This is a genomic window from Brevibacillus halotolerans (assembly GCF_026891775.1).
Classification (GTDB): domain Bacteria; phylum Bacillota; class Bacilli; order Brevibacillales; family Brevibacillaceae; genus Brevibacillus_B; species Brevibacillus_B halotolerans.
This window is the reverse complement of the sequence record NZ_JAPTNK010000002.1, coordinates 56,519-171,861: the sequence shown is the minus strand read 5'-3', so window position 1 is coordinate 171,861 and position 115,343 is coordinate 56,519. Positions and strand designations below refer to the sequence as shown.

Sequence of the window (115,343 nt, the reverse complement as noted above, 5' to 3'; positions counted from 1 at the left end):
AGCTGCATTTCCACTGTCCTGACTAGCAGAACCACAGCCTGTTAATAAGGAAACAGATAATAAAGTAGATAAGGCAATTGCTGCAAATGATTTTGTAGATTTTCTCATAATAATACCCTCCTGTATGAAACACCGATGATCTACGATGTGTGTAATCCAATTATTTACGAAACACTGAAAACTTATATTTATAATACCATATGTATAAAAATAAGAAAGTAAAATTTAATAATATTTTTTAAAATTTCATAAATAAACAGTGCGTATCTAACCATAATTCTTGTCCTATCAGCTTACTTCAAATAAAATCTCCGTATAGTGTGCGATCAAAACTAATCATCTATTCACATATATTCGCCTTTATAACCTGCTTAAAATCAGTATTTATACATTTTTCCGGCTTTTATGCATTTTTTATGCATAAATATATGTTCTTTATTAGGTCGCCAAAGACAAATATACATGTAAAAATAAAATGCGCACCTTTAATCTTTAAGGTACGCATTCCTATTATGGATTCACACTGTAATATTTACATAGTCTTTTCATTCTTTTTTACCTATAGTCTTAAACGAATCCAAAAGCTCACAGAGATGGTCATAAAAAAAAGGATGCTCCCTCCGTATAAAAATGAGAGAGTCATCCTTTTTTGTTAGCCGCGGATCTCAGCGATCGCCTTTGCTCGATCTGGTTGATTATAAACAGCAGAACCTGCGACAAGTACAGTTGCTCCAGCATCCTCACACAAGCGTGCCGTTTGAGCATTTACCCCACCATCAATTTCAATATCAACATGAGATAAACCACGTTCATTTAATAAATGACGTAGATCACGTATTTTTGGTAATACGCTATGTATAAATTTTTGACCGCCAAAGCCTGGGTTTACCGTCATCAATAACACCAGATCCAAATCCTCTAGCACATGCTCGATCGTGCTAATTGGAGTAGCTGGATTTAAAACAACCCCTGCCTTTACACCTTGTTCTTTAATGTGGTGAATAGTTCGATGTAAATGGCGGCAAGCTTCCTGATGAACAGTGATGTAATCTGCTCCACTTTTAGCAAATTGAGCGATATAGCGATCCGGTTCTTCAATCATCAGATGTACGTCTAAAGGAAGTTGTGTGACTGGACGAATCGCGTCGACGATCAAGGGACCTATCGTAATATTAGGGACAAAATGACCATCCATTACATCTACATGAATCCAGTCAGCGCCTCCACGTTCTACATCTTTAATTTCTTCTCCTAAGCGAGCAAAATCAGCTGATAGAATAGATGGTGCGATTTTTACCATTGTTTGTTCCTCCTCAGGTATTCTCTCAACTCTTCCATGAACTGTAGATAATGTTTATAACGATGTTCAACGATTTCACCAGCCTGCAAAGCCGCTTGGACTGCACAGCTTGGTTCCGTTATATGCAAACATCCCCGGAACTTACACTCATCGCTTCGTTGCTCAAAATCACGAAATGCTTGCGCCAAATCTAGCTCGGTCATATTGATAAAATCCAATGAACTAAATCCAGGTGTGTCCGCAACATAGCCACCTTCCTTTAATGGAAGCAGCTCTACGTGGCGAGTAGTGTGTCGACCGCGTCCTAGCTTTTGGCTGATTTCTCCCGTTTGTAGGCTTATTCCTGGAAAAATAGCATTTAGCAAAGATGATTTCCCTACTCCTGATTGTCCAGCAAACACCGCTAGCTTTCCAATCAGCTCTTCACGGACTTGTTCTACACCACGCCGATCAAGAATGGAGGTGGGAATCACTCGATATCCCACCTTTTCATATTCCGCTACAAGCCTGCTGCAATCTTGCTCTTCCAATAAATCTGCCTTCGTAATAACAATAATCGCATCAATGCCAGCATGCTCCGTATGCACAAGGAATTTATCCAACAGCAACGGACTCATATCAGGCTCCTTAGCAGAGAATACTAGGACAGCTAAATCAACATTGGCAATAGAAGGACGAACCAGCTCACTTGTTCGCTCTTCTATCTCCATCACATACCCATCTCGATCATTTGGGGCCTCAAATACAACCCAATCGCCAACTAAAGGGGTAATCTTTGCCCCTTTCTTTTTAAACAAGCCACGCGCTCGACATTGGACGATTCGCTCGGGATTCGCTTGATCGGCCACGTAATAAAATCCACTTAATGCTTTTACAATTCGCCCTTCTGGCATGCATGTACCTCCAGCGTTTTACGGATACGATTGATAATCAACATCTATGGTATTGATTGTTTCGCCATTCTTTCTAACCTCGATTTTTCCATTCGTCTCTGGCGATAAGATTACTTCAACGCTGAAATCAGCGCTTTCTGATATAGATTGATGAATAGGCTTTAGTTCCGTTTTGCGAGCATCATTTACAACGATTTCAATGGTTGCAGAAGGTACTTCGACCGGATCGTGCTCAACATGAACAGGAACACTTACAATCTTGGCATCAGAAGGCCATTGTCCATTGCTTATTACCATGTTAACCTTTGTACCTTCTTCGACTACAGTGTTAGCAGGAGGATTTGTGGAAAGGACAATACCTCTTTCCCGGTGTTCATAAGAACCCTGCTCTGATAATTCTCCCTCCTTTAGATTTACATTGTTAAGAGAAGCTTTCGCCATCTCCCAATGCTTACCAACTAAATCGTTTGGTACTTTTGTCCGTTTTTTCCCTTCACTAACCGTTAAGGTCATGACAGTATCTACGAAAGCAAGATTAACATTTGGCATTGGATCTTGAGTCATGACCTGTCCCGCTGGAACATCATTGCTTTCTTTCATAACAATCTTTACTTCCTTAAAGTTAGCTAAACGCGCTTTTTGTTCCGCTTCCTGTTGTGACATACCGACGTAATCAGGAGTCGGTAGCAATTGTTTTCCTTTACTGATCATTACAATTACCGTGCTATTTTCTTTAACGCGCCTTGTTGCCGCTGGATCTTGCTCAAAAACCTTACCCTTGTCTTCGGCATTAAAGGCCTCTTCAAACGTAGCACTTAATCCAGCATTTTTCAGGGCCGTATCTGCTTGCTCTCTCGTCATTCCAATCACATTAGGTACATCTGTTTCTGGAACAGTGAGTATCTTCATTGCAAGGTTAAAACCAAAAATAGCCAAAACAACGAATAGAACAGCGATACCAGACCAAAGAAGGCTTCGCTTCCACCAGATCCCCTTTTTCTTGTTAGCCAAGTTCTCCTCCTCCTCTTCCTCCTCGTCTCTATATTGCTCCTCTGTGCTTGCCACCTTTTGAGGAGTGCGGGTAGGATAGGTTCTCGGTTGATAGCTATCTTGTTTACTTTTCTCCAGCATATCTGGCGTGATTGCTGAAATGACCCTTGTTTCTTCATCATCTATATCACTTGCAAACGTAAGCTTTGATTCATGACGTCTTTCTGTTGACAAGCACGTTTCCAAGTCCTCATACATTTCCCGTGCAGACTTGTAGCGCTGAAATGGGTCCTTAGCCAAAGCACGAATAATAACATTTTCCAAGCTTTGTGGAATAGCTGGATTTAATTTACGTGGTTCAGGCAATGGGTCTTGTAAATGCTTAAGCGCTACAGTAATGGGCGAATCTCCTGAAAATGGCAACGTACCGGTAACCATTTCATACAGTACAATTCCGAGAGAATAAATGTCGGATTTCTCTGCCGTGATTCCTCCACGAGCTTGTTCAGGAGAAAAATAATGGACTGAGCCAAGTACCGAACCCGTCTGTGTAATCGTCTGTGACGTAACCGCACGGGCAATCCCAAAATCCGTTACCTTCACACGACCATTCGTTCCAATCATGATATTGTGCGGTTTAATATCGCGATGAATGATCTGGTTTTGATGGGCGTGATCTAGTGCGTCACACACCTGCATCGCGATTCGAACCGCCTCACTCATCAGCATGCCGCCTTGAGCGGTGATAATTTCCTTTAAGGTTGAGCCTTCGATATATTCCATCACCATATAATGAATATCATCGTCTTGCCCAACATCATAAACATTGACGATATTATGATGCGAAAGACTTGCTACCGCTTGCGCTTCTCTGCGAAATCTCTCTACAAAGTCTTCGTCCGTGCCAAATTGGGGTCTTAGCAATTTGACGGCAACGATTCGATTTAATACAAGATCTCTGGCTTTGTAAACAATAGCCATTCCGCCGCCACCAATCACTTCCTCAAGTTGATAGCGCCCACCTAGTCGTTGACCTTGCATTCTCCTCCCCCCTCTTTCTCACAGACTTGCGAAGGCTTCTTTTTATTACGTATGGCCACACAAGTAATATTATCTTCTCCCCCTGCATCAAGTGCATATTGAACGAGTGCGTCCACGCTTTGCTGCAAAGGTATTGGTTTAGCTAACCATTCCTCTATGATCTCTTCTGGAACTTTATTGGATAATCCGTCTGAGCAAAGCAGCACAATCTCGCCATCCGACCACTCAAACTGTCCCAGATCAATTCGAACATGATCCTCCGTACCTAGAGCTCTCATCAGGACATTGCGCTGCGGATGCAGGGACGCCTCCATTTGATTGATTTGCCCGCTTTTTAACAATTCCTGTACAAGCGAATGATCCTCTGTATGTTGAATCAGCTCATTTTCCTTATAAATATACAAACGACTATCACCAATGTGTGCGGTGACACCCGCATCATTTCCTATTAGTGTAGCAACGACTGTGGTTCCCATCCCATTACACTCCGGATGTGCCTCGGCATACTCATATACCTCTTGATTAGCAAGAAGTAAAGCATCCATCAATAATTCTCGCTCTTCTAAAGGAGCCATGCTATGTTCAACTTTTTTCATTTCTTTTAAAATGCGTTCAACCGCCATTTTGCTCGCAACATCGCCAGCTTGATGACCGCCCATGCCATCTGCGACAACTGCAAGTACGCGTCCAGCCAGGTCAACTGCACAGGCATAAAAATCCTCATTAACTTGTCGGACGCACCCCACATGCGATTTCATCGCTATTTCCATACTTTATCACCCTGCCGTTTCTTTCGCGTGTTGCGCACGCAATTGACCGCAAGCAGCCGCAATATCACTGCCGTGCTCCCGTCGAATTGTAACGTTTATACCGCGATCGTCTAAAATGCGTTTAAAGGTGAAAATATCATTTTTAGCCGTGCGAACATAATCGCGTTCTGGCACGTAGTTCACAGGTATTAGGTTAACGTGGCAAAGCATATCGCCGATTAACTCGGCCAACTCTTCCGCATGATGCGGCTGGTCGTTCTGACCACCAAACAAACCGTACTCAAAGGAGATACGACGCCCCGTTTTAGCTATATAATGATGACAAGCTTCCATTAATTTTTCCAACGGGAAGCCGCGATTGATCGGCATTAGCTTGGTTCTTAGCTCTGTGTTAGGGGCATGAAGGGAAATAGCTAGGTTCACCTGCCCTCCACGCTCAGCAAATTCATAAATCTTAGGCACGATTCCGCTGGTGGAAACCGTAATATGCCGTTGACCAATATTTAATCCACGGTTGTCATTAATGATGTTCAAGAAGGATAATAGTGGTTCAAAATTCTCAAATGGTTCGCCAATCCCCATTACAACTACATGACTTACACGCCCTTCATCTGCATCTAGGGCACGTTGGGCTTGCAATACCTGTGCCACAATTTCACCGGCATCCAGATTTCGCTTTAAGCCACCCAGTGTCGATGCACAGAACGTACAGCCAATGCGACACCCTACCTGTGTTGTTACACATACGCTATTTCCGTAATTGTGGCGCATGATTACTGTTTCAATGGCATGCCCATCTATCAGTTGGAATAAGAACTTGATTGTTCCATCCGCTGATTCCTGATGTGTAATTTCGGTTAGCGCATTGATGCGAAACTCCTCATTTAATTTATCACGCAAGGCCTTCGACAGGTTGCTCATCTCTTCAAATGCTGTTACTCGTTTCACATATAACCAGTCAAAAATTTGTGCAGCTCGAAATGCTTTTTCCCCGTTCTCTTCCAGCCATTGTTTCATTTCTTCAAGACGCAAGCTATAGATTAAGGGTTTATTGTCTGTAAATGACGTAATGTTCATTGTAAGATTCACCTTTTTACTAGTTGTAACTACATTGTATTTGGGGATAAGAAACAAACCCCATTCACTCATTGTACCCTTTGTGACGGAAAAGGAAAAGTGGAAAGCCGCAATTGCAGATTTCCACTTGACTTTTTTCACAAAGAGACCTGATTTCTGCCACCTGATACAGCCTGGTAAACCAGTTCGTTATTTATTTACAAACCCGCTTTATTCTGGCAATAAAGAATCCATCGCTAGAAAAGTGGTGTGGCAAAATCTGCACATAGCCCTTCGAAGCATCAATCTTTTCAGTTAAGCCTGTAGGCAAGTCTTCTGCCAATGATTTATCCAGCTCATACTCTGGGTGCCCGGCAATAAAACGCTCCACAACATCTTGATTTTCCTGAGAATCGATTGTGCATGTACTATAAACGAGGTAACCATCCGGCTTTAGTAAAGGAGCAACGCGCTCCAGCAAATCATATTGAATCTCAGAGATCGCTTTTATATCCTCTGCTGTTTTATTCCATTTCAGGTCAGGCTTACGGCGAATGACACCAAATCCGCTGCAAGGAGCATCTAGTAAAATCCGATCAAATTCACCCACGTTACGGTCTAATAAATCAGCCGCATCCGCTACCATTGTTGTGATAATCGTAATTCCTAGACGTTTCGCATTTTGTTCAATTAGCTCGCGTTTATGAGGATGGACATCGCAAGCAAGAATCTCCCCCTGATTGCCCATCAACTCTGCTATATGCGTTGTTTTCCCACCTGGTGCCGCACAAGCATCCAGAACTCGTAGGTTTGGAGTAAGGTGCAGGGCAGGGGCCACTAGCATAGAGCTTTCGTCCTGAATGGTGCAAAATCCTTCTTGAAACCAAGAAGACCCTGCTGCATGTCCACTTTGTAGCAAAAGAGCATCTGGCGTTAGCTCAGATTTTGCAGCCTCAGGGAATGCTTCCTTCATTTCTTGTAACAACGCATCAGCAGTTGTTCGCAAACGATTTACTCGAATGCTTGGCATAGGCGACTGATTATTACTGTGACAGATCGCTCTGGTGGTTTCCTCACCATATTGCTTAACCCAGCGCTTGACCAGCCACTCTGGATGTGACTCGGTGACCGCAATTTGTTTTGTTATGCCTTTAGGTAGTTTTTCCCATGACTCTGGTTGGCGAAGAATATTGCGCAAAACCCCGTTGACTAATGAGGAAATCCCCTTGTGTCCACGCTTTTTGGCAATCTCAACCGCTTCATGTACGGCTGCTCGATCGGGAACACGATCCAAAAAACGAACCTGATACAGGCTCATCCGTAATAATTGCAGGACCCAGCCCTGAAGTTTTTTTGTACCACCTTTTACAAATTGACCAATCACTTCATCTAACGTCATTCGGCGTTGAATTGTTCCATAAACAAGCTCCGTTACCAATCCTACATCTGCTTTGGAAAGGCCTGCTTCACCTAAAGCGTATTTCAATTCTAGGTTACTATAGGATTGATTCTCTTCTACTCGCACTAGAACATCTAGGGCTACTTCCCGCGCTGTTGTACTTCTCGTTTTTGACACGAATCTATTCTCCTACTTTCGAACCTGAAGCAATTGAAGCGCCTGCACCGCGTAGGAAATCGTACACGCTCATACGCTTTTTGCCCTCTGGTTGGATTTCTTTCAAGATAATACTTCCTGCTCCACAAGCAATGATGAGACCATCCTCGGTTCGGCCGATGATGGTTCCCGGTGTAGCCAGTTGGCCAGCTAGCTCCACTACTTCGGCCCACCAAACTTTCCACACCTTGCCTTCAAAAGTCGTAAAGGCAACAGGCCATGAGTTCATACCACGCACCTGATTATATATTTCCCGCGCTGATTTATTCCAATCTAGTCGCTCATTCTCACGTTTAATATTAGGCGCAAAGGTAGCTTCCTCGTGGTTTTGAGGCTCTGGTGTGATCTCGCCCTTCAATAGTTTAGGCAACGTTTCGATCAATAAGTCTGCTCCGGCTGTCGCTAACTTTTCAAACATGCTAGCTGCCGTATCGCGTTCTTCAATCGGTACAATCACCTTCGAGATCATGTCACCTGCATCCAACGCTTGTACCATATACATAATGGTAACTCCTGTCTCCTTCTCGCCATTAATAATGCTGGCGTGAATGGGAGCGCCGCCACGATATTTTGGCAACAAGGAGGCATGTATATTAATGCATCCATGTTTAGGAGCTTCCAATAAAGAGATAGGTAAAATTTGACCATAAGCTGCTGTTACAATCAAATCGGGACGAGTTGCATCCAACACACTTTGAACGGATTCGCTCTCCCTAATTTTTTCCGGCTGATAAACAGGCAACCCGTGACGAAGTGCTAGCTCTTTCACCGGAGGAGGGGTCAGCACGCGTTTGCGGCCGACCGGACGATCTGGTTGTGTCACAACACCTACAACCTGATAACCATTCGTGATCAGGGCTTCCAAGCTTTGTGTAGCAAAATCAGGGGTTCCCATAAAAAGAATACGAGTATCTTTCAAGACGCTAAACCCCTTCCTTGCCCTCTGTTGCAGGATATACTTTTTCAGCGATATCGATGAATAATACACCGTTCAAATGATCTAGTTCATGCTGAATGCAACGAGCTTCTAAGTCGTCTACTTCTAGCTCATAGAAATTACCGTCACGGTCTTGTGCACGCATTTTGACCACCATATGACGACGAACATCACCATGTAAGCCTGGAATACTTAGGCACCCTTCTGGATAATTCTCAAATTGCTCGCCACTAAACTCAATGATTTCAGGGTTGATCGCTTCTACATAGAAATCGCCGCAATCCATCACGAATACGCGTTTCGAAATACCTACCTGCGGAGCCGCAATCCCTACCCCGTTTGCTGCATACATTGTATCTTTCATATCATCAAGCAATTTGTGCAGGTTACTGTTAAATTTGGTTACCTGTATTGCTTTTTCTCTTAAAATAGGATCAGGATGGTTTACGATGTTGCGAATTGCCATAAAAAAGGCCTCCTTTATCTATATCCAGCATAAATTGCATTTGATCTGATTAAAGTAGCATCTGTGGGTCGACATCTATCGTGGACAACACTTTGTTTTGTTTCATCCAATCATCAAAATGTAGCGTAGTTTGCGCCAACAGATCAAATATTTTCGGTTCATCACGATATTTTAACATGATCTGAAACCTAAATCTATCTTTGATCCGGGCAATCGGTGAGGCCACAGGCCCTAGAACTACGGTTGTCTGCGCCAGCCGCGGCCGTAAATAAGCAGCATAGTGTTCCGCAGCCCGAATCACCATAGGAACATCCTCATGGGAAAATGTGATCAATACTAGCCGATAGAATGGGGGATAACCCTTCTTCTTACGGTGGACCATCTCAGCTTGATAAAAGGCTTCATAATCGTGATGAGTTGCATGCTGGATGCTGTAATGCTCAGGTGTATAGGTTTGTACGACTACATCACCAGAAAGCTCATGCCGACCGGCTCGCCCCCCTACCTGGGTTAGAAGCTGAAACGTTTTTTCTGCCGACCGAAAATCCGGCAGATGTAAGGATGTATCGGCAGCAATTACTCCTACGAGCGTTACACGCGGAAAATCAAGACCCTTCGCTATCATTTGTGTGCCTAATAAAATATCACCTTGACCAGTGCGAAATTTCGTCAAAAGCGCCTCGTGCGCTCCTTTTTTGGAGGTAGTATCCACATCCATTCGAATAACGCGAACACCGGGAAATAATTTAGCCAATTCTTCCTCGACCTTCTGTGTGCCTGTGCCAAAAAAACGAATGTGATCACTTTGACATTCAGGACAATGCTTTGGCTGGGAAATGGTATAACCACAATAATGACAGCGGGCCGTATGATTTGTTCGATGATAAGTAAGTGAGATATCGCAATGCGGGCAGGCCAATGTATAGCCACAGGACCGGCACATGACAAAAGTAGAGAAGCCTCTACGATTCAAAAAAATGACAATCTGCTCCTGTTTTTGAAGCCGATCCGCAATCATTTGATGTAGGCTCCTGCTAAACATGGATCGATTTTGCTCCCGCATCTCTTCCCGCATATCCACCACATGCACTTTAGGAAGCGGTCTGTTCCCTACCCGCGACTTCATCGATAACAAATCATAACGTCCACGCGTTGCCAACGCATAGGTTTCCAAAGCGGGTGTGGCACTACCCATGATAAATACAGCTTTATTCATCTGTGCTCGCCATAACGCCACATCCCTAGCATGATATCTTGGGGTCTCCTCCTGTTTATAAGAGCCCTCATGCTCCTCATCCATGATGATCAAGCCCAGATTACGAAACGGAGCAAAGATAGCCGAACGGGCGCCGACTACCACCTGTACCTGCTGCCGCAAAATTTTGCGCCACTCATCATAGCGCTCACCTTGTGACAACGCACTATGTAATACAGCTACATTATCACCAAAACGCCCCTTAATCCTCTCTACCATCTGAGGTGTCAGGGAAATTTCAGGCACTAAAAAGATGGCTTCTCGGCCCTTTGCTAACGTATGTTCGATTGCTTCCATATACACTTCAGTCTTACCGCTACCCGTGACCCCATGTAGCAGGAAGGAATGATATTCTTCTTGCTCAACGGAACGCAAAATGGCCGCTAAATTATGTTGTTGCTCCCGTGTCAATATATGCTTTGGCGGAGGTGAAAAAGTACGATTGGCGTAAGGATCCCTCCCTACTTCTTTCTGCTCTATCGCTATCCAGCCTTTTTGTTGCATCGTTGTAAGTGTGGAACGAGTAATAGATAGCTTTTCGATTACATCCTTGACTGGGTATGATGCCTGCTGTCCTTGTTCCTTCTGCTGATTCAACAAAAATTCAAGTACATCTCGCATACGATAGGAACGCTTGGGGATGTTCTCCATAAGCTCCCATGCTCGTACCTCATCTATTGCAAGCTGTACATGTGCTAGCTTTTTATGGGTTAGCCGATTTTTCACCTGATATTCACTAACAATTAATCCGTTTTTAATCCATTTCGGTATTTGTTTACTATCCACAGGGAATTGCTTGTCTGCTTCTGTTTGCAGCAGGCTTCCTTGATGAAGTAAATAGCGTAACATAGGATGTTTTTCTGCCAGTTCTTCATCGACTTCATCTGCAAGCATGTACCATTTTTCTGTTTTCCCTTTTAAAACAGCAGGCAACATCGCTGCAATGGACATAGTAAGTGGGCATAAATAACGATGGCTCATCCATTCCGCCAATTGAATTAATTCAAGAGAGAGTGGAGGAACATCGTCTAATACCTTTTCCATTTCTTTTATTTTGATCATGCCAGGGCCATCGGGGTCATGATCTGCCTCTTGTCCTTGTATCAATCCGATGACATACCCTTGAACCTTCCTGGGTCCAAACGGTACAACAACACGACTTCCTACCGCTACCAACGGCTGTAACCACAGGGGAACAGCATAGTCATACGGTCGATTGGTCCGAGTTGCTGGGACATCTACAATGACTTTTGCTCTGATTTGATGATTATTCATTCGGCATCACGCCTCTTGAACCGCTACTTGCAGATTCTGCTTTATTACATCTATAAGTCGCTCTGCAACGTCCCGTTTACTCATTTTATCGAGACGAATCGGTGCTTGATCCTGTTGATAGATGGTCACAATATTCGTATCAACACCCATACCCGCACCTTCCTGCAACACATCATTTGCTACAATCATGTCCAAATTTTTACGGCGCATTTTATCTAGTGCGTGCTTCTCAACCTCCTGCGTTTCCGCTGCAAAGCCGACTAGCATCTGATGGGTTTTCTGTTCCCCTAACGTCCGAAGAATATCTGGGGCTTTTACTAACGAAAGCGAAAAGTCCTCACTCTCTGTTTTCTTGACCTTATGCGTATACACCTGTTCTGGGCGATAATCAGATACAGCGGCTGACTTAATCACAACATCGGCCTGTGGATAAACCTGTAGAACTGCATCCAACATCTCTTGGACAGACTCGACTGGGACAAAAGTAACTCCAGCAGGGATAAAAAGCGCTGTAGGTCCGCTAATTAACGTAACATCCGCTCCACGATCACGTGCTGCTTCTGCAATCGCATAGCCCATCTTTCCGCTCGAATAATTTGAAATATAACGTACTGGATCAATTTTTTCACGGGTAGGTCCTGCTGTCACAACGATTTTTTTACCTTGCAGGTCCTGTTGAGGTGCTGAATGTAATGATTTCGTAGTGGTCTCTTTCTGTTCAAAAAAGCGTATAGCCGCTTCTACAATTTCTTCAGGCTCGGCTAGGCGTCCTCTGCCAACCCATCCACAAGCCAGCATGCCCTCATTTGGCTCTACCATCGTCACTCCATAGGTGAGTAAACGCTGCATGTTGGCTTGTACAGCAGGATGATTATACATATTTACATTCATAGCCGGTGCTACCATGACAGGAGCAGTCGTAGCTAATAACATGGTAGATAACATATCGTCAGCTATTCCGTTTGCATATTTCCCGATAATATTAGCTGTGGCAGGGGCGAGTATAACCAAGTCAGCTCGATCTGCTACATCTATATGAGAGATTACTCCTGGAACCGGTTCTTTGAACGTGTCTGTATAAACAGGTCGATGCGATAATGCTTCAAACGTAATCGGTTGTACAAACTTACAAGCATTAGCCGTCATCACGACGCTTACCTTGGCTCCTGCCTGTGTCAATTTACTTGTTAAGGCTGCTGCTTTATAGGCGGCAATTCCACCGGACACACCCAGAACAATCTCTTTATGTTGTAAGATACTCATGGTACAGCTCCTTTCACGCCAACCTACGCAAAAAAACAACCTTCAAAAAGTGGTTGAGCGTTTTGCATTCATTACAGTTATCGTATAAATTTTATTGTTATATTGGCTTTCTCTGCTTTCGAGTATATATTTTTTATAGCCTTTTGTAACCTCTTTTGCCTATTTTGGTCTTAAATTTGCCCCATTTGTACAATCCCTTCTTCACCATCATGAAGCCATTTCTTCCCCTATCATTAACCTGCTCCTCCAAGAATAATCACAAAAAGCCCCTGCATAACCGCAAAGGCTTTTCATTTGTTTATCTATACTATTTAGAACCATCATTCACATAAATTGTAAAAATATCACCATTACCATTAACCCCTATTTTTAGCGCATCTTGCTTATCTGGAAGAGAAAATTGAATCATACTCCCTTTTTGATTATCGTAATTCATACCGCCATAGGTCCAGTCCATAACCTCTTGAATTTTATACGCTTGCGCCTTCTCTTTGTCAAAACTTTGGAGAAATTGAGTCGCTTTTTGCTTAGCGATATCTGGAGCAGGGATTTTATCGGATAACGTCGGATAATCTAACAATTTCAATTGGCCATTCTTTTTGATAGCGATGGTAGCAACGTTAAGTGACCCCCAGCCTTGATCTGGTGTATGTTTTAGAGTCACGTTAAATGTTTGATTATGATATTCATACGTAACATTCTTAAGTGGGAATGTTTTAAAATGAGACAAAGTAGCTATTACTTTATCATAGGTAACCTGGGCAGGCTGAGAAAGGATATCATCCTGCATTTCACGTGTATTCAAGTCTGCACCGTACCACTTATCAAAGGTTGTTGGTTTCGTTTCAATCCGATATACGCCGATACCTCCATCGTCCGCAAAGGTAATAGACGCGTATGTAGCCATTTTCCCATTACCCTCGATAGGAGATTTCACATTAACAATAGGTGGACGCGTTTTACCCGGAGCATCGCGATCAGGTTCGCGCCAAATTGAAATGATCTGATAGTTTTTCGCTTTCGCTCCGTACAAATTATGTAGCAATGTAGTTGCTTTCTCTTTTGCTTGCTCATCTGTAATAGCCTTTTTGTCTCCAGTAGATGTTTTATATCGATAATCTCCTTCCCTATCCACTCCAGCTGGTTCCATAAGCCAGAATCTATACAGTTGATTCGTTTCCTTATTGATTTCTATCGAGAGAGAAGGCGTACCCGGACCATTTTTACTCAGCGTCACCTTTACCAAGTCACTCCACTCATAATTTTCCAGGTTCACCTTGTGATAGTCCTTAACCTTTGGAAACATAAGTGCTATTTTTTCCTGCCATTGACTTGCGACCTTTGTGTACTTATCCATCTCCACCTTCTGCGTGACGACATTTCCCTTTGCATCGACAGCCTCTAGCGGTATTGCTGATAACAGGCTGATTATTGCTGCCGTGGCTGTAAGCCTATGAAATGTATTCATTTTGTACCCTCCTGATTTCTGTTGCGAATTTTTGTATCCTACATTAGTCACAGAAAAAGTAAAAAGGTTACAGTTTGCTTGTAAAAATAACAATAAATCCGTAATTCATAACGTTGAAATTTACGTATAAATTACATTTATTGGAATATATTTACATTGATTCAAAGTTGATTTCCCAAAGGAGTGATCAGGTATGTCGTGGAGAAAATCTACACAATTTGGCGGCGACGGCGGTAGCCCCTTTAGTGATGATCTCACTAACGTAAAAAGATTAGCAGGCTTCTATATCCGTCACGGCAGTAGAATCGATGCTATTCAGGGGATTTATGAGTATTCAGACGGGAGAAGAACCCCACAAGGCTTCCATGGGGGATACGGAGGCTCTCATAACATTGTTTTCTTTGAAAATGATGAGTATATCATCCAAATTACCGGGCGTACCGATAGACGAGTAGATCAACTTACCTTTACGACAAATAAGCGTACGTATGGTCCTTACGGCGGGGATGGGGGCAACCCCTTTGAGATTGACGCCGCACATATAAGCGGCTTCTTCGGAAGATCTGCTAGTGAGCTTGATGCGATAGGCTTTTTTATACCTACAGTCTAAACATACATTTTTTAACGTTATCATTCACTTGATAACGTTTTTTTCATACTCACCAACTTTTAATGGTCACAAGTCGTAAAAAAGCAAAAAGCTCCCTTTATGTAACGAACATAAAGGGAGCTTGTCGGTCTAAAGCTAGCCTACGCCTATTGCTTTTGCTTCGGGTTATTTTACTGCTGGCGTCTCGTACAGTAATTTGTCTGAGATGATTTCCTCTAACGATTGCCCAACAAATTTTTTCGAGAAAGGTTTTTCTACTTGCATATCATTGTCTTCACGAAGCTGACGTGCACGCTTGGAAGCGAGTGTCACCAATGTGTATTTACTACCTACTTTGTCTACAAGTTTATCAATCGATGGATATAACATGTATTATACCTCCTTAAGCCATTTCAAAAATTTATGAACCTGACGATCTTTTTTCAAATGCTCGGCTGTTACAATGGATTTGATCTTTTCACATGCATGTGAGATTTCATCATTAACGACAACATAATCATAATGATCCATCATCTCAATCTCAGTACGTGCCATTGCCATCCGATTCTTAATGGATTCTTCCGTTTCCGTACCACGTCCAACAATGCGGTTTTGTAACTCTTCCAGATCAGGAGGTGCTAAGAATAAGAAAATGCCTTGCGGGAATTTTTCTTTTACCTGCATGGCTCCTTGCACTTCAATTTCCAGGATGACATCTCGTCCAGTAGCGAGTGTATCTTCTACAAAACGTCTAGGCGTTCCATAGTAGTTACCAACATACTCTGCCCATTCGAGAAGCTCATCTTCTTTCATCATACGCTTAAACTCTTCTTTTTCTTTAAAGAAATAGTTTACCCCATCCACTTCGTTCACACGCGGTTGTCTGGTTGTCGCAGATACAGAGTAGATAAGGTCCGGCATGTATTCTCGAAGTGCTTTACAAACCGTTCCTTTACCCACTCCAGATGGCCCCGACAAAACTAACAGAAGGCCGTGGTCCTTATCCATAATCTTTGTTTCAACTCCTACCTTATTCATCAGACTCGTCATCTTTATTGGTTAGACGTTGGGCAACCGTTTCTGGTTGTACCGCTGATAAAATGACATGATCACTATCTGTGATAATCACAGCACGCGTTCTACGTCCGTACGTAGCATCAACAAGCATGTTGCGATCCCTTGCTTCTTGAATAATTCGTTTAATTGGTGCGGATTCAGGACTTACAATCGAAATAATGCGACTTGCATTCACGATATTTCCAAACCCGATATTTATCAACTTAATCCCCATAGAGATTGGCACCCTTCCTCACTCAACGTTCTGCACTTGTTCTCTCATTTTTTCCAGTTCGGTCTTCACTTCAACTGCCAAGCGCTGAATCTGTAAATGATTCGCTTTTGACGCGATTGTATTAGCCTCTCTGTTCATTTCCTGCAAAAGAAAGTCCAATTTGCGTCCAATAATCTCCGAGCTATGTATCTGTTCCAAAAATTGCTCACAATGGCTTAACAAACGCGTAATTTCTTCGGAGATATCAGCCTTTTCAGCAAACAATGCCACCTCTTGAAAGATTTTAGATTCATCTAGCATATGATCTTCCATAATTTCATCAAGGCGATTTTTCAAGCGATTGCGATACTGCTCTCTTACTTCAGGAGCAATATCCTGCAAAGTGTGGGTCGTTGACTTAATGTATTCGAGGCGTCGGATCAGATCAAGCTGCAGGAGATTCCCTTCAGTACTCTTCATAACATAGAGCTCTGCTAACGCAGCATCTGTAGCCTCATCTAATAGTTGTTCTACCTCTTCATCAGAAAGCTCAGGTACACTGGCTTCCATTAATACGCCAGGCATACGCATCAGATCTTTCACATGAAGGGTCTCAGGCAAACCAAAACGCTCCACTAGCTGATTGGCCGCCGTAACATAAAATTGCGCTGTATTCCAATCAACCTGAACCTCGGAAGACTCGTCCCGAACGGCTTCTAGCGAGACGGTGACATCCACTCGCCCACGGCGCACTTTCGTTGCAATCCGCTTTTTCACTCGTTCCTCATGCATGGTCCAGATTTTTGGCAACCGAACAATAATCTCACAAAAACGATGATTAACCGAGCGCATTTCCACTGTTAAACGCATAGATCCACGTTCTATTTCTTTTCGGCCGTAGCCTGTCATAGAAATCATCTGGTTCCACCCACAGACATAAAATCGTTAATTTATTATAGGAGAGAATACAGTCTAGTGTCAACTTGACTCCCCATTACAAAATTACTGTTCCTACTTGGGTTGAGCTTCCCTGTATGCTACACTGAGGAAATAGCTACTGCTAGGTAGAGGAAGCAAGAGGTGAAGAATGTGGCTTTTGACGGATTAGTAACTAGAGCGGTCGTTCATGAGCTATCCATGCTCGTAGGAGCCCGTATTACTCGTATACATCAACCGCATCCAAGCGATATCGTTATGCAGGTGCGCTCAAACCAAGGCACGTTAAAATTAGTAATTTCAGCAAATCCAACCTATCCCCGTATTCATTTGACAACAGAGGAATTTATGAATCCAAAGGAAGCTCCGATGTTTTGTATGTTATTGCGGAAGCATTGCGAAAATGGGGTAATTGAGGCCATCACGCAGGATGGAATGGAACGTGTAATTTACATTGATCTAAAGTCTCGTGATGAGCTAGGAGATACAACCAGAAAACGAATTGTAGTAGAGATCATGGGCCGTCATAGTAATATTATTTTGCTAGATGTGAAAACTGACATGATTCTGGATGGCATCCATCATGTTTCTCATGGCATCAGCCAGTATCGTCAGGTATTGCCAGGTCGAGCTTATGTAGCTCCTCCTGCCCAAAATAAGCTGAATCCATTAACGGCAAGCAAGCAGGATTTTGTGATGGCACTCCAATGGAACGAAGGAAAGCTGGACAAACAGCTTGTCGAGCGCTTCAGCGGTCTTAGTCCCTTGATAGCGAGAGAGCTTGTTTCTAGAGCAACACTGCCTACACGTGATGCAATTTGGCATGAGTTCTCCAGCTTTATGGAACAAATGAATCTTCACCGTTATGAGCCGGTGATTGAGACAACCAATGACAAAGCAGCCTTCTCCATAACCTCTCTCTCACATCTAGGTGTCAGGGAAAGCGAGACCTTCACGTCAATCAGCGAATGCTTACAACGATTTTATGAGCATAAAGCTATGCGAGACGTGGTTAAGCAAAAGGTACAGGATTTATTGCGATTGGTAACGAATGAAAAGCACAAAAACGAGAAAAAAATCGAAAAGCTACACCATTCTATCGAGGATGCCCACGAGGCCGAACGTTATCGCCTCTACGGTGAACTGATTCTTTCTCATATGCATCAGGTCAAAAAAGGAGATACTGAGCTTACTGCAACCAACTGGTATAGTGAAAATGCGGAGACAATTGTCATACCGCTAGATCCGTTAAAAACACCGTCGGAGAACATGCAAGCTTACTATAAAAAATATAACAAAGCAAAAGCAAGTCTGGCATTTATAGCAGAGCAAATTAGCTTGGCTGAACAGGAAGTCATCTATCTGGATGGCATTCTTGTACAATTGGCTCACGCTAGTTTAGCAGAAGCGGAAGAGATTCGGGAAGAGTTAGTGGAGCAAGGTTATCTGCGCAATCGAAACAAACGCGGTTCTAAAAAGAAAAAAGAGACTGCGCCTGAGCTTGATACTTACTATTCCTCAGATGGCGTCACGCTGTTAGTCGGAAAAAATAATAAACAAAATGAATATTTAACTAATAAATTAGCGGCCAGCTTTGAGACATGGTTGCATACCAAAGACATCCCTGGTTCCCATGTGGTCATTAGATCACGCACAGTAAGCGATCAAACCTTATTTGAAGCAGCCATGCTTGCCGCCTATTTCAGCAAAGCTCAACAAGGCAGTAAAGTGCCAGTCGATTACACCTTAATTCGACATGTAAAAAAACCAAGTGGTGCTAAACCTGGCTATGTAACCTATGACCAGCAAAAAACGCTATTTGTTACTCCGGATGCTACCTTAGTCGCTGCGTTACGAAATAATTCCGCAGCAGAACAAAAATAACGCTAGGTCCACGTAATCACCTTTGTTCATACATAGACTGCATATCTATACCGCATCCGTTTCATACTACATATATGAGATAAGCGGTAGATTATTGTAGTGAACGAGGGTGAAAATGTGGAAGTAATTGGAATTGTCCAAACAGACCTGAATGAATTCAGCATTCTATTCGAACCGGATAAAAAGCAGAAGCAAGACCAACAGGGAAAGCAAAATGGAGACGATCAGAGTCATCAGGATCAGGATCATCACGATGACGACAGTACTTTTCTCAGTTTTCTTGGCGGGGATATTTTACAGGAAACTGGCAATTCAAGAGATAAATCACAGCAACAACAGGAGCCACAAGAGATGGTTGTCCGAATCAAGGGAATTCCTGAGGGGCAAAAGGCGACATTTTTGCAGATGTATCAGATCGTAACAGATGCTCAGAAACAAGCAGATTTAGAGCAGCAGCTCACAATCGTAAGTATTGAAAATCCAAATGGTCAGCAAAACCAGCAAGGAAATCAACAGCAACAGCAGCAACAACAGGATAAATCAAAAAAGGGCTCGTCCAAAGATCAAAAGAACAACCAAAAGGACAAAAACAAACAGCAATATCAATGAAAATAGCTCTTACTTACACAAAAAACCTGAAGCAATTGCTTCAGGTTTTTTGTTTCTTATGTATAACGCCCCGCTCTGCCGTCTTGCTATACATGTTTCTTTTAACCTGAAAGACCAGGTGGGTGACTCAGCCGCCCTTCTGCCTTCCCATCGTCCCATAAAGGAGGTGGGCTTGACATTAGGTAACAGCGTTCTGTCTCCCTAGAAACACTTAAGGTTAAAAACATATTAGCTCAACGCACATCGCAGGAATATGCTACACATCATATGTATTTGAAATCCTATCACAAATACCGATTGGAATCAACTTTTTATACAAATGTTACTAAAGGATTCTGTAGGTATATCATATCACTTTTGTTTATACAGGACAAGGCTTCTGTTACCGGTAACTCAGCTATGTATTAGGTGGGAGACAGAGGGTTTATTTTATGAGGGTATCTCTGCCATGATTTCCACCGAAAAAGCAAGAGAAGCGCCTTACAGCGCCTCTCTCCTTAAGCATTAACTAGCATTTTTTATGACAGTGATGATGGCGATGGCGGCGGTGTCCGCAGAAACCGTCGTCAAACCCCTCGTCAAACCCATCAAAAGCAGGTGCTTCACATACTATTTTGTGGAATGGTACACATTTACAAACTTTTCTCCAATGCTTCGTCGTGAAACAATTTCCGGAGCCGCCGAAACCGCCGAAGCCGCCAAAGCCATCGTGATCACGATGCCCTCCACAACGATCACAACCATGGAATCTTCTTCTTCTTCTGCAACCACAACCCATAAACTCATCATCCTTTCGTTGTCTGATACGTTACCAAATTATGTACAAATCAATGTTTGTGATTGGTACAGGTGTCTAGTTCAATCAAAATCAGCTAATATACCGGAGACAATCGTCTATTTTTTGGCGTTTTTTGATGTACATGAGCCCATTTTTATGAGGGGATACTAGTGATAACATATGAAGAAGGAGTGACGGAAGCATGGGCGAACATAGCCGGTTTCGTGAAGGAGAAAAATCACCGAAAAATCAAGTCTATATCGAAATTGGAGAAACAGGGTCAGGTGTAGAGGACCCCATGATTATTTCCCTAAAAAAGGGGGAGAAATTCCCTTCTACCCGAAATAAAAATCGTGTGTGGACACAAAAGTAAGCCTATCTTTTTGTATAAAAATGAAAAAGACACAGCCTGATACCGGCATGTGCCTTTTTCATTTTCTTCTTTTTTCACACTTTTAATTTAGCCCTCGTCGTCCTCGTCCTCTTCCTCGTCTTCTTCATCACCGCTTAAATAGATGATGGTTACCCCAAGCTCCTCTAACAAACGGATCACTTCTTTATTTAACGTTTCATCTGCCAATAGCCCCAGGCTTTCCACTAGCTCTAATTCCTCTAGATCTCCTGATTTTGCATCCTCAATAAGCTCCAGAATTTCCGTCATGCGTCTTTCTTTTAGTGCATCTACTATTTCTTGTTGAGTCATTTTTTATCCACCTTTATCTACACGAATTGTATTCCCGCTCTACATTAGGGGAGTTCATCTATTATAATAAAGAAAAACATGGATTAACAGGAGCGAATCAAATGTATCCTTCTGCTTATGTAGCATTTCTACTGCATTTTCATACTGATCGAGATTATTTTGAATGTCATGAGATTTTAGAGGAATATTGGAAATCACTTCCTCCAGACAAACGTACCTCTACCTGGGTATGTCTCATTCAGGTAGCCGTTGCCCTCTATCATCATCGCCGTGGCAATTTTAATGGCGCAATTAAATTACTGCAAAATGCCTCCTCCTTAGCGATTTCAAATAAGGCTGAGCTACTTCATTTAGGCATAAACGTGGATTTGTTTACACAGCTTCTACAAGAACGACTACAATCTGTATTAGCGAAGGAACCATATGTCAGCTTGAATCTTCCCTTAGCTGACAAAAGCCTTCTGAAGCAGTGTCAAAAGCTAGCTAATCATAGTGGGTTAACCTTCGGCAATATCGATACCCCTGCTGATGAATATCTTGTACACAAGCATACCCTACGTGACCGTAACGAGGTTATCATGGAGCGCCATCTTAGCCTCACTCAAAAGAAAAACCAGAACGATTCGTGAAAATTACTACATTAAAATATCGTTCCCCTAGCTAGAAAGTTTTTACACATCTGGCTAGGGGAATTCTTTTTACAGGACATTTCGTAGCATCGTGTACATCAAGGCCCAATCAGCAAATAAATGACTGATCCATGTCGGATAAATACTTTGATACCTTCTCCTTAACCATGCCCAAAACACACCAGTCATAAAAACCAGAAACGTAGCGACCAGCCCAGCCTTTATACCGAACAAAGTTACTCCAATGATACAATGATACAGCGAATAAAAAAAACTGCTAAGTAAAGCGGCTTTAAATAGCTGCATCTTATAAAGTAGGCGTTCGAGCAGAAAGCCCCTCCACAGCATTTCTTCAAAAAGAGAGTTGCCAATGGTCATATATAGGGCAAACCACCACTTCGTTTCTTCGGTTAACCCCCAAGAAAATAGCTTATTTCTCATCCACTCTGTGGATACACCTGTCCATAGCAATATATAAAATCCAAGCCAAATCAGGATAAACAATAAAACACCCGAGATAATGCCCCACCAAATACCTTTTAGCTTTCTTTCCTGATGTCTATGCAAGCCCCATGCTTCTCGCCACTTTATCGCCAGATTCCCCTCCCAATAGGCATGAAAAATAGGGATGATTAGACAGGTTACAAGATGAAAGCCAATAAAGGTAATAAATAAGCTGTGCCTTTCAACTAATCCATAAAATATGGTGAGGGTGGCAAAGCAGCTATAGCATATCAGCATTAATAAAGGCTGTCTTCTTCGTTTGTCAGCTTTGTTTGTATGCAACATACTCACTCCCCCCAGATTTCTACTCTAGTTTGTGATGTTTATTCTCTTTCTATTTGTAATGAATGAAAAATAACTAATGCGCATAGATAAGAAAAAAGCCATAAATAAGATATGCCTATTTATGTAAATATTGGTATAATAATAACACTGAACATTTTAACTACATTCAAGGTAAGGGGTGGTCATTATTTTATCACGGAATAAATCTTACTTATGCTTAGTTATAGGTGAGGTTATAGCTGGTACAGGGATGTGGATTGGAATCATCGGGAACCTAAAATTTTTGCAACATTTATTCGATTCCGATTTTTTGAAGGGGTTATTATTGATGGTGGGGCTTTTTGTCAGTCTGTTCTTTTCTCCTAAAGCAGGAGAATGGATTGATCGCTTTTCCAAAAAGAACGTATTGTTTTATGCGACTTTGATACGATGTTTAGCTCCCATTTGTATGCTATTTGCGATTCATTACGATTCTGTAGGCTGGATGATCGCTTCATCGATCTTTATCCAGTTGGCCGCCACTTTTTATCAACCAGCCGCTCAAGCATCTATTCCGTTAATCGTGCCCTCAGAAGAATTACTTCGTGCCAACGGATTTTATGTAAATGCTTCCACACTCGCAAGGATTGGTGGAACGGCGATCGGTGGAATCCTAATTGGTTTTATGCAGCTCTGGACGCTTTATAGCATTACACTAGCTTGCTATTTTGTTCTTATTCTTTTTATTCTTCCTGTTCATATTCCTGTAATCAACTCATTAAAAACGGCTGGAAGGGTTATTAAAATGCCCTTTCGAGAAGTTTTTTCCCTGCTTAAATCAGATCGAACATTAAGTCTGGGTCTTACAAATGCACTGGTTGTCTCGTATTTTGTAGGCGGCTCCAATCTCTTAGTTATTAATTTCAGTGAAATGCTTGCAGTACCAGGGTTGATGGGCTGGATTTATACGACTGAAGGACTCACAGCACTCATTGCAGGCATATTGGTCAAACGCTTTTTCGGAAAAACCAATCTAGTCATGTCATCAACGCTTTTTCTATTTTTACTGGCTCTGTCTCAAATCGGGATGGCTCTGTCGTATGGTTTGGTTCCATTGCTTTTATCTTATACGCTATTCGGGTTCTGTTTTGGGACGGTTGTGCCTCTTACTGCCACCCTGTTTCAAAAGCAATTACCTGCTGAATCACGTGGCCGCTTCTTCTCCTTTAAAACCATGCTGGATCGGACCTGGTTCCTACTAGCATTGGCTGGTACGGGATTGTGCCTTGATCTCATGGGCATTCACGCATACCTTTTCCTAATGGGCTTTGCTTCCCTTGTTGTCGGTGCTCTGTCCTATTACTATGGAAAGCGACATGCTCTAGATGTCAGACAGGTTACAGAAGCACCACCTGTTAAAATGGCATAGCCATATCTACTCTATATTTTGTGCTTTCCAGAACGCAGGAGGAGGGGTGTATTTACACCACCTCTTCTTTTTTTGTAGTATAGACATAAGGTAAAAGGTAAATATTTAGGGTGAATCGAGAAGGGAGCCGTACGAAAACGATGAATACAATTCTTGGCATCTCCCCTACAGTCGTTAGCATACTGATTGGTCTATTCATGGCGACCACTGTTATTCTTGTTCGGTTGCGTTCAGCAAAAAAGCCTATATCTACACGTAAGATTATTATCCCACCCGTAGCTATGTCTACAGGGTTTGCTATGTTTCATTATCCGGGCGTACCAACACCTATCAGCTATGATTTTATCGCTTTCTTTATTGGATGTTTGTTCTCTATTCCACTCATTTTGTCTTCCCGCTTTGAACAAGTAGGGAATCATGTCTTTTTGCGTCGTTCCAATGCGTTTATCGTGATTTTGTTTGTTCTGCTAGTCATTCGACTTGGGATTAAAATCTGGGTCGGTGATACATTTACTCCGATGCAGACAGCAGGTTTATTCTTTGTCCTTGCTTACGGCATGATTCTCCCGTGGCGAGTTGCCATGCTCTATATGTATAAAAGACTAATTAAATAACCCATGCTTTCCAATTTGGAATTACACAAAAGCGAGCTATCCAAAGCATGTTTCTTTGCTTGGTAGCTCGCTTTTTTATTTTATTTATTGATGTAATTTTGGTAAAAAAATACGTTTTTTATCTTCATTATGCGTGGTTTTTGAGGCAGAATGTGGTTTAATAGAGAGATGTACGGCTACTCATAATTTGGATATAAAATGAAAATCGACCTCTACGCCCCACTTACCTTTTTGAATCGCAACAGCCACAACTGCTTGGCCTTTCCGTCTATGACCTAGAAAAATCGGAAAGTAAGCTTTTGTAAAAATCCACATAAACAGAAAATATCTACAACATGCACGATAAGAAATACTTGCACCTTTACTCTGACTCTGACGATTGCGAATTCCAAATCATGTAACCGATTTTTGACAATTTTCGTCAATTATAAGAGGTATATTACTAGAAGACAGGGGATTTATACGTGTTATCTAATTCAATTAAACTAAAAGAAAGAATAGCTTCAAAACAAAATATTTTCCTTTTACTCCTTCTCCAGTTACGTCCTCACCAATGGACAAAAAATTTGCTTGTGTTTGCTGCCCTCTTATTTTCTCTACATAAAGTCAGTATTCACCTGCTTGGCAAATCACTGATCGCCTTTTTTCTATTTTGCATGGTTTCAGGCTGTGTCTATATCATAAATGATTTTGCTGATATCAAAAACGATCGCAATCATCCCGAAAAGCGATATCGTCCGATGGCTTCAGGAGCATTAAATCCCTTTCTGGGACTAGCATTCGGGTGTGGGCTGCTGATTGCTTCCTTGTTTTCTGCTTTTCACTTCGATTTGTGGTTTGGTAGTGTTTTATTATTTTATTTTTTGATCAATGTTGCCTATTCCTTTACATTAAAGCATGTGGTTATTCTGGATGTTATGATTATTTCTGCTGGTTTTGTACTCAGGGCAATCGGTGGCAGCCTAATGATCGGCACTCCTTTTACTCCGTGGTTTTTGCTGTGTACAATGTTGCTTTCTCTATTCTTGGCGATTAGTAAACGTCGCCATGAGCTTTATTTGCTACAGGAAGAAAAAGGAAGTCATCGTAAAGTATTGGAAAATTATTCGATAGAGCTATTAAATCAATTAAATACGATTGTAACCTCAGCAACGATTATCAGCTACTCCTTGTTTACCTTTACTTCAGGACGAACCATTCAGCTTATGTGGACAATTCCGTTTGTGATCTTTGGTATTTTCCGCTATCTTTACTTGATTATGATGGGCAATAAAGGAGGAACCCCTGAAAAAGTGCTAGTAGAGGACAAACCGATTCTGATTACGGTTCTACTATATGTGATTGCTGTAGCTAGTATTATCCTTATTTTTGAATAAACAATATAAAAGGTTGTGTAAATATTTATGCCATCGCAAGTTCTTATCCTTATATCAGTCATTCTTAGTGCATGCGGGCAGGTCGCTATGAAAATGGGAGCCTCTGGTCTCTCAGGAAAAAGCGATGTGTTTTTGATGAAAATACTGCAATATCTAACCAATATTCCAATTATGGTGGGGCTTGGCCTTTATGGAATTTCTGCGTTTGTTTGGATTGCAGCCATTGAAAAGGTGCAGCTCTCCTATGCTTATCCTATGGCCGCATTGGGTTATGTTCTGGTAGCCCTGCTTTCTATGTGGATTTTTCAGGAGCCCCTCTCAGGTGTCCGCTTGCTTGGTCTAGCTATTATTGTTGTTGGCGTCATTGTCATTTCACGTTCTTAGTAACTATTCGGAGGAAATGTTTATGCTATACGCTTTAGCACCATTTATCGGCTGGTTAGTATCCGGTACGATGAAATTTATGATTAATTATTTACGATATGGGAAAGAAGCAAGAAATAAAATCGGAAATGGCGGCTTTCCTAGTACACACACAACCGTAATGGTAAGCACGATCAGCTTCATTGGTCTTCATGAAGGCTTTGCCACCCCTATTTTTGGTCTAGGAGTGGCTGTTACCTTTATCATTATTATTGATGCGACCGGATTGCGAAGAGCTGTCGGCAAGCATGCTACTGCTATTAACCTTATGGTAAAAGAGCATGCAACTACTGAAGAAAAAGAAATCCTGCGTGAAAGCATGGGACATACAAAATGGGAAATCCTCGGCGGTATTGTTCTAGGTGTGCTAGTAGGACTGCTGTTGTATCTGCTATCACCAATCATTTCAGGACTACTTTAGCCAAGGAGGAACTAGCAAACATATGAAGAGCCGAACACCGAACGTCTCTCTTGTGATAGGAATTGTTTTACTCCTATTCTTAATCGGAATCGTACTTTCTGCCTCGATTTTATTTTTACTTGGTGTGTCCATCTCAACAGCTAGCTTCTGGGTGGCTGTATGTGCAAGTATTGTCTGCCTCCTGGCTATGACATATACATTTTTCACCACACGCAGGACAACCATGTTTTTGTCTTTGTTAATGGGATTGGGATTGGTTTTTGGAGTAAGCTGGTATGTTAGTACCGCTACATATGATCTATCATGGGACGGGCAAACGTACCATCAAGAAGCGATCATTTTATTAAAGAATGGCTGGAATCCTGTTCATGACCAACCTTTGCTTAACATCACAGATACCCAAAAGATCGATAATCCAAGCGAGGAAAGTCTACGAACTCCCTTTTATCTTTGGATTAATCATTACACAAAAGGCCCGTGGATACTTGATGCCGTCATGTACAAATTGACGGATAACATAGAAGGCAGTAAGATGTTTAACTTTATTCTTTTGTTTGCTTCCTTTTTTCTTTGTTTAGCGGCAATTCTTGATGCCTATCCAGAGAAAAAAAGGCGAGCCGTCTTCTTCTCCCTACTCTTGGCCTGCAATCCAGTCGTGATAGCACAGCTTGTCACCTTTTATATTGATGGTCAATTGGCATCGCTTGTACTTATCATTTGTTCCTTGGGCTATCTCTTATTTAAGCGATTTAACGTATGGATTGTCGTAGGGCTATGCTCGGCCATCATCCTGCTAACGGCTATTAAATTTACCGCCCTTGTATATGCCGTTCTTTTATGCGGTGGATTGCTCGTTCTATTTTTCCTGTACGATAAGCATAGGCATTGGAAAAAGCTTTTGCTTTCGCTTGTAGCGTGTGGTCTCGTAGCGGTAACAATCGTTGGTTACAATCCTTACGTTACTAATTTCTTAGCGAAGGGGCATCCATTTTATCCGTTAGCTGGTGAGCATGCTGTCGATATTATGACAGCTAACAGTCCAGCCGACTTCAAAGGAAAAAATCCATTCGAAAAGTTCTTTGTATCTTTATTTGCGAAGTCGGAAAATATTACAAGACCAAATGAAAGCACTATGAAATGGCCGTTTACTATAGCATTGGAGGAATTTCAAGCTTTTGTTGGGGCTGATGCTCGTGTAGCCGGGTTTGGGCCTTTGTTTGGAGGAGCTGTGTTAGTAACCTGTGTTGTCTCACTTGCTCTCTTTCTTCGCAGTAGACAACTAGCGAAGCCTGTATTTTTACTAAGTGGGATCATTCTCTTGACCGTATTTATCAATCCAGAAAGCTGGTGGGCGCGATACGTTCCGCAATTGTGGTTTGTCCCCATACTCGTCGCAATGGTAGGCTTCGAATCCGAAAAACAATTTGTGAAGTACGGAAGTTGGCTTTTAATTTGTACTCTTTCCATAAACTTGCTGTTAGTAGGGGCTACTCAAGCTATTGCTCAATCCTTCTTCAATGTGCAAGTAAACATACAGCTTCATGAAATGAAAAAGAGCAAGCTGCCTGTATTAGTTGATTTCCAGCATTTTCATTCCAATCGAATTAGATTAGAAAAAGCAGGGATAGAATTTATTGAAGCAAAGCTTGATGATAAAAATACGAAAAAACTTAGCTCATCACGTGCTACGTATTTATTGAGATGAGTGGCTTTTCCATCATGCCACTCATTTGGGCAGAAGCTCGCTTTATAATCAACCTGAATAGTCCGTTCGTTAGGACGCTTGCTGACCCCACGCTTCAATTGGGGTCAGTTTTTTCATTTAGGCTACAGTCGTCCCCATCCGTCAACATTTTATTCTTGTTTTAAAGCCTGCTCCTGATAAAATGTGTGTGGCTTTTCCTTCCACTGGGATAAAACTTTTTCTTGTTGGGCATTGATTGTTCCATTATCTTTTGCTTGCTCTAAGAGTGCAGTGTAGTTGGATAACGTGTACAATGGATAATTCGCTTCTGCAAAAGCATGTTCTGCATCGTTAAATTGGTAGCTAAAAATAGCAACTACTCCTAGTATTTCAGCCCCTTCCAGCTCAACAGCCCTTGCTGCCTTGATGGAGCTACCCCCTGTGGAAATTAAATCTTCAATAACGACCACCTTCTGACCGGCAGCAATACGCCCCTCGATTTGGTTTTGGCGGCCATGACCTTTTGCCTTATCGCGAACATAGATCATTGGCAATCCCAGACGATCAGCAATCCAGGCTGCATGAGGAATTCCTGCTGTCGCTGTTCCAGCAATGACTTCTACTTCAGGAAACCGTTCACGAATGATCTGAACAAAAGCATCTGCTAAAAAGCTACGAACCTCTGGATACGTCATCGTGATACGATTATCGCAATAAATCGGTGAAGCAATGCCAGATGTCCAGATAAATGGTTCGTCAGGACGAAGATGTACAGCTCCAATTTGTAAGAGATGCTGTGCCACTTGTTTTGCAATCGTTGTATTCATCTATTTTCCCTCCTGTATGCTTTTCATCATGTCAGCCCATGCTTTGGCAGGTTCTTCGGCCTGGGTAATGGACCTACCGATTACGATATAATCTGTACCTAACTCAAATGCTTTGACTGGTGTGGTGACGCGGGTTTGATCTCCAAAGGCGGAACCAACAGTACGAATGCCTGGTGTTACGGTCAAAAAATCTGTGCGAGTGACTTGTTTAATAATTGGTACTTCCAAGGGAGAAGCAACAACACCGTCCAGCCCAGCTAGACTTGCCAAGGATGCATAATGAGCAACCGTCTCTTCCAATCTACCAGAGATGAGAATCTGCTCATTCATCATCTGCTGACTGCTACTCGTCAGCATGGTTACCCCGATCAGTAATGGTGATGTACTACCGGCAGAAATACCTTGCTCTAAGCCTTCTCGTGCCGCTTCCATCATAGCTAATCCACCTGCTACATGCACATTCACCATATCGGCGCCATTCCTAGCTAAGCTTTTCATTGAGCCTTTAGCTGTATTGGGAATATCATGGATTTTCAAATCAACAAACACGTTCAATCCCTGTTCTTTTAACAGCGATACAATTGCTGATCCTTCTGCATAAAACAGCTCCATGCCAACTTTCACATAGCGCACTTGATTTTCTAGGCTAGCAAGACAGTTTAACACCTCTTCTTTTGTTTGAAAATCCAGCGCTAGAATAATCCGTTCATCGATTTTATCTAACGAATGCTCTTGTAGTAAGGATAATTCCATGTGTGAACGCTCCTCTCCGTTGTTTCCCTCATTGTCCACATATAGGAGGGGAGTGCTCCTGATGAGCACGCCCCCGTTCTAAGTCAACTCTTCTTTTTTACTGTGTTACCAGCACTTTTCCCACCTGTTGCTTGGGCATTGCCTCTGTAGAGAATGTGATTGTCTCTAATACATGCAGGATGGCGCTCGCTGTGTCTAGAGATGTCAGGCAGACTGCTCCGTTCTCTACGGCCTCACGACGAATGCGGAATCCATCACGCTGTGGTGTTTTCCCTTTCGTTAAGGTGTTAAGCACAAGGTTTACTTGACCTGTACGGATTTCATCCAGTAGGTTCGGTGTGCCTTCGGATAGCTTTTGTACACGACGGACGGACAAGCCTGCCTGCTCTAGATAATCAGCAGTTCCATCCGTGGCTAGTAGGTGGAAACCAAGCTGTTGGAAACGCTTCGTGATCGACAACGCTTCCTCCTTATCCTTGTCAGCTACCGTTACCAAAAGTTTTCCTTTGGTTGGAATATTCATGCCAGCCGCTAGCAATCCCTTGTAAAGAGCTTTAGCTAGGGTAGTCTCACGCCCCATTACCTCCCCGGTGGATTTCATTTCAGGGCCTAAGGTGATGTCCACACGGCGTAGTTTTGTGAAGGAGAAGACAGGAACCTTTACAGAAACCATCTTTTCCTCAGGATGATAGCCTGTAGCAAACCCTTGATCGAGAATGCTGTAGCCAAGAATTGCCTTCGTTGCAATGTTCGCCATCGGAATTCCGGTTACCTTAGACAGGAATGGAACGGTACGGGAGCTGCGTGGGTTTACCTCGATGACGTAAGGCTTGCCTTTATAGATGACAAATTGGATATTGAGTAAGCCCTTGATGCAGAGCGCGCGTGCTAGCTTCGTAGTCATGTCGATGATCTCTGCTTTCACTGTCTCTGATAAGGATTGCGGCGGATATACTGCGATAGAGTCGCCTGAGTGAACCCCTGCACGCTCGATGTGCTCCATGATACCTGGAATCAGCACATTCTCTCCATCACAAATCGCATCTACTTCTGCTTCAATCCCTAGCATATAGCGATCAATTAGTACAGGATGCTCTGGATTTACTTTTACTGCTTTTTTCATATAAGAGATTAGCTCTTCTTCGTTATAAACAATTTCCATCGCCCGTCCGCCCAAGACATAGGAAGGGCGAACCAGCACAGGGAAGCGTAATAAGTCAGCAGCGACCACAGCTTCCTCTACAGAGGTTACCGTTTTGCCCGGCGGTTGAGCGATATCCAGCTTTCGCAAGAGGGCCTCAAACTTCTCACGGTTTTCAGCTGCATCAATATTTTCTAAGCTGGTTCCTAGAATTTTGACACCGCGTCTAGTAAGCTTATCAGCAAGATTGATCGCTGTTTGTCCTCCAAACTGGACAATGACACCTTCTGGCTGCTCTTGCTCGATGATGTGCATAACATCCTCTATATACAGCGGTTCAAAGTAGAGACGATCAGATGTATTAAAATCTGTTGAGACCGTTTCAGGGTTATTGTTGACAATAATGGCTTCGTACCCAGCCTCCTTCAAAGCCCAGACCGCATGGACTGTTGAGTAGTCAAATTCAATTCCTTGGCCAATGCGGATCGGACCAGAGCCTAGTACGATGACACGTTTTTTGCCTGTATCCATAAATTCGTTTTCTTGCTCGTAGGTCGAGTAATAGTACGGTGTTTGCGCTTCGAATTCGGCAGCGCACGTATCTACCATTTTATATACAGGCTTCATTCCCCATTGTGTACGCAGGTTATAAATCTCTTCTTCCTTTTGTCCTGTACATTCTGCGATTTTGCGATCGGTAAAGCCAAGGCGTTTTGCTTCATGCAAAGCTTCCTGTGTCAATCCAGATTCGGCTAATGTTGTTTCATAAGCGACAATATTCCAGAATTTATGCAGGAAGAAGAGGTCGATTTTCGTTAATTGATGAATCCGAGAGATATGATAGCCACGGCGCATTGCTTCTGCTAGTAAGAACAGGCGTTCATCATCTGCAATTACCAAACGTTGCTCCAATTCCTCATCAGTAAGCTCTCTCGCCTCTGGTAGTTCTAAATGGTAGCTTCCAATCTCTAAGGAGCGGATCGCTTTCATCATGGATTCTTCAAAGCTACGTCCAATCGCCATTACCTCGCCCGTTGCTTTCATTTGTGTACCAAGACGGCGATTTGCGGATTGAAATTTATCGAAAGGCCAGCGAGGAATTTTGCTAACCACATAGTCTAAGGTTGGTTCAAAGCAAGCGTAGGTTTGACCAGTCACCGGATTCTTCAGCTCGTCTAGTGTATAGCCAATAGCGATTTTTGCCGCCATCTTAGCGATCGGATACCCTGTGGCCTTGGACGCTAAGGCTGAGGAACGGCTGACGCGAGGATTTACCTCGATGACATAATATTGGAAGCTAACGGGATCAAGCGCGTACTGAACATTGCAGCCACCTTCGATTTTTAAGGCGCGGATGATATTTAATGCAGAGGAACGCAGCATTTGATATTCACGATCAGATAGCGTCTGACTCGGAGCGACAACGACTGAATCACCTGTGTGTACACCAACTGGGTCAATATTTTCCATGTTGCAGACCACGATACAGTTGTCGTTAGCATCACGCATTACTTCATACTCTACTTCTTTCATTCCTGCAATACTTCTTTCCACTAAGCATTGCGTAATCGGGGAATATTTTAGACCACTTGTGACAATTTCAATTAACGAGGCTTGGTCCTCACAGATACCCCCACCGGTTCCGCCGAGCGTGTAAGCCGGGCGAACAATGATTGGATAGCCAATCTCATTAGCGAAATCAAGCGCCTCTTCTACCGAGCTTACAATTACAGAGTCTGGTACTGGTTCGTTTAACTCCTGCATGAGAGAGCGGAACAAATCGCGATCCTCCGCTTGTTTAATCGAGCTCAGATTTGTTCCGAGCAGCTTCACATTCTCTTCTTCCAGTACACCCAGATCTGCTAAAGCTACTGCCATATTCAATCCTGTTTGTCCACCCAAGGTCGGTAACAATCCATCTGGTTTTTCCTGACGAATGACTCGGGCTACGAACTCAGGAGTAATTGGTTCAATGTATACTTTGTCAGCCATATTCGTATCTGTCATGATCGTAGCTGGGTTGGAGTTGATTAGAACCACCTCCATCCCCTCTTCTTTTAATGCTTCGCAAGCCTGCGTTCCTGCATAGTCAAACTCTGCCGCCTGTCCAATCACGATAGGACCAGAGCCAATCACCAGAATTTTTTTCAGATTATCTATTTTTGGCATACCATTTCTCCTCCTTGGATTGTTTCATCATGTCTAGGAATTGGTCGAATAAATAGCCTGAATCATACGGTCCAGGTGCTGCTTCTGGATGGTATTGAACAGAGAAGGCTTGCTTTTTCGCATTGCGTAATCCTTCAATCGTCCCGTCATTTAGCGCAACATGGGTCACTTCTAATTCTGTTCCAATAACGGAAGCTTCGTTTACAGCATAGCCGTGGTTTTGGGACGTGATATATGTACGTCCAGTTAGCAATTCTTTTACGGGATGATTCCCGCCACGGTGACCAAACTTCAATTTCTCCGTGTCAGCTCCGCTTGCCAGAGCAAACAACTGATGACCTAAGCATATTCCGAATAATGGGTATTCTCCGAGAATTTCTTTCACCATCTGAATAGCTTGCGGTACATCCTTAGGGTCGCCTGGGCCGTTAGACAGCAAGATGCCATCTGGTTGTAGTCGGCGAATTTCATCTGCGGTGACGTTATGCGGAACCACTACAATGTCGCATCCTCGATTGGATAATTCCCGCATAATGCCATGCTTGCAGCCAAAGTCTACTAAGACGACGCGATCACCGTTACCTGGACTGGAGTAAATGCTTTTTGTTGATACCTGGGCAACCTGATTGGTCATGACATCCGTACTTTTCAACTGAGCAAGCAATTCCTCGGCTGGACGCTCACTGGTTGTAATCAATCCTCTCAGGGTTCCAAAATGACGTATTTTACGTGTTAACATTCGTGTATCTACACCGGAAATGCCCGGAATCTCATATGCCTGTAAGAGCTCGTTCAGGGTTTGTGTCGAGCGCCAATTGCTTGGCATATCACAATGCTCTCGTACAACAAAGCCATGGATAAACGGACGAACCGCCTCGAAATCATCGCGATTAATCCCGTAGTTACCAATCAAGGGATACGTCATGACGACGATCTGTCCACAATAAGAGGGATCGGATAATACCTCTTGATAGCCTGTTAATCCTGTGTTAAATACCACCTCACCAATGCTTTCATTGGTGGCCCCCATCGCTTTTCCTACACAAATCGTTCCGTCTTCTAATATCAAACGTGCCTTCATGCCGTTATCCCCCTTATCCCTAATTGTTGTATACAATTTTTCCATCTACCATAGTGAGTACAGTCCATCCCTTACATACCCAACCCGCAAATGGTGTATTTTTTCCTTTACTTTTAAAATGATCGGGATTAATGCTTTTCTCAGTCGTAAGATCAAACACTGCCAAGTCAGCAATTGCTCCTACTTCTACTTTTCCATAGGGTAGCCCAAACAGTTCCGCTGGTTTAGTAGCCATTTTGTCTACCAGCTCGGCAAGGGTGAGTATTCCTTTTTCTACAAGATGCGTATAAAGGAGTGGGAATGCCGTTTCTAGTCCAACTATTCCAAATGGAGCCCGCATTAATCCCTTTGCTTTTTCTTCCGAGGTATGCGGTGCATGATCGGTAGCAATGATATCAATGCTTCCTTCCTTTAATCCGGCGATCAATGCGTCACGATCCTCACGAGAGCGAAGCGGCGGATTCATTTTCCAATTAGGATCTAGGCTGTCTGGGATATCCTCGTCACATAACAATAGGTGATGCGGGGTTACCTCCGTGGTAACGTTGATTCCTGCACGTTTCCCGTCGCGTACAAGTCGCACGGATTCTTTTGCGCTTATATGGCATACATGATAGTGAACCCCCGTGGCTTCTGCTAGTAGAATATCTCGGCCGACATGCACAGCTTCTGAAGCAGACGGGATACCTGGTAGCCCATGCTTAGCTGCTGTCACTCCATCATGTAATGCCGCACCGGGAGGCAACAGGTCATTATCTTCACAGTGGGCAACTACAGACATTCCTAACGCTTTCGCTTTTTGCATTGCTTCTACCATCATTTTCGTGGATTGCACTCCTACCCCATCATCAGTTAGTGCAAAGGCTCCAGCTTGTTGTAGAGCCGCAAAGTCTGTGTGCTCCACCCCAAGCTGACGTACGGTAATAGCAGCGTAGGGTAAAACCCGTGCCAGGTTAGCTTGTTTTGCTTTATGAAGAACGAATTCTACTGTTTCGACACGATCGATCACTGGGCGTGTATTCGGCATGCAGGCTACCGTAGTGTAACCGCCTGCCACTGCCGCATGAGCGCCTGTTTCGATGGTTTCTTTCGCTTCAAATCCTGGTTCGCGGAAATGCACATGTACATCCACTAGACCTGGGGCTACGAAGTGTCCGTTTAAATCCACCACTTCATGATCTGCTTCCGCCTCAATGTTGCTCCCGATCTTAACAATACGATTTTCTACGATTAACAGATCCTTGATCGAAAGTTCACCTTGTTCGTTTAGCAGTTTGCCATTTTTAAGGATGATTCCCATGTGCTTATTCCTCCTGTCATCAATTTCGCGATTACAGCCATTCGAACAGCTACTCCATTTGTAACTTGCGGGAAGATAACGGATTGCTTACCCTCCACCAGTTGTCCATCAATCTCCACCCCTCTGTTAAAAGGAGCCGGATGCATAATGATGGCATTTGGTTTCATCATGGCTGCGCGTTCTCTAGTTAATCCATAAGCCTGATGATACGTTTCTTTAGAAGAAAAGAGCTGGCCTGTATGACGTTCTAGCTGCACTCGCAGCATCATCACCACATCCGCTGTTGCTATTGCTTCCTCCATCCCTACCACTCGTACCTCTTTTGGCAAGGCTGTCTGATCCCGCATCAACTGATCTGGTCCTGTAATCATAAGGTTGGCCCCGAGCTTCGGTAATGCATCTAAATGCGAGCCGAGCACTCTGCTATGGCGTAAATCTCCTATGATAGCTACCTTTAACCCTTGAATGCCCCCATGATGCTGCTTCATTGTAAGCAAATCCAGCAAGCATTGCGTTGGATGCTCCATCGTGCCTTCCCCTGCATTTACAAGGTGCAGGTTTAAATTTGGTTCGTTCGCAAGCTCATGAAATAATCCATTTTGTCCGGTGCGAATAACGGCCGTTTCTACTCCCATTGATTCAAGCGTTCGCAAAGTATCATAAATTGTCTCACCTTTGGTAGTAGAAGAGCTGATATCGCTAAAATTCAGTACATGAGCACCCAAACGTTTTTCCGCTACTTCAAAGGAAAAGCGGGTACGTGTACTTGCTTCGAAAAATAAGTTTGCTACAAATCGTCCCTGTAAGAGGTTAATCTGTTCATTTGGCCTTGCTGCAAAATATTCGGCCTCTCGCAAGATTGCTTCGATCTCATCTTTACCAAGGTGTTTGATTCCCAGCAGATTTTTCATTATTCCCCACTCCTTTGCCCGTATGGTTTGTCATAATGCTTATGCTGCTGACTCTACCTGATCCTTGTGCGCCTCGCCCATCGCAGATTCCTTTCCAGGCAAGATCGCATGCAGAAAAATTCCGATGAAGGTTGAAAATGCTACATTATCAATCGTTAGGTTCGTTAGGAAGCTTTGCCAGAAGGTAACTCCCTCAAAGCTAATTTTGTACCCGCCGATTCCCGTTACAAGTATGGAAGCAGCGATAATCATGTTGCGTTTATTTGCAAAATCGACTTTATTTTCAACATACATCCTAAAGCCTTGGGATGCGATAATCCCGAACAGTACGATGGAGACGCCACCTAGTACCGGCGTTGGGATGGTCATGAGAAACGCGCTGATTTTTCCGCAGAAGGAGAATAAGATCGCGAATACTGCGGCTAGGGCAATAACTGCTCGACTATAAACTCTTGTGATTGCTAGAACACCCATGTTTTCACCATAAGTCGTACTAGGTGGTCCACCGATAAAGGCGGAAACCGCGGTAGCTACACCATCACCTAGCAAGCTTCGATGCAAGCCAGGGTCCTTCATTAGGTCACGATTCATAATTTTACTTGTTACCAATAAATGGCCTAGATGTTCGGTTAAGGAGACAAACGCGATCGGTGCAATAATCAGAGCTGATAACCATGCTCCTTTATCCGTCATGGCAGTTGTCAGCAGGCCAACATGCAAGTGCTGCGAAAACATTTCTGGCAGGCTGATAAAAAGGGGAGCCTTTGTAATGGAAGCCCAATCTATCAAATCCGCATGTCGTAGAGCTGTATAGCCGTATCCGCCAATGATTCCAAGTAGAATGGGAATCAGTGACAAGAAGCCGCGCAGCATAACCGCTGCAATAATGGTTACCAGCAATGTGACTAAGGAGATTTCAATGGAAGTTAGCGAGATTACTGATTTTCCTTCTACCGTTACTTTTGTAGCCATGTCTACAGCTACACCTGCTAAGCTCAAACCGATAACTACGATGATGGAAGCTATCACAACGGGTGGGAGTAAGCGATCCAGCCAGCCTACCCCGAATTTTCGTACCATGGCTGCTACTAGGACATAAACCAGTCCCGATAGGAAGCAGCCCAGCAAGGCAACTCCTTGCCCGTATGTTGCTGTCACGGTAATGATGGGGCCGATGAAAGCGAAGGAGGAACCAAGATAGTTGGGAATTTTCCCCTTCGTAATCAGCATGAAAATCAGGGTGCCTAATCCACTGGCAATCAGTGCGGCAGATATATCTAAACCTGTTAAGATTGGAACTAGTACTGTGGAGCCAAACATGGCGAATAAGTGTTGAATACTAAGTGGTAATAAACGAGTCAAAGCTGGTGTTTCATGTACGTCTACAAAATCTTGTTTGCTCATTTTCTCCCCTGCTTTCTTAATTTTTTGCACAAAAAAACCTCTTCGTGGGTACACAAAGAGGCAGGTCCAAGCACAGAGGTACGCTTACCTCCAGCGTTAGATCGAGTCCCCTTGCTAACCTCACGGGATTAGCCTTAAAGAGGCGATATATAGTTGGCGATTCATTCTTCTTTTTGCATCAGTGAAACCTTATCTGTTCCATCTACTTCCTGCAATTGTACAGCAATAATTTCAGATCGGGACGTAGGAAGGTTTTTGCCCACATAATCAGGTCGAATAGGTAATTCACGATGGCCACGATCCACTAATACAGCGAGCTGGATCATCTTCGAGCGTCCCTGATCCACTAAGGCATCCAGAGCAGCTCGAACCGTACGTCCTGTAAACAGCACATCATCCACCAGAATGACCTTTTTCCCTGTAATCTCAGGCAGTTTTGCTCCATGAACAACAGCGTCTGAAGACCTATGTGTCAAATCATCTCGGTATAACGTAATGTCTAATTCACCAAAGGGAAGCTTCACATTCTCAATCTGCTCGATTCGTTTGGCTAAGCGTTCTGCCAAATAAATTCCGCGAGTTTTAATGCCGATGATCACACAGTCCTCTACGCCTTTGTTGCGTTCAATAATTTCATGAGCAATGCGAGTTAAGGCCCGCCTAATCGCTGCTTCATCCATCATAATGCTTTTTTCGTTCATTGGAGTTGCTCCTTTCAGCAGAAGTAGATGACCTTTACAAGACTCGGGAGGCTACTATCTGCCAGCTTGTGTTGTTCCTGATGGTCTGACACAAAAAAAGCTTCTTGTCTCACTGACAAGAAGCTTCGTGCGCACATAAAGAAGGGCATAACCATCCCAACTATATCTGCGTTATTCACCGTCGCCCTTGCCAGCCTCACGGGACTGGATTTAAAGGTTACCTTTTGTTACGAATGATTATGTCATACCTTTTTATATCTGTCAACACGTTTAACTTTTTTGCTCACGTATGAACTGAATTTCTGCTTGCAGTTCCTGTGGGAGATCAGCCTCGAATTCCATGTATTCGCCTGTACTCGGATGAATGAATCCTAGTGTCTTCGCATGTAAGGCTTGCCCATTAATATCCAGCGTTTTTCGTGGGCCGTATTTGGGGTCACCTGCTAGCGGATAGCCAATATATTTCATATGAACACGAATCTGATGGGTGCGTCCTGTCTCAAGCTTTAATTCCACAAGGGTAAAATCCTTCATCCGCTCTAATACGACAAAGTGAGTGACAGCAGGTTTACTATTGCCAAAGACAACCGCCATCTGTTGGCGATTTTTAGGATCGCGTCCAATTGGAGCATCGATTGTCCCCATCTCATGTGGAATTTCTCCATGAACCAAAGCCACATATTTACGATTAACGGTATGTTCCTTTAATTGAGCTGCTAGACTCGCATGGGCCTTATCGTTTTTGGCAATCATTAATAAACCAGACGTGTCTTTATCAATACGATGAACGATACCCGGGCGCATCACACCATTTATACCTGATAAATCCTTGCAATGATACATGAGACCATTGACCAATGTTCCTGTATAATGACCTAACGCTGGATGCACGACTAAGCCACGTGGCTTGTTTACAACCACGACATCGGAATCTTCATAGACGATGTCTAAATCCATCGCTTGCGCTTCGATCTTCAACTCTTTTGGAGGTGGCACACGCAAGCTGATCTCGTCATCCATTGCTACCTTGTAATTATTTTTAATCGGAGCATCATTGACCGTAACTCGTCCTTCTTTTACCCATGCTTGTACTTGAGAACGAGACCATTCTCCTTCTTGCATAGTCAAAAATTTATCAATGCGTTCTCCTGCTTCTTCTTTTTCCACTGTCCAATCATAACGTTCGAAAGTTTGCTCTGTCATCTATAAGCTCCTAAATATATTCATTCTAATGATAGTATGCTCTTACTTGCTGGAAGAATGTGATGGCTTGCGAGATTCCATAAAAATATCAATCAGCATCACGGCTACACCAAACGTAATAGCCATGTCAGCTACATTAAAGATTGGGAAGTTGATAATAACAGCGTGTAAAAAGTCCACTACCTGTCCCGTTGAAACTCGATCAATAAAGTTACCGATGGCTCCGCCTAATACAAGCGATAAGGCAAAGGACATACGCGGATTGCTTTTTCCTTGTTTGTAAAGAGTATAGATAATCCCAATTACAACTAGAGTAGTAATAATAATAAAAAACACACGACGGTTCTGGAGCATACCAAACGCAGCACCCATATTACGGTGAGAAGTAAGGTGGAATACATTTTCAATCAAAGGAATTGACTCCCCATATTCCATATACTTCACCACGAGATGCTTGGTCCATTGATCCAAGGCAATAACCGCGAGCGCAATTATGTAGTAGAAATACATAACAGCCTCCTTACAGAAATGGCGTAGAGTAACACCGCAAATTGTACCACAGGCAAAATCAGTTGGGCAATTTTTTTCAATAACTTCCTGCTTGTTTATTAGATCGAGCTCTTTTTATGTCTCTTTTTATGTTGCTTTTTATGTTTCAAGGAGGTCAACCCCTTTAGCTTCCGATAAAAGCGATACCCTTTGCGCACCAGATCAAGCACCCATAACGGAATCTTGATCCGACGCTCTTTTAGATAAGGGTAATAAATCCGATAGTATGCTCTTCTAATATCCTTCCATTTGCGATCTTCTCCTGGATGGATATAATCGCTCACGTCAATGATATAGGCATGTCCTTGATACATAAGAACATTTTTACCATGCACATCTTGAGGATATAAGCCCTTCGCTCTCGCTTCATCCAATGCCTCATCTACTTCTTTAATTACATTTTCAGGGATCGGGATTCCATAGCGGACACAATCAAACAACGAGATTCCTCGCATCCGCTTTATTACTAGATAATTTTCGCCCTTCTCATAACAAATCGGATAATATTTTGATTCGCCCAGACGACGATATACCTCACTCTCTTCTTCAATTCCCGGTTTTCCTGGGGCGTACAGTTTAACAACAACGTCAGGGTAATCCGGATGACAGAATACACCTGCATAATTACCAGTTCCAACAATCTCCCATGGATGAGGAGCATAAAGGACTTGCACAGGGTCATAGGGAGAAGGTGAGTCCAATACTACTTCTTCTAAAAAACGTTCTAAAAGCTCCTGCTCCAATTTCATCGGTACCCTCTCTTCGTTATCACATCTTTATTTTTATTGTAACAAAGAAAGATGCGAGAAACATTGTTCCTTTAGTAGTGTAATTTTTTCTAGAAAGAACTTTTCGCCATGCAATTGATTTGACCTGCATACTTTTAACTGACATGAGAAAAAAACCAACTCACGAGAAGCCGGTTCCTTTCCATTCAGCGTTTTCTTATTGGGATAAAGCTTTTGCTTGTTTAATTACATGCTTTCCTCAAACCAATCCCTTACTGCCTCTTTCAGCCTTTCTAACTCTTCTGATCCAGTTGCCTCACAATAAATCCGTAGCAAGGGCTCCGTACCGGATGGGCGTATCAATACCCAATGCCCACCTTCTAGTATCAGTTTAAACCCATCCGATGTATGAATCGATTCAACAGCATATCCAGCGATCGCATGTGGAGGCTTCTCTTTAAAACGGCGTAAAAAAGCTTCCTTTTCTTTCAAGCGAATATCTAGTCGGATACTATACATGCGACCAAATTGGCGGTGGATATCCGTTTTAATTTCGTCTAAACTCTTTCCCTCGATTGCGCACATTTCTGCAATTAATAAATTTATTAAAATTCCATCCTTTTCAGGAATATGTCCCAGAATGCTGGCTCCCCCGCTCTCCTCGCCGCCAATAAGCACATCACCCTTGAGCATCTGCGCCCCAATATATTTAAATCCGACAGGGGTCTCGATTATATCCAATCCATAATATTCACAAATCCGGTCTAGCTGATGAGTGGTGGCTACTGTACGAATGACTTTGCCCTGACCATTTCGGTTTTTGACCATATGGTAGGTAAGTAGCGTAAGCACTTCATTTGGAGGTAAATACCTCCCTTGTCGATCCACGATTCCAAATCGATCCGCATCTCCATCATTGGCTACTCCTAAATCCGCATGCTCGACCAACACTTGACGAGACAATTCCGCTAAATGATGTTCATTGGGCTCTGGTAGGCCTCCGCCAAATAACGGATCTCTTTCTTCGCGGATGCTTTTCACCGCAACGCCGGCCTCCTGCAATAGAGCACTCATATATCCGCTCCCTGCTCCATGCATGGCATCTACGACAACGGTTAAGTTTGCTTGCTGTAATGCATCCATGCGAATAAGTCTGCGAATATGTGCCTCATAGTGAGGCTTTAAGTGAATGGGCTGATATAACTTACAATTTTTAGCCTCCTCCATGCAGCGCGTCTCTACCTGTTCATCCCTTGCTACAATCTCTTGAATCAACACCTCTAAGCGCTGGGTAATCTCAGGAGAAGCTGGCCCTGCATATTCGGGAATATATTTGATTCCATTGTATTCTGCGGGATTGTGACTAGCTGTTAGCATCACCGCGCCGCTTACCCCAAAATGCTTGACGCCAAAGGCCACGACAGGGGTGGGGGTCGGCTCACTTACCAAGAAAGAAAGTATGCCCTGAGCAGTTAACACACGTACAACCTCTTGCGCAAACATTCGTCCCATAAAACGAGTATCATATCCCACAATGATTCCCCGATTGATCCACCCATTCTCCTCTGTATAACAGGCAATTGCTTTTGCCACGGTCCGTACATTTTCCATCGTAAACTGATCGGCCATCACAGCTCTCCAGCCGTCTGTTCCAAAAACAATCTGTTTTTTCATTTGATTCCCTCCATGCTAGACAAGGTAGTCGCGTCAAATACTCCATTTTTACTGTATGAAGGGAAATAGTAGGATAGAAGGTTTAGGAACAGAAACAAATAAAAAAGCGACCCATTGGCCGCTTTACATCTCTATCATGAAAATCCTTATTCCTGCACTAGACGTTTCAAGGAGTGCCATTCCTAATTTTTTACCAAACGGCGTACCGGTAAGCTGTCAATCTCACTTTCTCAGACCGCATGATAGGACAAAATTGCCCAGAAGCATAAAGACCAAACTCGGCTACGTATTGTTTCCCTGTTTGCAAATGTTCAACGTAGCAGGCTTCTGCTTCTGCTTCTTCATTCATATACACGTCTTTATACCCCACCTCCCTATTAGAGGATATGCCTTCCTCCACCTCATAAAGACGAATTCCTTGTGTAATTTTCGCCCACTCTTCCTTAAGGTACCCCGCAATCATATTCAGGCGATATTTAGAAATAGACCAATGGATATACACAGTGTCAGGTGCCGTTGGAATAACAGCTATAGAAGGGACTCGCTTCTCTTCTAAGATAGCTTGCCCTTGGGTTTGTTCAGCTAAAAAGTCTTTCTCCTGAGTTGTATAGCTCTCCCCTCTGTCCGTTTCCAATGGGTAGACAGCAGGATAAAAAGGTGGGCTAACAACCTTTCCCATGAACAAATTAATAAAGGACTCCTCTGCTACGCTTTGGCAGCTCTCCTTGTAAGCCTGCGACTTCAGTCCAAATTTGTGAAGTTGGTATCTCACTTGGCCAATGGTCATCTCGCACCTTGTAGCGATTTCTTGCAGTGATAGGGATTGTGCTCGCATTTGTAGGATTCTTGTAATCATGAAGGTTGTGCTCCTTTCTGCTTAACTCATTGCTTTTAAGTATAAAAGAGCTTGCCTTCAAATCATGTCGAACGCTGAACGCATAACTTTTCTTCTTTTGTCGATACCAGCTAAAACGTTCGGCATAGAGAATGCTAGTTCGACAAACTTTTTATATTTACTAAATTTTTTTAAAAGAAAAATCGATGGACAAGAAGCTTACGTGGAGTGGAAACGTTCAAGAAGCATAGAAAAAACCACTCACAAGCCTCAGAATTTCTTCCTTTTGCTTGAGAAGTGGTTTTTCCTGTATTGATTACTATGAGCAATATAAAAGGACTACAAGCTAGTCTCTTACATGTGCACTGCTAAAATCACAATCGTGCAATTTCACAACCTTTGTTTTCTTGATCCATTTGTATCCCAACCATAAAGCAAGGAAGATCGGAATGCCGATATAGGATACCATCATAGCGTACCAATCAATTTTATCTCCAATAAATGCCTCGTAATTCTGCCCCATAATCACAACGATGCACAGTATAAAAGCAAATAGCGGACCGAATGGGAACCATCTTGCTTTAAAAGGCAATTCACTCAAGCTATGCCCTTGCGCTACAAACGCTCGACGGAAGCGATAGTGGCTAATTGCAATGCCCAACCAAGCAATAAAGCCAGACATACCAGAAGCATTAAGCAACCATGCATAAACAACCCCATCGCCAAAAAAAGAAGCGAAGAAAGCAACCATCCCAACTGATGCTGTCATTAACAAACAGTAAATCGGAATACCACGACGGTTTAGTTTTGTAAAAAATTTAGGTGCTTTCCCATCCTTCGCCATCGCCCACAGCATACGTGTAGAAGCATACATACCAGAGTTACCCGCGGATAATACAGCCGATAAAATAACAGCGTTCATCACAGAGGCAGAAAATGCCAAGCCTGCTTTTTCAAATACCATTGTAAACGGGCTTAGAGCAATCGATTCTATTTCTCCACCTACCAGATTCGGACTAGTGTAGGGTACCAGCAAGCCAATAACTAAAATGGCAAAAACATAGAACAACAGAATGCGCCAGAACACTTGCTTGATGGCTTTTGGGATATTTTTACGCGGATCGTCGCTCTCTCCTGCCGCTACCCCGATTAATTCTGTACCCTGAAAGCTAAATCCAGCAATCATAAATACACCAAGGGCTGCCATAAAGCCGCCATGGAATGGAGCGTCGCCAATGGTAAAGTTCGTAAAGCCTACAGCCTCTCCGCCCATGATGCCAAAAATCATTAAGATACCAACTACCAAGAAAATAATAACGGTTGCTACTTTAATCATCGAGAACCAGAACTCTGACTCCCCATATCCTTTTACAGATAGATAGTTTAATCCAAACATAAAGGCTAAAAATAAGCCGCTCCATAATAAAGATGAACTGTTCGGGAACCAAAATTTCATTAAAAGCGTAGCGGCAGATAACTCGGCTGCAATCGTAATAGCCCAGTTATACCAATAGTTCCATCCTAATGCAAAGCCTAGAGCAGGATCTACAAACTTTGTTGCATAGGTACTAAAAGACCCTGACTCCGGCATATAAGCTGCCATTTCACCCAAGCTGGTCATTAAGAAATATACCATAATACCAATTGCTACATATGCTACAATCGCACCACCAGGGCCTGCTTGAGAGATAGCTCCACCACTTGCTAGGAATAAACCCGTACCAATAGAACCGCCAAGAGCAATCATTGTCAGGTGTCGAGCCTTTAGACCGCGCTTCAATTCCTGTGGCTGTCCCCCATCCCTAGTTGTCGATATGTTTGTTACACTTTCATTCCCAGTTGTTGCTTGAGACATAAAAAAACACTCCTTATCTTTTCAAAGATACGTGCAAGGAAGGAGTGGGAATATAAAAAATCCGTCATTGTAGAATCTGTCGACGGATTTATACGTAACCCGCATCATACCTTCCATGAAGATAGCACAACACGCTTATTCGGCAAATAAACGTGACAGTTCTGTCCCTTTCGGAAACAGCCCCAGCCTGTACATCACAGAGTCTTTGTACAAGCTTCGGCGGTCTTTCCTTTCTGATGGAGTCTACAACATCTCTGGGTCTCGTCCAGCATACTCTTAAATACCGCAACCTCTACCTCACCAGATATGATGAGGATTTTATTATTTTATTAAAAAAGATAATGCCATTATAGATGATAAACCATTAGATTTCAACTAGTTTTTTGCCTTCTATCTATGATCGTTCACGGGTTTGTTGCTTCAGCCGTAGTGGCTGTTTTTGCAGATAGGTTGCACATCGCCACAGCCATTCCATTGGTCCAAAGGCATACTGAGATAACCACCATTTACTAAACATGATCTGTAATAGATAAATCGTAATACAAAAGATAAATCCAATCCATAGCGGAATTCCTGCCGTATTAGGAATAAACAGGGAAAACAACAGGACTGTGACCAATGTCTGCAATAAGTAATTGGTTAATGCCATGCGCCCCACATATGTGAAGCCTTGCATTTTTGCTCGAAAACGTTTGTTTTCCAGAAGCAGAACAATCGATACGAGATAAAAAACGAACAACGTTTTCCCCGTCAATTGAATGTACTTTTGAATTTCTTCAGACACATAGACTTCATGGCTGAAATAATAACGAAACATCGGAATAAACAATAGAATCGTTACTACCAGACTGACAATCTGAGTGATGCGCAATCCACGTTTCCATTCATGCACACGTTGAAAAAAGTTGATCTTTCCTGCACACAATCCCAACAAAAAAAGTCCTAGTAATTCAGGAATATAGATAATTACATTGAGAATCTGGATGCCACTTAGCATTTCATAGCGTTGACTTACTTTTTGTGCATAATCCTCTAGTCCATTAAACCAAGGAGCTTCTAGTAGCACTGTCTGATCTAAATCAATATCCCCGGAATAAGCAAACCAGATAAACAACATAAACAGAGCCATTAAAAAAATGCTCCACACAAACAAGGCTGATGCCTTCTGACGATAAAAAAATAAAAGTAAAAAGCCCACTAATGCATACATATGTAAAATATCACCGTACCACAAAAGCAGAAAATGCAGGCATCCCAGAAGAAACAGCACAACTAGACGCATCGAAAAAAGGGACCTCATCCGCGACCCTTTCGCTTCTGCTCTACTCATAAATAGATAGAACCCCAATCCAAATAAAAAGGCAAACAAGGAGTAGAATTTTGTCTGGATAAATAAGTCATAACCAAAACGAAACACGGCATCAACGCCTTTGGTATATCCTCTTGTGTCAAGCGGTTGAATTCCTAGCATAGCTGGTAAGTTCACCAGAAATATACCCAGGATCGCAATGCCTCTAACGGTATCAATCGATGTTATTCGATCGTTAACGGAAATCGGTCTTGCTTGATTCATACATCACACCCCCTTTCTTTCTTGTTTGTTACTTTGCCTACTTTTATTCTTTTCTACTCAGTAGAATATAGCGCTTCTGTAATCTTTTTCCCTTTCGGTGCTCTTGAGCTTGGTTTTTTATACTCCTTAGCACCCGAAGAAGCTGTTTTTGCTTCAAATTCGAATTGGAATTGCGCTTTCTCTATATCCCATTTCAAATAGGCATCAAACGTCTTGTCACCTTTTTTAAAGCCTTTTATTAATCCGCTTTTTCCTTGCTCCATCAGTTTTTTCACATTGGTGGCAGATAAAGATTTGCCGAGTAATTTTTTCGGTAAAGTGATTTTACACCCCGTCTTGTTATACTGATCACAGCCATAGAAATTTCCTTTATCTACAATCGAGCCCTTACATCCAGCACAAACCGCTATCTTTTTCCCTAGAGTAAACGTAGAGGCTTGCTTAGGCATTGCCTCGATATCCATACCGGAAAAGTCCCATGTAGCAGATTGCTCGGTAGCATCCTGAACAATCTTGTACGCTAATTTTTTGACTTGCTCCATAAATTCCTGCGCCGAAGCCTGCCCCTGCCCAATTTCTGCCAACCGTTGTTCCCAGCGAGCTGTCATCTCTGGAGAAGCGAGAATCTTATCTCCAATGGCATCAATTAATAAGCTTCCCTTCTCTAGGGCAAATACTTGGTTTTTCTTCACCTCGATATACTTGCGATCCTTTAACATGGTAATAATACCCGCTCGTGTAGCCTCTGTACCAAGCCCCTCGGTTTTAGACAAAACCTTTTCCCACTCGCTATTCTCTAAATGCTTACCTGCGGTCTTCATTAGCGTAATTAATTGACCCTCTGTATAGCGTTTCGGCGGTTGGGTTTTGCCCGCTTTAACTTTTACACGGCTTACCTTCCCTGTTTCATTTTTTTCAACAGGCGGCAGTAGCTTTTCTTCATCTTTATCCTTGTCGTCCTCGTCTTGACCTTGAAATAACACGGTTCGCCAACCTGCTTGCACCTGACATTTCCCCTTACTGATAAAGGTTGCTCGCCCATCCACTAAGGTAGTAATCGTAGTATAGTCAAAAATCGCCGGCTCATAATGAGCAGCGATCAAACGACGTGCCACCAAATCATAAATATGGCGTTCATCAGCAGAGAGCTTGTCCAAATGAGGCACCTGCTCGGTAGGAATAATAGCGTAGTGGTCCGTTACCTTCTTTTCATTTACATAGCGTTTGTTATTTGCTACTGAATGAATTGGCGTAGGAAAGAATGATTGAAATTCCTTCTTTTTAGCCAGCTTGGACAAAATTTCTGGAAAACTCTTAGCTTCTCCTGATGTAACAAAGCTGGAATCAGAACGCGGATAAGATAAAAATCCCTTCAAATATAATTGTTGAGCTACATCCAACGTCTTTTTAGGCGAAAACTTAAAAATCTTATTAGCGGTTGCCTGCAGGGATGAGAGATTAAATAGGAAGGGTGGCAAAAATTCCTTGCGTTCTTTCTTAACCTCCTGCACACTAGCAGGCTTTTTCTCACAGAATTGAGCTATGCGTGCAGCCATTTGCTCGTCAAACAGGCGGGATTCTCCGTCCTTTTGCCAAATCCCCTCATATTTCTTTCCTTCTATGGTAAAGGAAGCAATCACTTCCCAGAATGGCTCTGATTTGAAATTAGCAATCTCCTTTTCCCTTTTGACAACAAGCGCTAGAGTAGGAGTCTGTACACGTCCTGCGGAAAATACATCCGAAACACCCTTTTGCTTAAAGAGAATTGTATAAATCCGAGAAGCATTCATACCAATAAGCCAGTCTGCACAGGAGCGACTGTAGGCCTCATAATACAGATTACGAGTGTGTGTTTCGTCTAATACATGCTCAAATCCCTCCACAATTGCACGATCCGTCAAGGAGGAAATCCATAGTCTTTTCATTGGCTTTTTTACACCAGCAAGCTCGATAGCCGTACGGATAATGAGTTCACCCTCACGCCCTGCGTCACCCGCATGAATGATTTCTGTGACATCTGAGCGTTTTAGCAGTTGTTTAATGATCGTAAACTGCTTGGCCTTTGATTTCATTACCTGATAGCGAAAACGTTCCGGTATCATGGGCAGTGTCTCCATGCTCCACTTTTTCCAAGTAGGGTTGTAATCTTCTGGTGGAACTAATTCGCAAATATGTCCGACAGCCCAAGTCACCAATGCTCCCTGTGGAAATAAACGATGTGGAGCGATTTCAATATATCCTTGTTGTTTTTTATGTGCAAATGGGCTGGAGAGCTTTGAGGCCTGATCAGGTTTTTCAGCAATAATGACTTTCATGTAAACGGCTCCCTTTTATCAATAGCTTTATTCTTCTGATCTAGTAAAAAAACTGTTTTCTAGTTTACCGTGTTTTGCCCGCTTAGACAATCTCATTGTAGGAGGAATCCATTGTGGTTTTAGGGACACGCTTGCTTAATGTATCCCCCAGTGCAGTGATATTTGTTATAATGAAGAGAAGCAACCATCTTAGCAAGAAGCGGGGGAAATGAAATTGAAACATGTTCAAGTGCTGATCGTTGGCGCTGGGATGGCGGGTATTTCCACTGCGATTTGGTGCAAACGGCTTGGGCTTTCTTGCCTCGTAATAGAACAAAGCGATTCGCTTGGCGGTCAAATTCACTATATTCATAATCGCATTTGGGACCTCCCCCCCAAACTATATGCAAATGGAGAGGAATTGCTGACAGACTTACGCGAAAGTGTGCAAGTATTGCAAATCCCTATTCGCTATCAAGAATGCCTGCGTAGCATTGATTATCAAACCAAAATGATACATACAGATCAAACCTCGTATCAGGCAGATTATGTAGTTGTTGCCACAGGGGTGAGTCCTGTTCACTTACCACAGCTTGCAGAGGTTTCGGCCCATGTGTTAGGTCCAGAGTTTTCTACATCCTCGGGGGCTCATTTATTAGATCAAAAGGATATTCTGGTGATTGGCGGTGGAGATCGTGCCTTAGAAAGTGTTTGTAATCTGTCCGCCTACGCGCATCATATTTGGCTTGCCGTCCGTAATCATCAATTTCGCGGTCGACAAGAATGGGTACAAAAAGCCACTTCACTGCCTAACGTGACCATTTGGATGGAAACGGAGGTAAAAGCGACACAATCAAAGGGCAATAGATGCTCTGTTGATTTACAAACGCACAACCAAAAGATACATCGCTTGCAGGTTGACTGGATTTTACCTCGTGTTGGTATCGCTGCAAATAGTAGCCCGGTGGCAGAATTAGTGGATAAAATGGGCGGATTTCTAACGGTTGATGAGCATCTGCGGACTGCTCATGAATGGATCTATGCCATTGGAGATATTACAAATGGAAGTGATTATGCTAGTCTTTCACTTGCCATCGGTCAGGCTATGAAAACCGCAAAACACATTGCTTTGCATGCCAAGGAGGCCTAACATGGACACTTTTTACGATACGACAGGCGTACCCATGACGTTAAGCTTTGACCCGGCCGAATTTCGAGAGGAGCAGGCTAAGCACGTCCTCGTCTTTCCTTTTTATCAAGGCAAGCTTTTATTCACGATCCATACCAAACGAGGATATGAGCTTCCCGGTGGCAAAGTAGAGCCTGGCGAGTCAAGCATTGCCGCTGCCATTCGAGAGACATACGAAGAAACAGGCTATCACTTATCCGCCATCAAAAAAATCGGTCAGTATACGGTCGGAGATTCGATTGTGAAAGATATTTATGTGGCAGAGGCGGAACGACAGGTCGCTTCTATTATAGAAGGATCGGTTGGCGGAGCATTTATCAGTGATAAAATTCCAACAGCCGAGGAGTTGCGTTCAGATGAGCGATATAGCGCTTTTGTAAAAGACGATGTCTATCCACTGACCATCGCTCATTTACGTGACTTAGGCTATATCAAATAAACTAAGCATAGCGTCTTTTCAGGACAGGCTTAGTCACCTTGTCCCTTTTGTGTTAAAATGTAGTTACTTGCATATGGTAATAAAGAAAAAGCCGTGAGTGTTGCCGCACTCACAGCCTTCTACAATAGTTGATTCTCTTCGATGAATCAGCTCATCAGCTATAGACAAGAAATGACCTCCTGTGCTTTGTGCACAGCATGAGGTCATTTCTTTTTCAGGTAGGTTAACAAAGCTAACAGGAACATCCCAAACATAAACATCAGGGACAGCGCTTGATAAACCTCCATGTTCTCACCCCCCTCTGACATTTCTTTTCTAGGGGTGAGCCGACCACCTTTGAGATAGGAAGCTATTGTAGTAGGAAAATTATAACATATCCCCGTCACAACAGGATTACATTTCTTAGTATTTTTTGAGGAAATTTATTTTTGCGCAATTTTCACCTGAATTGGCATGAATTTTAACAGAATCAAATCTTACCAGCATTGTGCGAGATGGAATAGCAAATAACCTTAGTACGAAATTTTATAAATATAAGCTATGCTCTTCCACTTTTAGCACGGCTTGATAAAAAACTGTGATCGTTACATATAAAAAAGCAGGAGCTACCCCCAGTCGCTTACAACTGTAGGGCTAGCTCCTGTTTTCGTTGAAAGAATTCTTGTTTAATCTCTGTCAGCACAGCCTCGTTCGTCATTAGGGTAAAACCTGTCAAAGCCAATACCTTAGCGCCCACAATCAGTGCCGCGTCACCCTCTGGGGATTTGGCTGCTTCACGAAACGCATCTGTATGACAGACCAACTCTTCTGAGCCAATTTTAATATAGGGATGAATGGTTGGGACCACGTAGCTGATGTTTCCTGCATCGGTAGAGCCAAGACCCGCCTGATGACGCGTATCTACCAAATAACCAAACCGTTCCATTTGCGCTTGAAACACTCCATCAAACGTTCGATTAAGCACCATATCATCTACTTCATTTTGAAAAGCAATAATATTGACAGTCGCACCCGTCATACAAGCCGCTCCTTGGGCAATCTCCTTGATTCTTTCCGTCACTTTCAGGCAACTGTGACGCGTTGCCGCACGAATATAGAATCTGGCCTTAGCATATTCAGGTACAATATTCGGTGCGTCTCCCCCATGAGTAATAATTCCATGAATACGGACATCAGCCGTCACATGCTGACGCAGAGCATTGATCCCATTGAACAAATGAATAACAGCATCCAGTGCGTTGATCCCTTCTTCTGGTGCAGCCGCTGCATGAGCCGCCTTGCCAATAAATTCGAAATCAAGCGGAATGACAGCGAGGGTTGTCCCCGTAATACGATTGTGACTAAATGGGTGGACCATCATACATGCGTCGATTCCTTTCAGCAAATTATGTTTAACAAAGCTGCCTTTTGCACTGCCGTTTGGACCGCCCTCCTCCGCCGGCGTTCCTAGCACTACCACCTCTCCACCGGTCTCTTGGAGCGTTTCACCCAACGCAATAGCTGCAAGCACACTTGTTGTACCAATAATATTATGGCCACACGCATGGCCTAGACCTGGCAGGGCATCATATTCAGCTAAATATCCTAGCGTAGGTCCTGTTTTCTCCCCTACCTTTTTACGTGCAAGAAAAGCTGTAGGATGACCAGCCACCCCTTTTTCAATCTGAAAGCCCGCCTCTTCTAATAATGCTGTTAATACCCCTTGTGCATACACTTCCTCATTGCCGATCTCTGGATGCTCATGAATCGCATGACTAACCGAAATAAATTGCTGCTTGTTTTGTTCTACGTAGGTAATGATTCTATTTTCCAGCTCTGACTCAGTGCGATCCGTCCCCATCTGGACAGCCTGTGTTTGATCTACCTTCATCATAATTCACCTGCTTCATTTTGCTTAGTTTTCTACACGCTCATACACCAGTTCACCATTGATAAATGTCTTTTCTACTTTATTTTGTATATGAAACGGATGTCCGCTCCAGATAACCACATCAGCATCCTTTCCAACCTCCAAAGAACCAACACGTTCTTCTACCCCTAGATGCTTAGCAGCTTGCAGTGTAATAGCTTGCCAAGCTAACGCTTCATCCAAACCATCGCTTACAGCGTGCGCTACACTGGTCACTAAGTATTCGATACCTACAACAGGATGATCTGTGGTTATGCTAAAAGGTACACCTGCTTTTGCCAAGGCAAGATGGGTATGGAAGCCTTTATCTGCTAGCTCAATTTTGGAGCGTGAGGAAAGAGTAGGCCCCACGGAAACACTGACCCCTTTATCTATTAAGAAATCCGCGATTTTATGCCCCTCTGTGCAATGCTCGATTGTGATTTCAATATGAAATTCCTCTGCTAAGCGAAGTGCTGTTACAATATCATCAGCACGATGAGCATGGGCACGTAAGGGAATCTCTCGCTTCAACACCTTTACTAGATTTTCTAGGCCTACATCACGTTTCACGGCCTCTCCTTTTTCTCTAGATTCCAAATATTCTTGCGCCTTTATAAATTCCTGGCGAAACAATGCAGCAGTTCCCATCCGTGTAATAGGTGCCTTGTCCTTAGCGCCAAAGACACGCTTGGGATTTTCACCAAAAGCTGCTTTCATTCCAGAGGGCTCGCGAACAATCATGTGATCGACAATCATCCCTGCCGTTTTTAGGACAACCATCTCGCCACCGATCACATTAGCGCTGCCCGGCATGGATTGAACAGTTGTTACACCTGCTTTTCGAGCCTCAAGAAAGCCTCGCTCAAAAGGGTTAATTCCATCTAACGCTCTTACATATGGCGTCACTGGTGAGCTCGTCTCATTATAATCATGTCCTTCTCTTCCGATACCCTCCTCATGAACACCAAGATGTGTGTGTACATCAATAAGTCCCGGTGTAACATATTTTCCTTCTGCATGGATTGTAACGGACTCCTTGTATTGATTTTTTAGCTGATTGATTTGCTCTGCAATCTCTTCTGTTTTCCCTACCGCCTTAATTTTTCCTTCTGCCAATAAAATACTGCCTGAATCAATTTGTTGCCCATTGCCTAGGATGATTGTAGCGTTTGTAATGATTGTTACTGCTTCTGACATATGTATGCTCCCCTTTTCGTTACGTATTTTGCTCTACTTATTAACTATATGGTGTCATGACAACTGGATGCCAGCCCAAATCAGCGATAGGATGATCAAAAGCATCCCTGCCACTAACAGGAGCGCCATCAGTTGCCTTGCTCGTTTTCGTTTCCATTCTTGCAGATTTGTATCCTCAGACATCTGTTCGTCAATTTGCTGAAGTGCCTTTGACTTTTTAAATAGAGTGCTACCTAATAGATAAAATCCCTTCATAAACGTGGCAAAAAAATTGCTTATCCATACATAAATAATCGCTCCTCCCAGCACTAGGAGTAAGCCTGTTAGAAACAGCGTATCCATAATTGTATCCATAGTAATCTCCTTCACTGGTGAACCCTTTATCTTGCTGGTATTGGCTGAACCATGTTTGCTATTCTATTGTTCTCTAGTCTTTTAGCATGTGTTTGGTATGAAAAAAGAGGGTCTGCTCCTCTTGAGGCAGAAGCAGACCTAAGATGTCAGGTATACGTATAAAAGCATTTACTCTAATGCTAGCCCTACTTGCTACTCTGCTCCTTTTTTAGCCCAACGCAAGTCTGGATTCTTATAAACACTGTATGTGACGTCCTTTAAGGTTTTGGCATTTAAATAGTTCTGTGAATAGAAGAAGAGTGGAAGCACAGGCAAGTCTTGCATGAAAACATCTTCAGCCTCATGTAGGTATTGATTACGCTTTGCTTCATCTTGTTCTACTTTGGCTTTTTCCATTAACTCGTCAAATTGTGGATTGACCCATTTCGCTTGGTTATTCGGACTCTCGCCTAGATAGTAATCAAGCATTGCAACCGGATCAAGGAAAGAACCAACCCAGCCCATGCGAGCCATCTGGAAGTTACTTTGTTTGTAGGTATCAATGTAGGTTTTCCACTCTTGGTTTTCTAGCTTCACATCGACGCCAAGATTATTTGTAAACATTTGTTGCAGAGCTTCGGCTACCTTTTTATGGTTTTGTGCATTATTGTACTTCAATGTGACCGCAGGTAGTTTACTCCAGCCCTCTTCCTTCATCCCTTCAGCCAATAGCTTCTTCGCTTCAGTTGGATCAAACGTGAAATAAGTTGGCTTTTCTTTACGGAAATCAGAACCAGCCGTTTTAACACCCTGTGGCACATAAGCGAATGCTGGTGTTTCACCTGCCTTAGTCACATTCTTCGTCAATTGATCACGATCGACAGCTAAGGCAAAGGCGCGACGGATTTTAGCATTTGTAAATGGTTCCTGCGTCACATTAAAAGTATACAGATAAGTCCCAAATTTAGGTAGACTTACATATTCCGCATTGTTCTTTTCTTGTTCGATAGCATCGATTGGCAACGTATCAATGATATCTAGCTCACCTGTCTTGTACATTTGGTAATAAGTAGTTGCATCTGGCACCATTTTGAAATGTAGTGTATCCATGCTGATATTCGATTTGTTCCAGTAGGTTTCACTCTTTGTTAGCGTTAATTGACTGTCATGTTCCCAGCTAGCTAATTGATAAGCTCCATTAGATACGAGGGTATTTGCTTCTGCTACCCAATTTTTATTTCCTTCCACAACCTTTTGATTTACAGGGAAGTAAACATTATTCATCATTACTTTTGGGAAATAGGAAGTAGGTGCATTCAGCTCCACTACCAATGTTTTGTCATCTGTTGCCTTTACTTTCACATCTTCTAGCTTCCCTTCCCCTTTATTATAGGCCTCTGCACCTTTTATATAATACAGATAAAATGCATTAGTAGCCCCCGTCTCTTTATGTAAGACACGCTTCCAGGAGTATTCAAAGTCCTTGGCTGTCAGAGCATCACCATTAGACCATTTCGCATCGTTACGAATCGTGAAGGTATAGGTTTTTCCGTCTGGAGAAATCTCTACTTTTTTAGCAGCTCCCTCTACCACATTACCTTCCTTATCAAAGGCATATAGCCCCTCATATAGATGATCAATAATCCAAAAGGATTTCGTATCCGTCGCAATGGCAGGGTCAAGTGAATATGGTTCACCTGCTAAATTTGCTGTCAATTCCTGTTTAACACTAGCTCCTGCTTCAGGCGTACCTGCTGTACCTGTTTGATTTCCACAAGCAGTCAGAGTTGGTACTAGGAATAATAGAATGGCCAACGCTGGCGATAAAAGTTTTTTCACTGATGGTTCCTCCTCGTTATCTCTCTTTTCTTACTGGTGCAAGTGGCAAGCCGTCCAATGATCCAGCTTCACCTCCCTCCACTCTGGTTTAGTTTCTCGACAGATCGGCATTGCAACGGGACATCTGGTGGAAAACGGGCATCCGGCTGGTGGTTGCAATGGACTTGGTAGCTCACCTGTTAACACGATACGTTCTTTCTTAGCCTTTTTTGCTGTAGATGATACTGGGATCGCCGACAACAAGGCTTGTGTGTATGGATGAAGCGGCTCCTGAAATAATGTCTCACTGTCGGCAACCTCCATCATCTGACCCAAATACATGACGCCGATCCGATCGCTGATATGCTTCACCATCGCCAAATCATGTGCGATGAATAAATAGGTTAGTCCTCGTTCCTGCTGTAAATCCTCTAATAAATTGACAATCTGTGCCTGAATCGAGACATCTAAAGCGGAAATAGGCTCGTCTGCCACAATAAAGGTAGGCTCTACTGCTAAGGCTCGGGCTATCCCGATTCGCTGTCTCTGTCCTCCGCTAAACTCATGAGGATATCGTTTTGCATGTTCTGGTCGCAAACCTACTTTTTCTAAAAGCTCATAGATACGCTCTGTACGTTTAGCCCCTTTCGCAATGCCATAAGCATCCAGCCCCTCTCCGATAATGTCACCTACTCGCATACGCGGATTTAAGGAGGAGTATGGGTCTTGGAAAATCATTTGCATATTCCGATTGAATTCACGCTTTTCCTGCCGACTATAGGTTGTGATGTCTTTCCCTGCAAAGTGAATTTGTCCATCTGTAGGCTGGTACAATCCGACCGCTGTGCGTCCCAGCGTTGATTTCCCGCTTCCGCTTTCGCCCACCAGTCCAAAGGTTTCGCCTGCTTTAATAGACAGCGTAATGTCATCGACCGATTTCACTGTTTGCTCAGAGCCTAAGGAAAAGTATTTTTTTACATTGCGTAATTCCAACAGAGTTTCAGATTGTTCCTTATCTTCTGTAACTTCTAGGCTTCGCACCATTCTTACTCCCTCCCTGCTACTCTACATTCTTGTTGGCGTGGAGCCCTTGGGTCATGCAGCCAGCAGTTCGCCTGATGTGTAGCTGAAAATGTGGTCGGCTGCGGGAGATGATCCAGGCAAATTTCCATCGCATGTGGACAGCGAGGAGCGAATGGACATCCTTTTGGCGGAGCAAATAAATCTGGTGGTGCTCCATCAATCGGGACTAATCGATGCTTCCCGGCTTGTTCTAGCTTAGGCACCGAGTCTAATAGCCCTTTTGTATACGGGTGTCCCGGCGATTCAAATAATTCATCGACTGTCCCTGTTTCTACGATTTTGCCAGCATACATCACTACTACCCGCTGTGCCACTTCTGCAACGACTCCTAAATCATGCGTGATCATAATGATCGAGGTACTGGTTGTTTGTTGTAATTGAAGCAGCAGGTCAAGGATTTGCGCTTGAATGGTCACGTCCAATGCGGTTGTTGGCTCATCAGCGATCAATAGCTGTGGATTACAGGCAATCGCAATCGCAATTACGACCCGCTGGCGCATTCCTCCCGAGAATTCATGCGGATATTGATGATAGCGGTTCTCTGCTTCTGGGATGCCTACTTGCCGCAACAGATCAATCGTTTTTTGCTGTGCCGCCTGTTGGGAGAGCCCTTGGTGTTTTCGTAAGCCCTCCGCAATTTGCTTGCCGATTTTCATCGTGGGATTTAGTGATGTCATTGGGTCTTGAAACACCATTCCTATTTTAGAACCCCTAATCTCCTGCAATTCCTTTTTAGACAAACCTGTCATTTCCTGTCCAGCAAAGCGAATAGAGCCTTCCGTCCTAACACCGCTTCCTGCCTTAACCATCCCCATGATTGCCTGCGCTGTAACTGATTTGCCACAGCCGCTCTCACCGACGATGGCTACCACCTCTCCTTTGTCCACATAAAACGAAATCCCACGAACCGCCTTAACCTCACCGCCATATGTCGTAAACCCAACTTCCAGCTCATCTATCTCTAGCAAATGTCCCATGATTATCCCTCCCTTCTACTTTTTATTTTTAGGATCAAGTGCATCCTGTAAGCCATCTCCGAAAGCATTAAAGGCAAACATCGTTAGTGAAATAGATAAGCCCGGGAAAAACAGTCTCCACCACTGGCCATTTAAAATCACGCCTATACCATCATTAGCCATCGTTCCCCAGCTAGCACTCGGTGCTTGTACCCCTAAACCTAGAAAGCTTAAAAAGGATTCAGCAAAGATCGCCTGAGGTATCGTAAAAGTCAGATTCACGATGATAATTCCTAAGGCATTTGGCAACAGATGCTTCCAAATAATTTTGGCGTGTGAGGTTCCTAGCTTTTCGGCCGCTAGTACAAACTCTTGTTGTTTTAACTGCAAGACCTGACCACGTACCAAACGAGCCATGCCAACCCAGCCTGTAACAGAAAGGGCGATAATGATAGTGGACAGTCCAGGCTCTAGCACCACCATCAATAAAATCACAACCAGTAAATAAGGAATGCCATATAAAACCTCGACAATACGCATCAGGATGCTGTCAATACGATCCCCTACCCTACCGCGTCCTGCCATATAACCCGAGACTCCACCGACAGCTACGCCAATCAATAAGTCGATGGTTGCTGCAATACAGCCGATAAAAAGAGAAATCTGTCCACCTGCCCAGGTTCGCGCCCACATATCTCGTCCTAAATCATCTGTCCCAAACCAATGAGTACTGGAAGGCTTGAGATTTCCAAGCATCAAATCTTGTTTTTCTGGACTGAAGGCTACTAGATGTGGACCGATCAGCGAAAGCATGACCACAAGGATTAATAAACTGAAACCAAGCATCGCCAGCTTGTTTTGTATGATTTTTCGCAGTATTTCTTTGCCATAGCTTAGGCTAGGACGATCTATCTGATGCTTCTCAAAAACTCGTTTATCCACAGGTCGAAAAAGATGATCTTGTTCAGAATGCAGTGAAGATTGCGCCATCTGTTAGTCCCCCTTGCTCGTTAGCTTAATTCTTGGGTCCACCAGTCGGTATGATACATCGATCAAAAACAACGACAAGATCAGGACCGTGCTATAAAAAACCGTTGTTCCCATCACAACTGGATAATCACGATTAAAGATGCCATCTACGAAATACTTGCCAATGCCTGGAATGGCAAAGATTTTTTCAACTACAAACGTGCCCGTAATCAGCGCTGCAAACAACGGACCGATAAAGGTTAACACTGGTATCAAGGCGTTACGAATGCCATGCTTTACCACGATTGCAAATGTAGGTAAGCCTTTTGCCTCTGCCGTCTTCATGTAATTCTGACTAAAAACCTCAAGCATGCTAGCCCGAACAAAGCGGGCGATAATAGCCATAGGACCGACCGCTAATGTAACAGACGGCAGGATTGAATGTTTCCATGATCCCCAGGAGGCAGCCGGCAAAAGCTTCCACTCAACCGCAACTAATTTGATTAGCAGTGGAGCCAGAATGAAGCTTGGGACAGAAATCCCTATGATCGCAATAAACATCGAAACGTAATCCAACCATTTATGATGATAAAGGGCTGCGATAATTCCTAAGGAAATACCAAGAAATAAAGCTAAACATAGCGCTTGTAGACCTAGTGTTGCCGATACAGGAAATCCAGAAGCAATCAATGTATTTACATCACGTGATTTTGATTGTATGGAAGGTCCTAAATCCAACTGGGCCAAATCCTTTAGATATAACAAATATTGTTGTGCCATTGGTTTATCCAGATTATATTTTTCCCGCATATTTTGGACGACATCAGCCGGCAGCATTTGCGAATCAGTAGCAAATGGATCACCCGGTATAAGATGCATAATGACAAAGGTTAGTGTCACAATAATCCATAATGTTATGAGCATGGTACATATTCTTTTTAACAGATACATACGTAAGTTCCCCCACTTTTCTCTAATACCTTATTTTTATATCGGAATACTTGGTTATATGCTTGCAAGGATACATTTTTTCCTCTTTGACCGCCCTTTGTGATTCATTTGTCTGTGAAAAAAAACCTATGCAAAAAAGCCCTTCTCTCTAAGAAGAAGGGCTTCATGTCTATGTATCTGCCATTCTTCTTATCTCTCAGAAATACTTCTGCTGGATTTAGCACCTTTTGAATGAATCAAGGTTGCCGGGTTTCATAGGGCCAGTCCCTCCACCGCTCTTGATAAGAAGTTGTTATAAAATTATCGGATTCAATTTATACATTATCATATCATCGTTACTTGAAATGTCAATAGAACCACCCTTGTTTTTACTTTTGTTTATTTTTGTTAGCAGTCATTTTTTTATAGAAATAGTAGAATACAAAAAAACCTCCAAAACCTGGAGGCTAAGCATCTATTTCGTTTTGTCTTTTTCTTTTTTGGTAAGTAGCTTTTCAAACAAATCTCCTAGGTCGAAACCCAGTTCCTTTTTCAATTGCTCCTGTTTTTGCTGATCTTTTGTTTCCTCTCGCATTTCTAATAACAAAGTCATCTCATCCAAAGCCTTCTGATCCAAAAGATTCTTTTCCTTGGTAGAGGAATCGGCTTCACTTTTAGTACCGGCTGATCTTGACGAATCCATTGAATTCCCGTCTGCTGAAGATTCCTTTTTAACAGTTCCCTCCTGCGAAGCTCCTTGAGAATTGCTGCCCTTTTGCGGCGTTATAGTAAAAAATGCAATTATAGCAAATAGTAACGTGACAGAAGCAATCGAATAAAACATAACTTTCGTCGAAAATCCCAATAACCACGTAAAAATCGGAGGCCCCAACGCTACTCCTATAAACCGGACACCATTATACAAAGACGTAATCATACCACGCTCTGTCTTTGTAACCGCTCCAATGATCATAGAATTGAGGCAGGGCAGAATCATGCCGGTTCCTACGCTACCAAATACAAGAATTCCTATTAAGAAGTACACGTTAGAAACAAAGCTTGCCCCAGCATAAGAAATGGTAAGTAAGAGCATCCCTGCAATAATAAAGTAGCGCATTACCGTTAGTCTCTTTTTAATAATAGCCCCTGTTATAAATGCCATAATGCTCAGAGCCAGCAGGGGAATAGCTAAAAAGGCACCTTTTAGAATACCATCAATCTGATAGGTCTCCTCCAATAAATCCGATAGATAAAAAAGGACACCAAATAGCGTAGACAAGCATATGCTACCAATAAAAAAGGCTGGAATGAGCCATTTTCCATTTTGTTTAAATATCTGGCCAATCGAGCCAAGGTACTCTTTAACTGATTTGGGTTGCTTGTTTTGCTTCTTTTCCTTTACCAATAGCAAAAAAATAGTTAGAACTACTGCACATATGACCGGAAAAGCCAAAAAGACTGCGTACCATGTCCATAAGGCGAACAGAGCCCCTAAAATCGGGCTTAACACTTTACCCAACCCGTTAGAGGTTTCCAATAGTCCAAGCGCTTTACTTTCGGAGGCACCATCAAATAAGTCTCCTACTAAAGCCATAGCTATGGGTGATGTTCCCGCTGCACCTATTCCCTGTAACACCCTTCCACAAATAATTAACCAATAGGGATTGGTTAACCATAGGGACGCTAAGCCTGCAAGCAATCCGCCTGCGCCATATAACGTTAAAGCGATCGTTATGACCACTTTGCGATTAAATCGGTCAGATAGATAGCCAGCCAATGGAATAATGATTCCGGCCGCAATAGAAAAAGCAGTAATTAAAAAACTGGTTTGAAAAGAAGTTAGGTGCAATTCCGATTTCATTGTTGGCAATATGGGAATTAACATTGAATTTCCAAGTACCATAACTAATGGAACACCTGTTAATCCTATGAGGTTTTTCTTGTTATTTTGTGCTTGAGCCATCATACGTCCTCTTTTCTTAAACGATCAACGTAATCATGAAATGTACTTAGGCCTGATATATACTACCATCCCAGCTATAGTGTGCTAGGATGTCGGTATCGATCTCTATACCAAGTCCCACTCCTTTTGGCAGCGTAACCATCCCTTGGTGCGGAGAGAGAGGAATTAGTTTGGCAAAGGGATTTTCCATTATATCCCATTCAACTGGTTCGATTTCATCTCCTGTCATCTTGCTCCATGCAGGCAGACAGGCTTGGGCAAACAATGCATACAGCCTTGTTAAAGCACCATCAAATACATGCGGGGACACACGATAGCCAAAACTACGCACAGTTGATAGCGTATGTCGATACCCATCGATTCCGTCCTCATGCATCGGGTCAGGCTGAGCAATATCAATCGCTCCAAGCTGGCATAGATTGTGAAAATCCCTTACATGCAAGAGATTTTCTCCACCTGCTAATGGAATGGAAAGCTTAGATCGCAATAAAACATAATCATGCAAGCGATCCATCGGCATGGGCTCCTCTAGCCACAACAGATTCCTCCATTCTGAAAAAAGCTGCTGCCATGCTCCCACACTAGCCACATCATAGCTCTGATTTGCATCCAAGGCAAAAGACATTTGAGAATCAAGCTTAGCCATTAAGAGCTTCACGTGAGCTTGGTCCTCTTTTATTGTCCTCCCGCCAATTTTAATTTTGGCCATTCGAAAACCATCAAGTAAAGCCTGTTCTACTTGTTTACAAGATTGCTGCTCCCAGTAAGGTGTATCCCGATACGATTGCAATGAAGCATAGACAGGTATGGTGTCCCGCCACATTCCTCCGTATAAATCGCATATGGGGAGCCCCCCACTTTTACTCAAAATTTCCATTAAGGCCATGCTAACGGCAGTAGCGGCTCGTTGATGCCACTTTTTCACAACAGTGACCAGCTTGTTTCTCTTTGTTGCCTGCTTGCCAATTAAATAGGGAATAATTCGTTTGCGAAAGCCTACCTCCAGCGTGGGTAACCAATCAATACATTCCCCCCACCCTTCCAGTCCCGAGCATGTCACGATTTTAATCATGTAACAGGAACGATACTTTTTGTAGCCATTTGCATCCCCATAAGGCTCACGTAACCGGTGAAGGCAAGGGTATGTCTCGATCCGTTCGATAATCAACTAAATACCTCCATCTTACAGGTTGCTAAGATCATCAATATCCTCATCGGCTTCCTGCTTAGCTAAATCATCTAAATACTGGTCATACGATATGAATAACCCTTTTCCCTCGTTTTGATCCATGTATCGATCATACGTATGGCTCCGCATAAAATGAACACTGTCTGGCCCATGATAGCCATACATATCGGTGTAACCAATCTGCTCCACGGCTTCTACATAACCATCAGCTTCATCTGCCTCAATATACATATGGTTATAATCTGTTTTATCCGTGTCTTGGAAAGAAAAGGGCGTACTGGAGGTTCCCCATGATTCAACAATTTGCCATGCATCTTCGCCATCGAAGGAATTTGCTTCTTTTTCATCCAGCGAAGTTCGTCCAAAGGCTGGTTTCATAAACTGCTCCTCAACGGGACGCTGATTGTTAACAGCTGGAGACGGAGCATGTTCTTTGCATGTTAGTGCTTGCGGCAGGGCGTCTAATCTTTCGGCTGGAATTTCTTTTCCGCAGACAGTACAAATGCCATATGTTCCTGCATCCATACGCTCTAATGCTTGATCTATCTCGCCTAATGTTTCCCGATCCAACTGGTACAAGGCAATATCCTTTTCCCGCTCAAACAATTCAGAAGCAATATCTGCAGGATGATTATCATAAGTGGAAAGCTCGGAGGTAGTTTCACCCATAGTGCTTTTCATACCATAGTGATCGTTCTCCTCTAAACGTTTTGTTATGCTCTCCCTCTCATCCAGGAGTCTCTGCTTAACATGAGCCAGCGTCTGTTTATCCATCTGGACACCATCCTTACTTAAAAGTGTAGAGCTCTCGTTTTGGTAGTATGCCCCACAAAAAAACGTTCTTACTAGGGAATTTTTTTCCCTAATAAGAACGTTCTTTGTAAAACCAATGTAATTCGCTTGGAAACGATGTGACCAAGTAAATTTACTCCGTCACATGTGAAAAGTGTTCGTCAACAATCGTAGCACAACGCTCGCATGTAGTTGGGTGCGATTCCACTGTGCCTACATCTTCTTTTACGACACGGCAGCGTTCGCATTTTCCACCTTCAGCTGCAAGGACAACTACGGAAATGCCTTCAAGCTTAACAGCCTCCGCAGGTGCCTCCGTGCCAGCCTCATGCATTTCAATATCAGCTACAATAAACAGATCTGCTAAATATTCCATATCCATCAGCACTTGATATACTTCCTGTGTGTGTGGATAAAGAACTAATCTAGCATCGACGGAATTACCAAATACTTTGTTGCGGCGCGCTTCTTCCATTGCTTTTAGCACTTCATCGCGCACCTCTAAGAAGGACGTCCATCTTGCCTGCTCTTCTTCGCTGAATAAATGCTGTTCATTTACTTCCGGCATATCGGTAAGCTGTACACTCGCCTCTGTTACACCCGGAATAAATTGCCACACTTCATCTGCTGTATGCGGGATGATCGGTGATAACAATTTCACTAGGTCAAGCAAGATATCATACATAACCGTTTGTGCTGCACGACGCTCTTCGCTATCTGGCGCTTCAACATACAAACGATCCTTAGAGATATCCATATAGAAAGAAGAAAGCTCGATCGTGCAGAAGTTATGCACAGTTTGATATACAGTATGGAATTGATATTCATCGTATGCTTTGCGTGTACGTTTTACCATTTCTGCCGCTTTTGCCAGCATAAAGCGATCTAACTCAGGCAGGCGATCGTACTCTACTCGATCTTTCATTGGATCAAAGCCAGCTAGGTTACCAAGCAGGAAGCGGAACGTATTGCGGATTTTACGATAAACCTCTGCATTCTGAGCAAGAATCGCATCAGAGATACGGTGGTCTGATTGATAGTCCACTGAGGATACCCATAGGCGTAAAATATCAGCACCTAGCTTGTCTGTTACTTCTTTTGGAACAATCGTATTACCAAGTGATTTGGACATCTTGCGTCCTTCACCATCTAATGTGAAACCATGGCTTAGGATGCTTTTATATGGTGCCTTGCCATGAACAGCTACTGAAGTAGATAAAGAAGAGTTAAACCAGCCGCGATATTGGTCAGAACCCTCCAGATATAAATCAGCAGGCCAGCTTAAATTGTCGCGTTGACGCAATACTGCTTCATGGGAGGAACCTGAATCGAACCAAACATCCATGATGTCTGTTTCTTTACGGAATTCTTTGCAACCGCAATCGCAAGTTAATCCTGCTGGAATTAGATCAGCCGCTTCACGGGCAAACCACACGCCAGAACCTTCTTTAGCAAACAAGTTAGCGATATGATCAATAGTTTGTTCATTGATAATTGGTTCGTTGCATGCTTTACAATAGAAGATTGGAATTGGTACACCCCAAACACGCTGACGTGAAATGCACCAGTCATTGCGATCTGCCACCATATTAGCAAGACGTGTCTCGCCCCAATGCGGAGTCCATTTCACCTCTTTAATAGCTTCAAGCATTTGGCTACGGAAGCCTTCTACCGACGCAAACCACTGCTCTGTCGCACGGAAAATGATTGGTTTTTTCGTACGCCAGTCATGTGGATAGGAGTGAGTGATGAAGCTTAATTTTAACAAAGCTCCGTTTTCCTTCAGTTTTTCAGATACCACTTTATTAGCATCTTCATAGAACAAGCCTTCGAAGCCTGGTGCTTCCTGTGTCATCTTTCCTTCATGATCGACTGGGCATAGTACTTCGATATTATATTTCTTAGAAACGTTAAAATCGTCTTCCCCGTGTCCTGGTGCGGTATGAACACAACCTGTACCAGCGTCTAATGTAACGTGATCACCCAAAATGATTGGGGAAATACGGTCGTAGAATGGATGCTGTGTCTCAATTCCTTCTAAATCAGAGCCTTTAAAGGTTTGGACAGTCTCTACTTGCTCCCAGCCAATTTCTTTTGTTACGGATTCTACTAGACCAGAAGCTACTACATATTTATTTCCATCTGCAAGCACTACACTATATTCCAAATCGGGATTTAGTGAGATAGCCTTGTTAGCTGGGAGTGTCCAAGGAGTAGTTGTCCAGATGATGACACCCGTATCCTGATCTAATTTACCTTTTCCATCCTTCACCATGAAACGCACGTAGATCGAAGCAGAACGCTTATCATGGTATTCGATTTCTGCATCTGCTAATGCTGTTTCAGAGGATGGAGACCAGTATACGCAACGCAGACCTTTGTAGATATAGCCTTTTGTAGCCATGGCACCAAACACTCGAATTTGGGCTGCTTCATATTCAGGTAGTAATGTTACATAAGGGTTTTCCCAATCGCCACGAATACCTAAACGTTTAAATTGATCACGTTGTTTATTTACATAGCCCCAAGCGTATTCTTCACAACGTTTACGGAAGTCGTTTACTTCGATGTTGCGGCGATCTAATTTTTGTGCGTTTACAATCGCTTGTTCAATTGGCAAGCCATGCGTATCCCAACCTGGAATATATGGAGCATAAAAACCAGCCATGGATTTGTAGCGTACGATAATATCCTTTAATGTTTTATTTAAAGAATGACCAATATGGATATCTCCGTTCGCGTAAGGAGGGCCATCATGTAGAATAAAGCTTGGGCGATCCTTAGTACGCTCCAAAACTTGTTTATAGATGTCCATTTCTTCCCATCTTGCTTCTACTTCTGGCTCACGAACTGGCAAATTTCCACGCATCGGAAATTCGGTTTTTGGCAGGTTAAGCGTTTTTCCATAATCGATACTCATCTGTATTCACTCCTTGATTATAGTTACGATACCAGTTTTATTGCCGGGTGATTACAGGCTATTTAGCATATACAGCTATTTTTTTCCAACAAAAAAAGCCTTTCTAATCCCCGTAGGGACGAGAAAAGCTTCCCGTGGTACCACCCTAATAAACATGATATGGCAAGTTGCCCTGCTGTTTCATGTCCACTCATTTCATTCGTAACGTGAATGTAACGCTCACCTACTCACATCATGCTGGACGCTTTCAGGTATGAACTCCTGGGTGATTTTCGAGGAGCAGCTCCGTCCAAGCTTTCACCACCGCCTGGCTCTCTGTTACGGATGTTGGCACCTTTACTATCCCGATCATCGTTGTTTGATATATGGGTAAAAACTGAATAAAAACTTGCTATACATTATAATTCCATCTTTGACAGAACGTCAATGCTTTATTCCGTTAGTTATCCTTCATAGGAGGAATCCATTTTTTGCAAATCGTCCCAATCGCCATTTTCCAGCATTTCCAATTGTGCTTCAAGCAATGTGCGAAAACGCATGCGATAGACAGAAGCGCGTTTTTTCAGCTCTTCAATCTCAATTGCTACCTTGCGTGATTTAGCCAAGGCTTCATTGATAATTCGATCGGCATTTTTTTCAGCTTCTTTTAAGATAAGCTGTGCTTCCTTGCGAGCATTGTTTCTCACTTCTTCTGCTGTTTCTTGAGCAACTAGGATTGATTTGCTCAAATTCTCTTCTAAGTTCTTATAATGGTCCAAACGCTCTGTTAATAGAGACATACGCTCTTCGATTTCCCTTTTTTCCTTGATCATAAGCTCGAAGTCTTTTATGATTTGGTCCAAGAACTCATTGACTTCATCCACATTATAACCGCGGAAACCGGAACTAAATTCCTTGTTATGTATATCAAGAGGCGTTAATGGCATAGACAGTTCCTCACTTTCCCCGTTTTCTTATGTTGGCAAGTTACCCCATGTTTTCGACAGTTTCTATAAAAATTCCTGCCTTGGCTCGGGAAAAATGCGCGTAATCATGAAAAAATAAAAGCTGTCAGACGTAAACGACCACTCTTAGTTGGCCCGGTTACCTCTGTAATTTCAAATCGACCAAAGCCACCAAGCGAAATCATATCACCTTGAGCAATACTATGCGAGGGGTCTTCGACGATTTTATGATTGACTTTGCATTTTCCAGCACGAATGGGAAGCAACGCCTTCGCTCTCGAAAGCTTACATACCTCTCCAATGATAGCATCAAGTCTAGCGGACATTACGGTAAAGGTTTTGTTTGTTCCTTTTTTCTCAGGTACGGTAAGTTCAGCAAAAGATATCTCTTGCAAGCTAACAGGAATCCTATGGATAGAAGCAACCTGCATTCGCACAAAATCTGCTATTTCTTCGGCTACCACTGTTTGACATGAATGTTCGCTAACCAAGATATCACCGAACTTTTCACGTTTTATGCCTACATGCAGCAATGCCCCCATGACATCCCGATGCTCCCATGCAATAAAACGTTGGTTACCCTTAATTTCAAACAAGCGCAAGCCAAAATCGACATCCTCAGGTACGATATAGGAAGGATGCAACAGGGCACGTACCCTCTCTGCACCATCGTATCCCCCGGATGCCGATACTCTGACGTCCTGTACTTGTGAAGTAAGACTTTGTAGAATAAAAAGCTGGCGTGGATCAAGGAAATCCGTCAAGCGTATGATTTGCCGCTCATCCACTAGCCTTAGCATTTCCAGCGCCCGTTCTACGAATGGATATTCTTCTTTTTTAAAGTGATGGTAAATACTCATCTACAAATCGCTCTCTTTACAAGAACCTACTCAATAAAGAAAATAGGCCCTCTCTTGCAAAATACAATGCAATCATGGCAACCATTGGGGATAGGTCAATAAAGCCAAGCGGCGGAATGAAACGGCGGAAAATAGATAGATAAGGCTCTACCAATCTTTCCAGCAATTGACCAATAGACGTTTCCCTCATTTGTGGCACCCATGACATAAAGACATAGGCAATTACCATGTAAAAGTAGATTTGAAACGCAAAATTAATAATTGCAACCAATGTATACATCTGTTCACCTCAGTAACTTGATGTCTTACTCTTCTACTATTACGCTTGAAATGGTTCCCTGGATATCTACATGATCAGGCGTGCAAACAAAAATTTGTTCTCCTACCTTTTGGATATCCCCATTCAAGGCATAGACCGTGCCACTGAGGAAATCAATAATGCGTTTTGCCTGATCGTTCTCCACACGTTGTAAATTAACTACAACAGGTCTTCTATTTCGCAAGCTATCTGCGATATCCTGGGCATCGCTATAATGACGCGGTTCAAATAGCATGAGCCTAATACCTTCCCGGTCTCTGGCTGCATGCAGGCTCACCACATTGCTTCCCGCTGATGATTTCTGGCCATTTTTCTTAGGAGGAGCTTCTTGTTCACGCTCTTCTTCCACATATTCTTCTACGTACTCTTCATTTTCCAGACCAAAAAAATTCATAAGTTTATTCATGACACCCAAATTCCTTCCTCCTCTCCGGACAAAGCCGCGCTTATTCTGCTATTCCGGTTGCACGAGTACGGAGCCCAGCCGCACAAACGTGGCTCCTTCTTCAATTGCGATCTCAAAATCTCCTGACATGCCCATGGATAATTCTTGGACAGTCACTCGAGGTAAATTGCATTCTTTGAGTCGTTGTTGCCATTCGCGCAAGCCCCGAAACACGTACCGAATCTCTTCGGGGTCTTCTGTTTGCGGTGCCATGGTCATTAATCCATCAACGCTTATGTGTTCCATATTACTAATTTCTTTCACAAAAGCCAAGACATCATCTGGATGTAAACCAAATTTTGTTTCCTCTTGGGAAATATTTATTTGTAAAAAGCAAGAAACAACGATTCCTAGCTTACTAGCACGTTTTTCTATTTCTTGAGCCAACGATAATCTGTCTAGGGAATGTATGTAAGTAAAACGCCCCACTACATCTTTGACCTTGTTTGTTTGTAAATGACCGATATAGTGCCAAACCGCCTTGTCTTTATACGCTTCGTACTTTGGAAGGGCATCTTGAATCCGATTTTCCCCAATGTGGGTTAGCCCAGCGGCGATAATTTCCCCGATTGCGGGTGTATCTACATATTTCGTCACAGCTACGACTTTTACCTCTTCACGCTGACGATTTGACCGTTTACAAGCTGCCGATATTTTCTGTTCGATATCGACCAAACGCTGTTCAACTGTAGCTTTTGCTACCATTCTAGTCATGTTGTTTGCTCCTTCCATCCAATAAATGAAGCCATTCTACCTGTGTTCCCTCGATCCTTTCGATGCGAAAAAAACAAATCGTTGCGACAACTTGTGCAATAATGTGTCGTACTAATATGATCGGCAGGAACTCCCGCCTCTTCCACTATTACTTGATTTAACCGGCGTAAATCTAGCATGTAATGACTGGCTTTGTGACTAGGCTGTACAGCTTGCTCCCAGCTAGAAGCCGCTATACGAGCCTGCTGCATCACGCGCTCGTCCACTTCATAGCAGCAGGCCCCGATACTAGGTCCAATTGCTACATAGATATCCTCTGGGTTGGATTGATACTCCCGACGAAAAGCCTCTATCATTTCCCGTCCAATTGAGGAAACCGTACCCTTCCATCCTGCATGAGCCAGTCCTATCGCATTGCGGATTGGGTCAAGAAAAAAGAGAGGGACACAATCCGCATAAAAGGAGGTTAAGAAAACCCCTTGCTCAGTGGTATATAAGCCATCTGTATTTGTAATGACACTCTCTAAACTATCTCTGCCGGCTCCCATCTGGCCGGCAGAAATTTTGGTTACTTTATTACCGTGAATCTGATCAGCGCAGGTCCATGTTTCAAACGAAAATCCCTGCTGATCAGCTAGTTGTTGGCGATTTTTAATGACATGGTTAGGATCATCTCCCACATGTAATCCCATATTACACATTTGTGGACTATCCGTATTCTGTATCCCCCACCTTGTCGTAAATCCTGCTGTCAGTCCAGGATAAGCAGACTCCCATTTCTTTAGATGCAGAGTGTGAGTCGTATTGTTTAACTGAAATGGCTCCATGTATCTGCTCTCCTCTCATATTACCCTATCTAATATCTTACTGGTTTTGTATCGGTCAGGGCAAGTAAATCACTCTGATTTTTGCGATATCTGTTTTGCTTTTCGTCAATCTTTTAGGAAAGCTCCTCATCAGCATGCTTGGACTCCAGTTTAAGGGGTTCCTCTACTCGAACCAGTACAACATCCTTCCCAATCTTAACAATATTTCGCCAAGGAATAACATACTCATTTGAGCCTGAAAACAATCCGAAGAAACGGCCTTCACCCGGAACGACAATCGCCTCAACACGCCCTGCTTTTAAATCGATTTCTAAATCAGAAATTTGTCCTAACCGCTTCCCATCTATAATGTTAACGACTTCCTTGATTTGAAATTCTGAAATTTTCACCATAGGAATTCACCACTCTTTCTTTTCAACTACTCGCCTTCAACCCCTCGCTATTATGTATATGTGCCTTTCGTTTTAAAAAGTAGTTCCATTAAAAATAGCCCTGTTCAAGCAATATGTTATCACTTGAACAAGGCATGGGTATAAAGCCTGCTATAATTCTGCCAATGGGAACTGGCCTTTCGTTCATTCTTTGGGTGCTATATCAGCTAGGATTGAACATGCTTTTGCATATGGGAAATCGCCGCTTTTTCCAATCTTGAGACCTGTGCCTGCGATATCCCAATTTCCTCTGCTACTTCCATCTGGGTTTTTCCTTCATAGAAGCGCATGGACAAAATCATTTTCTCTCGATCCCCTAAACGTTGCATACCTTCCCGAAGAGCAATCTCTTCAACCCAGAAGATATCCTTGTTTTTTTCATCGCTGATCTGATCCATTACAAAGATAGGATCTCCTCCGTCCTGATAGATCGGTTCAAATAAAGAAACGGGGTCCTGAATGGCATCGAGAGCAAACACGACATCCTCTTTCGATACATTTAAGGCATTAGAAATTTCCACGATGGTGGGTTCGCGAGAGTGCTTATTCGTCAAACTGTCGCGTACTTGCAACGCTTTATAAGCAATATCTCGCAGGGAACGCGATACGCGAATTGGATTGTTATCGCGCAGGTATCGTCTGATTTCTCCTATAATCATTGGAACAGCATATGTCGAAAATTTAACGTTCTGCCCAAGATCAAAGTTGTCAATCGCCTTCATCAAACCGATACATCCCACCTGAAACAGATCGTCTACATATTCTCCCCGATTATTAAACCGTTGAATAACACTTAACACCAGACGTAGGTTCCCATTCACCAACTTTTCTCTGGCAGAGTGCTCACCGCTCTGTAATCGTTCAAAGAGCTCCCGCATTTCTTTGTTGTTTAGTACCGGAAGCTTTGAAGTGTCTACTCCACAAATCTCAACCTTGTTGCGCGACACACCATTCCCTCCTCAGAGAAAAAAAGTCCCTATCCGTATGTACTCCGCCTTATTGCCCTCTCACTTTTGCATGCAAGAAAAAGGAGCAAATGATCCCTTATTAAAAAACAGGGCGGCAGGGAAAATGGTTTTGTGAAAACCACTTTCTGGTATGGATAGGAACAGTATTTCCAGAGGTTCATAAATTATGCGTCACACCATTTTGTTAAATTCTTTTCGTAGTCGTTTGATTATTCGCTTTTCTAAACGCGAAATATACGATTGTGAGATACCTAAGAGATCAGCTACATCCTTTTGCGTCTTCTCCTCTTCTCCAGCTAATCCAAAACGTAATTCCATAATCACCCGCTCTCGGTCAGAGAGCTTGTCGAGCGCTTTATGCAATAATTTTCTGTCCACCTGATCCTCAATATTTTTGTAGATCGTATCATTTTCTGTGCCCAGAACGTCCGAGAGCAATAGCTCATTTCCATCCCAATCAATATTTAAAGGTTCATCAAATGATACTTCTGAACGTATCTTATTATTACGACGCAAATACATCAGAATCTCGTTTTCAATACACCGAGAAGCATAGGTAGCCAGTTTGATGTTTTTTTCAGGATCAAAAGTATTCACTGCTTTAATTAGACCAATCGTCCCAATACTAACCAAATCCTCAATGTTGATACCCGTATTTTCAAATTTTCGGGCAATATAAACAACTAGGCGTAGATTGCGTTCAATCAACATACTTCGAACGGCTCCATCACCGGATGGAAGGCGAGCGAGCAAGACTTCTTCTTCTTCGCGTGTTAGGGGCGGAGGAAGCGCTTCACTGCCACCTATGTAATAGATTTCTTCTGCTTTCACTCCAATTTTGAGCAAGATGCGATACCACATTAATTGGACATATAGACGAATTTTTACGTACATGCTAGCCCTCCTGTTCTAATGATGATGTATGAATTCCTTTTATCTTGTTAGCTGGTTGAACTGGTTCAATATCATGGGTGACTTCATTTATTTCTTGGCGTTGAATTAATGCGGGATGCACAATCGATTCATATCTGCCGTCTGCTGATAATGCAATGGGGTTTAATCCAATTAATACACGTTCTGAAGCGAGGCGCAGCCCATTGTGTATTACTGTCACCTGCTCCGGCCGAATGGCTACCATGAAATCCATTCCCCTAGACACACTCCGAAACGGTACGAGGCGTAGTTTCCCTTGCCACTGTAGCGGAAGTTCATCCAGTGTTTTCTCCAGTCTCGGAAGTTTATCCCCCTCCTCTCTTGCTACTTCTAAAATAGGTAATGGCAAAACTTGTTCAAATAATCGAGACTCCATAACCATGACTGGGATACGCGTTATGGGTTCATGTAATTGGTTGCCCGTATCAACCAATCCCCGGCATATAATTACTTGACTGGAGATTTTCACCTCTACCTCCACTAAAAATGCTTCTATTTTTCGTGGCTCCTGAATTGACTGATAGCTTTTCCTGCTTAGCAGAAATACCAGTACAATCCCTAGACACACGATCAGTAATGTTGGCTTAGTTCCTACTCCAAAACTATCGTTATGAGTCACCAGGATGCCTTGGATGATTTCATGTTGACTCGTAGTCAATAGAGTAAGGGCATATACGCCTCCTCCAAAAACAAAGGAAACAAAATAAAAAATAGCCAGATGATGTAGAAAGTGTGTAAGTCGCTTAAAACCAAATGCAATCCATAAAATAAATAGAGAGAAAAGTAGCTTTGTAAACCACGCATATATTCCTGAAAAAGCTGGAAAAAAGTAAAAGGCCACATAACAGCTTCCTACTGCTGATGCAAGCAACAATCTCCACCAAATAATCCGTTCTTTTCGAAAAAAAGCGGTAAACCATAATAATAAGGCATCAATTACAAAATTCAGGAGTAGAATGATATCCAGATAGACGACCATGTACTGTCTTCACCTCCGTCTGGCAAAAACAGTATATCTCAATGTATATGTAAAGTCTGTCAAAACTTGACCGTATTTTTTCCCTTTTTTTGTTGAAAAAACAAGGCGAGGTAATCCTGTTTTCCTTGACAATAGGCTGGGTTACCGATCAATAGAATTCTGACCTAAAAACAATCGCCCTTGCTTATAAAAAAGAAAGCCCTCAGCAGATTCTAGTAAACTCATTTCTTAAAGTAGAGTTGGAAAGGATGAAAAGGAAACAACTAATGATTTTTTGATAGGTTACCTAGGACCGGGTACACATCTTTTAGCTAGCACTTTCATCTGGAAGATTTCTCAACTAAAACATGAAAAAACCACTTATTTCCAACTCTTTTATGACCCATCTACATTTCGATGGAAATGAAAATGACAATTCAACTACATATGAAAGCTGCTCCCTTTTCTGAAGCAGCCTTCATTAACATTTTTCAAAAATAAAGTTTTTTAATTTAATATGCTATAAATAAAATAACAAAAAACCTTGCTCTCTTTACAGAAAACAAGGTTTTTCTATGTTTGTTAGTTGTAGATGAAGCTTTATTCTTCCTCTACACTATTTTATCCGATTGATTATTTCTTACGACGACGATTACGCAAGAATGCCGGGATGTCTAGATTATCCAAGTTGCTTAGATTAATAGACTTGTCTTCTTCCATTTCACGAGAACGTGAAGGAACGGATGGTTGTTGCGGTGCTGCGCTACGAGTAGCTTGTTGTTGTAGCTCAGCCTGCGGGCGGCGGGTTGCCGCTGCAACATGGCGTTGGTTATCAGCAAAACCAGTTGCGATTACTGTTACAAGGATTTCATTTTTTAGATCTTCGTTAATAACCGCACCGAAAATCATGTTTACTTCTGGGTCCGCTGCAGAGGAAACAATATCGGCTGCTTCATTTACCTCATACAAGCTCAAGCTAGTACCACCCGTAATGTTCATAAGTACACCACGAGCTCCATCAATAGATGTTTCTAGTAATGGACTGGAGATTGCTTTACGTGCGGCCTCTGCTGCACGATTTTCTCCACTAGCGACACCAATACCCATAAGAGCCGATCCACGCTCGGTCATGATGGTTTTGACATCAGCAAAGTCAAGGTTAATCAAACCAGGGGTTGCAATCAAATCAGAGATACCCTGTACACCTTGACTTAGTACATTATCAGCTGTTCGGAAAGCTTCTAGCATAGGCGTATTTTTATCAACGATTTCAAGTAGACGATCATTTGGAATAACAATGAGTGTATCTACTTTTTCTTTTAAAGCAGCAATACCCGCTTCAGCTTGCAAAGAGCGTTTGCGTCCTTCAAAGGAGAACGGTCTTGTTACTACCCCAACTGTTAAAGCACCTAATTCTTTAGCAATTTCAGCAATCACAGGGGCTGCACCAGTACCGGTACCTCCACCCATTCCTGCAGTAACAAATACCATATCAGACCCGCGCAGTGCATTCTCAACTAATTCGCGGCTTTCCTCTGCTGCCTTCTTACCTACATCAGGGTTCGCACCTGCACCAAGACCACGTGTCAGCTTCTCCCCGATTTGTAGCTTGATATCAGCGTTAGACAGGTGTAGCGCCTGGGCATCAGTATTCACCGTAATGAATTCAACACCTTTTACTCCGCCTGCAATCATTCGGTTTACAGCATTGCTGCCACCGCCGCCACAACCAATAACCTTGATTTGCGCTAATTGTTCCATATCCAAGTCAAATTCGAGCATCTTGAAAGTTCCTCCTCATTCATTCATACACGCTTTTCTCAATTTTGTTAAAAACCCGTTGTTGTAGGACGACGGGGCGAATTTTATTGAACTTCTTTATCTGTTCGGTTGGTTTGTTTAAATGAATTCGCTAAACCAATTCTTCATCTTTTCAATGAAATTCCCTTGAGAATCCCGTTTCGGTGCTGAAGGTGCCGGACGGCTTGCCGCTTTTGCAGGGGCAGGCTTCTTGGCCGTATAATTCGTCAGCATCGAGGCATATTGAATGAGGCCCACACCGATGGTATATCCCGGGTCACGCACACCAATATAATCCGGTATAGCAATGCGGACAGGTGCTGCCAGCTCTTCATTGGCAAGCTCCAACATCCCCGGCATGCAAACCGTTCCACCGGTTAAAACATATCCACCAGCGATTTCATCATGGAACCCAAGACGATACACTTCGTCTTCAATCAAATTGAAAATCTCTGCGGCACGTGGTTCGATAATATTGGCAAGATCGACTTGAGTGAATTGTTTTTCCACTTCGCTGCCGATACGCGTTACCTTGAATTTTTCTTCATCGGATGCTTCATCAATCAGAGCACATCCATGTTTTCGTTTCATTTTTTCTGCCACTTCTGTATGTGTGCGTAAACCGAGAGCAATATCATTGGTGATATGGTCTCCACCGATTGCGAGGGTGGAAGTAGCTACTAATTGACCCTGTTCAAAGATTGCGATGGTGGTCGAGCCCGCGCCAATATCAACTAGAACAACACCTAGATTCTTATCGTCCTTAGTCAATGCGACCGAGCTTGCAGCCAATGGTTGCAAAAAGATACCCGCAACTTGCAAATCAGCTCGTTGTGCACATCGTACAACATTGTGGATCACTGTTTTGGATCCGGTGACAATAGTCCCCTCCATCTCAAGACGAACACCGATCATTCCCCGAGGATCTTTTATCTTTCCTAACCCATCAACAACAAATTCCGTCGGTACGACATCGATAATTTCACGATCTGGCGGAAGTGCGACAACCTTTGCAGCTTGAACGACACGATCAATATCCTCTTCACGAATCTCGCGGTCTTCACTGGAAACGGCTACCACGCCCTGCGTTTCGAATAGCTCTATATGGGTGCCAGAGATTCCGACATAAACGTCTTCAATTGTTACCCCTACCATACGTTCAGCATGATCGACTGCTTCTCGGATTGCATGCACGGTTTGGTCGATATCTACAATAGTTCCTCTGCTAATGCCTTCTGAATGGGATTGGCCTACACCAATAATATTGATATTACCGTTATTTACTTCCCCAATCATAACGCGTACTTTAGAGGTACCAATATCGATGCTGACAATAAGATCATTTTGACTGTTTACCAAACCAGTGACACCTCCCCTAGTTCAACTTGTACTTTAAATAAGTGATGACATCTGCATATTTTATTCCACACAGGATACCCATTCCCTTTTTTTTCTTACAATCTTTTTTAAAAATCACAATGGTAATTGTAACCAAGTTATAATTTGGTTGAACCCGATGCTTATTTATTTACACATCACGCTTATTTAACCATTTCGCCAGCAGAATGCGACGAATGATAGCCAGATTATTAAATAAACGTACCCCAAATGCAACAATCGCTGCCATGTATAGATCAATACCAAGAAAAGCTCCTAAAAAAGCTAGTCCAGCGGCAAACAGCGTATTGAAAAAGAACCCAGATAAAAAGACCCGAACATTAAACACTCGCTCCAAATAAGACCGAATGCCACCAAAAATCGTATCCAAACCAGCTAACAATGCAATTGATACATAGCTGCTATATTCTTGAGGTACATTGATGTTTAGATAAAATCCCGCTATTACTCCTGCAATCAAACCTACAATCGGCAACCACATTATTATGAATCTCCTTTTGACTTCACCGGTTTCATGAACCGCATCTGCTTGTTCCCTGTGAACGGCGGGATAATTAGATGATCCTGTGCTTCCATTTTTACAATTTTATTCATCGATTGAAACGTGCTTTCAACACCTTCAAGCTTCATGCTGCTCAGTAAGGTTTCTGGATCTCCAAGTGCCTTAATTTCATAAGGCAAGCGGATCGTTTTTGTATCCACTTGGATTTCTTCGCTTACATTTCGGATTGAACTATTAGAAATAAGTCGATTATTATTAATAGCAATCACAGTAGCTCCATTTGCTAAAAGCTCATTGGTCAGCCAGCGTAAGTCAACATCAAGCATCAGGTTCGATGCTGATTCGTGTGGAGCGTCTCCTTCCCACTGATTGCCAGGTGGCAGCTCCATGTTTTCAATGCGAATGATAATACCTTTTCCTTCTACAACATCAAGACCTGCTAATTTTTTGGTTCGGTTTAATTCTTCTTTCATAACACCGATTGTCTCTACAGAACTTAGGGATGCTTCATATTGGGCTAAAAGTTCTCCCTGTTTAGATATATCGGCTAAAAGGTTCTTACTTTTTTCTTGTTCTTTCAGTAGAGCTTTACGAAGTTCAATCACACTTCTCGCATCCGCTTGTTTAGGATGTTTTGTGCTCTGAATTTGGGTTGCTAGCATAATTCCTATGATAGCACTAATAATGGTTAATATAAACGTAATTTTACGGTTTTCCAGCATGGTATCACCTGTTAGGAGGAAGAGCTTGTTCCCATTTTCACATCACCTACAAAAGCAGGTAGTTCAATGGAATCTTTCTTCGCTGTTTCAATTTTTATAAACCCTTCAAAAGAATCAATCACCCCGCCTGGTAAATGAAGCGCTCCTTCTAAAGTAACAGGGTCTCCCACTGCTTTAATCACAAAGGGCGCTGCTGATTTTACCCCATTTACAATCACAGTAGGTCCAACGCAACGAATCGAGGAGCTGGTGACCAGGCGTTGGTCATTCACACTGATCCCCTCTGCTCCAGCAACAAATAGCTCATTAACCACTCTCCAAATGTCTTGTTCATGTACGATATTTTGTACAACATTCGTGCTAATTGGACTAGGGTTATCTCGAAGGGTAACCATTACACCAGCTCCTGTCGCTGGTACCGTTCCGGCTAGCATACGCGCGCGGTCTAGTGCCGTTAAAAGAGCTGCCGCTTCTGATTGATGATTGGCCATTGCTGTCTCTACCTGAGATATTTTACGCTGCGTATCTGCATATTGCTGCTCAAGTGCCCGATTCTTTTCCCGTTCTGCAATAATGCGTTCATTCAACTTGGTTTCCTGTTGAAATTCTTTTTCTGTTTGCACCACTTTTTTATGTAGCTGGGTCAGCTCGATGGAGTTAGCCATCAGAAATCCGGTACTAAACATGACCAGCGTAAGATAAACATGAAATTTCCTAACTCGCATGCCTTTTGTCACCTTTCATTTTCCTTCTAGACACTTACTAGACACTTAGCTGGCTTTATTAGTTGCTTGAACTCCTCGATTTTTATTCAAAAGATGTGGTCGGTTGTTCTGTTGAATCGGTATTTTGGTTCCGATTAGCCGCGTTGGTACTTTGGCTATTGTTTTGGTTCTGGTTTGGGTTTGGGTTTTGGTTCTGGTTTTGATTCTCATTCTGGCTATTGCCTGTGCCCTGATTATTTAGGCCCGAGTTATTCGAGCTTCCTTCATTTTGGTTACCATTTCCATTATTCTGAATGTCATTTTGTCGATTGTTTGTATTTTGTCCATTCTGCTGGTTCCGATTATTTGGATCGTTGTTGTCCGTTGTTTGCGAAGATTGATCCTGCGTTCGATTTTGTGTATCTCCATTAGCAGACGTGTCTGTCCCTGACTCATTTATTAAGCTACCATCAGGATTTGTTAGCTGCTGTAATTGTTGTTGGTTCGTCACATGATGACTGTATTCCTCAAACCACGCCACATCTAAAAGGTTAACAATTCCTTTTTGCCCCTTGGGAATCTCCTGCACAATAGAGGGGTACCAGGGCAGTTTTTTCTTTAGCTGCGAGAGAGTGCTACGAATTTCATTTCCATCGCGCATATTTAGCACCACTTGCTGACTATCATATTTAGTAGGTATTAGCGATAGATCAGAGATTTGGTGGAGAACCCCGCCTTGTAATGAAATAAGAGCTTCGGCTAACTGCTTTAACATTTTTGGATCTTTACTAGACCAAGATTGAATGATAGGTCTGTCCATCATAAGCGTTTGGGTTGGGGGAGTTAAAATCGTCCCATCCTCTAATAAATAGCCCGGCTGCTTTTGTCCATTTACATACAAAGCTGTTCGGCGGTATTCTTGAATATTTAACCGAATAACACCGGGGAAATCACGGGAGATCGAGATATCTTTAATGCCCTTTAATGTGGAAATACCTGCTTCCACATCACTATCCCACACATTTAAAAACTGCATGCCGTTAGTAAGAGTAGACGCCTGAATAATCTGCTCCTTCGTGTATAAGATGTTACCATAAACTTGAATATCAGTTACCTTACTGTAAGGAGAGCGGAAGAATACTATACTTAAGACTAGTACGAAAAAGATAGCCAGGATCATAATTAAACGGCGGTTTCCTTTTTTCTTACGTGGTGTAGCATTTTTAACGAGCGGTATTCTGTCGTCTTTATACCTATTCAAATATTCTCCCCCCCTACAGTTCGCCATTCCCTATCCATTTACAGCGTGAAAAGCGGCATAACATCCATGCCGCTCCCCCACTTTTGTATGCTTATATGGTTATACGAGAGATAGAAGCACCCAACTGTTGCAGTTGTTTCTCGATACGTTCGTACCCTCGATCTATATGCTGCGTTTGTTCAACAATAGTAGTGCCTTGGGCAGCTAAACCAGCCAATACGAGTGCAGCTCCTGCACGCAGGTCTGTAGCTTCCACTGTAGCCCCATAAAATCTATCCACACCACGGATAAAAGCTGTTCCTAGGTCAACAAAGATGGAAGCACCCATTCTTTCTAATTCAGTCACATGCTTAAATCTGCCTTCGAACACTGTCTCCTTCATCAGACTGGTTCCATCTGCTAAAGACAGAAAAACCATCATCTGCGCTTGCAAATCAGTTGGAAAACCAGGATAGGGAGACGTCATAATGCGATTAATCGCCCGTGGACGAGAAGTGTTTTTTATCTCCATTATATCATGGTATGTTTTGATTTCAACACCGCTCCCACGTACCAATTCAACCAAAGCTGTCAAATGCTCTGGAATTGTATTACTCAGTTCTATATGCCCTTTTGACAATCCTAAAGCTAACAGATGCGTGCCCGTCACGATCCGGTCCGGAATAACACGATAACTGATGGCTCTCAGCCTTGGAACACCGTCAATCTCTATGGTATCCGTTCCTGCTCCGCGGACTTTTGCTCCCATTGAATTTAGGAAATTTTGCAGATCAATGATTTCGGGCTCGCGTGCGGCATTATAAATCCGGGTCGTACCTTTTGCCAAAACAGCAGCCATCATAATATTCTCCGTTGCACCTACACTTGGAAACGTTAAGAATATTTTAGTACCTTCGAGCGCTGGTGAACGGAAAGTAATATAGCCCTCAGCATCAGTGTATTGGGCACCTAAAGCAGCTAGCCCTGAGAGATGAAGGTCAATTCTTCTCTCCCCGATGGCACAGCCTCCTGGGCGTGAAATGGTTACCTCCCCTAGCCGGGCTAACAATGGCCCCATAAGAAAAATGGAAGAACGCATTTGTCCCATTAAATCTTCAGGCACTTGAGTCTGATTGACACCCGTCGTATCAACCGTGACCATATGATCCTCGTGGCTTACCTTCGCTCCAATTTCGCTCAAAATTTTGAGCATTACTTCTATGTCCTTCAAATGCGGTACATCGTAGATATGAAACTGCCCTTCAGCGAGTACAGTCGCAGCTAGAATTGGCAGAGCAGCATTTTTGGCTCCATGAATCCGTAGCGTTCCGGACAGAGGTTTTCCACCTTCGATAGCAAAAGCTTCCAAACTTTCACCTCCGTGTTACCCCTCGCCGATCACCAAAACCTCCGTATGCAAATCTACGTTAAAGTTTTTCTGTACCGTAGCATGAGCATACTCAATTAAGGTGAGGACGTCGGTCGCCGTGGCCCCTCCTCGATTTACGATGAAGTTAGCATGCATCTCTGATATCTGAGCCCCCCCAATGGTAAAGCCTTTTAGCCCTGACGCTTCAATCAGACGTCCTGCATGATCTCCAGGCGGATTACGGAACACGCTCCCCGCACAAGGCGAGTTGAAAGGTTGCGTACTGAGCCGACGATCTTTAAACTTTGCTAGCGACTTAGCAATCTCTCTGCGGTCACCTGTCTGTAATTGAAGAGTAGCTTCGATAACTATACCCTTGCGTTTCTGCAATAGGGATGTGCGGTAGCTAAACTGCATCTCTTCCTTGCTCACTATCTTCGTCTCTCCATCGTTGAAAAGGATTTCGGCACTTGTTAGAATACGTGAAAGATCAGATCCATGCGCCCCGGCATTCATGTAGACAGCTCCTCCAACAGATCCAGGAATCCCGCCTGCAAATTCTAATCCAGTCAAGCCCTGCTTTCCCGCCTCTACTGCTAAGCGTACCATAGAGTACCCTGCACCAACACACACCGTCTCTCCCTGAAACTCGCAGTGACTTAAACCCTGAGCCACCTTAAACACGGCTCCACGTATCCCTCCATCCCTCACTAGAAGGTTGGAACCGCGTCCAATAACAGTCCAGGGAATTTCATGTTGATGGATAAATTGAACCGCTCGAATGAGCGCTTCTTTATCTGTAGGCTGGATCATCAGGTCTGCCGGTCCCCCTATTCGCCATGTCGTATGCTTGGCGAGAGGTTCTTCAACCCATACCTTTCCAACATTTGCTTGTTCTAATGCTTCTGCTACATGCTTCATAAGAACCTCCTGACACAAATGCTAGGTCGGAACTTTTTCAATCACGCGTTTGCTCTCATACTATGCGCATTTCCGATCTAGCGTGACAAACGCCTATTATTAGCGATTTACTACTTTTACTATCTGTTGATAAAGATTACTTGCAGCTTCCGGCATCCCTAATGAGAGTGATGCTTTTTGCATATTGCTCCACTTTTGTTCGTCTGTCAACATGCTGTGAAGCGTAGACATCAATTTCTCCGAGGTTAGCTCTTTTTCGACGATAACGGCTGTTGCACCAGCTCTTTCTAGGCCTCGTGCATTTTTCTCCTGATGGTTATTTGTTACATACGGAGATGGAATGAGAATGGACGGAATACCAAGCGCCGTAATCTCTGCTAAAAAAGAAGCTCCAGCTCGATTGATGATGACATGTGTTGCTGCAAGCAGATCTGGCATATGATCGACGTATGGAACCAGCGTAAAGTTGCTTGGTTGGTTTGTCATTTTATCAATACGTTCCTTTATCGATTCATAATGCACAGCGCCTGTTACATAGACAAAGTGACAGTCAGAATACGTATGAAACTGAGCTAGTGATGCAAGTGTCACCTCATTGATCGCTTTAGCACCGCGACTTCCTCCCACAACAAGCACGATCTTTTTATCACTTGGTAGCCCTAGCATGCTTCTCCCTTTACTAGGATCGCTATGTATGACTTCCGTAGCTCGCGGATTACCAATATAGCTTGTTTTTTTCTGTGGAAAAAACGGCAGCGACTCCTCAAAAGAGACGGCTACCTGCTTCACATAACGCGATAAAAATTTATTTGTAATCCCAGGTACAATATTTTGTTCGTGAATAATTGTCGGAATACCAAGCTTAGCTGCGGCATACACAACAGGGCCACAGACATAACCTCCTGTACCGATCACCACATCCGGTTTAAATTCTTTGAGCATCCGTTTTGAATCAGATACCGCACGTATAAACTTGAGGATTGTGCGCACATTATCAAAAGAGAGTTTTCGCTTAAAGCCTGCTATCTCTACTGCTTGAAAGGGAATGTTAAACTTAGGAACAATCGTGGATTCCAACCCTTTATGGGTACCAATATACAAAAAGGCAGCTTGCGGTTCATGACGCAAAATTTCTTTTGCAACCGCAAGCGCCGGATAGATGTGCCCTCCAGTTCCTCCCCCTGTTAACACGACTCTCATAATATCACCCATCTCTCTTTATGTTATCTGTCATCTGGAAAAGCGGGAGATGTTTAGCAGGATGCCTACCTGTGTTAGCATGAGCGTCAACGAGGAGCCACCGTAGCTTAAAAATGGCAAGGTAATACCCGTTACAGGAAACATCCCCGTTACAACGCCTACATTAATCGTTACTTGGATGCCGATCATGCCTATAATAGCTAGAGCAAGCAAATTCCCAAACAGATCAGGAGCAGTAATCGCGACTCGCATGCCTCGCCATAACAGCAACAAAAATAATAGGAGTACCAACGTCCCACCAACAAAGCCTAATTCCTCAGAAATAATGGAGAAAATAAAGTCATTATACGGCTCCGGTAAGTAGGAAAACTTTTGCCTGCTCTCTCCCAATCCAAGCCCTAACAGACCTCCTGGCCCAATTGCATATAATGACTGAATGATTTGATAGCCCGAACCTAAAGGGTCCGACCATGGATCAAGAAAAGAAGTGATCCTGGCCATTCGATATGGTGCTGACAGAATTAGTCCGACAAAACCAACAACGCCAATCATCCCTAACCCGACAAAATGGCTTATTCTTGCTCCAGAGGCAAAAATCATTAGAATTGCCATCCCCATCAACACACTTCCGGTCCCTAAATCAGGTTGTAACATAATCAACCCGAAACATGCAACTGGGATTATCAACGCAGGAAATAATCCTTTTTTAAAGTAAATAATATTCTTTTGATTATCCGATAGCCATCTAGCTAAAAAAGCCGCAACCCCAAATTTAGCAAATTCCCCGGGCTGAATGCCAAAGGACCCAAAGCCAAGCCAACTTTTTGAACCATTAACCTCTCGACCAATAACCAAAACCACCACGAGCAACGCCAGACTTATAAAAAATCCAACCTTGGCCCATTTCTTCCATACCCAATAGTCAATGTTCATCATCACATACATGGAAACAATCCCCAATATTGCGAAGATGATCTGCCGCTTGGTAAAAAAGTACGGGTCTTGGAATTTGTGCTGGGCAAATACGGCACTGGCACTATAAACCATCACAATCCCGATTCCTAGTAGGAAAAGGGTGACAAAAATAATAACAAAATCAGGGGCAGAACGTACTTTACTCATCGCAAGCCATCCTTTCGTACGTCGTCCCTTTGCTATCATTTTTGTCTGAGCTTACAAAGGGACAGGTTTATATAGGCTTGTTTTTAAGTTTATGCACGCTATCCTTAAACATGCTCCCTCTTACTTCATAGGAAGGAAACATATCCCAACTAGCACAAGCCGGGCTTAACAAGACCACGTCGTTCGCTTCCGCGATAGCCGCTGCTTGTTTAACAGCACTATCAACAGTATCGACGGCAAAACGAAGTTCAATCCCTGCTTCTTCGGCTCTTTTCTGTAAAATGGGAGATGTTTGCCCATAAGTGATAATTGCTTTTACTTTGTTTTTTAGTGGTGGAACTAACTCAGCAAAATCTACACCCCGGTCAAGTCCACCAGCAATAAGAACAACCGGCTCCTTAAATGCCTCAATCCCACGAATTGCAGCTTCGGAGTTAGTAGCTTTTGAATTGTTGTAATATTTTACACCAGCAATCGTATCGACATATTCTAAACGATGTTCAACACCGCTAAAACTGCGTAATACATGCTTCATTGCATCGTAGTCTGCTCCGGCTAATTTACTCATCACGATAGCCGCTAGAGCATTTTCCTGATTAAATTCCCCGGGCAATGAGATTTCCGTAGCTTTCATAATCTCGTCTAGCTTGCCATCCTCATTTTTAAAGTAGACAATGCCATCCTTGATAAATGCGCCACAAGGAACCTCTTGCTTAATACTTACATAGAAGACTTTTGCTCGAATGTTTTGGCAAACCTTCATCACGGGTTCATGATCATATGGCAGAACTGCATAATCCTCTTCCGTCTGATTGGCAAAAATTTTACACTTTGCTTTGGTATACTCCTCAAACGAATGATGATAATCCAGATGGGCTGGATACAGATTTAAGATCGTAGCAATATGAGGACGGAATGTATCGGTTCCCATCAATTGAAAGCTACTTAATTCAGCCACTAAATACTGATCCGGCTTCATCTCTTCCGCCAAACTACATAACACCGTGCCAATATTTCCACCAACGATAGCATCCACAGAAGCAGCATGCAAAATAAGTCCTACTAATGTAGTCGTCGTCGTTTTCCCATTTGAACCAGTAATACCGATTAATGGTGCTTTGGACAAACGATAGGCTAGCTCTACTTCTGTAATCACTGGTATCGACAAGGCTAATGCCTGCTGAACTGGTTTTGATTCATAAGGAATCCCAGGATTTTTCACCACTAAAGCTACATCCTTGGAGATGAGATCATCCGGATGTCCGCCCGTAATCACTTGTACCCCCAACTCTTCTAGCTCTTCATATCCAGTAGCTTCCTCACGCGTTTTTTGATCATTTACGATAACAATAGCACCAAAACGGTGTAACAGTTTTGCAACCGCCACACCGCTTTTTGCCAGACCTAATACAACAACGAGCTTCCCTTTATACATATCCATGTTAACGTATCACCTCTAAATAAACACCTAATCCGGCAAATAGAATGCCTACAAGCCAAAATGTTACCACCACACGCCATTCAGACCAGCCAGTTAGCTCAAAATGATGGTGTAAGGGACTCATACGGAAAACGCGTTTTCCGCGAGTTTTAAAAGATATAACTTGAATAATAACGGATAGTGTTTCAATGACAAAAACAATTCCGATAATCGCCAGCAGCAACTCTGTTTTGGTCATGATCGCTATCCCAGCCAGCGCCCCCCCTAGGGCAAGCGAGCCAGTGTCACCCATAAATACCCGTGCCGGATGAGCATTAAACACGAGAAAGCCTAGAACAGAGCCAACAACCGCTGCACTGAAGATAGCCGTATCCATATTCGATGCATTCCAAGCAATAATCGCATAGGCTCCAAAGGCAATGGCACTTGTTCCTGCCAGCAAGCCATCCAAGCCATCTGTAAGATTAACGGCGTTTGTACTTCCCACCAGTAAAAAAACAAGGAATGGGAAATAGAACAGTCCCAGATCAATTCCTAACGATGTTCCTGGAATGGTCAGCGTTGTTGGATGGTTCATCTGCAATAGCAAATAGTAAGCACCAATGGCTAACAGGATTTGGCCTAAGAACTTTTGCTTCGCAGTTAAACCCAAATTATGTTTTCTTTTAATTTTAATAAAGTCATCAAGAAAACCAATAAGTCCGTATCCAAAGGTAACAATAATCAAAAACAACAACTCCGTGTTCCACTTCGAAAATTTTAACACGGTTAATAGGAGAGCCATAGCAATGATGGTTCCCCCCATAGTAGGTGTTCCCGCTTTTTTCTGGTGAGATTGGGGGCCTTCTTCACGAATGCTTTGACCAAACTTTAATCGGCGAAGCATAGGAATAAACAGCGGACCAATTAAAACAGCAATGAGAAAGGCTGCAATGATTGTTATAAATAAGACATTATCAAATGGCATGCCCCTACCTCCTTTCTTGCATAGTAGCTAATGAGTAGTCATGGTTGTTACTTTCTTTTCTGTTCATCGATAGCTTCCTTTGCTACTTCCCGATCATCAAACGGAAAGATCTCACCTTTACTTTCTTGATAGGTTTCATGCCCTTTTCCCGCTATGAGGACACAGTCCCCCGGCTTTGCCTGCGAAATAGCGTGGAAAATGGCTTCACGTCGATTCACAATTGTCGTGAAGCGTTTCTGATCGACGTTCTGAATACCACCTACCATATCAGCCAAGATGGCTTCTGGCTCCTCAAAACGAGGGTTATCTGAGGTTAAGACGCTATAATCAGCGTACTTCGTTGCGATCTGAGCCATAATTGGACGTTTCGTACGATCTCGATTTCCACCACAGCCCGCCACACAGATGAGTTGCCCTGTTACGAATTCCTTAGCTGTTACCAGTGCATTTTCTAAGCTGTCCGGCGTATGGGAATAGTCAACGATTACAGCATAATCCTGTCCAAGCGACACAGGTTCAAAACGCCCGTCTACCCCTGGAATCTCCTCTAAGCTTTTAATAATAGCCGCCAGCGGAACTCCTTCAACAAGGGTAGCTGCAATGGCTGCTAATGCATTATATACATTAAACTTGCCCATTAATTTCATATTTACTGTTGCTTCTCCAGCAAAACTTTGCACGGTAAAGCTAGTTCCAGCAGATGTAACACGGATAGATACAGCTCTCACATCCGCTGGCTGATCGATTCCATATGTAAGCACACGAGCTGGTGTTACATGAGCAAAATACTTCGATACCTCATCATCTGCATTTAAAATCGCTGTTTTGAGCGATTGTTGATTATAGCTATTTCCTAATTGAGCAAATAACAGTGATTTTGCCTGACGATAGTTGTCAAATGTCTTATGATAATCTAAATGATCCTGCGTCATGTTCGTAAAAATCGCTGTATGATAATCACAGCCATGTACACGTCCCATATCAAGAGCGTGTGAGGAAACCTCCATAATGGCATAATCCGTATGAATATCCAACATTCGGCGGAAACTAGACTGTAGATCAATCATATCTGGTGTCGTATTTTTCACCTTTTCAATTTGATCTCCAATACGCATGTGGATCGTTCCAATCAAGCCCGTCTTTTTCTGTTGGTCGGTTAAAATTCTATCAATCAAATGTGTCGTCGTCGTCTTTCCATTGGTTCCTGTAACGCCGATCAGTTTTAGCTTCTGTGACGGAGAGCCAAAAAACCGATCCGCTAAGAATGCCATTGCCCGCCTTGAATCTGGTACGATGACAACTGTTTTGTCCACCTCGATTTCATGCTCAGCTATAATGGCGATTGCTCCCTTTTCCACCGCTTGGGCTGCAAATTCATGACCGTCTACAGTAAAACCAGACAGACAGATGAATAAGTCCCCGGGCTTAACATTACGCGAGTCAGCCGTTATGCCTGTGATAACAACCTGGTCATCACCCTTAATGTGACTGACAAGCAAAGGAGCAAGTAACTCCCTTAACAACATACAATGGCACCCCAATCTCCAACTAGTATAGACAAAAGATGTTTCTTTTCAAAAGTAGAAATGCGATAAGAAGGGGAGATAAAAAGCTATCTCCCTCTACGAACATCTATTGTATAGCTAATTGGCCGTTTTGTCACCAAGGTAGACGCGAATTTTTGAGCCTTCCTCCACCTTTATTCCTGGTTTCGGAGACTGTTTAATCACATGAGTTCCCTTTCCAGAAACTTCTAATGGCATTGTATAGTATGAATTTGCAATTTCATTGATGGCCATTCCGATTAAATTAGGCACCTCCACATACTTTTTATCTCCGTAAGCAATTTCTCGCTCAATATCGCTAGGGCGTTTTTCTATATTAAGGTAAGGCAGACTGGATTCTAACACATTTTTGACAACAGGGGCTGCGATCGTACCTCCAAATGCTTGTGCTTTTGGATTATCAACAGCTACGTATACGATAATCTGCGGGTCATCTGCAGGAGCAAATCCAATAAATGATACAATATATTCATTCGCTGCATAACGTCCATTGACGGATTTTTGGGCAGTACCCGTTTTTCCACCAACCCGATAGCCTTCAATATAGGCATTATGCCCGGTTCCGCGAGAAACAACGCTTTCTAATGCGCTACGCACCTGTTTAGATGTTTCCTCGGAAATAACCTGACGCACCTGAGTGGGTACTGTACGAGCGACAATATCGTGCGTTACACTGTCCCTCCACTCTTTGGCAATGTAGGGCTTCATTAGCTTACCGCCGTTGATTGCCGCTGAGACGGCTGCCATCTGCTGAATCGGTGTTACTGATACTCCCTGCCCAAACGATGTCGTGCCTAATTCAACGGGCCCAACACGGCTTAATTTAAACAAGATTCCATTTGACTCTCCAATTAAATCAACGCCGGTTTTCTTTCCGAAACCAAAATTTTTGATATATTCAAACAACCTTTCTTTACCAAGACGTTGCCCCATTGCCACAAACCCGGGGTTACAGGAGTTCTCTACTACTTCTAGCATCGTTTCTGAACCATGCCCTTGCCTCTTCCAGCAACGTAAGAATGTCCCAGCTACATTTATATGACCTGGATCAAAAAAGCTTTCTTTCAAATCAACAACTTTTTCATTTAAGGATGCTGCTAATGTAACGATTTTAAATGTAGAACCTGGTTCGTATGTTTTCCAGATCGGTAAATTACGATTATAAATATCTGGTGCAAACTCTAAATAACGATCTGGATTATAGGTAGGTCTGCTAGCCATTCCGAGAATCTCACCAGTTTTTGGATTCATCGCTATCGACAGAATATCATCTGGCTGATAAGCAACCATCGCCTGATCTAGTTCACGCTCAATAAAGGTCTGAATTTGTTTATCAATGGTTAGGTACATATCCATGCCATTAACTGGTGACACATACTTCTCCGCGTGTCCCGGCATAGCCCGCCCACCCGCATCTGCAGGAAAGGATACATGCCCTGGCGTACCCGTTAATATTTTATCATACATCTTTTCCAATCCAGTTAGACCTTGATTATCAATTCCAGTAAAACCAAGCACCTGCGCTAAGAACGAGCCATTTGGGTAGAAACGCTTTGAATCGTCTGCTACTTTTACTCCTGGCAGGGCAAGAGCTTGTATTTCCTTCGCTTTTTCCTGTGTTATTTTTCGTCCACCTGGAACTCGTACAATCATTTGGGAACGTTTGCTTATTTCCGTAAGTATCTTTTGTTCTGACTGCCCTAAAATAATCGCGAGCTTCTTAGCTGTCTCTTCAGGATTTTTTATTTGTGCCGGTATGGCCATCACGGAGGGAACCGTTGTATTTTTCACCAAATCCTCACCATGTCGGTCTTTGATGTTACCGCGTTTTGCTTCAAATTTGACATTGCGGCTCCATAGGTCATTAGCTTCATCCTGCAACCATTGACCCTGCACTAATTGGATGTAGCCAAGCCGAGAAACCATCGCCATAAACAAGAATATTCCCACCACGAGTGCGATGAATATGCGCCGACGCACGGTAACATTGGAAACCCGCATACAGCAAACACTCCTCCCTGCCAATAAGGTTTGTCTTTTCCTACCCTATTCGCCAAAGAGGAGTGTTAGAACTACTTGTCTACAGACACATATGTAGGAGACAGCTTCACTTGAATCGTCTCTTTTCCTGTCAGGATTGTACCCGCTTCTACGTTTTGTTCCACTACATATCCGCTACCAGTAGCGCTTACTGCAATATTTAGCAAATTGCCATACTCTAGTACTTCCCGCAACGATTTCCCCTTAAAATCAGGCATTTTCATTGAGGCTTTCCCATCGGAGGCAAGCAGTATGGTCGTGGTACTACCTACTTTTTCATACGGAGCCGGAATTTGATTAATCACATTGGTTCCCTGCCCAACCACTTCTACCTTAAAACCAGCCTGCTTCGCCCGTTCCTTCGCTTCCTTTAACGGGATACCTGTAAGTTGAGGTACAGTGGATTCTTGTAGTCGTTTTTCCTCTACCACAGTAGCTTGAGCAGCCAAGGCACTTCGATCTGGCTTCTCCTGCAAGTATTGCAAGCTTTTCTCCATAATCGCTTGGAACATCGGCGCAACTACATCCCTACTAGCCGTTGAATAGGATGCCCCGCCCCCTGGATCATCGACTACAATATAAACAACCAGTCTTGGATTCTCCACGGGAGCGAATCCAATAAAGGAGAAGATATATTTATTATCAATGATTTTTCCTCGTTCGTTATACTTCTGTGCTGTACCGGTTTTCCCAGCCACGCTAAAATTCTGCAATTTAAAGTTACGCCCAGTCGCTCCTGACTTTATATCGCCATCAACGACCGTTTGCAAAATCTTACGCGTTTCACGTGCCGTTGCCTCTGAGATCGGACGTCCAACCTCTTTAGGCTGATACCGCTCGATTACCTGACCCGTCCGTGGATCGATACGCTCTTTTACAATGAGTGGCTGCATTAATTTACCACCATTTGCAATAGCGGCCACAGACATGACCTGCTGGATCGGTGTTACCGTTACCCCTTGTCCAATCGGAGTAACAGCCAAGTCACGCGGTGAAAATTTATTAATCTTTTCAACGTTAGTTAAGTTCCCTACTTCTTCCGCAGGTAACTGAATGTTTGTCTTTTCCCCAAAACCAAAGGCTTTAAAATAATGCTCAAGCTTAGCTTGTCCCAGCTTTTCGTTACCTAGCATAGCAAATAATACGTTACTGGAACGTTGCACACCATTTAAATAGGTAATCGTGCCCCATCCAATTCGATTATGATCATAGATAGCCGCTCCAGTCTTCCATGCCTTATAATGTCCTGATGTAAAGGACCAATTAGAATTAAACACACCCTCTTGAATAGAAGCTGCGAGCGTAATAATCTTAAAGGTTGAACCTGGCTCAAACGTATAGCTCACACCGAAATTCATATAATTGACGATAGAACGGTAATTGTTAGGGTCATGCTGCGGACGATTTGCCATCGCAAGGATTTCGCCCGTATTCGGATCAGATACAATTACTGACATTCCTTTTGGGTGAAATGCCGCATCTGTTTTATCTAATGCCTCTTCTACGTATGTTTGTATCTGATCATCAAGGGTAAGCTTGATATTTTGACCATCTTTTGCAGCTTTAAATTCTGTTTGCCCATCTGGCAACGGATAGCCTAGCGCATCCTTCACCATCTTTAAAGTACCTTCTTCACCCTTTAATTCATTCTTAAATTGTCGTTCAATCCCCATTACAGGTATTCCTTCAGCATTGAGAAATCCTAAGACATGAGCGGCGAATTTACCTTTTGGGTAGAAGCGCTTGGTGGTTTCTGAGATTTTGATCCCGGGTAATTGATTTTGCTTGGATTTAACCCCTTTTTCATCAAGAGGGTATTGCATAGCTAAGATTTTTTCCTTTTGTTCCAAGCTTATTTTGGAGGCTTCAGGCCCTAAATTAACCCATATTGCATTCGGATTCTTAGTAAGACGTTCCAAAATTTTGGACTGCGGTTCATTTATCACGGTAGCTAATTTCATCGCCGTCATCATGGGGTCCTTTACATAATCATCCGTGTCGTTTTGACCATTTGCCAATTTCTTAGGACGCACCTGGGCTTCCACTAGATAGGCCCGTCCCTCAAAAGCAAGAACTTCCCCATTTCGATCTAGAATGCTCCCGCGTTTCGGATTTAAGGTCATATCACGATTCCACTGCCCCTTACCTTTCTCCATAATCCAGCTAGCGTTTACCACCTGTACCCACCACAGGCGTAGTGTCAAAAGCATAAAACCAAGAAAAACTCCCATTCCCACAAGTAAAATTCGCTTGTTCATTCGCTTTTTTGTTGTCACGAGCCTCTCCCTCTTCCTCTCTGACAAAAAAGAAAATGCTACTCCTTATTGCGCGAGTAACATTATTGGACTTTTTCGGTTTGTTTGGTTTTTTCGTCTTTTTTGTTATCCTTACTTTCTTCCATAGAAATGCCACCCATATTGCGGACTGATTTCATATCAAGGACCATTCCCATTTTTTCCGCCTCAATACTAATACGCTTGGGATTGCTCATTTCATCCACTTTTAACTGCATCGATTCATTCTCGCCCTTGATTTTGGCGATCTCTCTTGTCAATACCTGAATCTGATAGTTATTTTGCGAAATCTGATTATAACGGAAGCCTATAATGCTTGTAGCAATGACTAAAGCAAAGATGAGCAACAAATACATCAACTTTTCACTTGTGGGTACCCCGGGTCTGATTTTAACAGTACGCTTCATCTTTTTCGGAGATGGAGAACGTCTATTTACTTCATATGCCAAATTCCCACGGGAATAATAACTCAACTTAGTCCCCCCCTACTAAGTATAACTGGCTTCCTTCTTCGGTGTTCATTTATACTAATGTGTTATTTCTTCTCAGCAATACGCAATTTAGCCGATCTGGCACGTGGATTATCCGCAAGCTCCTCTTCAGACGGTAGCAATGGCTTTCTGGTGATAATCTTAACAATCGGTTCATTACCGCATACACATTGCGGGAACCCAGGCGGGCATGTACAGCCTTGCGCTTTTTCTAAATAAGCATGCTTACAAATACGATCCTCTAAGGAATGGAAAGTAATAACACTCACTCTGCCACCCGGACGCAAAATGTCAATAGCATCTGAAACAGCCGTCTTAAACACATGTAATTCATCGTTTACGGCAATGCGAATGGCTTGAAAGGTTCTCTTCGCCGGATGAGGTCCTGTACGCCGAGCTGGAGCTGGAATAGCTTCCTTAATAATCTCTACCAGTTGTCCTGTTGTTTCAATCGGCGCTTTTTCACGATGCAGGATGATTTGCCGGGCAATCTTCCGGGCAAACTTCTCTTCACCATACTCAAAAATGATTTTGGATAGCGCAGCTTCCTCCCACTCATTTACGACGTCATAAGCAGATAGGTCGGCTTGCTGATCCATGCGCATATCCAGCGGGGCGTCACCATTGTAGCTAAACCCACGTTCTTCTACATCTAACTGAGGAGAAGATACACCTAGATCAAACAAAACGCCATCTACGCCATCAAGACCTAAATCTTGCACAACATCCTTGAGATAGCGGAAGTTACTTTTCACCAAAGTCACTTTATCTTGATACGCCTGTAGTTTTTCCTTGGCGTTTGCAAGTGCTACATCATCTTGATCAATGGCAATTAATCTACCCTGATCACCTAGCTTTGAAGCAATTAAAGTACTGTGTCCTGCTCCACCTAAAGTGCAATCCACATATATTCCATCAGGACGAATATGTAATCCTTCTACGGCTTCCTGTAATAGTACGGTTACATGGTGAAACAAAATAACGTCACTCCCGAGTCTACAAATTAAAATCAACGAGCTTTTCAGCAATCTCGCCAAAAGATTGCTCTTGTTCCAAAGAATACGCATCCCATTCTGTCTTGCCCCAAATTTCCATGCGATTCTGCACGCCAATAATAACACATTCTTTCTGTAAACGGCCGTGTTCTCGCAAATGGGGTGGTATGTTTACCCTTCCCTGCTTGTCCCACTCACATTCAGTAGCACCAGAAAAGAAAAAACGGGTAAACGCCCGAGCGTCAGCTTTGGTAAATGGCAGAGATTTAAGTTTTTCTGTTAACGCCTTCCACTCTTCCATCGGGTAGACGAATAAACAACGATCAAGGCCGCGGGTTACAACAAAGGACGAGCCCAGCATATCACGGAATTTAACTGGGATTGTCAGACGGTTCTTGTCATCGATGTTATGCTGATACTCACCCATGAACATTCCAACTTCCCCACTTTCCTTCCGAGAGATACCACTCTCCCCCACTTTTCCCCACTTCTTGCCTCTTCTTATTATAGAAAAAAAACCTGCCGTTTGTCAGCAGGTTTTTTTCTTCATTTTTTGATGCCATATCCCAGCGAATTTCTTACCTATTCGACCCAGCTTTCTAAGTATTCTTTTTGCTCTGGCGTCAATTTGTCGATATTCTTTCCAAGCGCTTCCAATTTATAGCGAGCCACTGTTTCATCTAGCTCATATGGTACGTTTAATACCTTTTTACCGATTGCCTCATAGTTCTTGCTAACATATTCAAGTCCTACTGCCTGCAAAGCAAAGGTCATATCCATAATTTCAGCAGGATGTCCATCACCTGCAGCTAGGTTCACAAGACGACCTTCCGCTAACAGATAGATTTTACGACCATCTTGCAGGACAAATTCTTCGATATCTTTACGAACAACACGTTTGCTTGTCGATATATCGTTCAGCTCTACTTTATTTACTTCGACATCAAAGTGGCCAGCATTAGATAAAATAGCTCCATCCTTCATGCTTTCAAAGTGAGCTTTGCGGATAATGTCGCGATTACCCGTTACTGTAACGAAGTAATCACCAAGCTTAGCTGCCTCATCCATGGACATTACTTCAAAGCCGTCCATGTATGCTTCTACAGCTTTAATTGCGTCAATTTCTGTCACGATAACCTTTGCACCCAAACCTTTTGCGCGCATAGCTACACCCTTACCGCACCAGCCATAGCCCGCAACCACTACAGTTTTACCAGCAACAACTAGGTTTGTTGTACGGTTGATTCCGTCAAATACGGATTGACCTGTACCATAGCGATTGTCAAACAGATACTTGCAATAAGCATCGTTAACAGCTACCATCGGGAATTCAAGCTTCCCTTCTTTTTCAAGAGCACGCAAGCGTAGAATACCAGTAGTGGTTTCTTCCGCTCCACCTTTTACATTCTCTAATAGATCACGGCGCTCTCCATGTAAAAGTGTTACAAGGTCCCCACCGTCGTCAATTAGAAAATCAGGACGAGTTTCCAGCGTTTTAATGAGAAGTTCTTTATACTCTTCTTCGGATGGATTGTATTTAGCAAATACGCGAATACCATCTTCCACCAAAGCGGCACATACATCATCTTGTGTTGACAAAGGATTAGATCCGGTAATCGTAACTTCAGCACCACCTGCTTGAATCACTTTTGCCAGATAAGCTGTTTTTGCTTCCAAATGAAGGGAGATTGCTACTTTTTTACCAGCGAATGGTTTTTCCTGTTCGAAGCGTTCTCTAATTCGGTTTAACACCGGCATATGTTCCTTTACCCAATCAATCTTTAAATGGCCGTTAGGTGCTAGGGCGATGTCTTTTACGATGCTTTCTTGAACCATTGTCATTTGCTAAAAACCCTCCTTCTGTAAATGTGAACCCGTCTTCTTTTATATCATACCACATAGGTAGGAATTACATCACCCTTTTATGCTGAATTTTTGTGCAGTTCACCATACTGTATGATCCAGGCTGGGAAATTTATTGTTGTTTTAGTAAATACAGTGCATATTGAATAGGACGCATGACTGCCTTTTGATAGACCTTGTTACGTTTCAATTTTCGAAAAATGTCGCGTCCAGGCTTCGGATTAATTTCGATTAAATAAGGTCGACCTGATACGTCAATTCCTACATCTAATCCCAATTCAATCATGCGTCCATAGTAGGATTCCACCGCTTTTGCTGTTTGATGAGCGAGCGAGTAACAGTTGCGTATAATTTTGGTTGCCGCAGATTCACCAAAACAGTCTGTAAGCACTTTTCGCACATCTTTTGCTAGCCCTCCTCCATGTAGATTTGAGGTAGAGCTCTTGACTCCGCCTATACGCATACCAAGACCTGTTACTTCCCACTCTCCCGATCCCGTCTTTTGAATAAGAATGCGTGTGTCAACGGTTCGATCTGGTATCAAGTCAAGCTGCAGGCCTTGTTGAATAAGAAAAATCTCTTCGCCCAGTCTCTCCGTTATTACCCATTCCTTTACATACTGATGAAGTTCAGCCCGCGTCTTTACCTTGTGACTCACCTTATTTAAATGTAGCCCTCTTCCCAATAGATCATAACCCGAAGAGGTCTTTTTGATACGCAGGATACTACGACCCGCCGTTCCCTGAGCTGGCTTCACATAAATCAGCGGGTACTTTTGCAGCATATTGCTTAATACTTCCCTATCATAGGCAAACGTCTCCGGTAACCATGGCTGCATAGAGGGCTGTTGATTTAACACCTGATATACATTCCATTTAGAACTAAACCGACTATTGGCATAGGTAAACAACGGACGCTTGCGGAAAGCAAGGTAGTCCTTATGCTGAGGTTTCGGATAATATCGATAGCGGTCGATTACGATATCAGGCCAATCAAACATTTTACTTTTCCATGTCTTATCAGGCCCAGGAACGAATCCTCTAATTTGGCGTTTTGATTCAAATACATCATTTGGTGAAAACAAAAACACAGTCGCCCCAAGCTTTTCTCCCTCTGTTAGCAAATGACGAAAAAATAACGGTTCGCCAAAGCGTTTACCATTTCTATACGTTAAAATTCCGATTCGTTTCTTCTGCACTGTCAGTTACACCTCTTTTGCAGGTTATATTGGCAGTGTATGATGTAATATACGATAGGTTCGCACAGCCTATCCATTTCGTTTGGAGGTCACTTTAATAGCTTCTGCTTCATTCGTTCAATATGACGAACGCCTTTTAAAAATTTCTGCTCCGTTATCTTATCTTGTTCGTATAACCACTCCATATAATTCTGTAACGATAAAAGATCAACCCAGGCTAGTTTTGAATATGGGTTTTGTTCAGGGACTTCACCTGTGACATCTCCATTATGAATCGCCTCTGCTAATTGGGTTTCACGCAATCCTACTTTATTTGAAATTTGATGCAATACTACTTTCATACTTACCTCCCGGACAAGCGATAGATTTGGGGTGATTCTACAACACAGCCTACCTTGTTTGCAAGCGCAGAATCTAGGATATCCTTTTTTATAACAAAAACAGCGCTCTATTTGCTAGAACGCTGTTTTTTTCTATTTCATAGATCATATTTATATATAGACAACTTGATGGGAGCCATCACGCTCGAAGTCCGTATTCAGCAATCGATCCACTAAATCTGGGCCAAAGCGATTCAGGTATGTAAAAATAGGATATACCCGCTCCTGCCAGCTATCCAGCGGTACGATAGATTGCTCCAGACGCACAACCCGCTCCACTTCCACTTGATGTTTTCGAAGAACGGCTTCTTCCGTGCGGTTTTGCATAAAAGTAACATCCTGCACCAGTCGTTCTACATTTTTTTGTGCCAATTGAGCTAAACCCTTATCATATGCGATTACATCTTGTAGCAGCTCACGATAGCGCATTTCAAGTTCTTGTTTCTTCTGCTCAAAGCGCTGAGCAAACCCGTGATCATCCAGTGATTGTAGCCACTTCCCTTTCCAATCCGCAAATCCACTCAGCAGCGTCTCATAGCTAATCTGCTTTTGTTCTCTGATTTTCTCTAGAGCCCCCTCCATCAACGTGATCGAAGTTCGTCTCAAGACAATCGGTAGCTCATAGCCAAAAGCAGCAAAGTATTTTTTAAAGTATGCCCAGTAGGCCACTTCCCCAGGTCCCCCGACAAAAGCCAAGGTCGGCAGTAAATGCTCCTGCATCAAGGGACGTGTCACTACATTGGCGCTAAAGCGTTCTGGGGAGACGTGTAAAATAGCCAGCAATTCTGCTTGTGTATAAACCTTGCCTCCATCCTTGCTCTGAAAACCTCCTTCGACCCGCTCCATTAACAAGCGCTCCTTTTGTTCATAGAAAAAGAAATTCGCCTGCTGTGGTGAAATGTCCAGTTGTTCAGGATATCCGTACTCTTTCAGGTCTGCCTGCGCTTGTAGCAATGTCTCATTCAATTCCTTATTCTCTCGAATGATTTGTTCAAAAACAGGCTGCTCAAGCTGACGGACAGTAGGTAAGGAGGATTCGATGAATACCAATCCATGTGCACCAAACAGCCTCGCCATCAATTGCACAAACCAGTCCACTAATGTATGCGAGCGTTGCGCGGTCTCTTCTAACCAACATCGGATTGTCTCGCTATAGTCTGTCTCAGCCTCTTCTGCAAAGAAATCCTCAATGACTCGCAGCATATCTGCTTGTTCCACTCTCATATCTGTAGCGGAGTGCTTCTTGATATGTTTTGCCTTTACTTTTACTTTGCGAAGCTCCTTCTTCTGTGTCAGTTGGTAAAAATGATTGATTTCTTCCCAATCATGGTCTTCTCCAGCAATCCAGAACATCGGGATCACTGATACCCCTAATTGCGCTGACCTCTGCTTCGCTAATTGAATCACATCAATTGCTTTATAAATGGTATAAAGAGGCCCAGTAAGCAGCCCCGCTTGTTGTCCTGCTACCACGACTAAGGAATTGGGTTCACGAAACTTCTCTATCATTTGCAAAGCTACCTCATGATTTCCAATTTCCTTGTTATAGGCATAAAGAGCATCTGCCAAGAGATTGCGATGCGGATAGCGTTTTTTAGACACATACTGCATACGAGTAACATACGATTGAGGATCATAGGGAGCATATGTAAAAAAGGAGAGAGCTTTGGGGCTTTCCTTTAGAAAATCGTTTTGAAATGAATTTGTTGTTGGTACATAACATTTTGTAGTTTTCATTCGTCTCCTACTTTCGCCCTTTCAAATTGTTATTATAAATTATAACACGGCGAGCAAGCACGAAAAACAGGACCCCTCCCGTGAAGTGTCCTGCAAGTTTATTTTTTATCATCCATTTTTAAAACCGAGGCGAAGAGACAGACCAAATAGCAACGGTAAGCGCATCACTCACGTTTGCAACCGTATGCAATTGTGCCTTGTCAAAATAGATGCTGTCACCTGTTTCTAATTGATACTCATCCTCTGTCAATTTGACCTGCAACTGACCTTCGATTACGACTAGACACTCTTCTCCCTCATGAGAGACAAAGACATCCTTCGCCTGCTCTCCAGGCTGTAGCCGCACCTCCATGACAGCGAGCTTAGAAGCACCGCCTCCTGATAACAACGAATACGTACCAGTGGAATCAGGAAACACCATAAGTCTGCGCTTATCCTTACGCACCACGTGAATATGGCTTTGCTCCACATCCTCAAAAAAGTGAATGAGCGGCGCTTCAAGCGCTTTCGTAATACGCCATAAAGATTCCAAAGATGGTTGAGAGATTCCTCTTTCTACTTGACTTAATAAGCCTTTGCTTAAACCAGTTTTTGTGGCCATAACTTCCAAGGTATATCCTTTTTCCTTACGAACGGCCCTAATTTTGTTTCCAATTAGCTCTATGGGTAACGTCATCCTATGCACCAACCTTCGTTACATGATAGACAAACCAACATGCGCGGCCTGCATCGTTTTATAGATGCCGGTTGAAAAAAGACAGAAATAGGTAAACATGAACAAAATAAAGGAGATTCGCCAGGTAGCAGAACCTATTTTCTTCCACGACACCCTTCCGCGCACCTTCATTTGTAGATAGAACAGCATTCCTGCCAAGCCAAGAAGAAACAATAGAATTAGTATCCAAGCAGAAACCGCTTCAGGCCATAACCCTTTATAGATCTGAGCGACCGAAACAACTAAAAAAATATTCGTAATATTCACAGACCAAGTAAAAGCTTTTTTTTGCTGTTTTTTCCAAAAAAATACTGTGAAGAACGTGATTATGAAAGCTACGAAAGGAAAAATTGTTAATACGCCCCAAAAATTTTTAAAGAGAAAGAGCAATGGACTTATCCCCTTTGGGCCATCAAGCCTGCTTTGAGGAGAGTAGCTTTGTATACTGCCTCCTGGTGTGGTGTTGCTATTTGAAGCTCTCTTCCTTGCTTTACAATATAGCCATTGATTGCTTCAATCTCCAATGGACGACAGTTCAGCAGGTCCTGTAGCATCGAAGAATAATTTCTGGATGTATTTCGGCAAATTTGTACAATTTCCTGCCAACTTGATTCGTCAATTTTTTGCCCGTGGAAGGATGCGACTTCTTTTGCCTCTACGAATAGCCTTTTCATAAGAACCATCGTCTCTGCAGATTCAAGCAACGCACCGTTCGGAATTTCAAATAGAGCTGTGAGTGGATTAATAACAGCATTCGCCATTAATTTTCGCCACATCACCCCATAAATGTCAGAAACATACTTGATGGCAAGCCCAGCTACCTCTCCCACAGACAGGAATGCTTCGATTACTGGATCTAAGGGAAGAGCCTTTTGTTCTTGTCCAATTATTGAACCTACCTGCCACGTCCCCTTACCCGTATGCTCTACCTCCGTGTAAGAGTGTCGTCGAGCCCCTTCCGTATGAACACCAAAATAAATCTGGTTAAGAGCTAGCACCTCCTTCAGATGATCGTCGTGACCCATACCGTTTTGCACAGCAAGGACGCGTGCACTTGGATCAATTTTACGTAAAACAGGCAATACTTCAGTAAGACTTGTCTGTTTGACCGCTAACACATAGAGATCAGCTTTCGGAAGGTCACCCTCCATCGAGACGGCTTGTATGTGAATTCGTTTCTGTTCGCCTTGTAAAGAGTGCAATAGTAGACCGTGCTTTGTTAGTTCATCCGCTTGCTGTCGCGTACGTGTGATTACCTGCACCTGTGAACCTGCTAGACACAATCTGGCAGCCAACAATAATCCTACAGACCCGCCACCAATGATTGCGATATTCATAATACTCCCAACCTTTATCAGAGAAGTTAGACATCATCAGCATAACAAATATTCGCGGGGCGGAAAATGCCTTCCATAAAATTTTTGTGGAATGTTTCTGAAAACTACCTTATAATCCCGTTGAAATCAACTAAAGGTGGGTAACGTATGGAATATCATATTATGGGTTCTACCATGCAGGCTCTCCAATTCAACCTGCAACCCGGTGAGCGATTGTTTACTGAATCGGGTTCTATGATTTGGATGAGCGAAAATATAAAAATGGACACCAGCTTTAAGGGTGGCATGCTCAAATCTCTTGGACGCGCCTTCTCTGGAGAATCATTAACATTCACATTTTTTGAAGCCTTACATACGCCAGGAATGATTGCCTTTGCACCTGCAGCTCCCGGCAAAATAATTCCCGTAACCATTCATCCTGGAAACGAGATTATCGCCCAAAAGCATGCCTTTTTGGTAGGAACAGAAAACATTGATGTCTCCATTCATTTTCAAAAGAAATTAGGCACAGGCTTTTTTGGTGGCGAAGGCTTCATCATGCAGCGTCTAAGCGGTCGCGGAATGGTCTTTTTAGAGATAGACGGTGAAGTAGCTGAGATGAATCTACAGCATGGGGAAGTCATAAAGGTGGACACAGCCCATGTTGCAGCCTACGAATCCTCTGTAGATATGAGTATCGAACGTGTAAAAGGCATTAAAAATATCATTTTTGGCGGAGAAGGTTTATTTTTAACAACCTTGCGTGGCCCAGGTAAAATTTGGCTGCAAACTATGACTATCGCCGGATTGGCAGGTAAAATCGCAGCTAACATGGGAAAGTCCGGTAACGGCGGGATGATTAACGGAATTGGAGATTTATTTAAGGATTAACTCCCGTCGTTATATAACCAACGCTAGAAAGGGACTCCTTTCCACGGAGTCCCTTTCTTTACACTGGATAAACCGGATGTTTACGATTGGTAAAGGTTTGCTGTTTACTTTGGTAAGCATCAAACCGCCAGATTAACTCATTTCTTAGCTGAGATGGTTCAATAATCGCATCCACAATCAATTCTGAAGCAAGCAAGTAAATGTCAATATCTTCTTGATATTCTTGCCGCTTTTCCATAATAAACGCCTGTCGCTCCTGTGGATCATCCATTGCTTGAATCTTATTGCTATATACGGCATTCACAGCCGCCTCTGGCCCCATCACCGCAATTTGAGCATGAGGTAATGCGAGAGTCGCATCTGGTTCAAATGCAGAGCTAGCCATTGCATATAGACCTGCCCCGTATGCTTTTCTTACAATTACGGATATCTTAGGTACAGTAGCTTCTGCCATTGCCGAAATCATTTTAGCTCCATGACGAATAATGCCAGCCCGCTCGACCGCTGTTCCGATCATAAAGCCTGGCACATCTGCAAGGAACAGAAGAGGTATATGGAATGCATCGCACAGGGTCACAAAGCGAGCCGCTTTATCTGCTGAATCGACAAATAAAACGCCACCTTTAACACGTGGTTGATTGGCAATAATGCCTACTGGTTTGCCGTTAAGATGAGCTAAACCGGTGATCAGCTCTTGTGCAAATAACTTCTTTATTTCAAAAAACGATCCATCATCTACTAGGGTATCAATTAAATCATACATGTTAAAGGGTGCATTCTGATTTTCCGGTATGAGTGCATTGATATCCTTTGCCGTCTCCACTGGAGATTTTGCTTTTACCGCCGGTGGTAGCTCTTGATAATGGGACGGGAAAAAGCTCAGGTAACGGCGGGCTGATGCAATGGCTTCTTGTTCGTTAGCAGCCAGAACATCACCACAGCCACTTACGCTACAATGCATTCGTGCCCCACCTAATTCTTCTAGCGATACTTTTTGACCAATAACCATCTCTGCCATCCGCGGAGACCCTAAGTACATACTTGCATTATTTTCCACCATAATCACAATATCACAAAAGGCTGGGATATAGGCCCCGCCTGCGGCAGAGGGACCAAATAAAATGCATACTTGCGGGATTTTTCCAGATAATTTTACCTGATTATAAAAAATTCGCCCTGCTCCACGACGACCTGGGAACATTTCCAGTTGGTCTGTAATTCGTGCTCCCGCGGAATCCACCAAATATAGCAATGGCACACATAGCTTTTCTGCTGTCTCTTGAATACGAATAATCTTTTCTACTGTTCTAAAGCCCCATGATCCTGCTTTCACTGTGGAATCGTTAGCCATAACGCATACGGTTTGTCCGTTTACTTTCCCAATGGCGGTAACGACTCCATCCGCAGGTAGATTGCCTGCCTTATAGTTCGCAAACAAGCCATCCTCCAGCGTATATTCCCCTTCATCAAACAATAAATTCAGACGATCACGTACAAACAGCTTACCCTGTTCCTTTTGCTTGTCATGATATTTTTGATCCCCGCCTTGTTTTATTTGCTCCATCCGTTGCCGCAATAGCTCTTCGATTGATTGGCTCATTCTTTATTCCCCTCCTTATTCCCCTCGATATACGGGTTTGCGTTTTTCTGCAAAAGCGGCAAGTCCTTCAAGGCGGTCCTTCGTTGGGACAAGGATTTGGTAAGCATTGCTCTCTAGCGCTAATCCTGTGGCCATATCCACCTCCATGCCATAATCAATCGCCCATTTAGCCTGAGCGAGGGCAAGTGGCGCGTTTAACGCGATTTGTTGAACTAAAGAAAGGGAAGCCTCAAGCACCTGATTTGCTGGAACAATTTGATTAACCAAGCCAATTTCTAGTGCTTCCTTGGCCCCGATGCGTCGTGCTGTCAAAATTAATTCCTTCGCCCTTCCTTTTCCAATTAGCCTTGGTAGTCTCTGTGTCCCCCCGGCTCCAGGAATAATGCCTAAAGATGTTTCCGTTAAGCCTGTTTGCGCTGTCTCGCTCATAACCCGCAGATCGCAAGCAAGAGCAAGCTCTAAGCCGCCCCCAAACGCAATTCCGTTAATGGCCGCAATTACAGGTACGGATAAACGTTCAACTTGGGTAAATACGTCACGAATCGTACGAATATACTGCTGAACCTGGGATTGCTGCATCGTTTTGCGCTCTTTCAGATCAGCTCCTGAGCAAAATGCTTTATCCCCAGCACCCGTGATGATTACAACGCGTATATCCGTATCCGTCGATACTTCCAGCAGTAGACGCTGGAATCGTTCTAACGTCACCAGATTTAAGCAATTGTACACCTCTGGACGTTGAATGGTAAGGATACCCACCTGACCTTGTTTTTCAAGCTGAATAGTCATACGCCCCTCCTCATCATCCTGCTGCCGTCTTTAAGACTTTGGATGGTAATTCTCTACCTACTATTCTTTGAATAAATTGACCGGCTTCTACCAGCTTATCTAATTGAATCCCCGTCTCATAACCCATTCCATGCAATAAGTACACAACATCTTCTGTGGAAATGTTGCCTGCGGCTCCGGGAGCATAGGGACATCCCCCTAAGCCACCTATTGAGCTATCAAATGTACTAATTCCATGGTGCAGGGCCGCTACTACATTAGCCAGACCCGTTCCCCGTGTATCGTGAAAGTGACCAGCAAACCAAGTAGCTCCCCATTCTTTTTCAAAAGCTGCAAATACCTCGTGCACCTGACGCGGTGTTGCAACACCAATCGTATCCCCGATGGATAGCTGATACACTCCCATAGCAAGAAGCCTTTCCACGACTCGCATACTTTCTGTCAAAGAAACCTCCCCGTCATAAGGACATCCAAACACTGTTGAAATATAGCCGCGGACGCGTAGTCCCATCCGCTGTGCCTCTTGCGCCACCTCCGCTAAGACAGGATAGGTATTCTCTCGTGTTTTATTAATATTCTTGAGATTGTGGGCTTCACTTGCGGACATGAAGATTGCTACTTCATCCACCTGATTCGCAGCGATTCGCTGTAGCCCCTTGAGATTGGGAGTCAGCACACTATAGTGAACATCATCGAATCGTGGGACACCAGCAAGCACCTCGGTAGCATCAGACAATTGCGGAATCCATTTTGGATGCACAAGCGAGGTAGCTTCGATATGGCGAATTCCCGCTTGAGTCAGCTTTGTAATCAGCTCGATTTTATGTGCAGTACTGATAAGTGCTTCTTCATTTTGTAATCCGTCTCTCGGTCCTACTTCATACACCGTAATCTGCATATGAACTCAACTCCTCAACCGAACGATCGCTCAGTTTGTTTATAAAAAAATTATTCTAGCTCCAAAAGGACGTCTCCCTCATTAACAAAGTCTCCTACATTGACCTTAACCGAGGCTACTTTCCCGGCAGACTCCGTTTGGATAGGCACTTCCATTTTCATGGATTCGAGCATAACAACATCTGCTCCCGCACTTACCTCTGCTCCTGCTTGGGCCAATAATTGAATAACCGTCCCCGCCATACTTGCAGTTACTTGTTTCATCGTAGTTACACTCCTTTAGGTTCTCTCATTTGTTGGATAAATTGGGTGTCGTAGCACCCCTTTTGGAAAGCTGGTTGTGCTAAAACATCCTGTAAAAAAGGCAGGTTGCTCTTTACCCCTTCAATTTTATAGCTCTCAACCGCCTTCTGCGCTAGTAAAACTGCTTGTTCTCGTGTCTCCCCTGATACAATCAGCTTAGCGATCATCGGATCATAAAACGGCGTCACGATCGTACCAGCCTGCACTGCATCATCAATGCGAACGCTTTCCATCTGCGGTATGTCATAAGCCGTTATCGTACCTGGTGATGGAAAAAAGGTAACAGGATCTTCAGCATAAATTCGCAATTCTATGGCATGTCGTTTTGCCTTGACCTCATCCTGAGTAAAGGATAACGCTTCACCCCGTGCAATGCGGATTTGCCATTCAACTAAGTCAATCCCGATCATTTCTTCTGTTACGGGATGCTCCACTTGCAAACGAGTGTTCATTTCTAGAAAGTAAAAATTGCGCTCCCCATCCATAATAAACTCAACAGTCCCCGCACCAGTATATCCAACCGCCTCGGCTGCTGTTATGGCCATAGCACACACGCTAGCTCGCGTTTTTTCATCTAAAAATGGGGACGGACTTTCTTCCACAACCTTCTGATGCCGTCGTTGAATAGAGCATTCACGCTCCAGCAAATGTAATGTTGTTCCCTGCTGATCTGCTAGGATTTGTACTTCAATGTGATGCGGTTGCTCGATATAACGTTCCAAAAACATCGTATCATTTCCAAAGTAAGCTTTTGCTCTTCCTTTAGCGGAAAGGAATGCCTGACGCATTTCATCATCGCTGTGGCACACCTGCATGCCTATACCTCCGCCTCCAGCGCTTGCTTTGAGCATAAGTGGATATCCAATGGATGCCGCTAATCGCACAGCATCCTCTGCGGTTACCAGATGATCTTCAACCCCGGGAACAACAGGCACCCCCGCTCTACGCATGAGCTGTCTGGCGTTTACCTTATCTCCCATTTGCTCGATAACAAACGGAGATGGCCCAATAAAGAGCAAGCCCTCCTGTTCACATCGCTTTGCAAACTCACTATTTTCAGAGAGTAATCCATAGCCAGGATGGATAGCATCCGCACCTGCTTCCTTGGCGGCCTTGATTACAGCCTCCATATTCAAATAGCTCTGTGGTACTGGCGGTGGTCCAATCCGAATGGCTTCATCCGCCTCTTTGACGAATAAAGCATCTTGATCAGCATCTGAATATACAGCTACGGTTGCTATCCCCATCTGTTTGAGGGTACGAATGATTCGCCTTGCAATTTCCCCCCGATTGGCAATACAAATTTTGTTCACGACCTCCCCCTCCTTTTCACTAAAAAGTTAGTCTCTTCTTTATATTGCCACTAATTTGTCAATTGTTCTAGATGTCAGCTAAAATTTTTTCATAAAACCAAATATTTCACCAAAGCACACTTATCAGTATTCAAATTGAGCATTTCTGGGAAATCAAGTGTATAATAAAAAAGCAGACGTAATTTTTGAAAGGGGGCCATATCAATGTATGAAGTAGTACGCTTGCACATTAATTACAAAACATTGGAAGAGTTCCAAAAATTCCGTGAGTTTGGACTTGAAGAGCTGTCCATGAAAGAAGATTTGCAAGCCAATATTATCGAAAACGACTCTGAATCTCCCTTCTACGGGATTTATCATGAAGATCGTTTAGTTGCCCGGATGAGTCTATACAAAATTGATGCCAAGTATGATCGTTATTTTCAACCAAAACAAGATTATTATGAACTATGGAAGCTAGAGGTATTACCTGAATATCGCAACAAAAATTATGGGACTGCATTAGTTAACCATGCCAAGAGCTTTTGTTTGCCGATAAAAACAAATTCCCGCTGTAGAGCAGATCAATTCTGGACAAAAATGGGGTTCTTCCCTGTGAAATATAATCCGGTTCGAGATAGAGGAGAGAATCCCTACGTTTGGTTACCAACTACGGTAGGTTTGCAAGACTAACTTTTTTATTGATAAACTACCTGTAAGCAAGCTGACGCATTTTGGTGGTCAGCTTTTTTGTATTGTACGAGAAGAGCGATCCACGTAAGGACCGCTCATCTACTACCTTTTCGCGATTATTCAATCCGTTCTAGATTGCCATTTGAATCCATTTTAAAGACTGGCTTAGAGCTTTCCTCTTCTTTTAAAAAGGCCAATCGTCTTGCACGATCCATAATTTGCAGCAACGCTTTATAATCGTTGTTTACCCCAATATGATCCTCTAAATTTTTTCTTAGCTGCACATTTTGCTCTTTTAAATCTTTTATTTCTCGCTCACGCTGTTCTAATTCTCGTTCTAATTGCTTACATCTGCGAACAACATCTTTATACCCCTGCAACAGCCTAATAGCTGATTCCACCTGCTGTTCCTCACCTATTACTCTGGACGTTTCTATAGCATGGGTGAATGTAGGTATAGGCATTGCCACAGATGGCTTGCTTTCCTGAGCTTGTGCAATGCTTTCATGATGATGCAACTGTTGAGAAATAATTGAATCCATCACCGGCTCACTTTTTTGCTTTTCACGAGACTCAGGTACACTACTTTCTATTGGTTCACTTGAAATCTTGTTATCCAAACGAATTTCAGGCTGGATTCGTCCCAGCTTTTTCATTTGCTGACGCTGCGCCTTCGCAATAGAGATCGCAGCATCATACTGCTTGCGTACAGTGCTATTCCAGCGAAACCCGCAGGCGGCGGAGGTCCGCCCTAGCCGCTGACCTACCTCTTCAAAAGCTGCCAACTGGGTACCACCCTCGCGTATATGGCGAAGCGTTACCTCTGCGAGTACCAGATCATCATCTTCCGTCCAAGCATCTTGTCTTGAAGCTACCATATATAAAGTCCCTCCCGTTAACTGATAAGAACGATGTAGTTCATTCTATGCTTTTCCCTACTCTTGTAGAATAACAATTACTAGAAAAAAGTATCCCCAAGCTGACCGTTCTTTAAACGGGAGTAAATCTACTTAACCTAGCTATTCGCCTTTACGAAAGAATGAACTTATATACTGAAGATGTTTTTCGTTGCCCCATAACGTCGCACATTGTTCAAGCTCCATTTGAATCGATTCTTGTAATGACGCGCCTTTCTTCTTCCAAGTTAGCATGTTCATATAAGCTGAAATACTCTTCAAGGGCTGCTTAGCAATCGCCGCGGCGAATTCCAATGTCTTCTCTCTTAGTTCGTCCGCCTGATATACGCCTTCCACTAATCCTATTTGCAAAGCTTCCTCAGGCCCCAGCTTCTCTCCTGTTAGCAGCAAACGCAACGCAATAGATTCTGGCATTTTCGCAAAAAGACGACTACCACCCCCAAAACCCGTAGTAATATGCATCGTAATTTGCACAAAGCGAAAAACAGCCAGCTCACTCATGAAGCGAAAATGACAAGCGCAGGCAAATTCAGCTCCGCCACCGATAGCTGGACCATTTACCATCGCAATGGTTGGCTTTCGAAATAAATCTATTCTGGTCAATAATTGTTCCGCTTTCTGTAATAAAGGCAGGGAATCTTCTCCCTTAACAGCTCCAAACTGACGTAAATCACCGCCAGATACAAATGCACTGCCTTCTCCAGTAAACAGAATCACTTTTATAGAATCATCTGTTTCACAACTCGTAAGAGCATCCTGCAATTCCTCCATCATCTCTAGGCTTAAAGCATTACGTACATGTGGGCGATTGCAGATAATCTCAGCGATACCATTTTGTTTATGTACTAAGATGTTTTGGTACATGACAAACACTCCCTTCGCAACTGCTTCCATTGTAGTATGGACAAGCTTGTTGCGAAAACCCGTTTCCCCTTCATATTTAGGTAGAATCAATGATTTTTTTAACAAATTCATATGTTGTTACCCGCTAGCAAGGATACGAAGCAACGTCTAAGCAATTTATTTTCATATACAACAAAAAAATGTCCACTCGTAAAGGCTTGCTTGCAAATGTGCTGGAAAGCAGTTCAAGGCCTGTTACAATGTGGACATTCTTTTGATAAATGATAAAATAGCGGTAAATCCAATTCGTTACTCAATTCCTTTTATAGAAAAAATTCTTTCATAGCTGATTGATTGTAGCCAACAATTAGATGTTCACCATCTGTTAAAATAGGACGCTTCAATAAGGCAGGATCTTCACTCAACATTTCTAATAGTTCAGATACGGTCATATCGTTAATATCCATGTCTAAATCTTTGAATTTCTGACTGCGAGTTGATAACAATTCATCCAGACCGCTTGACGTCATCTTAGCTATTTCCAAAAGCTCGCGCACGCTTGGTGGGTTTTTGAACAGGTGACGTTCTTCGTAATTCACTCCGTTTTCAGCCAACCACGCTTTCGCTTTACGACAGGATGTGCAGCTCGGATATGTAAAAAATGTCAACGTACCGAGATTTGCATCTTTCATAGCTGTTGCCATATTGCATTCCTCCATATAATAAAGGTCTAATGGTAATCTACATGTATTGATAAAGTCACTTTACTTTCTATAGTAGATTCTAGTCCTTCATTAAACACTATGTCAATAGTATTTAATATAAAATCTTAATAAAAATTATTTACAAATCAAAGATATATAACAGAAGCTTAACAATTCACTAGAAATGGGCTACACTATAAGACGAATGTTTTTGAAAGGGGGGATTTTTAATGGAAAAGGCGCAAAAATTAACCAGCGCCCTCGCAGACCCCACACGTTTTTCTATCTATCAATATGTAACCGATGCAAGCAAACCTGTAACAGTTCATGAAGTGGCGGAACAGTTTTCCATTCACCCTAACGTAGCCCGTCTGCATTTGACTAAATTGGAAGACGTTCAATTACTCCAATCTCAACTGGACAAAAGCGGAAAGGGCGGGAGACCTAGTCGACTTTACTCTATTTCAGATGAGGTTGTTAGCCTGCAATTTCCTCCAAGAGACTATCAGCTTTTGGCAGACATTGCTATTGAATCGCTCCTTTCCTTGGGAGTAGCAGGACAGGAAGCTTTAGTTACGATGGGAAAACGCTTGGGTCTAGAAGCGGCTAAACGCGCGCAGGACAAAAACAAACTGACTCCTTCACGTACGCTAGAAGACAAATTGGATTGTATTTACCGAATTGCTTTGGCACAGGGTTTGCGTCCTCAGTTTGAGGTAACTGATGATCATCAAGTACGTTTCCGCGTATTCAACTGTACCTTTTCAGAAATTGCAAAAAAACATCCGGCAAACATCTGCAAAATGCATCACGCTATGCTAGAGGGTATTTTCCAAGCTTACTTTGGCAATATTGAGCTAATACCTGAAACATCAATGATTGGCGGATGCGAGTCATGCAATTATGTCATCGCTAATCTACAAGAGCACCTGACATAATTCTGTCAAACCTAAACCGTTTACACTGCTTGACATGTCCTATATAATGAAAACGACAATCTTTTCAAAAAGTTCTGCCAAAGGAGGGATACATATGGATCGTATGTTTCGCGTACTTAGCTTCTGGACACTAATGATTGCTATTATGGCCTTCTGGGCTAAATTATTCCCAATGTCATTGTTGTTCTTCGGATTGACTGCCATTTTCCTGGCCCTTGGTTATATGCGTCTCACAGAAAGAACCTATTTGAATCTTTTCTTCTGTTTTATGTTTGTTTCATTTGTAGGCTTTACGTATTACACGTTCTACGGAATGCCACCAGCAACAGCAGGAGGAGAACATTCATTCCTGCACTTATTAATGTAAAAGTAGTTATGGTAAACACGACAAAGAGCGAACTCCATTTAGGTATTCGCTCTTTTGTTTGTTTCCAGTCTTACCTGCATTTATTCTCTTTCTCCATCCATCAGCTTCTCTTGTACCAGCACTCGGAATAATCCACCCAATCCACTGGGTAAAATCAACTGCTGGATGGCTCGATTACGCTTCATTGCTACACTGGTAAACGGATCAGTGTCCTGATGTGCCTGAGCCTTGTCTAAAATACCATTTGAAAGTAAAAACTGATCTTGGCGTGTAAACGATTTAGTCAAAAGCCCTACCTCAGCCCCACACTCGATCAAACTGCTAAAATTAACATGTGCGGTTATATCCTGTTCGCCTAGCCGCTCTAAATAATCTTCATTCATCTGATGCTGATAATAGCAAGCAAGAGTTCCATTTTTTCGACTAGGATGATACAAATCCTCTGTTAAATCCCCATAGTCAATACTGATTACTCGTCCGCGTTCTAGCATGCTACTCAAGGCGATCATCACCTCTTTTACTCCTGCCTGTACCTCTATGCGCATCCCATCTGGTAATCCTGTTGGAAGCTTATTGATGCTAGCCGTTATTTCCGGAGATATTTCAGACATATATCCTTCATGAAAAATAACAGCTTGAGCTTCATCTGAATCTGCTAGTTGCTTCCTTTCTGATGCTGTGGAAAAGCTAGCTTGCTGGGTGATTGTTTCCCGTTTTTGATCGAAGCCAATGCCGATCTCATGCCATTTCCCACATACCCTTTCCAATAAGTGGACAGGAAAGGCATCAAAATATTCGTTAGAGAAAATGACACCCTGAAATCGCTCGTTTCTGGCCGCTTCCTCTACTGTTTTGTACCAGATTTTTGGAAGTGAAAAATCCTGTAACCTTTCTTTTTGTAAGTCAGCATGATACGGACTTATTTCCACCATAATTACTCGTAGTCTCGCATATAATTTGGCATCTACCTCTCTGATTCTGGTCAAAATCTGTTCCATCAGGCCTCCTGTTCCTCCCCCTACTTCCATTAACACAGGGTTCATTATTTCATTATCCTTAAAAAACAGGAGAATAGAATCAGCTAATGTCTCGCCAAAAATGTTACTCACTTGAGAACTAGTATAAAAGTCCCCTTTTTTCCCCACCTTATTTCCCTGTTTCATGTAATAGCCAAAATCTTGATGATATAAACAAATACCCATGAATTCAACAAATCGAATCATTTTATTCTTCTGATTTTTCATTTCTTTGCATAGATATCTTCTTAGTTCTGATGTCATGCTTTTACATCTCCTTCAACGACAAATAAATTTGTTAAAAATATGACAACGTTTTTTTTTACATACAAATGAGGAAAGAACGTCTATAATGGTATAGGTATTATGCAAAAATTTAGGAGGTTTATCATGAAAACGTTTAAGTCCAAGCTACCAATCTTCCTTGCCATCTTTGCTATGTTTGCCCTTCTTCTCGCTGGCTGTGGGGCTAAACAGCAGTCTGGAAAAGATGTAGCACAGGAAGCTTACAAGAAACAACTTTCTTTGAACTCTTACAGCTTTAGTGGCTCCTTGAAATTCAAAGTAGATGCAACAGAAGAGCAGCTACAAAAAGATCCACAGGCGAAAATGGTTCTAGATGTATTAAAAAATTCTGAGCTTTCCTATCGTGGAAACCAATCTGTAGAGCCTTTCCAAACAGAACTTATCCTTGATGCAAAAGTAAATATGCAAGGTGTTAACACCACTTTCTCAGTACCAATGATTATGAATCAAGATAAAATGTGGATTAAGGTTCCTGCTCTTGGATTTATTCCTGGTATGGAAAAATTAGAAGGCAAATACATTGAACTTGATTATAAAGAAATGAAACAAATGGCTGAAGCTCAAGGCCAACCAGCAAGCGTACCTGATTTCTCACCTGAAGCAATGAAAAAACAAAAAGAAGCAACTGTTAAAATCGTTGATTCCATGTTTAAACACTATGGTCCTGATTATTTTGTAGAGGCTAAAAAAGAAGAAATTGCGAATCTACCTGCTGATGTAAAAGCTGATCGTATTATCAACATGAAATTGACTAATGATAATTTGATTCCTTTCTTAAAAACAACAGTAGATAATGTGATTCCTGAAGTGGTTAAAGTGATGTCTGAAACACCGGCTTATAAAGATATCTTAGCACAAGATTCCACTCAACTTGAGGAAATGAAAAAAGGCTTGAAAGAAGTTTCTGCCGAAATCGACAAAAACAAAGATTTGATCAAATCAAACTTTAACATCCAAAAAGCAAATACTTATGTAGTAGTTGATAAAGACAATAATATTCCATATCAATTAGTAGATTGGGATGTAAAGGTTTCTGATAAAGAAAAACCTGAAGCTGGTACAATTGGTATTTCGCTTAGCTTTGAACAAAAGACTTCTAACTACAATGTAGCTCCTAAATGGGAACTTACACTTCCTAAGTCTGATGAAGTTATTACACTATCTCAATTACAACAAGGCTCCTTTTAATTATTGAAAAAAGCCTATGTCTAAAAGAATCCTATTTTTCCTTTGTTTCTTATTGGCTCTTCCTCCGTCTTTAGCTACAGCGGAGGAAGCCCTCCCTTTGGAGAAAACGAT

111 protein-coding genes, 1 other RNA gene, 2 riboswitches and 1 other annotated feature (2 of these 115 running past the window's edge) are annotated in these 115,343 nt (G+C 42.9%); of the genes, 20 read left to right on the top strand and 92 right to left on the bottom strand.

Annotated elements, in window-relative coordinates; all coding sequences use genetic code 11:
• The 12 genes from O0550_RS03680 to O0550_RS03625 form a co-directional block, all read right to left on the bottom strand.
• Positions 1-108 carry the 5' end (the start) of a transporter substrate-binding domain-containing protein gene (locus O0550_RS03680; RefSeq protein WP_258425651.1) on the bottom strand. It extends 705 nt beyond the left edge of the window, so 108 of the gene's 813 nt are visible here — the first part of the coding sequence; its start codon is at positions 106-108; its stop codon lies off the left edge, out of view.
• Positions 109-652: 544 nt separating this feature from the next.
• Positions 653-1,300: a ribulose-phosphate 3-epimerase gene (gene rpe, locus O0550_RS03675; protein ID WP_003336786.1), complete on the bottom strand. Its 648-nt coding sequence runs from the start codon at positions 1,298-1,300 to the stop codon at positions 653-655.
• On the bottom strand, positions 1,294-2,193 hold the full coding sequence (gene rsgA, locus O0550_RS03670; protein ID WP_022584344.1) for a ribosome small subunit-dependent GTPase A: 900 nt from the start codon (positions 2,191-2,193) through the stop codon (positions 1,294-1,296). Before rsgA ends, rpe begins: the two co-directional genes overlap by 7 nt.
• Before the next feature lie 18 nt (positions 2,194-2,211).
• A complete protein-coding gene (gene pknB, locus O0550_RS03665; RefSeq protein ID WP_258425650.1) occupies positions 2,212-4,224 on the bottom strand; it encodes a Stk1 family PASTA domain-containing Ser/Thr kinase in 2,013 nt (670 codons plus the stop codon).
• A complete protein-coding gene (locus O0550_RS03660; protein WP_003342774.1) occupies positions 4,206-4,994 on the bottom strand; it encodes a Stp1/IreP family PP2C-type Ser/Thr phosphatase in 789 nt (262 codons plus the stop codon). Before O0550_RS03660 ends, pknB begins: the two co-directional genes overlap by 19 nt.
• A 6-nt stretch (positions 4,995-5,000) precedes the next feature.
• Complete coding sequence (gene rlmN / locus O0550_RS03655; RefSeq protein WP_003342772.1) at positions 5,001-6,071, bottom strand: dual-specificity RNA methyltransferase RlmN; 1,071 nt, start codon at positions 6,069-6,071, stop codon at positions 5,001-5,003.
• Between the two features lie 193 nt (positions 6,072-6,264).
• Positions 6,265-7,626, bottom strand: a complete 1,362-nt coding sequence (rsmB, locus tag O0550_RS03650; protein ID WP_258425649.1) for a 16S rRNA (cytosine(967)-C(5))-methyltransferase RsmB — start codon at positions 7,624-7,626, stop codon at positions 6,265-6,267.
• Positions 7,627-7,630: 4 nt separating this feature from the next.
• Complete coding sequence (gene fmt / locus O0550_RS03645) at positions 7,631-8,584, bottom strand: methionyl-tRNA formyltransferase (RefSeq protein ID WP_258425648.1); 954 nt, start codon at positions 8,582-8,584, stop codon at positions 7,631-7,633.
• A gap of 4 nt (positions 8,585-8,588) precedes the next feature.
• Positions 8,589-9,068 (bottom strand): peptide deformylase, encoded by a 480-nt coding sequence (gene def / locus O0550_RS03640; protein ID WP_003342767.1) that lies wholly within the window; start codon positions 9,066-9,068, stop codon positions 8,589-8,591.
• Between the two features lie 49 nt (positions 9,069-9,117).
• Complete coding sequence (priA, locus tag O0550_RS03635; protein WP_258425647.1) at positions 9,118-11,598, bottom strand: primosomal protein N'; 2,481 nt, start codon at positions 11,596-11,598, stop codon at positions 9,118-9,120.
• Positions 11,599-11,604: 6 nt separating this feature from the next.
• Positions 11,605-12,861, bottom strand: a complete 1,257-nt coding sequence (gene coaBC / locus O0550_RS03630; RefSeq protein WP_258425646.1) for a bifunctional phosphopantothenoylcysteine decarboxylase/phosphopantothenate--cysteine ligase CoaBC — start codon at positions 12,859-12,861, stop codon at positions 11,605-11,607.
• Positions 12,862-13,168: 307 nt separating this feature from the next.
• On the bottom strand, positions 13,169-14,329 hold the full coding sequence (locus O0550_RS03625) for a hypothetical protein (RefSeq protein WP_258425645.1): 1,161 nt from the start codon (positions 14,327-14,329) through the stop codon (positions 13,169-13,171).
• 193 nt (positions 14,330-14,522) lie between these two features.
• Here O0550_RS03625 and O0550_RS03620 point away from each other — a divergent pair, with 193 nt between their 5' ends.
• On the top strand, positions 14,523-14,939 hold the full coding sequence (locus O0550_RS03620; protein ID WP_003336771.1) for a jacalin-like lectin: 417 nt from the start codon (positions 14,523-14,525) through the stop codon (positions 14,937-14,939).
• Between the two features lie 165 nt (positions 14,940-15,104).
• On the opposite strand, the gene rpoZ is transcribed toward O0550_RS03620, so the two are convergent.
• The 4 genes from rpoZ to O0550_RS03600 are packed head-to-tail and all read right to left on the bottom strand — an operon-like array spanning position 15,105 to position 17,106.
• Complete coding sequence (gene rpoZ / locus O0550_RS03615) at positions 15,105-15,308, bottom strand: DNA-directed RNA polymerase subunit omega (RefSeq protein WP_003336770.1); 204 nt, start codon at positions 15,306-15,308, stop codon at positions 15,105-15,107.
• A 3-nt stretch (positions 15,309-15,311) separates the two neighbouring features.
• A complete protein-coding gene (gmk, locus tag O0550_RS03610; protein WP_022584337.1) occupies positions 15,312-15,956 on the bottom strand; it encodes a guanylate kinase in 645 nt (214 codons plus the stop codon).
• Entirely contained in the window at positions 15,949-16,209 is a 261-nt protein-coding gene (remA, locus tag O0550_RS03605) for an extracellular matrix/biofilm regulator RemA (protein ID WP_003336768.1), read from the bottom strand. Before remA ends, gmk begins: the two co-directional genes overlap by 8 nt.
• 18 nt (positions 16,210-16,227) lie before the next feature.
• Entirely contained in the window at positions 16,228-17,106 is an 879-nt protein-coding gene (locus O0550_RS03600; RefSeq protein ID WP_003342755.1) for a YicC/YloC family endoribonuclease, read from the bottom strand.
• 171 nt (positions 17,107-17,277) lie between these two features.
• Here O0550_RS03600 and O0550_RS03595 point away from each other — a divergent pair, with 171 nt between their 5' ends.
• Both O0550_RS03595 and O0550_RS03590 read left to right on the top strand, forming a co-directional pair.
• Positions 17,278-19,008 carry an Rqc2 family fibronectin-binding protein gene (locus tag O0550_RS03595; protein ID WP_258425739.1) on the top strand — a complete coding sequence of 577 codons (1,731 nt, stop codon included), beginning with the start codon at positions 17,278-17,280 and terminating at the stop codon, positions 19,006-19,008.
• Between the two features lie 117 nt (positions 19,009-19,125).
• Positions 19,126-19,617, top strand: coding sequence for a hypothetical protein (locus tag O0550_RS03590; RefSeq protein WP_258425644.1), 492 nt, complete (start codon positions 19,126-19,128; stop codon positions 19,615-19,617).
• Positions 19,618-19,680: 63 nt separating this feature from the next.
• Here O0550_RS03590 and ssrS read toward each other — a convergent pair.
• A non-coding RNA gene (gene ssrS, locus O0550_RS03585) (6S RNA) lies at positions 19,681-19,872 on the bottom strand.
• A gap of 265 nt (positions 19,873-20,137) precedes the next feature.
• Here ssrS and O0550_RS03580 point away from each other — a divergent pair.
• Positions 20,138-20,566 (top strand): hypothetical protein, encoded by a 429-nt coding sequence (locus O0550_RS03580; protein WP_258425643.1) that lies wholly within the window; start codon positions 20,138-20,140, stop codon positions 20,564-20,566.
• Between the two features lie 31 nt (positions 20,567-20,597).
• Positions 20,598-20,768, top strand: a complete 171-nt coding sequence (locus O0550_RS03575; RefSeq protein WP_003336762.1) for a YjzC family protein — start codon at positions 20,598-20,600, stop codon at positions 20,766-20,768.
• Between the two features lie 87 nt (positions 20,769-20,855).
• Here the strand turns inward: O0550_RS03575 and O0550_RS03570 are convergent, their stop codons facing one another.
• On the bottom strand, positions 20,856-21,098 hold the full coding sequence (locus O0550_RS03570; protein ID WP_258425642.1) for a hypothetical protein: 243 nt from the start codon (positions 21,096-21,098) through the stop codon (positions 20,856-20,858).
• A 101-nt stretch (positions 21,099-21,199) separates the two neighbouring features.
• Between O0550_RS03570 and O0550_RS03565 the strand changes: the two genes are divergently transcribed.
• Complete coding sequence (locus tag O0550_RS03565) at positions 21,200-21,727, top strand: DUF309 domain-containing protein (protein WP_258425641.1); 528 nt, start codon at positions 21,200-21,202, stop codon at positions 21,725-21,727.
• 69 nt (positions 21,728-21,796) lie between these two features.
• On the opposite strand, the gene O0550_RS03560 is transcribed toward O0550_RS03565, so the two are convergent.
• The gene (locus O0550_RS03560; RefSeq protein ID WP_258425640.1) at positions 21,797-22,516 is read right to left on the bottom strand and encodes a CPBP family intramembrane glutamic endopeptidase; all 720 of its coding nucleotides are present in this window, start codon (positions 22,514-22,516) and stop codon (positions 21,797-21,799) included.
• Positions 22,517-22,694: 178 nt separating this feature from the next.
• Between O0550_RS03560 and O0550_RS03555 the strand changes: the two genes are divergently transcribed.
• The 6 genes from O0550_RS03555 to O0550_RS03530 all read left to right on the top strand — a co-directional run bounded on the left by O0550_RS03555 (position 22,695) and on the right by O0550_RS03530 (position 28,463).
• Positions 22,695-23,924, top strand: a complete 1,230-nt coding sequence (locus O0550_RS03555; protein WP_255253028.1) for an MFS transporter — start codon at positions 22,695-22,697, stop codon at positions 23,922-23,924.
• 140 nt (positions 23,925-24,064) lie between these two features.
• On the top strand, positions 24,065-24,538 hold the full coding sequence (locus O0550_RS03550; RefSeq protein ID WP_022584328.1) for a CcdC family protein: 474 nt from the start codon (positions 24,065-24,067) through the stop codon (positions 24,536-24,538).
• A gap of 464 nt (positions 24,539-25,002) precedes the next feature.
• Entirely contained in the window at positions 25,003-25,914 is a 912-nt protein-coding gene (locus O0550_RS03545; RefSeq protein WP_003336756.1) for a decaprenyl-phosphate phosphoribosyltransferase, read from the top strand.
• A 27-nt stretch (positions 25,915-25,941) separates the two neighbouring features.
• Complete coding sequence (locus O0550_RS03540; protein ID WP_003336754.1) at positions 25,942-26,298, top strand: DMT family transporter; 357 nt, start codon at positions 25,942-25,944, stop codon at positions 26,296-26,298.
• A gap of 22 nt (positions 26,299-26,320) precedes the next feature.
• Positions 26,321-26,758 carry a divergent PAP2 family protein gene (locus tag O0550_RS03535; RefSeq protein ID WP_035318697.1) on the top strand — a complete coding sequence of 146 codons (438 nt, stop codon included), beginning with the start codon at positions 26,321-26,323 and terminating at the stop codon, positions 26,756-26,758.
• 22 nt (positions 26,759-26,780) lie between these two features.
• Complete coding sequence (locus tag O0550_RS03530; protein ID WP_258425639.1) at positions 26,781-28,463, top strand: hypothetical protein; 1,683 nt, start codon at positions 26,781-26,783, stop codon at positions 28,461-28,463.
• A gap of 149 nt (positions 28,464-28,612) precedes the next feature.
• On the opposite strand, the gene pyrE is transcribed toward O0550_RS03530, so the two are convergent.
• The 16 genes from pyrE to O0550_RS03450 all read right to left on the bottom strand — a co-directional run bounded on the left by pyrE (position 28,613) and on the right by O0550_RS03450 (position 49,461).
• A complete protein-coding gene (gene pyrE, locus O0550_RS03525) occupies positions 28,613-29,269 on the bottom strand; it encodes an orotate phosphoribosyltransferase (RefSeq protein ID WP_003342729.1) in 657 nt (218 codons plus the stop codon).
• Complete coding sequence (gene pyrF / locus O0550_RS03520) at positions 29,270-29,983, bottom strand: orotidine-5'-phosphate decarboxylase (protein ID WP_035318705.1); 714 nt, start codon at positions 29,981-29,983, stop codon at positions 29,270-29,272.
• Between the two features lie 136 nt (positions 29,984-30,119).
• Complete coding sequence (gene carB / locus O0550_RS03515) at positions 30,120-33,332, bottom strand: carbamoyl-phosphate synthase large subunit (protein WP_258425638.1); 3,213 nt, start codon at positions 33,330-33,332, stop codon at positions 30,120-30,122.
• Positions 33,316-34,413, bottom strand: coding sequence for a carbamoyl phosphate synthase small subunit (locus O0550_RS03510; RefSeq protein WP_258425637.1), 1,098 nt, complete (start codon positions 34,411-34,413; stop codon positions 33,316-33,318). The genes carB and O0550_RS03510 overlap by 17 nt, the downstream gene beginning before the upstream one ends.
• A 19-nt stretch (positions 34,414-34,432) precedes the next feature.
• Positions 34,433-35,713, bottom strand: coding sequence for a dihydroorotase (locus O0550_RS03505; RefSeq protein WP_258425636.1), 1,281 nt, complete (start codon positions 35,711-35,713; stop codon positions 34,433-34,435).
• Positions 35,680-36,624 (bottom strand): aspartate carbamoyltransferase catalytic subunit, encoded by a 945-nt coding sequence (locus O0550_RS03500; protein WP_003336746.1) that lies wholly within the window; start codon positions 36,622-36,624, stop codon positions 35,680-35,682. The genes O0550_RS03505 and O0550_RS03500 overlap by 34 nt, the downstream gene beginning before the upstream one ends.
• Positions 36,625-36,663: 39 nt before the next feature.
• Positions 36,664-38,028 (bottom strand): solute carrier family 23 protein, encoded by a 1,365-nt coding sequence (locus O0550_RS03495; RefSeq protein WP_031308992.1) that lies wholly within the window; start codon positions 38,026-38,028, stop codon positions 36,664-36,666.
• Positions 38,029-38,189: 161 nt separating this feature from the next.
• Positions 38,190-38,729, bottom strand: coding sequence for a bifunctional pyr operon transcriptional regulator/uracil phosphoribosyltransferase PyrR (gene pyrR, locus O0550_RS03490; protein WP_003336743.1), 540 nt, complete (start codon positions 38,727-38,729; stop codon positions 38,190-38,192).
• 270 nt (positions 38,730-38,999) lie between these two features.
• Positions 39,000-39,932, bottom strand: a complete 933-nt coding sequence (locus O0550_RS03485; RefSeq protein ID WP_035318694.1) for an RluA family pseudouridine synthase — start codon at positions 39,930-39,932, stop codon at positions 39,000-39,002.
• Positions 39,933-39,974: 42 nt separating this feature from the next.
• A complete protein-coding gene (lspA, locus tag O0550_RS03480; protein WP_003336741.1) occupies positions 39,975-40,442 on the bottom strand; it encodes a signal peptidase II in 468 nt (155 codons plus the stop codon).
• Positions 40,443-40,540: 98 nt separating this feature from the next.
• Positions 40,541-41,230 carry a serine/threonine protein kinase gene (locus O0550_RS03475; RefSeq protein WP_258425635.1) on the bottom strand — a complete coding sequence of 230 codons (690 nt, stop codon included), beginning with the start codon at positions 41,228-41,230 and terminating at the stop codon, positions 40,541-40,543.
• A gap of 225 nt (positions 41,231-41,455) precedes the next feature.
• Complete coding sequence (locus tag O0550_RS03470) at positions 41,456-42,883, bottom strand: phosphoglucomutase/phosphomannomutase family protein (protein WP_258425634.1); 1,428 nt, start codon at positions 42,881-42,883, stop codon at positions 41,456-41,458.
• Between the two features lie 190 nt (positions 42,884-43,073).
• On the bottom strand, positions 43,074-43,739 hold the full coding sequence (locus O0550_RS03465; protein WP_258425633.1) for a DUF4912 domain-containing protein: 666 nt from the start codon (positions 43,737-43,739) through the stop codon (positions 43,074-43,076).
• A 325-nt stretch (positions 43,740-44,064) separates the two neighbouring features.
• Entirely contained in the window at positions 44,065-45,573 is a 1,509-nt protein-coding gene (locus O0550_RS03460) for an amino acid permease (protein ID WP_035318693.1), read from the bottom strand.
• 114 nt (positions 45,574-45,687) lie between these two features.
• Positions 45,688-45,876: riboswitch (Lysine riboswitch) on the bottom strand.
• A gap of 91 nt (positions 45,877-45,967) precedes the next feature.
• Positions 45,968-47,146, bottom strand: coding sequence for a DUF418 domain-containing protein (locus O0550_RS03455; RefSeq protein WP_258425632.1), 1,179 nt, complete (start codon positions 47,144-47,146; stop codon positions 45,968-45,970).
• A gap of 53 nt (positions 47,147-47,199) precedes the next feature.
• Positions 47,200-49,461, bottom strand: a complete 2,262-nt coding sequence (locus tag O0550_RS03450) for a DNA topoisomerase III (RefSeq protein WP_258425631.1) — start codon at positions 49,459-49,461, stop codon at positions 47,200-47,202.
• A 208-nt stretch (positions 49,462-49,669) separates the two neighbouring features.
• On the opposite strand from O0550_RS03450, the gene O0550_RS03445 reads away from it, so the two are divergent.
• Complete coding sequence (locus O0550_RS03445; RefSeq protein WP_258425630.1) at positions 49,670-50,590, top strand: NAD(P)/FAD-dependent oxidoreductase; 921 nt, start codon at positions 49,670-49,672, stop codon at positions 50,588-50,590.
• 1 nt (position 50,591) lies between these two features.
• Positions 50,592-51,068: an NUDIX domain-containing protein gene (locus O0550_RS03440; protein WP_003342699.1), complete on the top strand. Its 477-nt coding sequence runs from the start codon at positions 50,592-50,594 to the stop codon at positions 51,066-51,068.
• Positions 51,069-51,271: 203 nt separating this feature from the next.
• Here O0550_RS03440 and O0550_RS03435 read toward each other — a convergent pair whose 3' ends face one another.
• From O0550_RS03435 to O0550_RS03200, 48 genes are all read right to left on the bottom strand, one after another.
• A complete protein-coding gene (locus O0550_RS03435) occupies positions 51,272-51,355 on the bottom strand; it encodes a putative holin-like toxin (RefSeq protein ID WP_018671828.1) in 84 nt (27 codons plus the stop codon).
• A 332-nt stretch (positions 51,356-51,687) separates the two neighbouring features.
• A complete protein-coding gene (locus tag O0550_RS03430; protein ID WP_258425738.1) occupies positions 51,688-52,938 on the bottom strand; it encodes a M20 family metallopeptidase in 1,251 nt (416 codons plus the stop codon).
• Positions 52,939-52,962: 24 nt separating this feature from the next.
• Positions 52,963-54,156: an amidohydrolase gene (locus tag O0550_RS03425; protein ID WP_003342693.1), complete on the bottom strand. Its 1,194-nt coding sequence runs from the start codon at positions 54,154-54,156 to the stop codon at positions 52,963-52,965.
• A 54-nt stretch (positions 54,157-54,210) separates the two neighbouring features.
• The gene (locus tag O0550_RS03420) at positions 54,211-54,510 is read right to left on the bottom strand and encodes a DUF3899 domain-containing protein (RefSeq protein WP_003342691.1); all 300 of its coding nucleotides are present in this window, start codon (positions 54,508-54,510) and stop codon (positions 54,211-54,213) included.
• A gap of 192 nt (positions 54,511-54,702) precedes the next feature.
• Positions 54,703-56,328 (bottom strand): peptide ABC transporter substrate-binding protein, encoded by a 1,626-nt coding sequence (locus O0550_RS03415; RefSeq protein WP_258425629.1) that lies wholly within the window; start codon positions 56,326-56,328, stop codon positions 54,703-54,705.
• 30 nt (positions 56,329-56,358) lie between these two features.
• Entirely contained in the window at positions 56,359-57,351 is a 993-nt protein-coding gene (locus tag O0550_RS03410; protein WP_258425628.1) for an ABC transporter ATP-binding protein, read from the bottom strand.
• 2 nt (positions 57,352-57,353) lie between these two features.
• Complete coding sequence (locus O0550_RS03405) at positions 57,354-58,367, bottom strand: ABC transporter ATP-binding protein (RefSeq protein ID WP_258425627.1); 1,014 nt, start codon at positions 58,365-58,367, stop codon at positions 57,354-57,356.
• 15 nt (positions 58,368-58,382) lie between these two features.
• Positions 58,383-59,336 (bottom strand): ABC transporter permease, encoded by a 954-nt coding sequence (locus tag O0550_RS03400; RefSeq protein WP_258425626.1) that lies wholly within the window; start codon positions 59,334-59,336, stop codon positions 58,383-58,385.
• Positions 59,337-59,339: 3 nt separating this feature from the next.
• The gene (locus O0550_RS03395) at positions 59,340-60,266 is read right to left on the bottom strand and encodes an ABC transporter permease (RefSeq protein ID WP_003342682.1); all 927 of its coding nucleotides are present in this window, start codon (positions 60,264-60,266) and stop codon (positions 59,340-59,342) included.
• 186 nt (positions 60,267-60,452) lie between these two features.
• A riboswitch (SAM riboswitch) is annotated at positions 60,453-60,554 on the bottom strand.
• 166 nt (positions 60,555-60,720) lie between these two features.
• Positions 60,721-62,211 (bottom strand): MFS transporter, encoded by a 1,491-nt coding sequence (locus tag O0550_RS03390; protein ID WP_003342679.1) that lies wholly within the window; start codon positions 62,209-62,211, stop codon positions 60,721-60,723.
• Between the two features lie 43 nt (positions 62,212-62,254).
• Positions 62,255-63,376, bottom strand: a complete 1,122-nt coding sequence (locus O0550_RS03385; RefSeq protein ID WP_096886011.1) for a mandelate racemase/muconate lactonizing enzyme family protein — start codon at positions 63,374-63,376, stop codon at positions 62,255-62,257.
• A gap of 15 nt (positions 63,377-63,391) precedes the next feature.
• Positions 63,392-64,171 carry a TraR/DksA C4-type zinc finger protein gene (locus tag O0550_RS03380; protein WP_258425625.1) on the bottom strand — a complete coding sequence of 260 codons (780 nt, stop codon included), beginning with the start codon at positions 64,169-64,171 and terminating at the stop codon, positions 63,392-63,394.
• Between the two features lie 151 nt (positions 64,172-64,322).
• The gene (gene ileS / locus O0550_RS03375; RefSeq protein ID WP_258425737.1) at positions 64,323-67,103 is read right to left on the bottom strand and encodes an isoleucine--tRNA ligase; all 2,781 of its coding nucleotides are present in this window, start codon (positions 67,101-67,103) and stop codon (positions 64,323-64,325) included.
• A gap of 117 nt (positions 67,104-67,220) precedes the next feature.
• Positions 67,221-67,470: a binding site (T-box leader), on the bottom strand.
• A gap of 82 nt (positions 67,471-67,552) precedes the next feature.
• Complete coding sequence (locus O0550_RS03370; protein ID WP_003336713.1) at positions 67,553-68,035, bottom strand: DivIVA domain-containing protein; 483 nt, start codon at positions 68,033-68,035, stop codon at positions 67,553-67,555.
• Positions 68,036-68,139: 104 nt separating this feature from the next.
• Positions 68,140-68,913, bottom strand: a complete 774-nt coding sequence (locus O0550_RS03365) for a YlmH family RNA-binding protein (RefSeq protein WP_003336711.1) — start codon at positions 68,911-68,913, stop codon at positions 68,140-68,142.
• Positions 68,914-68,929: 16 nt separating this feature from the next.
• Positions 68,930-69,193 (bottom strand): YggT family protein, encoded by a 264-nt coding sequence (locus tag O0550_RS03360; RefSeq protein ID WP_003342671.1) that lies wholly within the window; start codon positions 69,191-69,193, stop codon positions 68,930-68,932.
• Positions 69,194-69,218: 25 nt separating this feature from the next.
• Complete coding sequence (locus tag O0550_RS03355) at positions 69,219-69,647, bottom strand: cell division protein SepF (protein WP_003342669.1); 429 nt, start codon at positions 69,645-69,647, stop codon at positions 69,219-69,221.
• A 39-nt stretch (positions 69,648-69,686) separates the two neighbouring features.
• Positions 69,687-70,391: a YggS family pyridoxal phosphate-dependent enzyme gene (locus O0550_RS03350; RefSeq protein WP_003342666.1), complete on the bottom strand. Its 705-nt coding sequence runs from the start codon at positions 70,389-70,391 to the stop codon at positions 69,687-69,689.
• A complete protein-coding gene (pgeF, locus tag O0550_RS03345; RefSeq protein ID WP_258425624.1) occupies positions 70,388-71,218 on the bottom strand; it encodes a peptidoglycan editing factor PgeF in 831 nt (276 codons plus the stop codon). The genes O0550_RS03350 and pgeF overlap by 4 nt, the downstream gene beginning before the upstream one ends.
• 113 nt (positions 71,219-71,331) lie before the next feature.
• A complete protein-coding gene (locus O0550_RS03340) occupies positions 71,332-71,610 on the bottom strand; it encodes a YlmC/YmxH family sporulation protein (protein ID WP_003336706.1) in 279 nt (92 codons plus the stop codon).
• Positions 71,611-71,816: 206 nt separating this feature from the next.
• Positions 71,817-72,596 carry an RNA polymerase sporulation sigma factor SigG gene (gene sigG / locus O0550_RS03335; RefSeq protein WP_003336705.1) on the bottom strand — a complete coding sequence of 260 codons (780 nt, stop codon included), beginning with the start codon at positions 72,594-72,596 and terminating at the stop codon, positions 71,817-71,819.
• A gap of 192 nt (positions 72,597-72,788) precedes the next feature.
• A complete protein-coding gene (sigE, locus tag O0550_RS03330; protein WP_003336703.1) occupies positions 72,789-73,511 on the bottom strand; it encodes an RNA polymerase sporulation sigma factor SigE in 723 nt (240 codons plus the stop codon).
• Between the two features lies 1 nt (position 73,512).
• Positions 73,513-74,529 (bottom strand): sigma-E processing peptidase SpoIIGA, encoded by a 1,017-nt coding sequence (gene spoIIGA, locus O0550_RS03325; protein WP_003336702.1) that lies wholly within the window; start codon positions 74,527-74,529, stop codon positions 73,513-73,515.
• Between the two features lie 612 nt (positions 74,530-75,141).
• Entirely contained in the window at positions 75,142-76,290 is a 1,149-nt protein-coding gene (gene ftsZ, locus O0550_RS03320; RefSeq protein WP_003336701.1) for a cell division protein FtsZ, read from the bottom strand.
• A gap of 117 nt (positions 76,291-76,407) precedes the next feature.
• Positions 76,408-77,667, bottom strand: a complete 1,260-nt coding sequence (gene ftsA / locus O0550_RS03315) for a cell division protein FtsA (protein WP_003336700.1) — start codon at positions 77,665-77,667, stop codon at positions 76,408-76,410.
• A 169-nt stretch (positions 77,668-77,836) separates the two neighbouring features.
• Positions 77,837-78,187, bottom strand: a complete 351-nt coding sequence (locus tag O0550_RS03310; RefSeq protein ID WP_003336699.1) for a small basic family protein — start codon at positions 78,185-78,187, stop codon at positions 77,837-77,839.
• Positions 78,188-78,189: 2 nt separating this feature from the next.
• Positions 78,190-78,930, bottom strand: a complete 741-nt coding sequence (locus O0550_RS03305) for a DUF881 domain-containing protein (protein WP_003336698.1) — start codon at positions 78,928-78,930, stop codon at positions 78,190-78,192.
• Positions 78,931-78,941: 11 nt separating this feature from the next.
• Positions 78,942-79,655 (bottom strand): DUF881 domain-containing protein, encoded by a 714-nt coding sequence (locus tag O0550_RS03300; protein WP_003336697.1) that lies wholly within the window; start codon positions 79,653-79,655, stop codon positions 78,942-78,944.
• Between the two features lie 82 nt (positions 79,656-79,737).
• Positions 79,738-80,895 (bottom strand): cell division protein FtsQ/DivIB, encoded by a 1,158-nt coding sequence (locus O0550_RS03295; protein ID WP_258425623.1) that lies wholly within the window; start codon positions 80,893-80,895, stop codon positions 79,738-79,740.
• Between the two features lie 91 nt (positions 80,896-80,986).
• A complete protein-coding gene (gene murA / locus O0550_RS03290; RefSeq protein ID WP_003336695.1) occupies positions 80,987-82,243 on the bottom strand; it encodes a UDP-N-acetylglucosamine 1-carboxyvinyltransferase in 1,257 nt (418 codons plus the stop codon).
• 15 nt (positions 82,244-82,258) lie between these two features.
• Positions 82,259-83,164 (bottom strand): UDP-N-acetylmuramate dehydrogenase, encoded by a 906-nt coding sequence (gene murB, locus O0550_RS03285; RefSeq protein ID WP_258425622.1) that lies wholly within the window; start codon positions 83,162-83,164, stop codon positions 82,259-82,261.
• A 99-nt stretch (positions 83,165-83,263) separates the two neighbouring features.
• Entirely contained in the window at positions 83,264-84,364 is a 1,101-nt protein-coding gene (gene murG, locus O0550_RS03280; RefSeq protein WP_101668755.1) for an undecaprenyldiphospho-muramoylpentapeptide beta-N-acetylglucosaminyltransferase, read from the bottom strand.
• A gap of 30 nt (positions 84,365-84,394) precedes the next feature.
• Entirely contained in the window at positions 84,395-85,486 is a 1,092-nt protein-coding gene (spoVE, locus tag O0550_RS03275) for a stage V sporulation protein E (protein ID WP_003342651.1), read from the bottom strand.
• A gap of 67 nt (positions 85,487-85,553) precedes the next feature.
• On the bottom strand, positions 85,554-86,927 hold the full coding sequence (gene murD / locus O0550_RS03270; RefSeq protein WP_163245443.1) for a UDP-N-acetylmuramoyl-L-alanine--D-glutamate ligase: 1,374 nt from the start codon (positions 86,925-86,927) through the stop codon (positions 85,554-85,556).
• Between the two features lies 1 nt (position 86,928).
• Positions 86,929-87,894, bottom strand: coding sequence for a phospho-N-acetylmuramoyl-pentapeptide-transferase (gene mraY, locus O0550_RS03265; RefSeq protein WP_003336690.1), 966 nt, complete (start codon positions 87,892-87,894; stop codon positions 86,929-86,931).
• Between the two features lie 47 nt (positions 87,895-87,941).
• Positions 87,942-89,420, bottom strand: coding sequence for a UDP-N-acetylmuramoyl-L-alanyl-D-glutamate--2,6-diaminopimelate ligase (locus tag O0550_RS03260; RefSeq protein WP_003342649.1), 1,479 nt, complete (start codon positions 89,418-89,420; stop codon positions 87,942-87,944).
• A 117-nt stretch (positions 89,421-89,537) separates the two neighbouring features.
• Positions 89,538-91,460, bottom strand: a complete 1,923-nt coding sequence (locus O0550_RS03255) for a stage V sporulation protein D (RefSeq protein WP_003342647.1) — start codon at positions 91,458-91,460, stop codon at positions 89,538-89,540.
• A gap of 71 nt (positions 91,461-91,531) precedes the next feature.
• The gene (locus O0550_RS03250; RefSeq protein WP_258425621.1) at positions 91,532-93,775 is read right to left on the bottom strand and encodes a PASTA domain-containing penicillin-binding protein; all 2,244 of its coding nucleotides are present in this window, start codon (positions 93,773-93,775) and stop codon (positions 91,532-91,534) included.
• Between the two features lie 62 nt (positions 93,776-93,837).
• Positions 93,838-94,266 (bottom strand): cell division protein FtsL, encoded by a 429-nt coding sequence (gene ftsL, locus O0550_RS03245; RefSeq protein ID WP_003336685.1) that lies wholly within the window; start codon positions 94,264-94,266, stop codon positions 93,838-93,840.
• A 62-nt stretch (positions 94,267-94,328) separates the two neighbouring features.
• Positions 94,329-95,261, bottom strand: coding sequence for a 16S rRNA (cytosine(1402)-N(4))-methyltransferase RsmH (rsmH, locus tag O0550_RS03240; protein WP_022584292.1), 933 nt, complete (start codon positions 95,259-95,261; stop codon positions 94,329-94,331).
• Between the two features lie 19 nt (positions 95,262-95,280).
• Positions 95,281-95,712: a division/cell wall cluster transcriptional repressor MraZ gene (mraZ, locus tag O0550_RS03235; RefSeq protein WP_003336683.1), complete on the bottom strand. Its 432-nt coding sequence runs from the start codon at positions 95,710-95,712 to the stop codon at positions 95,281-95,283.
• Between the two features lie 149 nt (positions 95,713-95,861).
• Entirely contained in the window at positions 95,862-97,121 is a 1,260-nt protein-coding gene (locus O0550_RS03230) for an adenosylhomocysteinase (RefSeq protein WP_003342637.1), read from the bottom strand.
• Positions 97,122-97,254: 133 nt separating this feature from the next.
• Positions 97,255-98,340, bottom strand: a complete 1,086-nt coding sequence (locus O0550_RS03225) for a YheC/YheD family endospore coat-associated protein (protein ID WP_258425620.1) — start codon at positions 98,338-98,340, stop codon at positions 97,255-97,257.
• Positions 98,341-98,429: 89 nt separating this feature from the next.
• Positions 98,430-98,681, bottom strand: a complete 252-nt coding sequence (locus O0550_RS03220) for a hypothetical protein (RefSeq protein ID WP_022584289.1) — start codon at positions 98,679-98,681, stop codon at positions 98,430-98,432.
• Between the two features lie 150 nt (positions 98,682-98,831).
• Positions 98,832-100,457: a bacillithiol biosynthesis cysteine-adding enzyme BshC gene (gene bshC, locus O0550_RS03215; protein WP_258425619.1), complete on the bottom strand. Its 1,626-nt coding sequence runs from the start codon at positions 100,455-100,457 to the stop codon at positions 98,832-98,834.
• Between the two features lie 118 nt (positions 100,458-100,575).
• On the bottom strand, positions 100,576-101,133 hold the full coding sequence (locus tag O0550_RS03210) for a helix-turn-helix domain-containing protein (RefSeq protein ID WP_101668760.1): 558 nt from the start codon (positions 101,131-101,133) through the stop codon (positions 100,576-100,578).
• Positions 101,134-101,151: 18 nt separating this feature from the next.
• Positions 101,152-101,562: a DUF3397 family protein gene (locus tag O0550_RS03205; protein WP_003342626.1), complete on the bottom strand. Its 411-nt coding sequence runs from the start codon at positions 101,560-101,562 to the stop codon at positions 101,152-101,154.
• 5 nt (positions 101,563-101,567) lie between these two features.
• Positions 101,568-102,509, bottom strand: a complete 942-nt coding sequence (locus O0550_RS03200) for a ketopantoate reductase family protein (RefSeq protein WP_258425618.1) — start codon at positions 102,507-102,509, stop codon at positions 101,568-101,570.
• Positions 102,510-102,656: 147 nt separating this feature from the next.
• Here O0550_RS03200 and O0550_RS03195 point away from each other — a divergent pair, with 147 nt between their 5' ends.
• Positions 102,657-103,379 (top strand): TIGR00266 family protein, encoded by a 723-nt coding sequence (locus tag O0550_RS03195; protein ID WP_003336673.1) that lies wholly within the window; start codon positions 102,657-102,659, stop codon positions 103,377-103,379.
• Positions 103,380-103,437: 58 nt separating this feature from the next.
• Here the strand turns inward: O0550_RS03195 and O0550_RS03190 are convergent, their stop codons facing one another.
• From O0550_RS03190 to O0550_RS03170, 5 genes are read right to left on the bottom strand one after another with little or no spacing between them, the layout of a single operon-like run.
• Complete coding sequence (locus tag O0550_RS03190) at positions 103,438-104,979, bottom strand: acyl-CoA carboxylase subunit beta (RefSeq protein WP_121472636.1); 1,542 nt, start codon at positions 104,977-104,979, stop codon at positions 103,438-103,440.
• A 15-nt stretch (positions 104,980-104,994) separates the two neighbouring features.
• Positions 104,995-105,768, bottom strand: coding sequence for an enoyl-CoA hydratase-related protein (locus tag O0550_RS03185; protein WP_258425617.1), 774 nt, complete (start codon positions 105,766-105,768; stop codon positions 104,995-104,997).
• A 13-nt stretch (positions 105,769-105,781) separates the two neighbouring features.
• A complete protein-coding gene (locus O0550_RS03180; protein WP_258425616.1) occupies positions 105,782-106,666 on the bottom strand; it encodes a hydroxymethylglutaryl-CoA lyase in 885 nt (294 codons plus the stop codon).
• A 50-nt stretch (positions 106,667-106,716) separates the two neighbouring features.
• Entirely contained in the window at positions 106,717-106,929 is a 213-nt protein-coding gene (locus O0550_RS03175) for an acetyl-CoA carboxylase biotin carboxyl carrier protein subunit (RefSeq protein ID WP_003336669.1), read from the bottom strand.
• A gap of 5 nt (positions 106,930-106,934) precedes the next feature.
• Positions 106,935-108,281 (bottom strand): acetyl-CoA carboxylase biotin carboxylase subunit, encoded by a 1,347-nt coding sequence (locus O0550_RS03170; RefSeq protein WP_258425615.1) that lies wholly within the window; start codon positions 108,279-108,281, stop codon positions 106,935-106,937.
• 204 nt (positions 108,282-108,485) lie between these two features.
• On the opposite strand from O0550_RS03170, the gene O0550_RS03165 reads away from it, so the two are divergent.
• Positions 108,486-108,953, top strand: coding sequence for an N-acetyltransferase (locus O0550_RS03165; protein WP_003336667.1), 468 nt, complete (start codon positions 108,486-108,488; stop codon positions 108,951-108,953).
• A gap of 116 nt (positions 108,954-109,069) precedes the next feature.
• On the opposite strand, the gene O0550_RS03160 is transcribed toward O0550_RS03165, so the two are convergent.
• The 3 genes from O0550_RS03160 to O0550_RS03150 form a co-directional block, all read right to left on the bottom strand.
• On the bottom strand, positions 109,070-109,831 hold the full coding sequence (locus O0550_RS03160; protein ID WP_101668764.1) for an RsfA family transcriptional regulator: 762 nt from the start codon (positions 109,829-109,831) through the stop codon (positions 109,070-109,072).
• A 141-nt stretch (positions 109,832-109,972) separates the two neighbouring features.
• A complete protein-coding gene (locus tag O0550_RS03155) occupies positions 109,973-110,845 on the bottom strand; it encodes an enoyl-CoA hydratase/isomerase family protein (RefSeq protein ID WP_101668765.1) in 873 nt (290 codons plus the stop codon).
• Between the two features lie 191 nt (positions 110,846-111,036).
• On the bottom strand, positions 111,037-111,417 hold the full coding sequence (locus tag O0550_RS03150) for a Spx/MgsR family RNA polymerase-binding regulatory protein (RefSeq protein ID WP_003336663.1): 381 nt from the start codon (positions 111,415-111,417) through the stop codon (positions 111,037-111,039).
• 230 nt (positions 111,418-111,647) lie between these two features.
• On the opposite strand from O0550_RS03150, the gene O0550_RS03145 reads away from it, so the two are divergent.
• Entirely contained in the window at positions 111,648-112,355 is a 708-nt protein-coding gene (locus O0550_RS03145) for a helix-turn-helix transcriptional regulator (RefSeq protein WP_003336661.1), read from the top strand.
• Between the two features lie 94 nt (positions 112,356-112,449).
• Positions 112,450-112,722 (top strand): DUF2626 family protein, encoded by a 273-nt coding sequence (locus O0550_RS03140; RefSeq protein WP_003342602.1) that lies wholly within the window; start codon positions 112,450-112,452, stop codon positions 112,720-112,722.
• An 80-nt stretch (positions 112,723-112,802) separates the two neighbouring features.
• Here O0550_RS03140 and O0550_RS03135 read toward each other — a convergent pair whose 3' ends face one another.
• Positions 112,803-114,002 (bottom strand): class I SAM-dependent methyltransferase, encoded by a 1,200-nt coding sequence (locus O0550_RS03135; RefSeq protein WP_258425614.1) that lies wholly within the window; start codon positions 114,000-114,002, stop codon positions 112,803-112,805.
• Between the two features lie 126 nt (positions 114,003-114,128).
• Here O0550_RS03135 and O0550_RS03130 point away from each other — a divergent pair, with 126 nt between their 5' ends.
• Both O0550_RS03130 and O0550_RS03125 read left to right on the top strand, forming a co-directional pair.
• Positions 114,129-115,232, top strand: coding sequence for a hypothetical protein (locus O0550_RS03130; protein ID WP_003342598.1), 1,104 nt, complete (start codon positions 114,129-114,131; stop codon positions 115,230-115,232).
• A 97-nt stretch (positions 115,233-115,329) separates the two neighbouring features.
• Positions 115,330-115,343: the start of a coiled-coil domain-containing protein gene (locus O0550_RS03125; protein WP_258425613.1), read on the top strand. The gene runs 964 nt beyond the window's last position; the window shows 14 of its 978 coding nt (coding positions 1-14); it begins with the start codon at positions 115,330-115,332; its stop codon lies off the right edge, out of view.

Coding starts and splice junctions, on each gene's coding strand:
- rpe (WP_003336786.1), bottom strand. CDS start 1,300: ATGGTAAAAATCGCACCATCTATTCTATCAGCTGATTTTGCTCGCTTA.
- rsgA (WP_022584344.1), bottom strand. CDS start 2,193: ATGCCAGAAGGGCGAATTGTAAAAGCATTAAGTGGATTTTATTACGTG.
- pknB (WP_258425650.1), bottom strand. CDS start 4,224: ATGCAAGGTCAACGACTAGGTGGGCGCTATCAACTTGAGGAAGTGATT.
- O0550_RS03660 (WP_003342774.1), bottom strand. CDS start 4,994: ATGGAAATAGCGATGAAATCGCATGTGGGGTGCGTCCGACAAGTTAAT.
- rlmN (WP_003342772.1), bottom strand. CDS start 6,071: ATGAACATTACGTCATTTACAGACAATAAACCCTTAATCTATAGCTTG.
- def (WP_003342767.1), bottom strand. CDS start 9,068: ATGGCAATTCGCAACATCGTAAACCATCCTGATCCTATTTTAAGAGAA.
- priA (WP_258425647.1), bottom strand. CDS start 11,598: ATGAATAATCATCAAATCAGAGCAAAAGTCATTGTAGATGTCCCAGCA.
- coaBC (WP_258425646.1), bottom strand. CDS start 12,861: ATGAGTATCTTACAACATAAAGAGATTGTTCTGGGTGTGTCCGGTGGA.
- O0550_RS03625 (WP_258425645.1), bottom strand. CDS start 14,329: ATGAATACATTTCATAGGCTTACAGCCACGGCAGCAATAATCAGCCTG.
- O0550_RS03620 (WP_003336771.1), top strand. CDS start 14,523: ATGTCGTGGAGAAAATCTACACAATTTGGCGGCGACGGCGGTAGCCCC.
- rpoZ (WP_003336770.1), bottom strand. CDS start 15,308: ATGTTATATCCATCGATTGATAAACTTGTAGACAAAGTAGGTAGTAAA.
- gmk (WP_022584337.1), bottom strand. CDS start 15,956: ATGAATAAGGTAGGAGTTGAAACAAAGATTATGGATAAGGACCACGGC.
- remA (WP_003336768.1), bottom strand. CDS start 16,209: ATGGGGATTAAGTTGATAAATATCGGGTTTGGAAATATCGTGAATGCA.
- O0550_RS03600 (WP_003342755.1), bottom strand. CDS start 17,106: ATGATTTCTATGACAGGCTACGGCCGAAAAGAAATAGAACGTGGATCT.
- O0550_RS03580 (WP_258425643.1), top strand. CDS start 20,138: ATGACAGTGATGATGGCGATGGCGGCGGTGTCCGCAGAAACCGTCGTC.
- O0550_RS03575 (WP_003336762.1), top strand. CDS start 20,598: ATGGGCGAACATAGCCGGTTTCGTGAAGGAGAAAAATCACCGAAAAAT.
- O0550_RS03570 (WP_258425642.1), bottom strand. CDS start 21,098: ATGACTCAACAAGAAATAGTAGATGCACTAAAAGAAAGACGCATGACG.
- O0550_RS03565 (WP_258425641.1), top strand. CDS start 21,200: ATGTATCCTTCTGCTTATGTAGCATTTCTACTGCATTTTCATACTGAT.
- O0550_RS03560 (WP_258425640.1), bottom strand. CDS start 22,516: ATGTTGCATACAAACAAAGCTGACAAACGAAGAAGACAGCCTTTATTA.
- O0550_RS03550 (WP_022584328.1), top strand. CDS start 24,065: ATGAATACAATTCTTGGCATCTCCCCTACAGTCGTTAGCATACTGATT.
- O0550_RS03540 (WP_003336754.1), top strand. CDS start 25,942: ATGCCATCGCAAGTTCTTATCCTTATATCAGTCATTCTTAGTGCATGC.
- O0550_RS03535 (WP_035318697.1), top strand. CDS start 26,321: ATGCTATACGCTTTAGCACCATTTATCGGCTGGTTAGTATCCGGTACG.
- O0550_RS03530 (WP_258425639.1), top strand. CDS start 26,781: ATGAAGAGCCGAACACCGAACGTCTCTCTTGTGATAGGAATTGTTTTA.
- pyrE (WP_003342729.1), bottom strand. CDS start 29,269: ATGAATACAACGATTGCAAAACAAGTGGCACAGCATCTCTTACAAATT.
- carB (WP_258425638.1), bottom strand. CDS start 33,332: ATGCCAAAAATAGATAATCTGAAAAAAATTCTGGTGATTGGCTCTGGT.
- O0550_RS03510 (WP_258425637.1), bottom strand. CDS start 34,413: ATGAAGGCACGTTTGATATTAGAAGACGGAACGATTTGTGTAGGAAAA.
- O0550_RS03505 (WP_258425636.1), bottom strand. CDS start 35,713: ATGGGAATCATCCTTAAAAATGGCAAACTGCTAAACGAACAAGGTGAA.
- O0550_RS03500 (WP_003336746.1), bottom strand. CDS start 36,624: ATGAAAAATCTGCTGGGAATCAAACACCTTGGTAAAGATGAGATCGAA.
- O0550_RS03495 (WP_031308992.1), bottom strand. CDS start 38,028: ATGAGCAAACAAGATTTTGTAGACGTACATGAAACACCAGCTTTGACT.
- pyrR (WP_003336743.1), bottom strand. CDS start 38,729: ATGAACGAAAAAAGCATTATGATGGATGAAGCAGCGATTAGGCGGGCC.
- O0550_RS03485 (WP_035318694.1), bottom strand. CDS start 39,932: ATGACAGAGCAAACTTTCGAACGTTATGATTGGACAGTGGAAAAAGAA.
- lspA (WP_003336741.1), bottom strand. CDS start 40,442: ATGTATTTCTACTACATAATTGCGCTCGCGGTTATTGCCTTGGATCAA.
- O0550_RS03475 (WP_258425635.1), bottom strand. CDS start 41,230: ATGAAATTGGAGCAGGAGCTTTTAGAACGTTTTTTAGAAGAAGTAGTA.
- O0550_RS03470 (WP_258425634.1), bottom strand. CDS start 42,883: ATGAAAAAACAGATTGTTTTTGGAACAGACGGCTGGAGAGCTGTGATG.
- O0550_RS03465 (WP_258425633.1), bottom strand. CDS start 43,739: ATGATTACAAGAATCCTACAAATGCGAGCACAATCCCTATCACTGCAA.
- O0550_RS03460 (WP_035318693.1), bottom strand. CDS start 45,573: ATGTCTCAAGCAACAACTGGGAATGAAAGTGTAACAAACATATCGACA.
- O0550_RS03455 (WP_258425632.1), bottom strand. CDS start 47,146: ATGAATCAAGCAAGACCGATTTCCGTTAACGATCGAATAACATCGATT.
- O0550_RS03450 (WP_258425631.1), bottom strand. CDS start 49,461: ATGAAAGTCATTATTGCTGAAAAACCTGATCAGGCCTCAAAGCTCTCC.
- O0550_RS03445 (WP_258425630.1), top strand. CDS start 49,670: ATGAAATTGAAACATGTTCAAGTGCTGATCGTTGGCGCTGGGATGGCG.
- O0550_RS03440 (WP_003342699.1), top strand. CDS start 50,592: ATGGACACTTTTTACGATACGACAGGCGTACCCATGACGTTAAGCTTT.
- O0550_RS03435 (WP_018671828.1), bottom strand. CDS start 51,355: ATGGAGGTTTATCAAGCGCTGTCCCTGATGTTTATGTTTGGGATGTTC.
- O0550_RS03430 (WP_258425738.1), bottom strand. CDS start 52,938: ATGAAGGTAGATCAAACACAGGCTGTCCAGATGGGGACGGATCGCACT.
- O0550_RS03425 (WP_003342693.1), bottom strand. CDS start 54,156: ATGTCAGAAGCAGTAACAATCATTACAAACGCTACAATCATCCTAGGC.
- O0550_RS03420 (WP_003342691.1), bottom strand. CDS start 54,510: ATGGATACAATTATGGATACGCTGTTTCTAACAGGCTTACTCCTAGTG.
- O0550_RS03410 (WP_258425628.1), bottom strand. CDS start 57,351: ATGGTGCGAAGCCTAGAAGTTACAGAAGATAAGGAACAATCTGAAACT.
- O0550_RS03405 (WP_258425627.1), bottom strand. CDS start 58,367: ATGGGACATTTGCTAGAGATAGATGAGCTGGAAGTTGGGTTTACGACA.
- O0550_RS03400 (WP_258425626.1), bottom strand. CDS start 59,336: ATGGCGCAATCTTCACTGCATTCTGAACAAGATCATCTTTTTCGACCT.
- O0550_RS03395 (WP_003342682.1), bottom strand. CDS start 60,266: ATGTATCTGTTAAAAAGAATATGTACCATGCTCATAACATTATGGATT.
- O0550_RS03390 (WP_003342679.1), bottom strand. CDS start 62,211: ATGATGGCTCAAGCACAAAATAACAAGAAAAACCTCATAGGATTAACA.
- O0550_RS03380 (WP_258425625.1), bottom strand. CDS start 64,171: ATGGATAAACAGACGCTGGCTCATGTTAAGCAGAGACTCCTGGATGAG.
- O0550_RS03370 (WP_003336713.1), bottom strand. CDS start 68,035: ATGCCATTAACGCCTCTTGATATACATAACAAGGAATTTAGTTCCGGT.
- O0550_RS03365 (WP_003336711.1), bottom strand. CDS start 68,913: ATGAGTATTTACCATCACTTTAAAAAAGAAGAATATCCATTCGTAGAA.
- O0550_RS03360 (WP_003342671.1), bottom strand. CDS start 69,193: ATGTATACATTGGTTGCAATTATTAATTTTGCGTTTCAAATCTACTTT.
- O0550_RS03350 (WP_003342666.1), bottom strand. CDS start 70,391: ATGACTAGAATGGTAGCAAAAGCTACAGTTGAACAGCGTTTGGTCGAT.
- pgeF (WP_258425624.1), bottom strand. CDS start 71,218: ATGGAGCCATTTCAGTTAAACAATACGACTCACACTCTGCATCTAAAG.
- O0550_RS03340 (WP_003336706.1), bottom strand. CDS start 71,610: ATGGTGAAAATTTCAGAATTTCAAATCAAGGAAGTCGTTAACATTATA.
- sigE (WP_003336703.1), bottom strand. CDS start 73,511: ATGTACGTAAAAATTCGTCTATATGTCCAATTAATGTGGTATCGCATC.
- spoIIGA (WP_003336702.1), bottom strand. CDS start 74,529: ATGGTCGTCTATCTGGATATCATTCTACTCCTGAATTTTGTAATTGAT.
- ftsZ (WP_003336701.1), bottom strand. CDS start 76,290: ATGCTCGAATTTGACTTGGATATGGAACAATTAGCGCAAATCAAGGTT.
- O0550_RS03310 (WP_003336699.1), bottom strand. CDS start 78,187: ATGTGGTTGCCGATTGTAGGTTTGATTGCAGGAGTAATAGCGGGATTT.
- O0550_RS03305 (WP_003336698.1), bottom strand. CDS start 78,930: ATGCTGGAAAACCGTAAAATTACGTTTATATTAACCATTATTAGTGCT.
- O0550_RS03300 (WP_003336697.1), bottom strand. CDS start 79,655: ATGCGAGTTAGGAAATTTCATGTTTATCTTACGCTGGTCATGTTTAGT.
- murB (WP_258425622.1), bottom strand. CDS start 83,164: ATGAAGCATGTAGCAGAAGCATTAGAACAAGCAAATGTTGGAAAGGTA.
- murG (WP_101668755.1), bottom strand. CDS start 84,364: ATGAGAGTCGTGTTAACAGGGGGAGGAACTGGAGGGCACATCTATCCG.
- spoVE (WP_003342651.1), bottom strand. CDS start 85,486: ATGAGTAAAGTACGTTCTGCCCCTGATTTTGTTATTATTTTTGTCACC.
- murD (WP_163245443.1), bottom strand. CDS start 86,927: ATGGATATGTATAAAGGGAAGCTCGTTGTTGTATTAGGTCTGGCAAAA.
- mraY (WP_003336690.1), bottom strand. CDS start 87,894: ATGCCATTTGATAATGTCTTATTTATAACAATCATTGCAGCCTTTCTC.
- O0550_RS03260 (WP_003342649.1), bottom strand. CDS start 89,420: ATGTTGTTAAGGGAGTTACTTGCTCCTTTGCTTGTCAGTCACATTAAG.
- O0550_RS03255 (WP_003342647.1), bottom strand. CDS start 91,460: ATGCGGGTTTCCAATGTTACCGTGCGTCGGCGCATATTCATCGCACTC.
- mraZ (WP_003336683.1), bottom strand. CDS start 95,712: ATGTTCATGGGTGAGTATCAGCATAACATCGATGACAAGAACCGTCTG.
- O0550_RS03230 (WP_003342637.1), bottom strand. CDS start 97,121: ATGACAATGGTTCAAGAAAGCATCGTAAAAGACATCGCCCTAGCACCT.
- O0550_RS03220 (WP_022584289.1), bottom strand. CDS start 98,681: ATGAAAGTAGTATTGCATCAAATTTCAAATAAAGTAGGATTGCGTGAA.
- bshC (WP_258425619.1), bottom strand. CDS start 100,457: ATGAAAACTACAAAATGTTATGTACCAACAACAAATTCATTTCAAAAC.
- O0550_RS03210 (WP_101668760.1), bottom strand. CDS start 101,133: ATGACGTTACCCATAGAGCTAATTGGAAACAAAATTAGGGCCGTTCGT.
- O0550_RS03200 (WP_258425618.1), bottom strand. CDS start 102,509: ATGAATATCGCAATCATTGGTGGCGGGTCTGTAGGATTATTGTTGGCT.
- O0550_RS03195 (WP_003336673.1), top strand. CDS start 102,657: ATGGAATATCATATTATGGGTTCTACCATGCAGGCTCTCCAATTCAAC.
- O0550_RS03190 (WP_121472636.1), bottom strand. CDS start 104,979: ATGAGCCAATCAATCGAAGAGCTATTGCGGCAACGGATGGAGCAAATA.
- O0550_RS03185 (WP_258425617.1), bottom strand. CDS start 105,768: ATGACTATTCAGCTTGAAAAACAAGGTCAGGTGGGTATCCTTACCATT.
- O0550_RS03180 (WP_258425616.1), bottom strand. CDS start 106,666: ATGCAGATTACGGTGTATGAAGTAGGACCGAGAGACGGATTACAAAAT.
- O0550_RS03175 (WP_003336669.1), bottom strand. CDS start 106,929: ATGAAACAAGTAACTGCAAGTATGGCGGGGACGGTTATTCAATTATTG.
- O0550_RS03165 (WP_003336667.1), top strand. CDS start 108,486: ATGTATGAAGTAGTACGCTTGCACATTAATTACAAAACATTGGAAGAG.
- O0550_RS03160 (WP_101668764.1), bottom strand. CDS start 109,831: ATGGTAGCTTCAAGACAAGATGCTTGGACGGAAGATGATGATCTGGTA.
- O0550_RS03155 (WP_101668765.1), bottom strand. CDS start 110,845: ATGAATTTGTTAAAAAAATCATTGATTCTACCTAAATATGAAGGGGAA.
- O0550_RS03150 (WP_003336663.1), bottom strand. CDS start 111,417: ATGGCAACAGCTATGAAAGATGCAAATCTCGGTACGTTGACATTTTTT.
- O0550_RS03145 (WP_003336661.1), top strand. CDS start 111,648: ATGGAAAAGGCGCAAAAATTAACCAGCGCCCTCGCAGACCCCACACGT.
- O0550_RS03140 (WP_003342602.1), top strand. CDS start 112,450: ATGGATCGTATGTTTCGCGTACTTAGCTTCTGGACACTAATGATTGCT.
- O0550_RS03135 (WP_258425614.1), bottom strand. CDS start 114,002: ATGACATCAGAACTAAGAAGATATCTATGCAAAGAAATGAAAAATCAG.
- O0550_RS03130 (WP_003342598.1), top strand. CDS start 114,129: ATGAAAACGTTTAAGTCCAAGCTACCAATCTTCCTTGCCATCTTTGCT.